The organism is Allorhodopirellula heiligendammensis (assembly GCF_007860105.1).
Taxonomy (GTDB): domain Bacteria; phylum Planctomycetota; class Planctomycetia; order Pirellulales; family Pirellulaceae; genus Rhodopirellula; species Rhodopirellula heiligendammensis.
This window is the reverse complement of sequence record NZ_SJPU01000002.1, coordinates 1,609,340-1,724,682: the sequence shown is the minus strand read 5'-3', so window position 1 is coordinate 1,724,682 and position 115,343 is coordinate 1,609,340. Positions and strand designations below refer to the sequence as shown.

Below are 115,343 nucleotides of genomic sequence, written 5' to 3'. Positions count from 1 at the left end.
TGGGGCCAGAGTGCGGACGAAAACCACGTGTCGAGCACGTCGGGATCTTGCACGAGGCCCAACGCTTGCACGTCGGACTCGACTGTCACATCTTCATCACGCACACAGACGAACACCGCCACGGTGTCCTCACTATCGGCGTCGATCCGGTGACTGATCTGATCGAGATGTTGCTGAGCGAGTTTTTCGAGCTGATCGCTGAGTTCGTTCGCCTCATGCTGCGACAGTCCGCCGGTCGACCAGATCGGAATTCGGTGCCCCCACCAAAGCTGGCGACTGACCGGCCAGTCGCGTTTTTCACTGAGCCAATCGAGATAGCCGCGACGGTACCGCTCCGGAAAAATTTGCACACGATCGTCGGACACCGCATCCATCGCTGACTGCGCAAGTTCGTTCATGGCGACAAACCACTGATCGGCCAGGTACGGTTCGATCGGCGTTTTGCTGCGGTCGCTGATCGGCAATTCAATCTCGCGATCTTCGACCTTGCCGAGCAAACCGAGTTCATCGAGGTCTGCCACGACCGCCTTCCGTGCCGCTGGAATGGTCAGTCCTTGGTACTTGCCGCCTTCGGCATTGATCGTACCGTCAGGGTTGAGCACATTGATCATGGGCAGCCCGCCACGCAGCCCCACCTCGTAGTCGTTCGGATCGTGCGCTGGCGTGATCTTCACGCAACCCGTCCCCAACTCGGGCTTGGCCCACTCGTCGGCCACGATGGGAATCTCCCGATCGAGCAATGGCAAACGGAGCGTCCGCCCAGCGGACGCCATGTCACGCAGCTGGATAAGCTGCGGCAACATCTGGGTGCGGCGTTTCTCCAACGCAACGATTTGTTTCTCGATCGCAGGTTTTTCCTTCGCGGTCGCCTCAGCCAGTTTCTCTTGCAGCCCTGCAGCAACTTGATCGAATGCTGCCGCTGGGTTGGGATGAACCGCCACCGCAGTGTCACCCAGCATCGTCTCGGGCCGGGTCGTGGCAATTTCCAGCGATTCTGGCTCACCCGGCTGGGGGTCGATCACCGGATACCGCAGATGATAGAAGTGCCCTTTCTTGGTCTCGTTAAAAACCTCATCATCGGAGACCGCCGTCTGTAAAAACGTATCCCAATTGACCAGTCGCTTACCGCGATAGATCCGCTGTTTCTCAAACAGATCAAAGAAGGTTGCCCGCACCGCAGCGGCGCAGACCGGATCGAGAGTGAATCGCAGACGTTCCCAATCGCAGCTACAACCCATCCGTTTGAGCTGATCGAGAATGCGGGTTTCGTACTGGTCCTTCCACTGCCAAATCCGCTCCACCAGCATTTCGCGACCGAGGTCGTGCCTCGTCTGATTCTCGATCTCCTTGAGGCGTTTCTCTACAACCGCTTGCGTCGCGATCCCCGCGTGGTCCGTCCCGGGCATCCACAGGGTCTCGAATCCCTGCATGCGTTTGCGCCGCACGACGATGTCCTGTAGTGTGTTGTTGAGTCCGTGGCCGAGGTGCAATGCGCCAGTCACGTTCGGCGGGGGAATTACGATGGAGAACGGCGGTTTGTCGCTGCTGGCGTCGGCGCGAGAACATCCAGCCGCCTCCCACTGCTGCAGGATTCCAGCGGCGGCCTCAGCGTGATCGAATCGAATTGGAATCATGGAAAGAAGGGGGTGTTCGGGGTTCAGAAAGAAGGTGAATGTCGCTCAGCTCTGATAGCAGAGCAACGATCGGTGATCCGGCGGAGTTCGCTCCACCAAACCACCTGCTCGATGGTTGTGAAGCGTCGGGGCGCCGATTGGGGTGGTGAGGTATTTGGAAACGTAGGACAGGCTTCCAGGCGTCATGGTCTTCGCTAATCTTTATGCAGTTTGTATTCGACGCTGTCGACGAGGGCCTGCCAGCTGGCTTCGATGATATTATCACTGACGCCGATGGTGCCCCATGTTTCCTTGCCATCGGTGCTCTCAATGTTCACACGAATCGAAGCGGCGGTGCCAGAAGCCGAATCCACCACGCGGACTTTGTAGTCAATCAGACTGATCTCACTCAGTTGTGGATAGGCACCCGTGAGCGCCTTGCGCAATCCCGCATCGAGTGCATTGACGGGGCCATGGCCCTCGGCAGCATCGAACCACAGCGTGTCGCCCACCTTCAGCTTGATAACCGCTTCGGCAAACGCCACATGATGCCCCACATCACGATCACCCGCCACGACGCGGTATTTTATTGTTTCAAAATGCGGATGGAACTTACCGCTGACCCGCTTGATTAGCAAATCGAATGACGCGGTGGCCGACTCAAATTGATAACCTTGGTTCTCTAGCCGCACGACTTCCGCCAGGATCTGGTTCATCAGCTCTTTGTCGTCGCCGAGATTGTGTTTGCCCGCAACGGCTTCGATATTGCTGCGGCCGGACAGTTCACTGACGAGAATTCGTCGTTCATTGCCGACGAGTTCCGGATCGATGTGTTCATAGGTCTTGGCGGCCTTGTTGATCGCGTGGACATGCATGCCGCCTTTATGGGCGAACGCACTCTGGCCCACGAACGGCTGGCCGCCACGCCACTGCAGGTTCGCGGTTTCGTACACAAACCGACTTAATTCTGTCAGCGAGGTCAACGCTCGGCCGCCTAGAACTTCATATCCTGACTTCTTCAATCCCAAATTGGCAATGATCGCGATGAGGTCAACGTTGCCGCAGCGTTCGCCAATGCCATTGATCGTGCCTTGGACCTGCAGGGCCCCCGCGTCGACGGCCGCGAGCGAGTTGGCCACCGCGAGTTCGCAATCGTTGTGGCAGTGAATTCCAAACTGGACGTCGTAGTCCGCGAGGGCTTCGCGAGCTGCCTGGGAAATTGCCGTGATCTCTTCCGGTAAGGTCCCCCCGTTGGTGTCGCACATCACCAACCAGTGCGCCCCCGCCGAGGCGGCGGCGCGGAGCGTCTCAAGGGCATATTGCGGATTGGCTTTGTATCCGTCAAAGAAATGTTCAGCGTCGTATAAGACGTCACGGTGGGCGGCCAAATACTCGACACTCTCGCCAATCATGGCGAGATTCTCGTCGAGTGTCGCCCCAAGCACTTCCGTGGCGTGATAATCCCAGGTTTTGCCTACCATCGTGCAGCAGGGGGTTTCGGCGGCGACGAGGGCCCGCATCCCCGGATCGTCAGCAGCTTTCATTCTCCGCCGTCTCGTCATCCCAAAGGCACATAGCTGCGTTTTACCGAGATCGAGATGCCTCGCCTGCTCAAAAAATGCGACGTCTTTCTCATTCGACAGCGGGTAGCCCCCCTCGACAAAATCAATCCCAATTTCAGCGAGCCGCTGGGCAATGTTGAGCTTATCCTGCAGGGAAAAACTCACTCCCTCTCCCTGCGATCCGTCGCGGAGTGTCGTGTCATAAATGGCAATGGGGGTGCGACTGGACGCAGCGGCAGCAGGCGACGGCGAGTTGTTTGTAGGCAAAGAAGTCATTTCGCGGGGTCGTCGGTCGGTGGAGTGGAGGAGGACTCGTTCAGGATCGCGGGTGTCTGGTAAGGATTTTCAGGGTCGATGTGGGCCGGTATGACTGGGTCAGCGACCGGCGGGTTCACAGCTAAAGGATTGCGAAGCAGCGCGGCGGATCGACGGCGTGCGTCTTCCACCCGCTCTTCTTCCGCTTTACGTCGTCGACGCCAAAGCCCGGCAATGACCACAAAAACACAACAGACCACTGACATCGATGCAACGAGCTGGAACGACAGCGAATTAATGTCACCGCCCCGCACCCAGGAAACCGCGAGCACGATTGTCCGGACCGTCGCGATCACCATTCCTACCAACGCCAATATCAACGCCGCAAACACGGAGTCTCCCCGACGATGGGGGTTCAATGCCACCACTCCAAAGAAGAGCAGTGGGATGCCGAACATCATCGGCAAAAACTGAGTATAACTCTTTTGGGTGGTTGCGCTGAGGGCCGCAATGGTCAATCCGAACAGCACCAGTCCGAAAACGATTCCGATTCTCGCCATCACGTTGAACTGGGGTACTCAGAACGATTGCTATGTGCAGGACATCATGCGAGCAGTGGCCGACGATGTACCCGCGTGGAATCGCATGTTGTAACCGAGGAACGGTGTTTCCTGTAGGGCAGAGCCGGATTCCGAGGATCGAAGGCATTTTGCCTAAACGGCATCGCCCGAGATGCGCGATGACGCAATCCATTTCCCAATCCGCTGTCGCCGCAATCGATACAGCTTAACCGACCGCTCCAATACCCCTAAGCAAACCTGAGTGTGGAGCCTGGTAAACCTTGCGGGGCGGATCATGCGTGATCAAGCGATCAGAAGCGGATGTCCGATGCTAACCCTTGTGCCGGTCACTCCGGCTGGCACATGGCTTCCGGTTGTTTCGGTCGGCTCGGTTCGGATGCGGGGATTGCATGAATTTTTATCGACTCATTACCCGTTCCCGCCTGACCAGATCGGTGACAGGGTTTGATCGCACACCTTCGCGAATGCGGTCTGTGCGTGCGATCGTCCTGTGCGGTGTCGCTGCCTTGGGTACGGTCACCTGGGCGGGGAGTACCCACGGCGTCGCAGCAGCGGATTTGCAATCCGAGTCCGCGTCGAGCCGCCGTCACTCCAACCGTGAGACTCCGACGGTCACGGCCATTCGCCGAGCATCTCCGTCTGTCGTAAACCTTCACGGCCACAAAACTGTTCATCAAACGGTGTCCTCGATCGGTGGCGTCACCCCGGATGTGGCCCGCCAGGTCAACGGGATGGGAACGGGCGTGGTGATCGACCCGCGTGGCTATGTGGTGACAAACTTCCACGTCGTCGAAGATGTCTTCGAGATTAATGTGACTCTACAGGATGGTTCAACGACCACCGCCGACCTGATCGTCTCGGATCCCGCTAGTGACTTGGCCCTGGTAAAGTTGCGCGGGCAAGGACCTTTCCAAACAATCCCACGCGGGCATAGTAGCGATCTGATGGTCGGGGAACCTGTGATCGCGATCGGAAATGCGTTCGGATATGTGCACACCAGCACGGTGGGCATCATCAGTGCGTTGCACCGCGATATCCCGGTCAACGAGACTCAAAGCTATCGCGACTTGATCCAAACCAGTGCCGGGATCAACCCGGGAAACTCAGGTGGCCCGTTGCTGAATATCGATGGCGAGATCATTGGCGTGAACGTTGCCGTGCGGGTTGGTGCTCAGCAAATCGCCTTTGCCATCCCAATCGACCAAGTACTCGACACCGTCACCGAGATGATCAATCGTCATAACGACCGACGCTTTGTCATCGGACTGCACGGTACGCTCGAACAGAATGGGGGAATTCGGATTGTGGAGTTGAGCAAGGGTGGAGCGGCCCAGCGTGGCGGTCTCCAACCGGGCGATCGCATCGTCAAGATCGACGAGGACACCATTGACACCGACCTGCAGTACGCCCTCGCGGTGCTCGACGCGGCTCCTGGCGAAAAGCTCCGCATGGAATTTCAGCGTGGCGATGAGACATACGAAACCTTCGTGGCCACCTTGCCAGCGACCTCAGCCTCAGGCGATCCGCTCGCGGACCTCGCATGGCAAGTCATCGGCGTCTCGGTTCGTCCCGCTGGCGACGCCTTCACACGGCGAATGAACATGCAACTGCAAACCAACTACCGCGGGGGGCTGATGATTACGGATGTCCGCACTGGATCGGCCGCCGATCAACAGGGACTTCGTAGCGGCGACGTGCTGCTGGGAATTCACTCCTGGCAAACGTCCAGTCTCGGCGATCTCGCCGAGATCCTCCAGCAACCGGAAATCCGCCAAGGCCCGAACGCGAAGTTCTATATCGTTCGCCGAGATCAAACACTCTACGGGCACATGCAATTGGCGGCTCAACCGCCCGCAACGCGCCGCTAGTCAAAGACCGGCACGTCATCGCTCATCGGTGATGGACTCCTCCTGGGACGGATGCCCTGACTCACTCGCACGCCCGCACGTGCATCACGAGCCAGCGCATCCGTCGACCCAGCCGGGACGGGTCCATCACCGATTTTTTTTGAGTCTGTCGCTAGCGAGCGGAGAGGCCGGAGGGGTCAAATCGACTGGGTTGCGACGTGTGATCGCGAAGTCCTGAAAGCACCCCAGGTACTTCGATGCTGGTGACATTCGCTATACTGCTGACATGCGATCACACCTCTTCCCTCGCGCCGGTAGCGCAGATCACTCCGCTACACCGTTCTTTGCCGTGCTCGGACCGCATCGATCGGGAACATCATGCGTCGCCATGGTATTGCATCACCTCGGAGTCCATATGGGCAACCGGCTTTCAGGTTATGAACCAACCGGTGGCGGCGAAGCGATCGGGTTGGCACAACTGTGCGAAGAGGCGATGCGGTTCCCCGCGACCGACCCCCATTGGCCAGATCAGCTGATCTCGCATAAGCTCCGGAGTTGGATCTTGCAGTGGCAGGCAGAAGCCAGTCGCCGGTGCACGGTGGCCGGTGGAAAGTATCCGCACCTCTGTCGATTCGCAAACCATTTGCATGAGGCCATCGGCGATTCACTTCGCATCATCGCAGTCGACCGTGATATCAATGCGTCAATCCGCAGTTTGAAGACCCGGTCTCATAAGCATCGAGGCCGATGGTTCGCTGCAACAGACACGGATTGTGAACGTGTCCAGACCAGCCTTATCGAGCACCGCGATCGATTCATCGAATTGCACCCCAATGTTCCGGTTTTCGCATCAATTTCGTGGACCTGACGGATAATCCCAAGCCCATTGTGGACAACCTGATCGAATTTCTTGGCATCGAACCAACCGACTGGGACGACTTTGGCAATGTCACCGGAAATGATTGGGGTGAAATCACCCAGCAACTTTCGCCTGATCCCGACAAGGTCTTGATCAGCGGCGTTTTACAAAGCAACGGACCGGCGGGGCGACAATCTACCTCGACCACCTATAGCAATAACAATCCTGTCAGTTCGTTGATGCCGGAAAGCACGACGGCATCATGGACCTGGGATGACACGTTCGACGTGATGACCTCGTCGACCGATGCAACCGGAAACAATTATCTCCAACAGGTGGATGCTGCGGGCCGGGTCACCCAGATGCAGTGGAAGCAAAATGCTTCCTTGGGACAAAACCCGACCCGTCCCCTGGATGTCAACGACGACTCCTACGTAGCAGCAATCGACGCCCTTCAGATTATCAACTACCTCAATACGAATGGCGAGACGCGCGCGCCTGTTGGCGGAAAGCGGCCAAATGGGTCAGAAAGCGGCCAAATGGGTCAAAAGCGGCCAAATGGGTCAGGCCTCTTTGTTTCAGCGTGCGGGCATGATACGATGTGGTACCGTCAAAACCGGAGTAATTCATGCCCAGACCACCTCGCGCGGATGAAGCTAACGGACTCTACCACGCACTGAATCGTGGGAATCTGAGGAATGATATCTTTCACAAAGATGCTGATTTTGCCGCATTTGAGAGAGTACTGCACGAAGCTTTGCAAATTTTCAAAGTTGAGCTTTTTTGCTACCAACTGATGCACAATCACTATCATCTTGTTCTGAGACCGCTCATCGATGGGGAGATGAGTCGATTCATGGGTTGGGTGGGCGGCACTCATACGATGCGGTATCACGCTCACTATCACACGAGCGGCCTGGGACATGTGTACCAGCAACGATACAAGAGCTTTCCGATCCAAGATGACGATCACTTCTTCATTGTTTGTCGATACGTCGAACGCAATGCACTGCGAGCTGGTTTGGTCACACACGCGGAGAACTGGCGATGGGGTTCATTATGGCGATGGCTGCAGAGTCCAGAACCCAACCCTCAATTACTTTCGGCATGGCCCATACCGAGACGTCCGCGGTGGGTTCAGCGAGTCAACGAACCTCTCGATCAGCACGAACTCGCAGCGGTGCAGTTGTCAGCCCAGCGCGGACGTCCGTTCGGAGAGGAAGGGTGGGTGGAAACGACAGCAAGAAGGCTCAATCTGGAATCCACCATGCGCCCCCGAGGAAGACAGAAAGTCCGAGTCGACCTGCCTGAGCGAATCAAAGAGGCCTGACCCATTTGGCTCGTTCTGAGCGAATCAAAGAGGCCTGACCCATTTGGCTCGTTTAAGTCGCTGCGAACATGCGTCGATCGCTCTCGCCCCTATGGCAGCGAGGAGTGGGTCGAAGAGATCGCTGAACGTCAGGGCTTGTGGCACACGCTACGTCCGGCAGGCCGTCCACGCAAGCGTCCCAGGCCAGAAAAGGACATCAAATGAACGATTCGACCCCCGTCCCGTTTTCTTCCCCGTCCGCATCCGTAAGGACTACGGCGGTGAGAACGTCAGCTGGCTTCGCCGCTTGGCCGTGACCTTGATCAAGCACAACGATACACTCAAGGCGAGCATCCGCCAAAAGCGGCTGCGAGCGGGGTACGACTTCGAGTTCCTGCTCGAGATTCTCAACTCTGTACCCGTCGCAGATTAAATGCGCTCACCCTGGTTCCCTCCCCAGGATTTTACGGCTAATTTGGTCGTTAGTGGAACGAAAATAACCGATTCAGTGGATCGTCCGATTTTTTCGACGGGACGTGAATTTATGTGCGACAATTGTGGTGGGCGTCTTGGTCACGTGTTCCGGGTTGAACATTTGATCGACAAAACCGCCCATCACTGCGTAAACAGCATTTCGACACGGTTGATCCGCACAGGCGAGACGTTTCCAGAGACAATAAACTCGGGCGATGTATCGCCTCAAATCCACCAGCATACATCGCATCCGCACCGTCGAGACTCACCTCGTGATCGTAAAAATCAAGCACATCGCCAAACGCGCTCTCGACCGAATTGCTGTCGCTACCGGGCGGAGACTGCCCTCTACCCAGGGGTTGTACATCGGTGCACGCGAGACGGTTGAAGCCGCCGAGCGGAACGGAGAAACGGTTTGCGACTATGTGGAAAAGTTGTGGGACATTGTCGGACTCACCGACAACATCCTAAATCAGTTGGAGCAGCGAGGCGTTTTTGCGGAGCCGATTGAAACAGTACTGGAAATCGGGGCTGGGACCGGAAGGTTCTTGGAAAAGACTTTGGAACGACACGAAATTTCTCGCTACGAGAGCTATGAACTCTCGAAAGACTGGGCGCAGTGGCTCGGCGGAAAATATCCGATCATTTCCCAGCCGTGTGATGGTAGCCGCTTAAATGCCACTCCTGACGGCAGCATTGATGTAGTCGTGGCCTATGGCGTATTCGTGTACTTGCCGTTCTTAACAACCTGTCGGTACCTCGACGAAGTCGCTCGTGTTTTGAAGCCTGGTGGGCGGTTTGCGTTTGACGCTTACTTTGAGAATTGTTTCGACGAAGAAACACTGGCGAAATGGGTTCACTCTGGCCATGATTATCCAGTCGTGTTGCCGCGAGACATGTTCGTCGATTTGCTGCAACAACGAGGTTTGGAACTGACATCGTATTTCCCTAACCCTTATGGGATTGGCAAAACCGAGTACATGGTGTGGATCAAACGATATGCGGCCAAGTCTACGCAAGCAAATTGACTGGGTGGTTTGACAACAACCACGACCGTAATTCGATCGGTAACACCTGATGATGGCGCAGGGCCACGACTTCTTGTCATCGGTCGACATCCTGAGCAACTGACTTGACCAATACCAACGCGACCTCAGAGAAGATAACGGGACGGGGGTTGAATCGACTCGTCCACCTCCCTATTCTGGGGACTAGTTCGCGAGCTGCTATCGAGTCATATCAATGCCACGTCAAAATCGAGATGACCGTGCCGGTCAAATCTATCATGCTCTGAATCGGGGTAATCAACGACAGGAAATTTTTCACAAGCCGGAAGACTTCCAGGCCTTCATTCGGGTGCTGGCCGAGGGACTTCAGAAATACTCCGTCGAACTGTTTAGTTTTACGTTGATGCCCAACCACTGGCATCTGGTTCTTCGCCCGGTCAAGGATGGGCAGATGGGACGATTGCTGCGATGGGTCACGGCGACTCACACCCTTCGCTACCGCGGTCATTACCATAGTCGCGGCGGCGGGCACCTCTATCAGGGCAGATTCAAGAGTTTTCCGATCGCCGACGATGAGCACTTCTACGTCGCTTGTCGCTATGTGGAGCGGAATCCCTTGCGTGCCAAGCTTGTCGATTCCGCAAAAGATTGGCAGCATGGATCGCTCCATCGGTGGAATCAGCCGAAGGAGCCCGATCCGGCAATTCTATCGCGATGGCCGATACCTCGACTTCGGGGCTGGAACAAGCGAGTCGATACGGCGTTAACTGCTGGAGAACTTAAGTCGCTGCGAACATGCGTCGATCGCTCTCGCCCCTATGGCAGCGAGGAGTGGGTCGAAGAGATCGCCGAACGTCAGGGCTTGTGGCACACGCTACGTCCGGCAGGCCGTCCACGCAAGCGTCCCCGGCCACAAAAGGACATCAAATGAACGATTCGACCCCCGTCCCGTTTTCTTCCCATGAAAAGGCGGTAAAGCTTCAAGGCAGGATCAACCGTCATTACACCGAGTGGTTAATCTTCGTTGATGACGCTCGCGTACCACCGACAAACAACCTTGCCGAGCGGGCGTTACGTCCGTTGGTGATCCTTCGCAAGATCACGTTTGGTCATCGTAGTGAAGCGGGAGCGGATCAGATGGCGAAACTAATGAGCGTCGCCGAGACTGCGCGGCGTCATGGACATCGGGCGAGCGACATCTACTTCGAGTTGCTGACACGTCCACCCGATGCAGCATTGAAGCGGCTCTACGCCAAACCGGTTGCTTAAGCGGAGGGATGCGTTGGCGTCAAACGATTTTGTTCAATGCTTATGCGGTCACCTTCCGCCGCACAACGCTGCACGACGGACTACTGCAAAAGCAATTCAACTTGATTGAATTGCTTTGGTTTGGATGCTGTGCGATCTCTACTTTTCCGAACCCGACTACCGCAACCGATTTCTCCTATGCGACGGAAGTCAGTTTGAATGATCCCATTGCAACAAACCATGGGATCTTCCAAATTTGAATGCTTGTGCGGTCATCTCGAAGATCACTGGTAAATGCGAAGCTAGATGGCCGGGGACTAAACTGTTACGCTGTCGGACCGTGCTCGTCAAACCGCACGATCATGAGTTTCATCGATAGATCGTTGCGGATCACGCGGACAAATGTCACCCATCTGAGCTGATGAAAGCGATTATTCTCGCGACGGGCGGAGCCTTCGGTCGACGATGATTCACTCGGGCAGAAGCTCTTCGATGGCGGCGATCGTGGCGGGGTCGGGCTTGAATGAGCCGGGGCGGTGGCCGAGGGCGATATCCAGCGGCGTCCAGCCATATTTGTTTTTGTGGTTCCAGTTTTCGGTTTTCGCACCGAGCTGGACGAGCAACCGTACCGTGTCGGGAAAACACCGATATGCGGCACCGTGCATCGCGGTCTCGTCATTCTTAGCGACGGCATTGATGTCGAGTCCACTGTCAACGAGCAACCGGATGGCTTGCTCAACTTCCTCCGGTGTCCCCTCATGCTCGCCGACATGATCGGTGCCGACACCCGCGGCGGCCATCAGGGCGGAGCAGCCGTCTGCATTCACAATCGTAGGATCGGCGCCGAGCTCCAAGAGCAGCTGCATATACGGTAGATCCACCGTTTGACTGGCCAGCAGAAACGGCGTGGCTCCGTTGGGATTAATTAGTCCCTTGGCGGCCCGACCGCGTCGGAGTTTGAGATTCACATCCGCCCCGGCGTCGACAATCTCACGCACGAACTCGAGGGCGGACAGATCACCGCTGCCGCGTGGTGGTGGGTCGCCCGCTGGGTTATCACCCTTGCCTGGACGACGGACCCAGCTGAGGGCATGCAGCGGCGTAAATCCGCTGGTCTGTTCATTGGGATCGGCTCCCCGCCGGACCAGTTCCATGGCGAGTTCGTAGTGGGCACTTTCGACGGCGAGCATCAACGGGCTCATCCCCTTGCGCGGGTTGCGTCCCGACGTTTGTTTGGGCTGCATCGTTTCACTGACCGAAGCACCCCGATCGAGCAGCTTCGTCACCGCCGCGGCATGCCCCTGACGTGCGGCAAAACAAAGCGGCGTGAACCCTGAAGGCAGAGAGCGGTGCAGGTCCGCACCGGCATCGAGCAATGTTTCGATGACGTCAGCATGCCCTTCAGCGGAGGCGAACATCAGTGCAGTTTGACCATTTCGCTGGGCGGCGTCCACGTCAGCATCATACTGAATCAGCATACTGCAGAGCTCGGCGCTGCCAGCGCGTGCCGCCATCATCAAAGGAGTGAACTTTCCCGGCAGTTGCTCATTGGCATCGGCGTGATGCCTCAGCAACTCGGCGGCAACTTCGACCGCGGAGCGTTGGCAGGCAATCGCAAGTGGGGTGATGTCATACAACGTCTTGGCATTGGGATCGGCACCGGCCTGCAACAGCCGGCGGGTCCACTCCTGGCTTTGGTGAAAGACTGCCCAATGCAGCGGCGTCATGCCATCCGGCTGGGTTTGCTCAGCGGGCCGAACGTCGTCACGGTCGGCTGAGAACAGTTCGCCAGCAAGGTCCCATTGCTGCCCCTCCATCGCGTCGACGAATCGGTGCGGTGATGCGGCCGAGCAACTCAGTCCCCACGTCAGTGACGTGGCAAGCAGGACCATCAAGTGCAGCAAATGGTTCATAGATCAGACATCAAAAAGAGCGTTAACGTGTCCGGTGCTATCGGCGAATTTCTCCAGCGGCACACCGACTTTGTTGAGCAAGGTTAAGTGCAAGTTCGACAGTGGTTCGGGATGCTCGTAGCGAATGTGACGGCCGCCCCGCATGTTACCCGCTGCGCCCCCGGCGACGAGGATGGGCAGGTTCTTATGATCGTGAGCGTCCGAGTCCCCCATGCCGCTGCCGTACAGATACAGCGAGTGATCCAGCAGCGTTCCATTGCCCTCGGGGATCGCGTCCATCTTCTGCAAAAACTCCGCAAACAGTGAGACATGAAACTGATTGATTTTGGCAATTTTGGCGAGCTTCTCGGGATTTCCACCGTGGTGGGTCACAGGATGATGCGGCTCGGGGACGCCAATCTCGGGATAGGTTCGCGTGCTGGCTTCCCGTGCCAATTGGAACGTGACGATCCGCGTGATATCGCCTTGGAAAGCGAGTAGTTGCAGATCGAACATCAACCTCGCGTGATCAGCGTAAGCGGCGGGAACGCCAACGGGGCGATCCAGGTCGGGCAGTGGGTTGTCCTGTGTCGTCTGCATCGCATGCTCGATACGACGTTCGACTTCACGGATGCTCTCCACATATTGTTCAATTTTGTTGCGATCACTCCCGCCCAGCCGCTGCTGCAACCGTTTGATCTCCAGCGTGACGCTATCGAGCAAACTCGCTCGCCTGTGCAATGCAGCGGCCCGCTGCGCGGGAGTGCCTCCATCACCAAAAAGCTGTTCGAAAACGATGCGTGGGTGTGCTTCGGATGGCAATGGAGTGGTCGGCGACGACCACGACAAATTGTTTTGATAGACGCATGCGTAGCCATTGTCACACTGCCCGACGGTAGACAGTAAATCCATGGCAAGTTCGAGGGAAGGCAATTGAGTCTGATTGCCGAAATGCTTGGCCGCGATTTGATCGGCAGTTGTGCCGAGATAGTAATCGCTGCTTTCGGTAAGCTTCGCTTGCGCGGCACTGAGGAACGCGGCATTGGACGTTGCATGAGAGCCTGGGTAGGCATTTTGCAGATCCATGCCGGTGATCACACACAGCTGATCTTGCACCGATTGCAGCGGCGAGAGACTCGATGGCAGCTCATCGAGCGATTCACCACCGGGCGTCCATTCCGCAGGATTGAATCCCATCGGCGTGTAGATGTAACCGATCCGGCGTAGATTCTCATCAGACGCGGGTGTCGCTTCCGCCGCCGTCAATGAGGGAATCATGGCGTCGAGTAACGGCAATGAGAGAGCTGTGCCGAGGCCGCGAAGCAATGTGCGACGAGGTAACGCATTCTTTGTAATGAACATCATTCTTAGTTTTCAACGTTGGCGGACGAACGGACGCTGCGATATTGAAACGGTTGGCTAGCGACGATGCCCTGGACAATCGACGAAAGACGGTAGTTCTTTTCTGCTGCACTGCGGACGATGCTTCGAATCGCCGCGGCATCGTGGTAGTCAACGACGCGTCCCAAAGCGAACGTCATCATCTTTTCACTCAAGCAGCTGACGAACATTTCGGGACGCGATAGCAGATTGGCCTCCAGATCAGCCACCCCATCGACGTTAGCTCCATCGGGCAGTGTGCCGGAGGCGTCGATCGGGCTCTCGCCTTCCTTTTCCCGGTATTGACCGAGGGCATCGTAGTGGTCGAGGGCAAAGCCGATGGGATCGATCAGATCATGGCAGGAGGCGCAAGCGTCGTTGGCCCGGTGGATGGCAAGTCGCTCACGCAATGTGGTCGCCACCAGCGTGGTTTTTTCTGTGAGTGCCGGAATGTCCGGCGGTGGCGGAGGTGGCGGGTTTCCGATGATGTTTTCCAGCACCCAATTTCCGCGTACCGTAGGTGAGGTTCGCGTGGCGTACGACGTCACGCTCAAAATACTGCCGTGTCGCAGCAACCCGCCGCGATGTGAGTCTGCAGGCAAGGAAACGGCACGAAACTCGTCACCGAGTACACCGGGGATGCTGTAGTGCCGAGCCAGTCGCTCGTTGAGGAACGTGAAGTCGCTATCGATCAAGTCCAGGACACTGGCGTCGCTGCGCAGTACATGCTCAAACAGCAACTCGGTCTCACGCCGCATCGCGAGCTTCAAGTTCTCGTCGTAGTCGGGGAATAAACGCAGATCGGGTGTAACGGCATCAAGATTGCGAAGATACAGCCACTGGGCGGCAAAGTGATTAACGAGACTGTGTGAGCGGTCGTCAGCTAGCATACGAGTGACTTGATTACGCAGGACCTCCGGATCACTCAGGGCGTCAGCAGCGGCGAGATCGAGCAATTCATCATCGGGCAAGCTGCTCCATAAGAACGCCGCCAGTCGCGAGGCCAATTCAAAGTCGCTGATACGAGCGATTGGTCCGCTCGCGTCGGAGTCGGCTATCTGCTCGACATGAAAAAGAAAATTCGGATTGACCAGGATCGCAGCGATCGCCCGCTCGATACCGAGCTCAAATGCAGGTTGCCAAGCATCCGTGGGTTCGCTGGCTAAGACATCTTCAAAAAAAGCCAGTGGCGTGGCGAGGTCTGCCGCCGTCACGTCGCGACGAAAGGCAACGCGAGCGAGACGCCCAAGAATCTGCTCGGCGGCGTCACGCTGATCCTCCTGGGACGACGATGCGGGCCATGCCGTGAAAATCAGCGAACGACTCGGCGTGTCGGCCGTACTGGCAATTTCTGCGGAAGATCCACCCTCATCAGCAAACGGGCCGACAATGGACACCTCTAGCAAGGCAGGTTGCTGTCGAGGGTGGCGATGGCGATTGTACGCCGCCTCGAACGGCTGACGTTTGATCTCGATGAGCGAATCGCCCTGGCTAACGAATGTCACCGCGATGTCGTGCGGCCCAGCAGTAATCGGAATTCGCACCTTCAGATTGGCGTCGATCAGCGTATCATCACGCCCGCGCGGCGGGGGTTTGATCGTCCAACGATGCTTCGGTTCGCGATCGACGAGCACATCGAGGTCATGTGGACGCGACAGCCCCTCGATCATTTCGTCACGGTCGCGAGTCAAACGCACGGCGATCTCGTAGACCCCTGATTCAGCAAATGTGTGCTCAATGTTGGTCCCGCCCCGTGTTCCCAAGGGCAGTCCCGCAACGTGGCTTTCTTGCGTTAGGTCAGCAGGCAATCGAACATTCAGTCCCATAGGTGTTTGGGTGGAGCGGGCCACTGCGATTCTGGCGATTTGCTCCGCAGCGGTCAGGTAGCGACTCATCAATGACGGCGATAGATCGCCTACCGTGATATTGTCAAACCCGCCGCTGGATTCGTCCTTGGGCAACCACGAGGTGATGTCCAATTCGATACCCAGTAAGTCGCGGACGCTGTTTTGATACTCGGTTCGAGTGAGACGTCGGAGAGAGTCAACCGGAGCAATGACGGGGGCTTGGGCGGCAACTCGGTCAAGCGTCTGAGCGAGGTTCGCCACGAGCTCGCGGTATTCCTGTTCGGTTGGTCGTTCGGCGTCCAGCGGCGGCATCTGACGCGAGGCAACCCGCCGCAACACCGCTTCCCACTCGGCCAATGGGTTGCGGGCACCGACACGGCTCAGTTCGTGATCGGCTGGCCATTGCACTTGCGAAAGTAAAGTCGTTTCCAAATCGAGATCGGAAACCGCATCGGCAGCGTTATGGCAGTCCATACAATACCGGTCCACGAACGCTTCCACGGGACGCGTCCCGTCGCCTGCGGTCAGCCGCTCGTCGGCGCAAACCAACCCCATCCAAACCGCTTGGGCGAGTGATGTCAGGATGATCCAGCGACAGACGAACGGCGTCATGTGAAACATGAAAATCCCAGTAGGTGAAATACAGCAGCATTACATGGCTGAGGCGGGCCCCCCAGTGTATCCTAAAAACTCCTGCTGGGGAAAGCGAATTTTGGTCGCGAAATACGAATGGCATGGAGCGTATCAGAGCTGATCGCTACGCTGCCGGGCTGCAATTTGCTACAATTCCAAGGGGGGCTGCTGGATTGGCCCGCGCACACGTCGGTTTCGTACTGACCGTGACTGTTTCTCCTCTTCTTTTCGCATCAAGGCGTTCCGGATGACACCGCCCGCGAGTTCGTCGCCCCCCTCCACGTCGACAATGGCCGCTGCTTCGACCCCACCGCGGAATGTGCGACTGACCACGGACGATCCCGAGTCATTACTGCCACGATTTGGACTTCATTCCTTTCGGCCAGGTCAACGCGGCGTCGTCGATGCATTGGCCTCGGGTGAAGATTGTTTGTGCGTGATGCCTACCGGGGGCGGCAAGAGCCTGTGTTATCAGTTACCCGCGTTGGCACGAGAAGGCACAACCATCGTTGTATCGCCGCTGATTGCACTGATGAAGGACCAGGTCGACACACTCGTCTCGCGCGGCATTCGGGCCAAGTTGATCAATAGTTCGTTGTCTCATGGCCAGCAAGAATCGGTGATGGAGTCGATGGCCAGGGGCGAGCTTGACATGATCTATGTCGCCCCCGAAAGACTCCGCAATGGTCGATTCCTGGAAGCAGTCGCGAAAGCTGATATTTCGTTGCTAGCGGTGGACGAGGCGCACTGCGTGAGCGAGTGGGGGCACGACTTTCGTCCCGACTACTCGCGACTGGGTGGATTCCGTGATCGCTATTTGGGCGGCGTGCAGACGATCGCGCTCACGGCGACGGCAACGCCAACGGTTCGCGATGACATCAGTGAGCTCTTAAAGCTGAAAGACCCGAGTATCTTCGTCACCGGGTTTGCACGTACCAATCTGAGGTTCGCAGTCGAGTCTTGTAATAACGACGCGGCCAAACGCGCGACCCTTGAGAAGTACCTGCGCGGCCGTGATGGCACGGGAATCATTTACGCCGCCACCCGTAAGCGTTGTGAAGAGATCGCCGAGTGGCTGCCCGAAAAAACGGGACGCAAGGTTGGCGTGTACCATGCGGGACTGCATCCTGACGAACGCCGCCGAGTCCAGGAAGCGTTCATGAAAGGCGATCTTTCTGTGATCGTGGCGACTAACGCCTTCGGGATGGGGATCGACAAGTCCGACATTCGGTTTGTCGTGCACTTCAACATGCCCGGTTCGCTCGAAGCCTACTATCAAGAGGCGGGCCGGGCCGGTCGCGATGGCAAAATGAGCGACTGCCTATTGCTGTTCGCGTATTTCGATCGACAGATCCAAGAATTCTTTATCGAAAACCGCTACCCCTCGCGGGCAACGGTCAAGAAAGTCTATGAGTTCCTCCTCTCACGCGATGAGGATCCGATTGAACTGACGCTCGACCAAGTCCGCGCCTCGATCGATGTCCGCGATGGCACCGAGGCGATCAGTACATCCGAAACCCTGCTGGCGCGGGCCGGTGTGCTCAAGCGACTCGATGCCGGTTCAAACCAAGCCGTCGTGCGAATCGATAGCGATGCGGCCACGATGCTCGACTTCCTGCCCCCGGAATCGAAAATCAAACGGCGTGTCATGGCGGCGGTTGAAAAAGTCATCGGCAAGCGACGCGGTGAAGACGTCTATGTTCGCCCCGACACGCTGGCCAAACTCGCCGACATGGATCGGACGAAATTGACAAATCAGTTGCGTGAACTGACGAAGCTGCGCGCGTTCGACTACGTACCTCCCTTTCGCGGACGAGCGGTCCACATCACCCGCCGCGACCTACCGTTCCATCAACTGAGCATTGACTTCGATGAACTCGATCGGCGTAAAGCGGCCGAGTATGAAAAGCTGGAGGCGGTAATCGCATTCGCCCGGGCAGCGTCGTGCCGCCAACGTGTCATCTTGGACTACTTTGGTGACCCGAACGCTGCTGACTGTTCCCATTGTGACCGCTGCGACCCGGTTGGCGGCAAATTGGTACGTGACGGGGACTGGAGCGGCAGCGTTCCAACCACCGAGGCGAACTCTCTGGACGCCGTATCCACCGCCATTGCCCATCCCGATATCGATGAGCGTCAATTGCTGACGGGAATTCGCGTGGTGCTGTCGGGCGTGGTACGCACCCACGGGAGACTCGGAAAAAACCTGATCGCACAAATGTTGGTGGGATCCAAAAACAAACGGGTGACGCAGATGCGGCTGGATCGGCTGAGCACGTACGGGATGCTCACTGGAATAACTCAGACAGACGTGGCCGACGTGTTGGACTCGTTGCTGGCCGCCGGGCTGCTCGAACAGAAAGAGGTGAGCGAGCGGCGCCCCACCGTGCACATGACCGATGCCGGCCGGCGGGTCATGAACTGCACCGATCCGCTGCCAGCAGCCTTGCAATTCAAACACCGGGTGGCCAAGAAACTCGCAAAGGTGTCGGCCTCGATCCAGTCGGGTGATGTCGAAGGTGACGAGGTGATTGTCGACCGGCAGGTCCGCCCGTCGGAAGCGAAGTCGGCTGAGCGACCGCGCAGTTCGTCGGCAGGTGAGACCGATCGTTCAGATCGGCCGAGCGGTCCGACAACGGTGGCGGACGCTGGCCGTTCGGACCGGCCGAGCGGTTCGGCCACCATGACGGACCCGCATGAAGAGCTGCTGCGAGAGCTCAGTGATCGGATTAAGAGATTTCGCCGCAAGCGAGCCGCCGCTCTCGGTTTGGCACCCCATCAAATTCTCTCAGGCTCCACCATCGAGCGACTCGCCGAAACTCGTCCTGCCAATGCCACGGAACTGGAGAATGTGCCAGGAATCAGCAGCGACTTCATCGACGCTTACGGACATGATCTATTGGATCTGATCACGACCACTCTGTCCCAACACGAGCTCGCGCAGCCAGCACAAAGTGATCGGCAGGCACCGGCCGAAAAAAAAACCACAGAAAAAGTACCCGCCGAGACAGCCCCTCATGCAAACTCTAGCTCCGTGGAGCAGGGTATGCCCCACGTCAACCAATCAATTCCCACAGACCAATCAATTCCCACAGACCAATCAATTCCCGCGGACCCAGAATCGTGGCGGACCGACTATTGGACATGGCGACTCTGTCGCGACGGATATACGATTGATCAGATCAGCGAGATCCGTGGAGTTAGCGTGGAGGGGTTGCTGGCACATCTCGTCGCTGCGGCGCGGGCCGGTCATTGCGTGGACGCGAACTGGGGTGGTTCTCCCGAGCGTGTTGCGAAGCTGAGCCGCGCGATAGGCTAAATTATAAGGTTTCGATGGTGCGAATTATCTACAAACTGCTCCTGGCAACCCTCTTGCCCGCGGTATTGATTTGGACCGTAGGAAATTATGCCGCCAGCGTGGGGCAACAGAGTTTACGCGCCGCGATCGAGAAAACTTCGTTAACTCGCGCCAGCGCGGTGATCGACGAAATCGATCGCGTGGTCCAAACACGTGTGGCTCAGAGCGAAGCTTACGATCGCAGTGAAGTCGTCCAACAAACGCTTGCTAACTCCAACCAGGAGTTCAGTGAGTTCGATGATGTCGAGTCTGTCATCGACGAGCGGGAGCGTCAGTGGCGGCAAACCCCGGCCGACGAAACAATTCCGTTAATGACTTCGTTGACCAACAACCGCTTGTCACGGGATCTCCGTAGCCTGGTGGGCAAGCTCAACGAGAGCGGCGACTACGACGTTTTTGGTGAAGTGTTTTTCACCAATCGCTACGGTGCCAACGCCGCCCAGACCGGGCGAACGTCGGACTATCGTCAAAATGATGAGTCCTGGTGGACCGATGCGGTCGCCCATGGCGTCGACATCAGCGATATTATTTTTGACGATAGTGCTGGCATCTACTCCATCGACATTTCCCTGCGTGTCGACGACAGCAAAGGTGAGCTGTTGGGGGTCATGAAGGCTATTCTGAACATCCGCGAAGTGTTCAGTGTGATCGATCGGCGAGCGGATCAATCCGGGTCCGGAGAACGGTTGCTACTGCTTGACCGGGAGGGCAACATTATCCACATCAGCAACCACTCGATGACCATGAAAGGCGACAATGTACGATACCTCAATCAGGAGCAGTTAGACGCCGCGTCGCCTTACGCAACGATCTATTTCCCTCACCCCGATACGGGTGAGAATTATCTTGTGGCGATAGCCAAGAGCAAAGGCTACGGTGACTTCGCAGGGTTAGGGTGGGTACTCATCAACGAGACTCAAGAGTCACTGGCGTTTGCTCCTGTCACCGAACTACGGTCACGCCTGTTGTGGTTTTCGCTGATCGCAACGCTGATGGCCATGATTATCGGTGGTTTGATTGCATGGTCACTCTCCCATCGGATCAGTCATTTGACGCGTGCCACGATGGCATTGGCAGGCGGTAACCTAGCGACTCGCGTGGTGGACCGAGGCCATGACGAGATCACGAAACTGGCCAAGCACTTCAACTTGATGAGTAAGCGACTGCAGCAGTCTCAGGCCGAATTGGTCGCTGCCCGAGATGAAGCCCGTGAAGCCAACGCGGCCAAGAGTGCATTTTTGGCCAACATGAGTCATGAAATTCGCACCCCCATGAATGGGATTATCGGAATGAGCGAGTTGCTCGCCGATACTTCATTGGCACCGGAACAGCGTGAGTATCTCGGCATGGTTCGTGGATCCGCGGACTCATTGCTACGTCTGATCAATGACATTCTCGATTTTTCGAAAATCGAAGCCGGTAAAATGGAGCTTGAGATCATCCCGTTCGACTTGCGGGACTGCGTCGAAACGACGGCTCGCTCGCTCAGTCTACGCGCCGCTGACCAAGGCCTCGAAATGGCATGCCGGGTCGCCCCAGCGATTCCGTATCGCTTGCTCGGCGATCCGGGACGACTGCGACAAATCATTATCAACCTGTGCGGTAACGCGATGAAGTTTACCGAAGAGGGCGAAGTGGTGGTCGCGGTTGAGATGGACGATCAGACCGAACAACATGTGATGCTGCATTTCTCCGTCCGCGATACCGGTATCGGGATTCCGCCGGACAAGCTGTCAAAGGTTTTCGATTCGTTCTCCCAAGTCGATGCCTCCACAACACGAAAGTATGGCGGAACGGGTTTGGGCCTCGCCATCTCGAACCAACTCGTCGAGCTGATGGGTGGGAAAATCTGGGTCGAAAGCGAGCTGGGCGTGGGCACCACATTTCATTTCCAAGTGCAACTCGGCAAGTGCGACACGTTACCGCCACCACCACCTGACGAACTCAGCCGGTGGGCAGGAACGTCGATCCTCGTGGTCGACGATCATCCCACCAACCAACGAATCTTTCGCGAATTGCTGAAGGCGTGGAAGTTGAAACCGGTCTGTGTCGATGACGGCTACCAGGCGATCGCCGAACTGGGACGGGCCAAGGATATGGGAACGCCGTACCCGATGATGTTGCTCGACTGCATGATGCCGGGATTGGACGGTTTCGGTGTGGCTGAGCAATTACAGGCCGATCCGAGCTTTGCCGATACCAAAGTCATCATGGTGTCATCGGCAGCAGACAGTAGCGATACCAAGCGTTGTCGCAAACTAGGTATTTCCCGATACTTGATTAAGCCGGTCGTGCAATCCGAATTGCTCGAGACGATCCTGCAGGAGCTGAGTGATGCGCCACCTGAACACGAGGTCGGCGAGACGCCGGCGATCGCTCCGACCGGTGACGAACTCCACGTTCTGTTAGTGGAAGACAACGTCATCAACCAACGTGTGGCTTCCGGATTGCTCACCCGGATGGGACACCGTGTCGAAATCGCAGAGAACGGAAAACTGGCCATCGAAGCTTGGCAGAGAGGCCGTTTCGACTTGATTCTAATGGACTGGCAGATGCCGGTGATGGATGGCACCGAGGCGGCCAAAGTCATCCGCCAACAAGAAGCATCCACGGGTGGACATATTCCTATTATCGCGATGACGGCCGCTGCGATGAAGGGCGACCGTGAAAGTTGCCTTGAGGCGGGGATGGATGGGTATATTAGCAAGCCCATTGACCCCAAAATATTGACGGCAACGCTGGCGAAGATTAAAGGTTCAGCAGATCAGGTCGAGAAACCATCGCCCACGGCGGTGGCCCCGCAACCAGTTTCAGATGCGGCCGAGAGCTGCCCGGCCGATTCGTCCATCAACATCGAAGCAGCTCGTGAACAGATGGGCGGCTGCACTGACGCCGTGTTGTCCGAATTAGCCAAGGTGCTGGCATCGGAATGCGAGACGCGGACCGGTGAGATTCGCGCCGCCGTTGACGCGGACGATATTGACGCGGCGGGCCGATCCGCCCATGCACTGAAAGGAGCCGCGAGTCTGTTCGACGTGACGTCGATTATCGAGCCACTGAAGATCATCGAACAGGCCGCACGCGAAAACAATCTTGCCAACGCACGCGATCAGCTCACCGAGCTGGAAACTGCTGCCGAACTCGCGACCAAAGAGTTGCAAGTATTTGCAGACCGTGTGGATGGTGAGTGAATCGGACCGCTGCTCGGAACAATGGCTGCGGCAATGTCGACGAGTCCAGGTTCAGAACCCGTCACTAATACCACCGACGACGCCCACGCCAGCGCCTGTGAAGATCAAGCGTCCGCTCTCCCGAATGAGGAACCGAGCGGCTTCCTCTCGGAACGTTTCGGCAGTTTGCAGCCGCACGATGGGGTGGTCGATCCGACCGAGAATCCGAACCACCAGGGTACGATCTCGAAGCAATTCTGATACATCTAGAATCACCGAACTGGGCAGCAACGTACGCAGCAGATACCGCTGAGCCAACCGCTGCAAGTCGAATGCAAGATCGCGGTAGTCGCCCGTTGCGATCAGCGCCTCGATGTCCATGCGCTGGCTCCGCAGGAAAATCTGCCCATCAGCTCGGATCAACGCCGCATCAGATCCCAACCAAAACTCGTCCATTGTGAGCACGCCGTTGCCGATCACACCGTGCGCCTCACCCACGTCAAATTTTTCAGTTGCCAACGATACTGGTCCGAGCCATTGCCCGACACCGACCAGCCCGGGGACCGCACCACCGCGAGTCTCACCCAAGCGGAATCGGAACCGCCCCGCGAGATCGTCGATACCACGCACCGATTTGCCGCCGAGAGTCATCTCTCCCGTGATTTCTCCTGTGGCGAGACTGGTGGCTTGGCCGAGCTGGTCGCTTAAGCGAAAAAAGTCGACACGTCGTGTCTTCCAACGACTCGACAAGTCCACCCCACGAGTACCTCGATGTGAGGACGAGACAGATAACTCCCCTTCAAGCGACCCCCCGCCCACACTCGCCACAATGGTCGGCAATCGCAGTTTCCAGCGTTGGGTCATAGCATCGGCATCGACAAGAATTCCGCTGTGCGCGGTACCCAATGCGACGTTTGCAAGTACGAGTTGTCGACCGACAACATTGCCACGAACTCGTATCGCGTAATTGGTGCCACTCAGTCGAATCGTGCCAGACCCTTTTCCATCAACCTGTTCGCTGACCATCGGCACAAAAAACAATCCCCGACGTAAATCAATTCGGTCGACTCGGGCGGTCATATCTGTACGCAGCTGAAATGCACCATTCTGCCGATCCAATTCCACTCGCCCGTTGGCTCGTGCCGTCCCGCCAGCATAGTCGCCCACAAGCGAGTCGATCGTCAATATGCGACCATCGAAAACGCTGCTTGCCGACGTCTGCCTGGAAACAAGCATATCCCGATATCGCAGATCGGTGACCCTGAGCTCGAGCTGCGTTTGAGCTCCGTCACTGCCAAGACTAGGGGTAGTCGTGCCATTGATTGCGCCGGAGATCTTCCCACTGATGTCGGACCGGTCCGTGCCAGCAAAAAACATCACTGATCTAATCGAGAGATCACTGAGTTGTATTTCGTATTTGCGCAAGCGTCTGAGCACGTCGGACCATCGATCCTCCGCCGTCGCCTCCGCCACCATATTAACCCGCATGGTACCATCGAGTATTTCACCTTCGCCGCGCAGATCAATCTCACCCGCCTGAGCAGATAGCGCGAGATGAAACTGGCCCAATTCCTCGTCACCTAACCGCATGTCGGCAACGTTCAGCTCAGCGGTTCCCAGGTGTGCTGCTGGCTGGGCTAGTGACGCCATTGGCACCTGCCACTTAACTTCACCTGAGATGGAGGCATTGAAATCGGGAGCCGTCGTCATGGCAACCGGTATTCGAATCGTCGGGCGGAGCTGCGAGAAGTGCACATCGGCTAGCAGCATGTCTGCCCCGTCAGAGGGTATCGTCGCCGAACCTTGCAGCCGACCGCCAAACATCTGCGCATCCAGCGAGTCGATCTGTACCGCGTTGGGCTGGATCCGATAGTCACAGCTGAGCTCACGAATTTTAACTGTGTTTGGAAGCGTCGCAACGGAGCGTCGAGGTCGAATCCGCAGACTGCTCGGTGTCAGCTGAATATCATGCTCCAACACCCCGAGGTCGACGCCAGCGACTCGTAGTCCTGGCGATGCCACAGCGGCGTGAATATCCCACTGACTCTCCTGAAGCGATTTGGAAAATCGCCCGCTGCCGGTGCTCTGAAAATCGAGCTTGCCTTGCACCCATGTAAACCCATCGCTGGGAGACGTGTCACCGCTGGCCGATTGCAGCAACGCGGCAACGCTCTGCGTGGGAATATCATCGCCTTGAACGTTGAAGTGAAACGGTCCGCTGCCGTCCAACGGCAGCGTCGCATTCCCCTCCAGGCGAATCGATTCGGCTGCGGACTCGCCGGCGGTGAGATCGAGCCGTCCCAAATTCAGGATACGCGTTCGAATTGAAATATCGTTGATATTCAGCGACGCAGGCGGCAGACCTCGGAGCGCCAATGCGTCGCCCGCGACGTCTCCACTCAACCGGTAGGTTTCGATTTGCGAGATTGAATCGAGTGGCACGGCGAACTGAACATTGCCCGATACCTTGCCGCCTTGAACGAGGGTGTTGGTGGAACTTGCACCGACTTTCATCACCAAGTCCATGATCGGCCTCAGGGCGATGTCTTCGATGTTCAGACTCGCCGTCAGATCACCACGGGGCACGAGCGCAGCGGTTGCAGAGCCTTCGATCACACCGGGCGTACCAACCTGAGCTGTGATGAGATTCGCACGCAATCTGTTCAATGCGACCTGGCCGTCACGATAAGTCACGCGTGCCGCTAAATTGTCAAATTGAAGGTTGTCAACTCGCAGCGAGGGACTGGTCAGCGTGCCATCGAACCGATACGCAGCGGCATCGGTGAGCGATGTCCAGGGCACACCGACCTCAAACCGCACCGATACCTTCCCCTCCAACGGCAACCCCAGGCGGATGCCGATGCGGGACAATCGAGCCGCAAGTTTGGCCACATCAATGCCGTCAAAGGTCCACTGGGTCGACCAAAATCGCGGTTTCGTCGCCGGTGTTGCGGGGGCGGAAGCCGCCACTGGTGCCGCAGTTGCAGCCGGAGCGACTTGTGCCACACAGCGGATGGCGAGGAGTGGGCTGCAATACAAGCACAATACAATAATCGCGGAACGCATCATGTGCGGTACCTCGTTAAAAAAACGGCAAATCCACCGACCAATACCTGTCAACCTACTTATCCGTCGTCCTAATTTCTCGTCGGCTACTTTCACCATAGCCTGCGACGATGCTCGGCGGATAGCGGAAAAGAAAGAGCGGCTGTTCACCACCCATTCTGGTCTTTCGACAAAATGTCAAGTTTTGTTAAAGCCGGGTAATCCAAGCGAATACGAAGATGTTTCGTGCCGCTCGAGCCCACTCGATTGATCGATCGGAAACATCCCTATGATGTTGAAATCCCAGAACGCGAACCGCCCGCTCCTGACCGCCGCTGCCCGCCTCCCGTTCGGAAAGACGTGCGGTTTTGTTGTGGGGTGCGCGTCGGTGCTGATGATCGCATCGGGATGTCGACAAGCCGGTGCGCCAACGGGGACGGCGGGGATGGCTCCGATCAGCGGCATGCCCGGCCAAGCCCCCATGACGGGCCCGACACTGCCCGCGCTAGGCCCCTTTGGTGCCTCCGCCCGCGTACCGCCGCCAGCCACCGGGTCGTACGGAAATCCCAATGGCCAGGCCCTGGGAGGGACCAATGCCATGCCCGCCAATTACGCACCGCCCAATATTGCCCCGATGGCGTACAACGACTCTGCGGGTGGCAATAACGTCGCGGCAGCAGGCGGTTTCGCCGCTCCCCCAAACAACGCCGCGGCCGCAAATGCTGCGGGTTCACCATGGCAGGAAACCAGTGCCTATCCCACAGCGCCCTACAATCCAAACATGGATCTGTCTCGCGATCCGGTGAGCAGCGTCCGCAGCGGTGGTATGCCCATCAACGATCTGACCGGAGCGCCGCCGCCGCCAGGATACTCCGCGCCGGTGGGCTATACGCCTCCCGCCGGAGCGACCAACGTGCAGGCCGCCCCTGCGCCAGGTTACATGCCCCAACCCAGCTATCCGCAACAGCAGGCAAACAGCTCGCCGCAACCGGGACAATATCCTGCCACCTCCTTAGTGCCATTGCCGAGCACGGATACAGGCGGATGGGCGCCACTTAACCCCAGCCCACCAGCACCTCCCATGAATCCAGCCACCCCCTCCGCTCCCACATCGGGTGGAGGCTACGTCGATGCTTCGCCTGCAGCCAACCAACCATCCATGTCCACCGCGAATCGACCGGTGCAGTGGCAGGCTCCACGCTAGTAGCCTCTCAAAACAGCACCTTCGGACGGCGTTCGCGTTGCTCCACTGCCTGCCAATTTCGGCGTCAGGTTGGGTGAATGTAACCAAACCGGGACGCCGGCACTCACGCGCTCACAGGCTGTCGACCGCACTGTCGCTGCTCGCGTCATCCGTATCACTGTCGGCTTCACCGGAGTCTTCAGGTTCTTCCAATCGAACGAGCACATAGTTCTCGACGCGGTCTTTTCCGAAATGAACCAGCAGCGGAGCTTCGTCCTGAGTCAAGTTGTACAGGCCCGTTTCGGCAACCACTTCATCGGTCGATCCTAGCCGCATTGCTACGCGCTGCGTGTCTTTGTCGACGCGTCCTTGAATCGCATCAGCTTGATCGGTTTCGCGATTATAGACGGTTCCCGAAATGATCCCGGATTTATCGACCGCGAGTTGCACGATGCGCGATGGCTCGACATCGTCCTCACCAGTCGACAGAGCAAAGGTGCCCAGTGGCATCCAGTCATCGCTCTCCGCTGCATCCTGCTGCCCCGCGTCTGGCGCAACCTCGGTCGCCGGCGGAGTGACAGTCGCTAGGGCCGCGGCGCTCTCCGCAAACTCGTCAGCGGTCGCGACTTGTTCGCCATTGATATACACATTGTTGTTTTCATAGGTCACGTTCCCGCCCGAGCCATAATCGTAGTAGATCGGTTGCGACCACACCGTCGCGGGCGCCGACCAGGTAAACCACCCCATCGTCGCGGCCCATGTCGGACGGCGCCACCAGTAGTTCCACGGGTAGCGATTGAAGCTATGGTAATAGTGATATGGGCACAGGCCGCCCGGATGACTGTACCACCAGTTGCCCGCAAACCAGTTGTTGTGATGGTGATAGCCATTCCAGCGGAACCGCACGTCGTTGCCCCATGAATGCCAGTGATTGAGACGGTTTGGCTGTGCCGCAGCCCAGCCATGCAATCCACCGATTTGGTTACCCCATCGCCCCTGGATCCGATTGACCGAAGTTCGATTAATATTGCTCCAGGATGGCCGGTTGTTGATGACCGTGTTGCCCACATTCAAATCGCCGATATTGATAGGTCGGTTATCGGGCCGATTGACGATCGGTCGGTCATTACCCGGTCGATTGTTGCCAGGTCGGTCAATTCCGGGTCGGTTGTTACCCGGTCGATTGTTGCCGGGTCGGTCGATTCCAGGCCGATTGTTGCCGGGGCGATCGTTGCCCGGTCGGTCGTTGCCCGGTCGGTCGATTCCAGGCCGGTTATTCCCTGGCAGACGATCGCCCGGTCGGTCATTTCCAGGTCGGTTGGGGCGATTGGCATTATCAGGATTGTTGGGAAGTCGGCCTGGCAGCGGCGTTGGACGAACACCGCCGCCGATGCCGAGAAAGTCACCGAGATCACCCGCCGAGGGTCGCTCATGGTTACCGCCAGGAAAGCGGTCGGAACCGCCGCCGCCCAGATTGGGAAGACTGGGGCGATTCGGCCGATTGCCGGGCAAACCAGGTCTGGTGCCTGGCAGCGTTGTCGGTAGGTTTGGTTTGTTGCCTGGAAGTGTGGTGGGTAAGTTCGGTTTTGTCCCTGGGAGGGTCGTCGGCAAATTTGGCCTATTGCCCGGCAGTGTGGTGGGCAAGTTCGGTTTCTGACCGGGCAGCGTCGTGGGGCGTTGCCCCGGACGTGTCGAAGGCTTGAGCCCGCCTGAGATCGAACCACCCAAATTTGGACGATCTAACTGGGGACCTCCTGGTCGGCTGATATTCGGCCGACCCGTGCTGGGCCTGTTGACACTTGGGCGACTAACGCTGGGACGACTGACGCTGGGGCGGTCAACACTTGACGGCTGACACTAGGGCCGCTAACACTAGGACGGCTGACACTAGGGCGGCTAACGCTGGGACGGCTGACGCTAGGGCGACTTGGAGTTGGGCGGCTGACGCTGGGCCGACTAACGCTGGGACGATGAGCCGCCGACGCTCGCGCTCCGCCACCGCTCATATTCGGCATACTGGCGTGTCGCGCCCCCCCGCCGCCCGGGCGGGCGCCTCCGCCTCCGCCTCCGCCTTTAAACCCTCGGGCAGCGACGTCGTTGGCGCTGACCGATGACCACGCGATGGCCATCGCCACGATAAAATACCAATTGCTGTGTCGCATCGATTGATCCTCTGGGTCAGTTTTGAACGCGTAGGCTTTTCGGGAAGGGTTCGCCGAGAGACGTCTGCATGGTTAGTTGCTGACCGCTGGCATGCGTCGCACGGTCACCGGTTCGGTCGGCAGCTGGGGTTGCCCGTCAATTTCTCGCCCCATCAATTTAATCGTGAACTCATCATCATTCTCGCGGTGGATCACATAGGTCCCTGAGGCTATGCGACCATCGGCGAGCGTCTGCACGGTGCGGAGCAGCCTGTCGCCGCCATTTTGGGCCCAGGTGGCATGGCCGTGTGACCCGTCGCTGTTAAAGGTCCATGATTGAATCTCTCTTGCCCGCGCGTCCCACCCAATGATCTGAGTAGATTGGGCGGCCTCACTCGTGCACGAACGGAGGAGGAACGCACCGCCGACTGCTGGGTGCACGTGAGTATGGACGGGGTCCTCCTCGGTCGCGTCCTGCCAATCGCCGATCAACCAATCTAGCGGCGCGAGAGCCGCGGCGCTCGACAATGGCTGGGGCACGGGCATTTCTTCCATAGAATCAATTTGCCAACCGTCGTCATTTTTCACGACGATCGCCGAAAATCGATTCAGCGAGGGATCCTGATCGCTAATCGACACGCCGACCTCGCCCGTGATACTCGCAACCTCTCCCGTAATCATCCGTACCGACGCGATACTTCCAAAGAGTTTAATGTCATCGGGCTCAGAAAAAACGACTTCAATATCCGCCATGATTTGATCGCGGCCGGTGGTCGTTTGCATCAATTCGTGATCGACGTGGGAGGCATCTTCGGCCCACATCGTGGCAAGTTTGTCGGCGTCTTTCGCATTGAATGCGGCGACATACTCCTTGATCACATCACGTACGCTTGAGTCCTCTTCGGCCGCCTGGGTCGGTGTGCACATTCCCAACAACATTGTTGCGGCGACCCAGTGCCGTACCATTCGAAATCGCATTACAAAACCCTTTGCAGAAACACAAGCCAATTCTCAGAGCAAATATCGTAACCAACTCTGGGCCCGAATCAAAAACATTCTCAGAAATCCCGCAGCCTCGATTTGAGCAATCACCCGCGTCGCCATGGCCCAGGGGACTTTCCGGCACCTGGCTGCCAATTCCGATTTCCCATGCCTCCCGATTGGACAAATCGACGTTCACCTGGCGAATTTGCATCATGCCTCGCAGAGAGTCAGGATAGTCGAAATCTGGAATGTAGATGGCGCGACGAGCTACCTTTTCGATTAGATTAGTCGCATTGGCGTCTGCCGCACTGCGGTGTGGTAGAGCCTGCTCAATCACCGGAATTCTCACCCTGACATCATCCGCCCTTGAAGTTGGCCCTGCTCATGAAATCGATTCAAACCTGCGTTCTCTCGCTATCGCTGGCGGTCGCGACCCTCACCGGTCTGCCCGCCTGGGCCCAGGAACGGAAACTAGCCACGCTGCTCGAACGCTCACCGGCCCCGGCCAATGCGGTGCTGTACGTCAACGTTCCCGCTTTGAACCAACTCACTAAGGACGCCGATCTGTCCACGCGCGTGACGGACAACATTGAAGAACTTTGGATGATCTCCGACCTCGATTTCGTTAGTTTGCACCCTCGTTGGGAGGCGGGCTATGCGATGATCAAATCGCCCACGGATGCCACGAAACTTGCGTCGACCGTTTCCGGCTACATCGATACGATCGTGGGGCACGACGTCGTCTGGTCGCCCCGGCAGACCTATTTTGTTCCCATGAAAGATAACCGCCTGGGATTCTTGCGACCGGCCGACCGTTCGTTGCTAGGTCGTTGGATCACCCCAACGGGCACGCTCAATGCTTCCAGTTACTTGGCCACCGTATCGGCCCAACCGGAGTCATATCTTTCGATGATGCTCGCCGCTGAACTGAGCAATATCGTGTCCGCTGTGCCCCTCGAAGCAAAACTTGAAAAGTTTGATTCGCTCCAAGCGCAGCAGCCCAAGACGGTTGCCGGTATCCTCGCCAGCGTGCGGGGCGTTAGCGTGATCATTGGCCGCGAAAGCCTATCGCAGTGCATCCTTGCTGTCGATTTTGAACGGTCCCCGGCCAGCCTCAAGCCGATCGCCGGTGATTTGCTCGCCGAGATTCTCGAACGCAGCGGTACCGCCGCCCCCGAAGTCCTGACATGGGAAGCGACTGTCAAAGGCAATCGACTATCTTTCCAAGGCCCCATCTCCGAAGCCTCGCTAACCGGTCTCCTGAATATCTTTAGCCTGCTCGGTGCAGCCGACAACGTCTCGGAGAAACTCATCACCCTCAGCGATTCTCCCGGAAGTGAAGCCGACCGGGTCGCCTACACGACGAAACACTACTTCGACAACGTTAACAAACGGATCGAACAGGTTCGCAAACATAAATCCAAAACCACCGGCGGCATGGCAAAATGGAACGACCAACAAGCCCGCCAACTCGACGAGATGGGAACACTCAATGTCGATCCTGTGATGGTGCAGTTCGGCAGCGACGTCGCCAACCTGCTGCGAGGGAATGCCCTGTCGGTACGGCAGACCAACATCCAAGCTGGCCAGATCAAGGCGAACGAGTCCCTCCAAAGTGGCACCTCCTACAATGTCGGCGGCTACAGCGGTGGCTTCTATGGCGGCGGCGTAGGATACTCCAGCAGTGGATACTACAATCCTAATTCGACATCAGACTATCAAGCCATCACAGATGCGAACGCACGTGGTAATAACTACGCCAGCTACAAAAATGTGCTTTCCCAGATCGACAAAATGACGGCGGATATCCGTCGAGCCATGACTGAGAAGTACCAGATCCAGTTCTAGTATTCTGTCATCGCGACTAATCGGAGTTCCCCGCGTCGATCAGCTCGACGCATAGGCGGTTCGCGTTAGGCCCCCGAAACAATTCCAGTGTGCACGTGGCCTTCGTTCAAGTCGACTCGCTCAGGGCGTCCTTTGTTCATGTAGACGACCTTCGTATGATCGAGCCCCAAGAGGGCGAGCGTGGTGGCGTGGATATCATGAACGTGCAATTTATCCTCGACTGCGTACAGCCCCAGTTCATCCGTTGCGCCAATCGTTTGACCACCTTTGACGCCGCCGCCCGCCATCCACATCGTGAAACCGGTGGGGTTGTGATCACGGCCGGATCCTTTTTCGCTCATCGGCGTCCGCCCAAATTCACCGCCCCAAATCACTAAGGTATCCTCGAGCAACCCCCGTTGTTTCAGATCGGTAATCAACGCGGAGATGGGTTGGTCGACGCCCCGGCACAGTCGGGAATGGTTCCCTTCGATATTGCTGTGGCTGTCCCACTTGCTGCCCGCTCCAGAATACAACTGGATGAACCGCACCCCACGCTCGACCATTCGCCGCGCGAGCAGGCATTGCCGCCCGTAGACCTCTGTCTCTTGTTGGTCGAGTCCGTACATCTGGCGAATGTGCGCAGGCTCCTGATCAATGTCCACAGCGTCGGGGGCAGTCGTTTGCATGCGTGCGGCTAGTTCGTAGCTGCGAATACGTGCTTCCAAGTCACTGCTTGATTCTCGACCGACGTAGTGCCGCCGGTTGAGTTGATTGATAAAATCCAGTTTGCCTTGCTGCTCTGCGGCGGAGACATTCTTGGGGTTATTGAGATTGCGTATAGGTTCAACGCCAGTCTCCAGCAGTACCCCTTGATAGGTCGCTGGCATGAACCCTGCGCCCCAGGCGCGGGCTCCATTGACGACCATCGAATTGCTATCCTTCATCACCACGAAGCCCGGTAGGTTCTCGTTCGCTTCCCCCAGACCATACGAAACCCACGATCCCAGCGAAGGTCGCCCACCGAAAACGGCACCCGTGTTCATCTGACAGACGCCGCCGGCGTGATTGATACCATCGGACACGCATGAGTGAATCACACAGAGCTCATCAGCGATGCTGCTGTGATGCGGTAACCAATCGGAAATCCACAACCCACTTTCACCGTGCTGAGCCCATTTCCGCTTGCATTCCAGAATCGGTGAATCGGCTTCACCCATCGCGGTGACTGGGCGTGGAAAACTCTCTGGCAACGACTGACCCGCCAGCTCGTTGACAGCCGGCTTCCGATCAAACAAATCCAAATGACTGGGTCCACCTTCCATGAACAACCAGATGACGTTCTTGGCCCGACCGAGCCCGTCGTGAATTTTGGTAGCAGCCGGATTGGAGGCGTCACCGGCGATCAGAGATTGCCCGCTCATCGCTGCGAACGCCAACGCCCCACATCCGCCTCCGGTATGGCACAGAAAGTCGCGTCGTGAGTTGGGATAATCTACTTGATTACAAGACATCTCTGGCTCAGTGTAGATAAAGGAATTCGTTGGAATTGAAGAGGGCTTGGCAGAAGTCCGTGACGGCTCTAAATGCTGGGGTGGACACGCTCACAGGAACTTCCTTCGTCTTACTCTGCAGCCATGCGGCATGCGGTACAGGACGGTCCCCGTCGTCACCGCAAAACGTCCAGTCAAGCACGTGACCTGTTGCCTCAGGCGAATTGCCTACCAACAACTGAGCCCGAGACAAGGCACCGCGGTGGAGACTTAGTCGAGCGAGTTGCCCATCCCACAGGTGACCACTGGCATCGCGGCCTCCTGCGACAAACTTCAACGCAGGATTCTGAATTTCGCCGACGACCGATGTCTCCACCGTGGCGGTTTGCAACTCCGCGGCAGGGTCGGATAGGTCTTGCATGTAAAACGTCACCGAACCGCTGGTCGGATTGTCTACCGACGTGGTTGCGGAAATGACCGCCGCGATGTAGACCGGTTTATCTCGCGGAAAACGCAGGCCGGACGCGACGACTTCGTAGGTGGGCTCGTCTTGAAAGTTCCTGCCGATGAGCTGGACGATCAAATTCCCAGGTTGATAGGCGGACTTTTCACTAGTGACTCCCAAGTTCCAGCCAGCTGTTTTCGTACTGCCATTCCAACGTGAGAGCAACGTGCTGACGCTCGCGTCGGAGTAGAATCGATCCAGCGTCGTGACCGCTTCGATAGTGAATTCATCTGCCAAGTCATCGGTAATGGTGGGCTGTAGCCGCTCAAACCGACTTCCCGGTTGAATCCACAACGCTTTGGTCCCCAGCCCAAGGTCACGCACCTCTGCAAAATGCTGAGTGATCGGACGCAATCCCGTTTCATCAGGATACTTATTTTCCACAGTGGGAGCAGCAATCGCAGTGGGCTGCTCTCGGAGAAATGCCAACGCCGCGTCCACCTCCTCCGCGTTTGCCTCGCGGTTAAACACCAAACGATATGCGGTGCGGATATCGCTCTCGTCCAAATGCTGTTTGCGAGCGAGCAACCGCTTTGCAAAGGCTTGGGAACGCTGCAACGTCCACTCACCATTGACTAAGAGCAGCGATTGAATGGGCGTCGTCGTCGCGATGCGGTTGGGAGCCGACTCAAATCCAAGTGGCGCGTCAAATCCACATAGCATCTCATCGGGACGATTCCGCAATTTCTTCACGTACACGCTGCGATAAGGCGTTGAACCGCTGACTGCAACGCCGCCATCACGCGGCTGCAGCTCGCCCGAAATTGCCAGCATGGCATCTCGCACCTGCTCGGCATCAAGTCGCTGCGGTGAAAATCGCCATAGCAATCGGTTCGTCGGATCGACCTGACTGGCAACGGGCGTGGGTTCGCGTTTTGAAGTCTGCTGGTAGACAGCGCTCGTCATGATTAATCGGTGCAGCGGTTTGAGCTTCCAGTCGCCATCAAGAAACCGCTGTGTTAACCAGTCGAGCAACTCCGGATGACTCGGCGATTCTCCGAGTGTTCCGAAGTCGTTGGGCGTGGGTACGATGCCGGTACCGAAATGACGTTGCCAGACGCGGTTGACGATGACTCGCGTCGACAGTGGATTGCGCTCGTCGGTGATCCAATTCGCTAACGCTGTGCGGCGACCGGTACTGGTCGGTGTCGGTTCGATATCCGGCTGTTGGCCGAGCAGGGTCAGGAAGGCTGGTTCGATGATTCGCTCGCTGGTGCGTGTCCGCAGATACGTCGGGGCCGGATCAGGCCCCATGTCATTCGCCACAAATGCGGTGGGCAACGGCTGCGGCTTCATTGCATCAAATTTCTTTAACTCCTCCTGAAGTTCCTGATATCGGGCGAGTTTCTCGGGCTCCTGCTGCAGTGCCCCAAGAAAGTTGAACCGCGATCCCGCGCGATCCGCTTGACGCTCGACGAGGTATGCCAGCTGTTTCTCGTAGGTCGTCTGCTCGGATTTTGGCTTGTAGTAAATCGCTTGAATGTCCGCTGGAAACTGCTCAACAATGTACTGCTGGTCCTTGTCGAATGCCGCTTGCGTGAGCGAGCTCATTTCTCCTCGAATTTCATCGGTCGCCTGCTCCCACGCTTGTTGCCTCGCTTGGAACTCGGCGATCTCGTCGCCGGTCGCCAGTGGCCGATCCATCGGCCAAGCCACAGACGAGAAAAATGCCTGCAACGCAAAATAATCCTTCTGCAAAATCGGATCGAACTTGTGGTCGTGACACTGGGCACAGCCAATGCCAATACCCAGAAATGCTTCGCCGGTAACGCGTGTGATCTCGTTAATGATCAAATCCCAGTGCATCGTCGCGTTGCGCTGATTCCATTCGTAAACCCCCAGACGCAGAAATGCCGTCGCGATGAAGACATTGGGGTCGTCGGGATTGATTTCGTCACCAGCCAACTGTTCGCGCACGAATTGATCATAGGGCTTGTCATTGTTGATCGAACGCACGACATAGTCACGAAACTCGCTCGCCTCGGGCCGAAAGGCGTCTTCGTTGTAACCATCGCTCTCGGCATAACGGACCACGTCGAGCCAATGCTGCGCCCAACGTTCACCGTAGCGTGGGCTGTCCAGCAAATCTTCGATGAGTCGGGGCCACGCATCCTCGCGGTCATCGTTGACAAACGCATCAACCTGCTCGGGCGATGGGGGTAAACCGTGCAAATCATAATACGCTCGCCGCACTAATTCATATCGATCCGCAGGCCGCGATGGCGCGAGACCAGCCAATTCCAATTTGGCAGCAACAAATCGGTCGATTTCGTTACGCGCCCATGGATCACCCGCCTCAGGCACCTCAGGATCAACAACAGGCTGAATCGCCCACCACTGACGATCGTCCTCGGTCAACCGATCGCTATCGCGCCGAACGATCATCGTGTCGTCGTCGCCCGGCCAAGGTGCTCCCATTTCAATCCAATTCTCGAGTACCTCAATGTCACTTTCAGCGAGTTGCCCCTGCGGTGGCATTTCATAAGACTCGTAGCGGACAGCGGAAATCAGCACGCTCTCTGCGGGATTGCCTGGCACGATCACCGTCTCTTCGGACTCGCCCCCTTTCAGAATGGCCGCGAGTGAGTCGAGTCGCAATTCTCCCTCTTGCTGTTCGTCACCGTGACACCCCAAACAGTGACGCGCCAGTAGCGGGCGGACATGCGACTCAAAGTACTTTAGCTTCTCCACTGCCCCGCGGTCCGCTGCATCAGCACCACCAATGAGGCCAAGCACAACAATCAGGGCGCAGGCTAACCCAGCAGACCTCACAGGCAATAGGTTCGTAATCATCATGGGAGATCCATGGTTTCCGTGAACAGGTGGGATTCAGAGGTGGGCATTCAAGGCGGGGGGAGGCACGCTTTCTTAGCAGTGCATTTCCCCATTGTAACCGTTCAGAACAGGCAACGCACGATTCGTGTGCGCATAGGTGTCGAGCGCAGAATCAGATCGATTCGGGGTTCACGCCGCCTCGCCAATAATAAATCACTGCGATCTTACCCGTCCCGAGCAAGCCCACCTGTGCCCAACAAGCCCACAAGCGTGTCCTCGATTTCTTAGACGCAGAGCGAGAGCGGGTTTGATAGACTGAGGCGATTTCCAAATCGCATGCCCGCGAAACCCCCATGTCCGAAAATCCCGACTCTCGCGACTCACACACTCCCCACGATGCCGCACCGTGCATCGGCATCGACCTCGGCACCACCCATTCATTGGCGAGCATCTTTCGCGACGGCAAGCCAACGCTGCTGCCGACAGCCCATGGAGGAGTCTTAACACCATCAGTGATCGGTGTGTTGAGCAGTGGTGAAATCGTCGTCGGACAAACGGCCAAAGAGTTACGGGTCACGGACCCCGATGCGTGTGCGTGGTGCTTCAAACGGTATATGGGTCAGGACCGCCGCTTGAGACTTGGCACAAAGGAATTCACGCCTCACGAACTGAGCAGTCTGGTACTACGATCGTTGCGGGAAGATGCATCTGCGGCGTTGGGCATGAACGTGACCGATGCGGTGATCACTGTCCCCGCCTACTTCAACGATCACGCTCGCCAAGCGACCCGACTGGCCGGTGAGATGGCTGGATTGAATGTCCGGCGGATGATCAATGAACCGACTGCGGCGGCGCTCGTGTACGGGTTTCACGACCGTGATGATGAAAAGAATATCGTCGTTATCGATCTCGGGGGTGGTACGTTTGACGTCACGGTGATGGAGGTTTTCGAAGGAACGTTGGAGATCCGCGCCAGTGCCGGCGAGAGTTTGCTGGGCGGGGAGGATTTCACTGACCGCATCGTGTCCGAAGTCCTTAACGCAGAGAATGCTCGATTGGAGATTGCGGAGCTGAACGATCCACTGCGTGTGGCTCGTCTGCGGAGTGAATGTGAAACCGCCAAAAGGACGCTCGCGACCGCAGAACATGCATCGATTCGCGTGCCTGGCGAGGACGGGCGGTTTACGGAAAACCCTAAAAAATTCCGGATCGATCGAACAGTGTTTGCCCGCTTGTGCGACCCCCTGATGCAGCGGATCGCTGGGCCGATCGCGCGGGCGCTTCGAGACGCAGAGATGCAACCCGATGAGATTGACGAGGTCATCCTGGTCGGTGGAGCAACACGCATGGATGCGCTACGAAAATTTGTCGAAGACTACTTCGGGAAACCGCCCGTGATGCGTCACAATCCCGATGAAGTCGTAGCGCTTGGAGCCGCGATCCAAGCCGCCTTGATCGGTGACGATGCCGCCGTCGATGACATGGTCATGACCGACGTATGCCCGTTCACACTGGGCGTGGAGGTTGCCAAAGAGCTTGGCGGACAAGTTCACAGCGGGTACTTTTCGCCGGTGCTGCATCGCAATTGCACCATTCCGATCTCCAAAGAGGAGATTTACAGCACGATGTCGGCGAATCAAACATCCGTAACAGTGAAGGTGTATCAGGGTGATGCGCGCAAGGTCAGTGATAACGTGTTGCTCGGTGAACTCGAGGTCAGCCCGCTGCCTCCAGGCCCCGCGGGCAGCCCCTTCTTCATCCGCTTCACCTATGACGTCAGCGGCGTGCTCGAAGTCGAAGCGTACGCATCGGGTGGGCAGAAATTTCGCACCATCCTGACAAATCATGTCAAAGGGTTGTCGCCAAAGTCGATTGATGCGGCCCGTCGACGAATTGGTGAAATGAAGTTCTATCCTCGCGACGATCTGGCCAATCAACAGCTCGCCAGGTACGCCGAGCGCATGCTCGGGGAACTGCATCCGAGCCAGCGAGAACAGCTCGATGCGGCGTTGGATACGTACGAGGCCGCGATGAATCGAGCCGATCGAGCCGAATTCACTGCGACCCGTGAGATGCTAATGATTTGCTTGTCTTCACTGGGAATTCATCCCGATGGAGCGGATCAGTGACCCAGCGTGACCGCGACAGTGACTCTGGAGGCGACGTCCCGACGAGTGTGGCGAAAGCCTACGTACATGAGATGCTTGATTTCAACCCAATGTGGGACTCTCAGCAGATCATACAGAGGCGGCGTGAGATCTGGGGTGGTGACCCCAGTATCGCCACCTCACAAGGAGTAGGCACTGCAGCGCCCAGTGCCCAGCAGCGACTGCGAGATCGGGCGAGACAATGCCTGGATAAGGTTCAAGAAGAGTTCTACCAATTGCCCGACGCAAAACTCCGACAGTACCTGCGGACCTTGCACAGCGATCGGTTGCCAGAGTATGCCGCCATCGCCGCGCGATTGCAGGCGGCCACCGAATTGCGCGACACATTACTGAAGGTCAATGCTGAAACCGGTGACCCTAAATTTGCCTACTCGCTTCAACAGAGTGTGGTACGCCCCGCCGCCGAAGGCGCAGCACTCCGCGAGCAGTACATCGAAGCAATCTGCGACGAACGACGCGTCAAGCCTGCCTGCGCAATGGTGCACCAATATGTGAGCGATCATCCGGAGGTCTATGCCCTTGAGCGAAATTGGTTTGACATGCTGTTGGATCCCACCAATCAGAACGCGTGGGCGGCGAGTCATCCCTCGCGCAACCACACCGGACGGTTGACTCTAGGTGGCAGCGGAAAGTGGGTGTTCGTTGCGTTAATTGTTCTATCCTCTGTCGCGCGGCTATCGTCCATGGTCTCCCGCGACTCGTCCTCCAGTTCGCCCTCGTACAGTTCACCTTCTTACAGTTCGCCTTCTTACAGTTCGCCCTCGTACAATGCGCCAGCCGAGCCATCGTATATACCGCCTCACCCGCGTGGTTTCCGCACCCCAAGTCTGGGAGGAAATCCGCCCCATGACTTGGGTCCTGACGTCAACGGCTTAGCACACCCTCAGGGATGGGAACGCAATTTCAGCGCTGATGCAATATCGCCGTGGGAAACGCCCCAATCAGGCACGGGCCGATCGAACCCACCCCAACCCGCTCACGAATTCCAGAACGATTCACAGCGAAATCGAACTCTCCAACAGAGGCGTGAGGCAACGCGACAGATACTGCAAGACTGGCGTGCTCGCAATCCCGACGACCTCGATGGAATGCGTTCGAGTGACGTCCCTCCGACTCCCTCCCGGCCGCAAACCCGATTTCCTCAAATGCCGAGCCACCCGTTCCCGAGATCCCAGATGCCGAGCCTCCCAATGCCGAGATCCCCCATGCCGAGATCCGGCGGGTATCCATGAACGACTTGTCGCTGTTGACGAGCGATCCCGTATCGTTCTTTGGACTACCGGAAGGATTCGACCGCCGGGACTTGAAGCGTGCCTATGGCAAAGCGATCCGGATCTACAAGCCTGAAACGCATGCGGCTGAGTTTGGCCGGGTACGGGAGGCGTACGAGCGACTAGAGAAGATGCTGCGCTATGGCAAACAACAGCAGCAACTCGTCAGCGCAGCAGACGCTTGGAAGGACAGCACCGGAGTTCCCTCGGCGGACATTGACGCAGCGCAGGCGACGGGCACGCATGATTCTGCGCCACCAAGCGAACAATCACGCCAACTGCCCCAATCGACTCCGTTGTCGCTGCGGCAACTCGCAGTCGTCGATCCAGGTGCGGCGCTGCGGCAGTTGCAGACCCAACCGAGACGAACTCCTCCCGACTACTTTCTAGCCGCGATTTTGTCAGACGTCACTGCGGGGCGACCGAGCACGAAATATCTGGCGCACCTCATCGAGGGACTGACAGCTTATCCCGCCGATCCTGGACTGTTGAATCTGACGACTGAGTATCTGCGCACGGAAGTATCCGACGCGATGCTGGAAAAGATCGTACGATATATCGCCGAAAAACTGCGTTCACCGTTGTTTTACCTGCTCACCGAATCGCTATGGCTGCGCTTGATCGAACAGGTGCCATTCGCCACATTCGCCTCACTGCTCGCCGAATGCGAGCGCAGCGTGCGGCAAACCGAGCCCTCCGTTAACACCACTTTCCATTTACGGATTCTGCGTTCAGCGGTTTGGACGGCACCACCGGCGTGGAGCAATCGTGTGTTGGGAGAAATTGAGATGGAAACGGCGGCGTTGAATCTTAATGCAGAAGCGGAGCTCGATTTTATTTCACGCATTCAAGAGGTCTTGCAACTCGAAGCGAACCATTCGTCGAACCATCCCGTGCGGCGAAAACTATTAGGCGTGCTGCGATTGTCCTGCCGCAGGGAGGACGCATCATCAACCGCCGCGATGTTAAAAACGCTCCATGAAATCGCGCGGGACTCGACGAGCCTGCAACAGGCCTTTCCGATGACCACGGCACTCGACGACAACGCGTGGGTGATGCTGATTTACGCACTCGTTGAACAGTTGCAACTCGCTCTCGATGAGCCCGGCGAGATCCCTCAAGAGCGACTCACCGTTCAGACCCAGCGGCTGGTCAGCGACTTGGCGGTGCCAGCTCAAAAGGTATATGCCCCCTTCGGCCGCGCGGAATCTCGATATCAGTTTTGGCCCTTGGTGGCTTGGATGGTCAGTGGCATGACGATCGGCCTGATGCCCATATTGGTTGTCACTGTTATGGCGACCGACAGCGCCGGTCAACTCAGTCTATGGCTGGTTCTACTCGAGTGCGCTGTGTTGTTCATCGCTCTTTACCTAAGCTTCCGTCGTTGGCTGTACCCCAGATACTTGCGTCCGAAGATGCTCCAACAGCAGCAGAAATGGACAATGCAAGCCTACGCCAAGTGGTGGCGCGGTCGATTGTTTCGCTACGCCGGTTCGGTAGGCGAAGCCGTCCCCATGCTAGTCGCTCGCATCGGATTGACCACTCAAGCACGCGGCGTCGCGGAAATGGGAAACGTGGTCGCGCACTTTGCACACCAAGACGCCGGTTTACGTATCTACGCGATCCTACAGACACTGCAGCGCTGAGGGCTCTTGACATCGCTTGGCTGGGCTATGCAGACGTCGTTGGAAAAGGGCTACGTCAACAGTTCGAGCACTTGGTCATGGAGCTTGCCGTTGCTACCGACACCGTCGCCGCTCCGGACAGACTCTTGCCCGCTCCACGCGGAAAATCGCCCGCCTGCCTCGATAAGGATAGGCAGAATCGCAGCGACGTCCCAGGCATTGCAGATCGGATCGACCATGAGGTCGGCACGTCCGGTCGCTACCATCATGTAGCCATAACCGTCGCCCCAGGTACGACTGAGAAAACAGGCCTGTTCGAGTCGGCTGTACGCTGCCGCACTATCGCGTTTGGCAAATGATCCGACTTCGCTGGTGACGAACACAGCATCGGCGAGCTGATCACAATCAGACACCTGGGCCGGAGACCAAGTCGCGTGATCAGGCTTCGTCAAATCCGCACCCGCAAGATTGCCTGTATAAAAACACCCGTGGCCAATTGCCGCTACGGCGGCTTGGCCGAGCGCAGGAATCAAGATCATCCCGCCGAGCGGTTGCCCAGCATGCTCAAGGGCCAGCAACGTTGAATAGAGAGGCACGCCACAGATGAACGATTTCGTACCGTCGATGGGATCGACGGTCCAACGGTACTCGCTACTGCCAGATCGTTCAGCGAACTCCTCTCCTGCGATCGTATCCTGCGGAAACCTTTCCGCGAGAAGTTCGCGAGTGAGCGTTTCGGCCTCCCGATCTGCGATCGTGACTGGCGAATTGTCACCTTTACGATCGACAGCGAGCGAGCGGTTCTGGAAGTGCTCCAGGGTGCGATTGCCAGCGGCTAGGCCGACTTCGATCAACGCCGAAAGACGTTCGTCGTGGAGAGGCTGCCAATCGGCGAGTAAGGCTTGATGAGTTCGCATTGCAATTGTTCGAATGAGGTCGGAGTGGATAAATAACTACGCTCGCCAGAGCGTGGGTGAGTAACGGATGAGCTTGATTTGTCGAGCGATGGCCGGCCGGTGAGGGTGCCTATCTCACAAATTAGAAACGTCGCTCTTTGACAGGAGGACTCCCGATCGGGAGTCGACTCACAGCGAACGCCGCGAGGCCTCCCGCCACAAAGCCGCCCGCATGGGCCCACCACGCGACTCCCGAAACGGGTTCACCGACCAACGACCCGACACCGCTGTAGAGTTGCATCAGGAACCAAAATCCTAGGAAGATCGGTGCCGGCACCACGATGGTCGTAAAAATGATAATCAGCGGCAACAGCGTCAACACGCGCGCGTGCGGATACAGAAAGGCGTAGGCCCCCATCACGCCAGCAATCGCGCCGCTGGCACCGAGGGTTGGAATAGGACTGTGCGGCTGAGTAACGTAGTGCGACAAGCCAGCCAGAACTCCGGTGCCTAGATACAGCGCCGCAAAGCCGAAGTGCCCGAAGCGATCTTCGACGTTATCGCCAAAGATGTACAGGAACCACATATTGCCCAGAAAATGCATCCATCCACCGTGCAGGAACATACACGTGACCAACGTCATCCAAGGCGGCAGCGGCGAGGGGCCGATCGTCTGCTGAACGCGAACGATTTCGACACCGTGGGGGGTCTGCACCGCTCGCTCTTCATTGATGACTGGCACGGCGGTGGGGTCGCTCAGGCGCATTGGGACCATGGCAAACTTTGCGACAATCCCCTCGCTGTGATCAGAGGATGTTTCTTGAGCCATGAAAGCAAGGGCGCACAACGCGATTACTACGTAATTGACCCAGGGAATGGTGCGGCTGGGAATATCGTCGCGAAGGGGGATCATGCGTGATCGATCTAGGGTATGCAAACTTCGGAAACGGCGCGATAGCCAAGTCCACTGATCATCGCGACGGTGAATTGCTCTAATCTAACTGCTCACGCCTGACCGAACGATTCCCCCTGGCATTCCTCTCTCGACCTCCAGCCTCAGCCTCATGCCGACTCCTGACCCGTCGCCCCAGAATGATTGGGCAAGCCGACTCACTTCCGACCGCAGCGCCAGTGAAATCTCCGCCGATCTTCAAGAACTTGCTCTGCAAGAGAGCGTATCAGGAGTAACACGACGTTGTCTCGAATTGTTGGGCCATGACGATTCGGAAGTCCGTTTATGGGCCAGTGAGGCTCTGGAGTCGGTCGTGCAGCCGGAACCCGCCGAGGCCACCTCGCTAGTGGCTTGGCTCGACGAGCTGATCGATCGACAAGCGGTCGCTGCCCGGGAATCGACTGCGGATCTGGACGCCTCCGAATTGGCGGACCAAATGTATTGGACCGCCACCATGTTGGGACGGATTGGGGCCGCTGCCGCTGCGGCGGATCCCACGCTCGCTCGACTTGAGAAGCTCGGCGATGATCCCCAAGCCGCTGCCTACCATGCAGCAGCAGCGCGAGCCGGTCGAGCCCGCAAGTCCCTCACTGCGTAGCGGGTTGCCCTTAGCGAGTTACAGCCGAGCGTTTGCGATGCAGCACGTCCCGGTATTTTTGCCACAAAGCGCGCACACTAAAATAGAGGGCGACAGCTAAAATTGACCCGAAGGCGTCAGCGGCGAAATCTCGCACATCGGGGGTGCGACCGCGAACGAAAGCCTGCGTCATCTCATCGATGACGGCATACCCCAGGCACGTCAGGATGATCCAGCCGGCTCGGCCCCACACACGCTGGGAACTCGTGCAGTAGCAGAGGAGTGTGGCGAGGATGAAAAATGCCGTAAAATGCATCGACTTGTCACTGACCTGCGACATCCCGCTGGGCAGCGTTGGTAGGTGAGTGCCAGTAAAAATCGCACACCAATAAACCGCCAGGACTAAAATCCCTAAGCGGAACCCAAATAGTCGAATTCCTGAAACTGATCGCATCAACCATGCTCTGTTGAAGAATGTGACTCTCTACATTTGTTTCTATCGTTCATTTGCCGCACTGCTATCAACCCAATCCTCAGAACAGGCCCAATCCCGTGGTACGACGTTTTCGATCCATCGCCCTGCTGACTGCAATCGCGGCGTTTTCCCCCGTCTGTGAGAATGTAGCGGACTGCCAAGAAACGCTGCAGGAACCGGCCGAAACCGGCACTCAAATCTCCCCCAAGACCAACCGAATGCAGGATTCCACGCCGTTGCAAGGATCGTGGGAGAAAGCGGTCTTCGGCGGCGAAGGTGCGGTTCATTTCAGCAAGACCGGTAAGAACGACGAACTGATCGAGATGTTGTCCGGCGATCCCCTCACCGGAATCCGGTGGGCGGGTGAGTTTCCGACAGAGAATTATGAATTGCGGATGCAGGCGCGACGCGTCGAAGGGTTCGACTTTTTTGCGGCTGTGACCTTCCCTGTTGGCAAAGAGCACTGTTCGTTCGTGCTCGGCGGATGGGGTGGTGGATTGGTTGGGATCAGCAGCATCGACGGCAATGACGCGTCTACCAACCAAACAACCCGGTACAAGGAATTTGAAACCAATCAGTGGTACACCATCCGTATCCGCGTGGACGACAAAGCGGTCCGTTGTTGGATCGACGAGGACGAATACGCTAACGTCCCCCGAGGTGAAGATGAACTGACCGTTCGTCTCGAAATGGACCCCTGCCTGCCGATGGGGATCGCTAACTACATGACCCGCAGTGAAATCAAAAGCATTTCACTGCGACGCATCGGTGCGGCCGCCAAGGCACCCCGAAACAAAGCGAATACCAAGGAGTCACCCGCTCCATCGCCGGCTAAAAACGTCATCGACGCGGAGGCCCCGCAGTGAATGGAAATGCGGAGCAGCACTCACTAGGAATGGTTGATCAGGATCTCATCGACTTTGACATGCACTGGATGGGGCGCGCGATCGAACTCGCCCAAGCCGCGGCGATTGCGGACGAGGTCCCCGTCGGAGCCGTGATCGTCCGGGATGGCCGCATGATCGGCGGAGCAGCAAATCAACGTGAATCGTTGCATGATCCCACCGCTCATGCGGAAATGATTGCGATCACGCAGGCGGCCGCCGCCATCGAGGACTGGCGACTTGAGGAGGCCACCTTGTACGTCACGCTCGAGCCATGCTTGATGTGTGCCGGCGCGATCCTGCAGGCTCGTGTCCCGCGGGTGGTCTTTGGCGCCGCTGATGCCAAAGCTGGCGCGGTGACGAGTTTGTACCAAGTACTCGGCGACGCCAGATTGAATCATCAGTGCGACGTTACCTCCGGCGTGATGGCGGACCGCTGCGGCCGTATGCTCACGGAGTTCTTTGCGGCCAAACGGGCGCTGGGGAAAAAGTAGCCGGGGGAAAAGTAACTGGGGACCATCGTCCCAAGCGAGCGGCCGGACCACCCCAAGCTCGCCCCCCCCCTACTCGGCCCTCCCCTAGCTCGGCAGAGCCCAACGCCTACTATTTTGTTCGGCCCCGTTCTACCTCAATCACCAAGTCGGCGACGACCCGGTTGGGGTACTGCGTCAACGTTCCATCGGCACCACGAAACCAATTTAAAATCGGCGCTTCATAGGTCGCCGGCGGATACGCCGGCGGGTCGTCGTTACCCACACCCCATGCAGTGCTGCGCCATTGCGGCGCGGCGGAATCGGCCGAGTCAGCTTGGAAGTCTCCCCCCAACACGCATTGCACCTCACCACCGAGAATCAAACGTGCTTGCTCGAGGGCTTGTTCCGGTGCAACGCCCAGCTGCCCGCTAAGTGAACTCAGGAAATCGGCTTCGGCGGCACTGCTCGTCGCCGCCCGACGATATAGGAATTCATTGACCCAGCCAGCGATTTGGCTGTCGTGGATATCACCAATATGTGCCCGCACTTGGGCAGAATCACTGACTTCCATGGCGGCAAGTTGCGACACCGTGCTCGTCAACAGAGCGGGATCGAACGACAGAATACTGAACTCGCCTCCTGTATAGCGGTAAACCCCGCCGAGCAAGCGAGTCATGTTGGGTCCAACCGGTTGCCCCCGGCCGATGCCGAGCGGGAGTCGATCGAGCATGCCGGGCAGGGGCCATGCACCGAGATAGCCAGGCAAGCTCTGCAGCGCCTGGTAGCTGCCGAGGATGCCATTGAACGCCTCCGGTTGAGGTGGATTGGAGTCCTTGATCCCTGCGAACATGTGCGTCGGCGGCCCCAGCACATCGCTAACGACATGCGCCTGAACAGCGACAATGTCATCGGGTGCGAACCGAATTGATACGGGGGTGGGAGGCCCAAGTTGCTGGGCCCAAGTCCCGTAATTCTCTGGCTGCCAGGGGGCGACCTCCAGATGCAAGTTCAACCGTTCCCGGCGTGGCAGCTTAACATTTTCCGTCGCCCCGTCAGCAGCTTGGGAGCCAGCAACCCATTCGCGTTTCACCCCCAAGAAGATCGGATCGAGGCTGCGGAACTGCTGCGAATACGCGGCAGCGATCTCGTTGTACCATGCCGCCTCGGTCGACGTGACCGTCTCGATAGGGTTGTCCGGTATGGGCAGGAACGTGCCACGGGCACCCCGGGCGGAGTCAAGCACGCGATCTCCGAGAGCGAACACGCCACTCCCATCGGGTCGCTCGCCGAATCCAACGGGAAGAAATCCGGCGTCGACAAGCGGGTCGATTTCCCGGATGGGCTGCAGGCCCGGTGGTGTTTGATCTGCCGCCGCCAGCCGAGCCAGGTGCACCAACGCGATATCCGCTTCGGACTGCATCCGGCGCCGCAGCTCGATCAGGTACTGAGGCGTCAGCAGTCCCTGCAGCATGTCGGGCGAAAAGTACGCGAAAATCGTATCGTCGATGCTGAGCGGATGCAGTGTACGAGCGATGCGGAATGCCTCGGTCTTGCCAAGTGACTCGCCGGTCTGTCCGACTTCAAGAAAGCGTTCGGCGATCGCGAGACTGTTGGTGACACAGATAAATCCCTTACTTTCGACCATGTAGGAGCGAACACTGTTGTCGCTCGAACGCAGCAATGAGCCACGCCCGTTTTTCAGATGCACGTCTTGGAGCGTGATCGCATCGGCCCCGCTGGCTAATTTTTTTCGATCGCTGTTGATGCTCGATCGCAACAGATAGGCGTTCGTGGGCTGAAACAGCACCCCCATCGCAGCACCGTCTTGCAAAAACAGATCGCGGCCAATGATGGCTTGATCGGCAATGATGGTGGGACCGAGCATCCGCCCCATGATGGTTGTTTGCAGACCGAGCTGACGCGTCAGACGAGCGGCGCCATCATTGGCCAACCCACTCAATGTGATCATCCGCGAAATATCACCGCCATATTCATCAGTGAGATCTTGATACCAAAGATAGTTCTCGAATTTGCCGTAGCGGATGTAAAAACACTCCGGCGGTACCTGGTCGGCAATCGCTTCAATCTCAGGATCAACTGGATTGGGAGCGAGATCACTCGGCGGGGAGGTCGCTTGCCACTGGATCGGTGCTGGCAACGGTTCGGCGGCGACCTCTGTCGTGACGGGCAAATTGGGTGAGTCGAGGTCACGGCCGGCTGCCGCGGACGCGAAGACACGATTGGAGACGCTGGCGGCACCACTGATCCACTCCAGTGTCATCAGGAGCGAGTCCTGCTGAGTCTCACCACTGGTATTGCCATACCAGGCGGGCAAGGGCAAGCCTAGACGCCCCGAGAGCATACCCACTACATATGTTTGCACCCACGGTGGGGTGTCGAGGCGATCGACCTGTCGCTTGCTCTCATCAGTGAAGCTGGACCACCAGTCCGTCAAGAGTTGCTGTCGCCCGCGGGGATTCGCGGCAGGGCGAATCTCAAACGAGCCCGCTGCTCCCTCCCGATCGTCGACCTTGACCGTAAAGGGCTGCTCGCCCGCAAACAGGAACGAAATCCGCTGTGCAACCGTCTCGTTTTGAACCGCATCGCCGCCGGCGACTTCACGGATCAAGTTGCTGACCCGGCCGAGCAAACGCCCCTGCCCGACGCGCGGCATCGGGCGTTCGGAGGGCAGTTCCACGCCACGCACCTGCACATTCTCGCTGACAGCAAAAAAAACTCGGGCTGGCGGTCCGCTCAGTCGCAATGGCGGCGGCCCGTCACCGAACACAGGGTTCCGCAGCGGAATTTCGATTGTGGCGACGCCATACGGAACCCCGGAGGCCACCACGACCAATCCCTGCTCAGGCATCGGCGAGCCGGGCACAGGAGGCTGGGAAGCCGCTTGATTTTGCGACAAACCAAACCAGCAGAGCCAGGCTGCAACAGTCATCCAAAAACGGTTCGACATCGGGATTTGAGTAGGTGGAGTGAAGGAAATCAGAAATTTCCACTGCGGTGACCGGTTTTCAGCCAGCAGCGTTTGGGGCATCCTACTAAGAATGCCTGAAAGTTCGGGGACGGCCGCGTACGGCTCACACTCTCCCTATTTCGCCCACATCCGCTTGAAAGTCAACCGTGGCTAGCCCTTCCCGCAGCGGTGTTTTCGCCGCGCAAACCGATCAACGACTCGAAGCTTACGCCGAAAGCATTACTTTTGATTCGCGACTGTACCGGCAGGACATTCGCGGCTCGATCGCACATGCGGAGATGCTCCGCACGGTGGGATTGATCAGCGATACCGAATTCACCCAGATTCGCGACGAACTAGAAAACATTCGTGGCCGGCTCGATCGCAACGAACTTCCGCTGCGTTTCGAACTCGAAGACATCCACATGCACGTCGAGCAGGCGTTAATCGACGCCACCGGCGACGTCGGTCGCAAACTCCACACCGCCCGCAGTCGCAACGATCAGGTTAGCACCGATGTCCGAATGTGGATTCGCGAATCGCTCGATGCGGTCGATGCCTTGCTGCTGGACCTGCAGCGAGCCTTCCTGAGCCGCTGCGATGATGACTTCGATGTCATCCTGCCCGCATATACCCACCTGCAGCGTGCCCAGCCCGTGCTCGCGCCGCACTACTGGCTGGCCTATATGGAAAAATTCGAGCGAGATCGGGCTCGTTTGGCCGATTGCCGCCGCCGGGTTAACCAGTGCCCGCTCGGCATCGCTGCGGTTGCCGGCACCACGCTGCCGATTGACCGCCAACAAACCGCCGAAGCGTTGGAATTCGAAGGCATCACCGCCAACAGCCTCGACACCAGTAGCGACCGGGACTTCGTCCTGGAGTCGTCGTTCGTCCTGTCGATGATTGCCTCGCACCTGAGCGGGTGGGCGGAGGAATGGATCTTATGGAGCACCGTCGAGTTCGATTTCATTGCGATCGGCCAAGAGTTCTGCACCGGCAGCAGCATCATGCCACAAAAGGTGAACCCCGATACGCTCGAACTGACCCGCGGCAAGTCAGCTCGTGTGATGGGCAGCTTGCAAACGCTGATGCTGTTGGTGAAGAATCTACCGCTGGCCTACAACCGTGACTTGCAAGAGGACAAACCGCCACTATTCGACTCATTCGACACCACCCGTGCAATGCTGGAATTAGCCGTTCCCATCGTGGCGGGTGCGACGTTGAAACGAAAATCCATCGCCGCTCGGATTGAGAAGGGGTATCTCGACGCGACGACATTGATGGAATGGATGATTCGCAAAGGCATGCCTCAACGGACGGCCCACCACCTCGTCGGCGCAATCGTTGGCGAAGCGATGAAGCGTGGCGTAGCGTTGGCCGAACTACCGATCGAGACCCTCAAAGAACTCAGCAGCGAGATCGACGAGAGCGTCTACGAGGTGCTTGGGACTGAAAACGCTGTCGCGGCATTCTGCAGCGAAGGCTCGACTGCGCCGCACCGAGTCCGTGAGCAGATCGCCGCGTGGAAACATCGGTTGGGGTAGGCTCTAGCGGCGTATGTTGCAGCGGTACCGCTCCGTGACCGCAACGAAATGACATGCGATCAGCCCGAACGTCCGTCCGAGAGCGAGACGGCTCAGGCATTTGACGATCGCGAAGCGATCGTTGTTATGAACCGGGTCCCCGGACTTGAATCCGGGGATATGGCGTGCCGTGACTTCGTCACCACGAGAATGGGGCACCGCGCACGTCCATGCCGGTGCGGGCCACAGTTGATCAGGTCCGGTGATGCCTAAACGGCTACACCCGCCCCACAACAATGCATGCGTTATGGCCGCCGAAGCCGAAGCTATTGCTCATCGCGACATCGACCTGTCGGTCGCGGGCCTGCAGCGGCACATAGTCAAGATCGCAGGCCGGGTCAGGCGTTTCGAGATTGATCGTAGGAGCAATCTTATTCGTTTCGATCGTCTTGCATAAAATCACCGCTTCGATTCCGCCGCTGGCGCCGAGCGAGTGACCCAGAGCGCCCTTCGTGCTGCTGATTGCGACCTTGCTCGCGTGCTCGCCCAGAACGGACTTGATGGCGCGGGTTTCCGCCTTATCACCTAACGGCGTGCTGGTGCCGTGTGCATTGATGTAATCGATTTGATCCACGCTCCGCCCAGAATCGAGAATAGCGAGTCGCATGGCCTCGGCGGCACCGGAGCCTTCAGGATCAGGCGCGGTAATGTGACCGGCGTCGCTCGTCGTTCCATAGCCGAGCACCTCCGCATAGATCTTTGCTCCGCGTGCTTTGGCTTGTTCGTATTCTTCGAAGATCAACAGCCCCGCGCCTTCGGCGAGCACGAAACCATCGCGATCGGCATCAAACGGGCGGCTCGCTCGCTCTGGCTCGTCATTGCGAGTCGAGAGGGCCTTCATGTTCTGAAACGCGGCTAAGCCCATCCGGGTGATCGCGGCCTCACAGCCTCCGGTGATCATGAGATCCGTTTCGCCGCTGCGGATACTGCGGACAGCATCACCCATCGCGTTCGTTGCACTCGCACAGGCAGTGGCAACCGCGTAGTTCGGGCCCTTCAGACCGTACCGGATCGAGATGTTGCCGCCGGCGGCATTGAGCATCATCTTTGGTACCGTGAACGGACTCACCCGATCAGGCCCCTTGCTGAGCATCCGCTCGATCTGGTCCTCAATCTCATTGAGACCACCGATGCCGGAGCCCAGAATGACTCCACAGCGCGTCGGATCCAATGCGGAGAAGTCAACACCGCTATCAGCAACGGCTTGTGCACCCGCGTGGACGGCAAACTGAGTGAAACGATCGAGGCGTTTTACTTCCTTCGCGGCGACATGCTCGGTCGCGTCAAAATCAGGAATATCGCCGCCAAAATGGACCTTGTAACGGCTCGTGTCCATGATCGAGAGTGCGTGGATTCCACTCTCGCCAGCGGTCAGCCGCTGCCAGAAGGAATCCACGTCCTGGGCCAGCGAAGTGACCACGCCCACTCCGGTAATCACGACGCGGCGTGGACTTCCATTATTGGGAACAAATCGAAAAGGTTCCGTTGAAACCGTCATGTGAGAGCCGCAGTGTCGATCGCTAATATGTCAATCAACCACCCAAAGTGACCAGAACGCCACGGGTGGTTGATGATTGGTAAAAAATAAAAGGACTGTGAACGGTGAACGCCTCAGGCGTCTTCGCCCTTTTCCTTCTCGATGAAATCGACCGCTTCGCCGACCTTTTGGATCTTCTCAGCGGAATCGTCGGGGATGCTAATGTCGAACTCCTCTTCGAGCTCCATCACCAATTCGACAGTGTCGAGTGAATCGGCACCAAGATCGTTGACGAACGATGTTTCGCGTGTGATTTTATCTTTGTCAACACCGAGCTGTTCGGACACAATGTCGATAACGCGTTCTTCAATAGACGCCACGGGCGTAACTCCAAAAATGGGTGGGGATGGGGGAAAGGTGATTGGAAACGCCAGAATGAAAATGGCTTGATCGTCTGCCGCTGAAGCGGGATTACCCAGTCCTGGATAGCCCGCTTTACGAGCACCACCGAGACTTTTTTCTCGCGGGGCCGTGAAGATAGGGGAAACGGCTAAAACCCGTCAATATCCCGTTGTTTTTTTGCTTTTGATTTGCGAGTCCTACTCGCAAGTCGGGTTCGAGAGCGAGTCGCTCGCTAACGGGCCGAACCAGCCGTAGGGCCGATTCTCACCCGAACGCTAAGCAGCCGCGGAAAGCTAGCCCACCATCCCGCCATCGACAACGATGGTCTGGCCGGAAATATAACTGGCGTCTTTACTGGCGAGGAACAACACTGCGGCGGCAACGTCTTCAGGCGTCCCGACCCGTTTAGCAGGAATTCGTTTCTTCACCTCTTCCAACACCACCTCGCCAAGTTCCGCAGTCATTTCACTGGCAATGAAGCCCGGCGCGACAGCATTGACGGTCACGCCCCGAGCGATCAGTTCTTTGCTCATGGTGCGAGTCATGCCGATCATCCCGGCCTTACTGGCCGAATAGTTGGCTTGACCAGGATTTCCAATCAGCCCCGAAATACTGGCCATGTTGATGATCCGCCCGTATTTTTTCCGCCGCATCACTCCCGCTGCGGCTCGGCAGCAGACAAAACAACTTGTCAGGTTCGTCGCGATCACGGAGTCCCACTCTTCGTCAGACATGCCACGCATCAGCTTGTCGCGAGTGATCCCGGCATTGTTGACGAGAATATCGAGGCGACCGTGATTTTTATTGGTCTGCTCAATGGCATCCGCGGCCGCGGCACGATCCGTCACATCGCAGGCCAGGGCTTCGCCCTTGCCGCCCGCCGCTTCAATTTCGGCCACCGTCTCGGCCAGCTTTTCAGCGTTACGGGCAACACAAACCACGTGAGCCCCGTTCTGCGCCAAGGCAACTGCAACAGCGCGGCCCAAGCCCTGGCTAGCACCGGTAACGATCGCGACTTGGTCTTTGAGGTCGACCGATAGAGATAGATTCATAGAAACAAGAAGGGTTCAGGATGAAAGAGGATTCAGAGTTCCGTCAGCGTGACGTCTCAGGGCTGATCGCCAAAACCATCGGTCGGCGTTTTGCGGGCGATGCGTTTAATCGTGCCACGCAGGACACGTCCGGTGCCCACTTCGAGAAAACCGTCGATACCGTCGCCGAGCATGCGAGAAATCGATGCCTCCCACAACACTGGATTAACGACCTGCTTGGCCAGCAATTCGCGAATCTCCGCAGGATCGCTGTGCGGTGCCGCGTCGACGTTGCTGTAGACAGGAATGCGGGTGGAGCGGATCTCAACATCAGCCAAGGCAGCCGTGAGTTTGGCGACCGCGTCTTGCATCAGGGGCGTGTGGAAAGCGCCCGCCACACTGAGCGGGACCACTTTCATGGCGCCCGCTGCCAGGGCCAAGGGCTCCAGGCGACCGAGTGCTGCGAGATGACCGGAAACAGCGATATTGCCAGGGCACAGCAAGTTTGCCGGCTGCAGGACTTCGCCGTCTTGCCGGCACTCCTCACAAACCTCACTGAGATTATCCAGACTCAGCCCGAGCACACTGGACATGCCAGACTCGGCGGCGTCGGCGCAGGCCTGCATTGCCTCGCCACGCTGTTGGACCAATCGCAGGCCGTCCTCAAAACTCAACCCACCAGCAAAGCAGACAGCGGTGTATTCGCCAAGGCTGAGCCCCGCAGTCGCTTTAATTCTGCTCGCGGTATCTGGGTGCAACTCAGAAAACACTTCCGCAGCCGCGATGCCGGCAACAAATAGTGCCGGCTGGCTATGGACGGTCTCATTGAGTTTCTCCGCCGGACCATCGCTACAGAGCTGTTTGAGATCGTAGCCGAGGACATCACCCGCTCGCGCGAACAGCTCGTTGGCAAGCGGATAATTTTCACACAGCCAAGCACCCATGCCGGGTGCTTGTGCTCCTTGGCCGGGGAACAGAATCCCGGGGCTGGAAACGTCGAGAGACAATTCAGGACTCTTCGTGCTGGACGACCGTACGACCTTGATAGTAACCGCACTTGGGGCAGATATGATGGGTCGGAACGGCAGAACTGCACTGCGGGCAGTATCCGACCGATCGCTTCTTCAATGCGTCGTGGCTACGGCGTTTGCCGGTACGGCTGTTGGAGTGTTTTCGTTTGGGGACGGCCATGGGAGGGGTCCGAGGGGGAGATGGTTGGAAAAAATTTGGCAGCGGGTGAATCGCGCAAGCCGCGAAGGATAAACATACGCCGCGGGTTTCGTCAACATCCGGCAGCGTATTTGCAGGTGTCAGAAAAAAAATCTATTTCCTGGCAATCCTTCCACTTGAGCAAAACGGCAATCGGCTGCTATAGTTCGCGATTCGCAATGGCGGGCGAGGCGTTGAAATGCGCCGCCCCGTTTGCGTGCAAGTTATGCGGATCGGCTCCGCGATGCCCTCTCGGGTATCCAAATGTGCGTCATCCGCACGAAAAAAATCAAATTAATAACACGCAGTTGCTTCCGGAGTTTTTGCCATGCCCCGCTTGATGGGCGTTGACATCCCCAACGACAAACAGATCCAGTATTCCCTGACATACCTTTATGGGCTCGGCTTGTTCCGTGCTCGTGAGGTCTGCCAAAAGCTCGGTATCGATCCAGTCACTCCGGCGAGTGAAATCAGCGACGAAGAAGTCGGTCAGATCGCAGCATTGCTCGAGCGAGACTACTTGGTCGAAGGACCACTTCGTCGCCAAGTCACCCAAAACATCAGCCGGCTGCGTGAGGTGAAATCCTATCGCGGCATCCGGCACCGTGTGGGACTGCCGGTTCGCGGCCAACGCACAAAAACCAACGCTCGCACCCGCAAAGGCCCTCGCAAGACGGTCGCTGGTAAGAAGGGCGTCAAGGACTTGCGATAGTTTCGCTCGCAATCTCCTCTCCCATTCCACTTTCACTTATGTTTGTTTGAGACCCACCGGTGGCAAAGACCAACAAGAAAAAACGTGTCCGCCGCAACGTCAGCAATGGCGTTGCTCACATTCACGCGACGTTCAACAACACGACGGTTACCATTACCGACACCAAAGGCGACACGCTGTGCTGGGCCAGCGCGGGAACGAGTGGCTTCAAGGGCAGTCGCAAGAGCACCCCTTTTGCTGGGCAATGTGCTGCCCAACAAGCCGCTGAGAAAGCGACCAAGTTCGGGATGCGAGACGTCGAAGTTCGCGTCAAAGGTCCTGGATCGGGACGCGAGAGTGCGATCACTTCGCTGCAAGCGGCTGGATTGAACGTCAAGTTGATCGAAGAAGTGACGCCGATCCCTCACAACGGATGCCGTCCTCGCAAGAAACGACGCGTCTAAATCATCGAGTGATGCGGTCGTCCCGTTCAGTCTCTCAACCCGCACAGTAGCCTTGGCCCCTCTTTGATGAGCGGCCGGGCTCCTCATTTCGCAACCTCAATACGCCGAAAGCACCTCTCAGATGTCGATGCATATCCGATGGCGTGGCATGGAATTGCCCAGTACGCTCGAAGTCGATCGAAACACACTGACTCAGACCTATGGCAAATTCTCTGCCGAACCATTCGAACGAGGATTCGGTGCGAGTATTGGCAACAGCATGCGACGCGTGCTGTTGAGCAGCCTCGTCGGCAGTGCCGTCACGCAGATCAAAATCCGCGGTGCACAGCACGAGTTCACCTCGATCCCAGGTGTGCTCGAAGACGTTACTGACATTGTTCTGAATGTGAAATCGCTGGTCGTTCGCAACAACAGTGACGCTACCCGCGTGATTACCGTCGAAAGCAACTCGGCGGGCGTAATCACCGGCGGCGACATTGAAACCGATGCCGACGTCGAGGTGATCAACAAAGACCACGTGATCGCAACGCTGACCGACGACAAGCCGTTCATGATGGAAATGGTTGTCGAAAGCGGCCGCGGCTACGTCCCCAGCACCGAACACAGCAGTGTCGACCACGAAATCGGCATCATTCCGATCGACGCGGTCTTCAGCCCCATCACGCGAGTTCGGTACGAAGTCGAAGCAACCCGCGTCGGCCAGAAAACGAACTACGACCGACTCAACTTGGAAATCTGGACCGACGGCACGATCAATCCAGAAATGGCATTGACCGAAGCCGCCAAGATTTTCCGCAAGCACCTCAACCCGTTTGTCCAGTACCGTGAGCTCGGCCCCAGCATTTTCTCCGCTGCACGCGGTGGTGCAGGATCTCCCGAAGCACAGCTTGAAGCCAAGCTGAACATGACGCTGGCCGATCTGCGACTGTCGGTGCGAGCCAACAATTGCCTGGAGAGCGAAAACATCATGACCGTTCGCGATCTGGTGCAACGCAACGAAGACGGACTGCTAGAAGTTCGAAATTTCGGTGACACCACACTCAACGAAGTTCGTGAGAAACTTTCGCAGTATGGTCTGCACCTGGGCATGCGAGTGCCGAACCAACCGCTTTTTTAACTAACAGTCAAAAGTGAGTAGGCAAGCCTCACCGAGACTTGCGATCGAGCCTCCACGAGACTCATCTACTCATTCGATGAAACTCAACCAATGGATGCGTTCGCTCGGGCGAGCGGACTCCCTTCACTGATCCAGTTCACACATTTAGCTCAATAGACCTCCGTTATGCGTCATCGTCGCAAAGGCCGTGTTCTCGGTCGCTCCCCATCGCACCGTAAAGCGATGTTCAAGAATCTCACCGCCGCCTTGTTTTTGACTGAGCGTGACGCCAGCCTCGACGACAATGCCCCCAAGGTGAAGGGTCGGATCATCACAACTCTGCAAAAGGCGAAAGAAGTTCGCCCGAACGTCGAGAAGTGCATCACGTTGGCCAAGAAAGCTCTCGTCGCCAAAGAGAACGCAGAACAGTTCGCGACCACAGCAGAACGCGGCAGCGACGAGTACAAAAAGTGGCGTAAAAGCGACCAATGGCAGCAATGGGCCAATGCCCGTGCTCCCTACGTCAATGCTCAACGCCGTGTCCTCCAACTGGTCGGTGATCGCGAAGCCGTTGCGATTCTGTTTGACACCATTGCCGAACGGTACGTTGATCGCCCCGGTGGCTATACTCGGATCATGCGTCTGGCGACACCACGACTTGGTGACGGCGGCACCCGTGCCGTATTCGAATTGGTGGGCGGTTCCAACGACAAGGTCAAGCGCAGCTCCTCCAAGCCAGCTTTCGAAGCGACACCTGAGGACGAGGCTCCCGCCGAAAACGCAGCTACCGAAGAAGCGGCTGCAAACTGAGGCTACTTCGAGCTGGCGATATCGCCAAAATCTCAAATACAGCAAACGCCCTGATTCGTCAGGGCGTTTTTTTTGCTTGTTACTCGCCTTCCGGAGGCTAGTATATGTTTCGCGGTAGAGCCTCTATTTAACGGCGCAGAGTCGTCGGCAAGAAATTCAGAAAACGTATGCGAACGATTCAACTGGTAGTGATTTGCGTCACCGCATGGGCGGCCACAGCGGGACAAGGCCAAGCTGAGCTGATCACAACGTTATTCTCCAGTAACACCGGAGGCTTCAATGGCGGGAATGTGTATTTTGATCTCAATATCCTTAGCCCCACTGGGATAAGAATCGAGAGAATTGCCACCAATACCAGCGAAACGTTCACTGCTGGCCGCATGAACATCTACACCCGGCCAGGGACCTACGTGGGATCCACAGGCAGCACTGCGGGATGGACACTCGCCAGCTCCGGTTTCGGTAACTCCGCAGGTCTGTACCAGCCCTCAATGTTTGATGTCACTGATTTTATACTTGGACCTGGCGTGACAGGTATCGCCATCGAATCGCAGTCGGGCGTGTGGGGACATGCTTACACAATCGGTACGGGCACTAACCAGTTTTACAGCAACGGCGATCTGTCAATATCCCTGGGAGCCGCCACGCAAACGCCGTTCACCGGAACTCTGTTTGCTCCTAGGGTTTGGAATGGAACTCTTCAATACAGCGAAGTGTCCGCTGTTCCCGAGCCTTCGTCGCTGGCCGTCCTGGGCGTCGGCCTATCGATAGCGGGTTTGGCGACAACTCGACACCGCTGGCGAGCACGGAAGCAAGTACCCTGAAGATCTCGCCGCTATGAACATCGCCACGCCAGCATCCAGGTGGCAAATCGTGCGATAGCTTGGCATCCGTTTGGTAGACTCAGTGTCCTACATGCCTGGGCGGTCGATGCTCTGGCGCAGCCGTCTTTGATGCGAAATCGCGACGATCAAACTGATGAAAAGCTTCCCTGAATCGAATATCGGGCATCCCTGGCGTTCATTTTGGTGGACGTTGGTAATTATCTTGCTGATGTTAGCCGACATTGCATCCCCGACTCGATGGGGACTGTGCGTGCTTCATCTCGTGCTCCTACCCTTGGCATGGCGATTTTTGCATCGCCGTGTGATTACGAAGATCACAGTCATCCAGGCCGCAGCGGTTGCATTGGCTGGTCTGTGGCATGCGATCTACGGACCCGCGATTGTCGTTTTTCTACCCAGCACTCATTGGTTGGTGGAAGCGATTATTGACACCGTCAATCACAGAAGAACACTCTATTTTGATCCTGTTCGACTGTGGACATTTGTCGCGTTGATGGCCGCGGTCTATTTCCATGTGTTCCTGCGAGGCAGGCTGAGACTGCGGCTGAAGCACCAGCACTTGTTGCAGCAAGGGGTGCGGCGTCGCTCGCAAGAGGTTGCTCGTGTCAACCACGCTCTCCGCGAGGAGGTTGCTCGCAGACAGGCCACCCAGCACCGCCTCGATCAAAGCGAGACGACGTATCAGTCGATCATGGATCGAATGCATCTGCAGGTCGCTCGCAAGAACGCTGCGGGTGTGTTCACGTACGCCAACGATCCGTTCTGCGCCGAACTGGGCCTGCTACCCATCGACGTGATCGGCAGTACGGATGAGGACCTGTACGCCCCCGAGCTGGCGGCGCGATATCGGGCTGATGATTTGAGCGTGATGGAAACCGGGGTGCACGTGGACCGCGTAGCGGAGCATCCCGGTGCGGACGGGCGCCCCGGCTTCGTCCAGGTGTTCAAAGCCCCGGAGTATGACCAGCACGGCCACTGCATCGGGATTCAAGCCATTTTTTGGGACGTAACCGAAAAGCATCGCGGGGCGATGGCGTTGCAGAACAGCGAGGCACGCAAGCGTGCTCTGTTTGAAGCGGCTGCCGACGCCGTGTTGCTGGTAGATGACCGCAATGTGATTATGGAGGCAAACCCAGCCGCGATGCAGCTGCTCCAGGCCGGGGGCGGTCGCCTGGTGGGCCGCCCGCTCGGTGACCTGATCATGCCGGTAGCCACAAACGAGCAGCCTCAGTTCACCACCGCGACGTTTCGGCAAGAGACCGCCACATGGGATACGCTGTCATTTGCTCAGCGACATCAACTTCGACTGCGTCGAGGTGACGGCGTCGCTTTCGATAGCGAGGTCTCCATGCACGCCATCCCGCTAGGCGAACGCGATGGCCGGGCCGTCATCATTCGCGACGTGACACTGCAGCAGCAAGCCTTCGACGCCATGCGTGAAGCCAAAGCGGTCGCGGAGCAAGCCAACCGCACAAAAACGCAGTTCATGGCGGGCATCTCACACGAACTACGCACTCCACTGGGTGGGATTCGCGGGCTTACCGAATTGCTCGCCGGGCAGTCTCTGTCGGCACTCTCCCGTAGATATGTCAACCTGATATCGCAAAACACTGAGCTGCTGCACGATGCGATCGAAGACATTCTCGACTTCTCAGCCATTGAGGCCGGGCGAGTTGCCATCGACCCGCACCTGATTGATCTGCATGAAACCGTCGGAGACGCCTTCGGGTGCCTCGCCGTACGCGTGGCGGATAAACCCGTCCGGTTGAACCTGTCGATTGACCCGCGACTTCCCCGCCGCGTGGTGGCCGACGCCAAACGCATCCGTCAGATCATCGTCAACTTGGTCGGCAACGCCATCAAATTCACCCCCCGTGGTCTTGTCAGCCTAAGACTGGCGATGGCAGAACCGAACCCCGGGGGAGCTGCGACAGATGACTCCCGCCCCCCGAGAAAGAAATGTACCTTTGAGCTGGTCATCACGGACACCGGAATCGGGATTGCTCCGGAGAATCAATTGCGGATCTTCGACGCCTTCGAGCAGGCGGATCGAGGGACCAATAAACGCTATGGAGGTACAGGGCTGGGACTCGCGATTGCGCGCGGCTTGGCCGAACGGATGGGCGGCGGAATTGAACTGAGCAGCGAAGCGGGTATGGGCAGCTGTTTTCGCGTCCGATTAGAACTGAAACTAGCTGGCTCCTCTGACAAGACGATAGACCCTCCGCCAGTACCAAGACCCGACTCCACCCGCGGGACTGTGGTTATCTCCGTAGACAACGATGCGATCGAGTCAGCACTCACCGAGACGCTCAACTTCGATGGCTGGACAGCCTGCCGTCCCGATCAAGTGGCCGCTCGCCCGTTAGCTTCACGGAAGGGACAACGCAACACCGCCAACCGTGAGACCACGCCCATTTACTGGATTCTCGTCAACCGCACCGCCGATGCGGCGTGGCGAGCCCGGGCTCGCAAGTCAACCGATCGGGTCCTGTGGCTTACTCACACCGGTGAGCCAACCCCTCGTCGGGCCCGAACCGAAGACACCATCATCATCGAGCCGGTCCACCCCGACGAACTCAGGCGGTGGCTCCATGGCGAGCCGCTGCGTCAGTCAGGTCGCGGTGCCGCCATCCCAATGTTGCCTCAGGCGGAAATCGACACAGCGCCCTCTGCGGTTGCCGAATCGAACAACAGCACAGATAGGGCTGGCAGGTTTCACTTGCTACTCGTCGATGACAGCCCGACGAATCGCCTAGTCATTCACGATCAACTTGTTTCGGTTGGCCATCGCGTAACGACTGCCGACGGAGGCACCGCGGCGCTAGCACACTTTCGGCGTGAATCATTCGACTGTGTGCTGATGGACCTGCAGATGCCCGGGATGGACGGCACCGAAGTAGCCGCCAAGCTGGCGGCTCTCGCCGAGCAGCTGCAGCGTCCCCTGCCACCCATGATCGCATTGACGGCCCATGTCACCGACCAACACCGAGAAATGTGCCGCGACGCTGGCATGGTCGGCTACATCACCAAGCCAATTCACTTGGAACCGCTTGTGGCCGAAATTGAAAAGGCCGTGCAGCGGCCCGGCCCGACGACGGAATTGGCGGGTCCCTATCAGGCCCCTGACGCTGAATCCGAAAACTCAGACGATTGGTGGGCGCGGCTGGCGGCGTTCTGCGGCGACGACGACTCCACCATGGCATCCGTTTGCGAAGGCATCGCTGAGGAGATTCCTGAACTGATCGAACGGCTTGATCGAGCGGCTACCGATGGTAACAACAAAGCATTTAAAACGGCGGCCCATACGCTGAAGTCATGCCTGCGATACGTAGCCCCACCCGCTCATAATCGTCGTGCGTCAGAACTCGAACGCAACAGCAGCGATGCTGAATGGTTCGAGCGGCTGCATCAGGATCTACAGTCACAGGTTGAGGCGGGCGTTCCGTCGACAACTGACAACGTTGCCGATGAACTCAAAGAGCTGCGGCGTGTGCAAGAAATTGCAAGAGCATGGGCCACAACGGTCCAAACGCCTCCTTCCCGAGAACCGAGTCTCTTGCTGCCCGATGGAGCGCCCCCCGTTCTCTAGAGCAGCGGGTCTCTCTCGGAGCGGAAGCTGAGGAACATTGGGAGCGAAAGCGGAGGGATACAGCTCTTTGACCAGCAGCCTTCAGGCTACGCGGCCGGCCAACCCGCTTCCACAGCGAGATCGATCTTCCATGACGCCTGCTTCCTGACGGTGGAAATCTACCGAACCGGCTGCACGAATTTGCCGCTCTTAGCAAAGAACTCGGCGGGGTTGTCATGCACCACGCGTCGGATCAGTGATTCGTCGTAGCCGCGGCGCCGCATTTGGAAAATCAAATCCGGAATCGCAGTCGGTTTACTGATCCCCCAGTCGCCTGCGGAATTGGCCAGCAAACGCTCGCCGCCAAAACGCTCGATCATGTCGGCAGCCCGGTCGGGTGTGCATTTCGTAACCGGGTACAGCGTCATCCCCGCCCAGAAACCGCGATCGAGTACCTCGCCAATCGTGTGCTCTTCAACGTGGTCGACCAACACACGATCGGGATTGATCCGCGAGTCGTCGCACAGCATATCCAAGATCATCCGCGTACCCTGATACTTGTCCTCCAGATGCGGCGTGTGGATCAGGATCAATTGGTCATGTTCGACCGCCAGATCAAGGTGCTCGAGAAAAATGGTCGCTTCATTTTTCGTATTTTTGTTGAGTCCGATTTCACCGATGCCAAGCACCCCAGGTCGATCGAGGAACTCGGGGATCATGGCGATCACTTCGCGTGACAGCGCGACGTTCTCCGCTTCTTTGGCATTGATGCACAACCAACAATAATGCTCGATCCCAAACTGTGCCGCCCGGCGGGGTTCGACCGTCGTGAGCTGCTCAAAGTAGTCGCGAAAACCATCGGCGCTGCCGCGATCAAACCCTGCCCAAAAGGCGGGCTCACTGAGCGCCACGCAGCCCATCCGGGCGAGCGTCTCATAGTCGTCCGTGGTGCGGCTGACCATGTGAATGTGCGGGTCGATGAAATCCATCGCTTCAGCTTTCTCGTGTGTTGGATGGGGAGGCGTGCTCGACCTGCAGTCCAAAGTTTGAACGCCACTGCGGATCAAACGGGCGCGAGAACAGCTGCTGGATTGATTCCGCCCGCGTGGGTGTGTCGAGCAGCAGGATCTGGATCGCTTCGGCAATTTGCTCCCGCTTGGCAGCTGCGTCACCCGTTAACGGTGACTTCGTTGCCCCCGCCCGGTCGACACGGTCCAATACCGCTGCGACTTCGAGCAGCTTAGCACGCGTTTCGAGGTAACATTCGTCCAGCACGGTCTGAGCCGTATGAGATTTCATTTTCAACCTTCAGCGGGTTCGATCGTCGCAGACATGCTGCCTTTGCAGTGTGCCGATGCATCATCGCGACCAAACGCATGAATCTGGTCTCGTTTCAACTCAGCGAGTTCGAGCGTCGTCGTCATGCAGATCGCCCGACCGCTCGTATCGACTTCTTTGGCGAGTTGATAGCCTTTTTCTCGCGGCATCCGGAACAACTCACCCATCATCTTAATGACATAGTCAAACGTGTGATCGGTGTCATCCCACAAAATCACGTGATACGGCGGCTGCCGTTTCGGCTTGGTCCGCGACTGCTTCTTCGTTTTCGGTTCGGCAACAGCAACAGAGACGACTTCTTCAAACATGTTTTCTTCGTCAGACATGATTTCTTGGTTCTCCTCAATCACGATTGTACCGCAAAAACGTTATTGTAGTGGTGAAACGATTTCACCTGTTAGGCCTGCTGCGCCGATTTTCCCAAAGGTTGCGCGACCCCCGTGCTCACGGATTGCCCAATCCGCACAGTCGCGATGACTCCCCTCACAGAACTTCACCATGACGACTTCATCTCCGCTGTTACCCGCCGACTTTCTCGACTTCCTGGCTAAAAACGCCGATCGTTTCGAGCGTGAATTGATGGATTGGCTGCGGATCGCGAGTGTCAGTAGCGATTCGTCCGCAAAGAAAAATGTTCACGCGGCGGCGGAGTGGGTCAAGCAAAAATTCGCCGACGCGGGGTTGATGACGGAATCGATAGCCACGGATGGATTTCCACTGATTTACGCTGAAACTCCCCTACCTGAAGCTCGTGACGGAAAAAAAACACCGGTCGCCCTGGTTTATGGACACTATGATGTTCAACCTCCCGAACCACTCGAACTGTGGGACAGCCCCCCGTTTGAGCCCGTTATTCGCGATGGTAAAATCTATGCACGCGGTGCCACCGATGACAAAGGGCAGGTCCTCACTCACGTGCTGGCGGTGACGCAGTGGCTCGCCAGCGGGCGAACACTGCCGATTCAAATTAAGTTCCTGATCGAGGGTGAGGAGGAAGTCGGCAGCGGCAACCTGGAAAAGTACCTGCCGCGCCTCGCCGACAAACTCGCCTGCGATGTCGTCGCCGTCAGCGACAGCAGCCAGTACGCACCGAATCGCCCCGCCATCACCTGCGGTCTGCGTGGGATCGCTACGTATGAGTTATTCGTCGACGGCCCCAGCCATGATCTGCACAGTGGCTCCTTTGGCGGCGCGGTGATGAACCCAGCGATGGCGTTATGTCATCTGCTGTCGAGCATGCTCGACAAGGACGGCAAGATCGCGATTGACGGATTCTACGATGACGTCCTGCCCATTCCCGATATTGAACGCGACGCGTGGAAACAGCTCGGCAGCGATGACGCTGAATTTGCCCGCAGCGTGGGAGCCAACGCGTTGGCGGGCGAACCTGGATTCACGACCGACGAACGCCGGTGGGGGCGACCGTCACTCGATATCAATGGCCTAACATCGGGTCACCAAGGCGAAGGTGTGAAAACAGTATTGCCGGCCAAAGCCTCCGCTAAGTTCAGTTGCCGCTTGGTGCCCGGGCAACATCCTGAGCGCGTCACACGCCTGATCGACGAGCATCTGCAGCGGCACTGCCCGACCGGAGTCCGGATCGAACTCAAACCCGATCATGGAGCCGCAGCGATGCTGGCCGACGCCACCAGCCCGTACACGATCGCCGCCGCTGATGCGGTCGAATCCGCTTTTGGTGTACCGCCCGTGATGATCCGCGAAGGTGGTTCAATCCCGATCCTAGCACGGTTCCAAGAGGTGCTCGGGTGCGACGTGTTGTTGCTCGGCTGGGGTCAGAATGACGATGCCGCCCATAGCCCCAATGAAAAGTTCTCCGTGGCTGATTTCCACCGCGGCATTCGCGCCTCCGCCGCACTCTGGCAAGCGATTGGCAAGCCGTGAGTTTGCTTGCCAGTCCCTTCACCAGTGTCTTCACTATTGCGATGCAACTGCATTCGCGTGAGCGTGGTTGGAGCGGCAAACCCGGCATCGATTCGGCCACATTCAAGTGAGCGTGGCCCCATTCACACTTCCCCACTTCTGAACCCCCATCACGAGGCTCCCCATGAATCACACCCTCCTACGCTTCGCATTCACTTTTGCTGGGAGCCTGGCGGCACTGCTCGCCCTGTCAGCCGGCAGCCCAGGACATGCCGACGAAGGCTCTGACAAACTTCCGCCCCCGAACATTCTGTGGTTAACCAGCGAAGACAACGGCCCCCAACTCGGCTGCTACGGTGATGCGTACGCCGACACACCGCACATTGATGAACTGGCCGCCCGGTCGCTGCGATACAAAATGTGTTGGTCCAATGCTCCTGTCTGCGCCCCGGCTCGGACGACGATCATTTCAGGGATGTATGCAACGAGCCTCGGTGGCGAAAACATGCGGAGCAGCGTGGCACTCCCCACCGATATCAAGTTGTACCCGCGTGTCCTCCGCGAGGCGGGTTACTATTGCACCAACAATTCCAAGACCGACTACAATTTCACCCAGGCCGATAGTGATGCGGGATGGAACGAGAGCGGTGGCAAGGCGCACTGGAAGAATCGGCCCGACAAGTCGACACCATTCTTCAGCGTTTTCAACTACACGATTTCGCACGAAAGCAAGATCCGTAATCAGCCCCACACCCTGGTGCATGATCCAGCGAACGCTCCCCTCCCTTCGTACCATCCCGATACACCGGAGGTTCGTCGCGACTGGGCCCAATATTACGATCGATTGACCGAAATGGATACGCAGGTTGGCCGAGCCCTGGATCAAATCGAGAAAGCTGGGCTAACCGACTCTACGATCATTTTCTATTACGGCGATCATGGCAGCGGTATGCCCCGCAGCAAACGTTGGCCACTCAACTCGGGGCTGCAGGTACCTCTGGTGGTTCATGTTCCCGAGGCTTATCGCCACCTCGCACCTGCGGACTACGCACCGGGCGGCATGACCGACCGGTTGGTAAGCTTCGTTGACTTGGCACCGACCGCGATCACGTTGGCGGGCTCACGGCCGCCCCAGAACATGCAAGGCGTTCCCTTCATGGGCAAGTTCGATGGTCAGCCTAAAAAACATCTGTTCGGATACCGCGGACGGATGGACGAGCGCATCGAAATGGTTCGCAGTTGCACTGATGGGCGTTTCGTCTATCTACGCCATTTCTATCCCGATCGACCGTACCTCAAACACGTTGCTTACATGTTTGAGACACCGACAACCCGCATTTGGAAAGACTTGTTCGATGCGGGTGAACTTAACGAAGCTCAAGCACGATTCTGGAAGACGAAACCCGTCGAAGACCTGTTTGACCTGCAGACCGATCCAGACGAAGTCAACAACCTGGCTTCCTCACCCGAACATCAAGAGAAACTGGCGGAACTGCGAAACGCGACGAAGCAGTGGATGCGCTCGACCCGTGACCTGGGCCTGCTGACCGAAGCTGAAATGCACCTCCGCACCAAGGAGGTCGCCCCACGCACCTACGCACTCTCGGATGAATTTGATGTCGACGGCCTCGTGTCGGCGGCCTGGCAAGCCAGCGACGCCTGGCAGGTCTGCAATGCGGAAGTCGTCGGCAACATGACACAGCTGTGCAAGAACGATGACAGTGCCGTGCGATACTGGGGTACCCGCGGTTTGGCGCTGGGACTCGAGGCGCACCGAGATTCATTGCCCGCCGAGACAGCCACCGCCGCAACGCAATTGCTCGTGAGCCTCCTCGAGGATTCCAACCCAAGCGTTCGCTTGGCGGCCGTCGACGGTTTGATGCGAGTGGAAGACGAGCAGTTGCAGGCAGCCGCCACGAAAGTACTGATGCGACTGGCTGATCAACCGCGCGACGGGTACTACATCGGCATCGCAGCACTGAACGTAGTCGATGCAAATCGTGAATCCGTGCAAGTGACTTCTGGCCAAACGCTCGAGGCGATCAAGGGCAAGCACGACAACGCTCCCAAGCGGGGTGGTGATTACGTCGACCGACTGCTCCAGACCCTGCGAGAGTGAGGATCGCGGCCACGAAATTGTCATCTGGCAGCGTAGCGTGACACCCGTTGGTCACATAGTGACACCTGCGATATCAACGTGAAAATAGGAACCCACATCGCTAGAGAGGGACGCCATGAGCTACCTCGCTGGCGCATTGGGTTCGCCAATTCACGCGATGTTTGTCCGTTCAGGAACGCGCATTTTCATTAAGTTACTTCGGATGAGGCTATGATTGCGACGCGATCGAAACGTTAGACCACAGGTTCATCTGTAGAATTAACAACGTTCTAGTGAAGGGGAATGGTTCTAGGCGCCGATGCCTGTCAAGGAAACGACTGGACCGCGATTTGCCTGACTTCGTTGCTGGCAAGTTATCCCGGTGCGGCGTCAACGCTGACTGCGGCGGCCTCCTTTCGTTCCGTATTGAGTTACCTGCGAGCAACGAATTCGGTGAATAGAACGCTGCTGGTTATACCACGTCAGTTTGCCCGAATTGGCTGTCCTCGCTACACTCTTGAACATCGAACTTGCCCGATAAGGAAGCTGATCCCGCCACCCGCTGATTCGGCGAGCCGACAATTTTGCTGGCGGCATGGGGCATCCGGTGCCCTGTGAAAGTTGGCTCACGTTGCTGGGAGAGCGAGAGGCCCTTGCCGGACAGTTTTTTATTCCCGCCCACCAGACAGAGAACGGTCGCATGAACTTTGGTTCCGACGTGAGCACCCCTTATGAAACGTTAAGGGGACGTGAGTTCCCCGCGATCCGACAATTCACGATCTTCCTTGAGAATCGCGTCGGTCAATTGCTCGAAGTCATCCGCCGCTTTGAAGGGACGGGGATTCGAATCGTCGCCCTGTCGATCAATGATGCTGCGGAGTGCGCGTTCGTCAGGTTTCTGATCAGCGATCCCGATCGTGGTCGAGAGATTCTCGAACGCTCGGGGCTGGCCATTATCGAAACGGATCTGATTGGGGTGGAGTTGCCCGAAGGGCCCCAGCCGCTGCTGCGTGTGTGCACCGCGTTGCTACAAGCGGAGCTGAATATCATCCAAGCTTATCCGTTGATCGTCCGGCCGCATGGCAAACCCGCCGTGGCCATTATGGTCGAAGGCATCGATGAGGCGATGAAAACGCTCAATGACAAGGGCTTTCGCATCATCACCGAAGCAGACTTGGATGGAGATGACGCAACTGGTGACGGCGGAGCTGTTTGATGTCGAGCCCGACTCCGTACGACTCATTCCTGCTGGTATCCTTCGGTGGGCCAGAAGGCCCCGACGATGTGATTCCCTTCCTCGAGAACGTGCTGCGTGGCAAAAATGTGCCGCGCGAGCGGATGCTCGAGGTCGCTGAGCACTACGCGCATTTCGGCGGCGTCAGCCCGATCAACCAGCAAAATCGCGAGTTACTAGCTGCCATCGAGTCCGAGTTCCAAACCGCCGGAATCGATCTGCCGGTGTACTGGGGCAATCGAAATTGGGAACCTTATTTTGCTGACACGCTCGAGCAGATGAAGGCCGATGGACGCCAACGTGCTCTGGCGTTCTTCACCAACGTGTTTAGCTCTTACAGTGGGTGCCGCCAATATCGCGAAAATATTGCAGCTGCCCGCGAACAGGTCGGTGAGGGTGCACCGTTGATCGAGAAGGTGCGAATGGGTTTCAATCACCCTGATTTTATCGCCACGATGGTCGATAGCGTTCGCGCCGCAGCGGAGTCGATCGAGTGCGAACCGCGGGCAACGAAACTGCTGTTTACCGCTCACAGTATCCCGCTGAGCATGGCAGAAAACTGTGACTACGAGCTGCAACTGCGGGAGGCATGCCGGTTGGTAGCCGACGCCTCGGAGGTGAGCGACTGGGATCTGGTCTACCAAAGCCGCAGCGGACCGCCGACTCAGCCATGGCTTGAACCCGACGTGCTCGATGAGATTGCCAGACTCGATGACGAGCAGAAAATTTCGGCGCTCGTCATCTTGCCGATCGGATTCGTCAGCGACCATATGGAGGTCATGTTCGACTTGGATGAAGAAGCCGCTGATCTGTGTGCCCAGCGGGGTATCAAGATGGCCCGCGCTAGGACAGCGGGGACGTCGCCCAAGTTCGTCCAGATGATTCGCTCGCTCGTACAAGAGCGCCTGGGGATAATCGATGAAAAGCCATCCCTGGGCAAACTTGGGCCCTGGCACGACGTCTGCCCAGCGGACTGCTGCACCTACATCCCTCGTCGCCCTTCCGGCCGACCTGGGTAAGAATTCATGCCGCAATCTCAGCGGCCAACAGCCGCGGTGATGCTCAGCAAGCCGTTTGACATTGTCTCGGGTTTCCTCGAGACGCCGAGCTTGTATGATCATTGGCGTTATTGGCTGGCCGGCGTCATGTTGACAGGCCATCTGCCCCGGCCTAAGTAGAAAAGCATCTTGGCTAGCGGGCTGTTGATTTATCAACCCGGCGTGCCAGCGAGGCAAACCACTCCACTCCTTTCCAACTAGCGATCAGCATGTCACGACTGGCCCACCAAGTTTTCTTCAAGCTAAAAAATCGCGATGAAGCGTCGGTTGAATCCCTCGTCGCCGCAGCCCAGAAATACCTCACCGGGCACGACGGCGCTCTGGAATTCGCCGTCGGAGTGCGTGAACCCCACTATGACCGTCCCGTCAACGCAGACTACGACGTCGCCCTGCATGTGGTCTTCGACAATCAAGCTTCGCACGACGCGTACCAGGTCGCACCGCGACACCTCGCGTTCATCGAGGAACAGAAACCGAACTGGGACGTCGTCCAAGTTTTCGATAGCAATCTGCGGGACGCCTAATCGCGTTTTCCAACAACCTTACTCACTCCCGTTACTACAGAGAGATACCCATGAGCGTTTTGGTTACTCAGCAAGCTCCCGATTTCACAGCCACCGCCGTCATGCCCGATGGCCAGTTCAAGGATGACTTTTCCTTGAGTGACTACAAAGGGAAGTACATCCTGCTGTTTTTCTGGCCACTGGACTTCACGTTTGTGTGTCCGACCGAAATCATCGCGTTCAGCGACCGGGCCAAAGAGTTTGAATCGCTCGGGGTGAATATTATCGGTGTCTCGACCGATAGCCATTTCTCGCACCTCGCGTGGACCAACACTCCGCGTAATGAGGGTGGCATTGGTAAGACGGCGTATCCGTTGGTTGCCGATTTCACCAAGCAAATATCGCGAGATTACGATGTGTTGCTCGATGGCGGCGTGGCCCTGCGTGGCCTGTTCTTGATTGACAAAGACGGCGTGGTGCGGCACCAGGTCGTTAACGACCTGCCACTGGGCCGCAGCGTTGACGAAGCACTGCGAATGGTCAAGGCATTGCAGTTCTTCGAAACCAATGGCGAAGTCTGCCCCGCGAACTGGCAGGAAGGCGCGCGGACGATCAAGGCGGACGTCGACGGCAGTAAAGAATTCTTTGGCGCTGAATACGCCACATAGGCGAGTCAAGGAAACTCCTTCGACATCACTTGTTGAAGCCGCGTGGGCAATGCCTCCGCGGCGACAACAAATTCGTGGCCCCGGTGGGTACGCGGTTCAACAGAAATCAATTGTCAGACATGGCCAGGAGTCTCGCCTGTGACTAAAGAGCGACTGCAGACAGGGATCGCGGCTCTCGACGACTTGTTGGGTGGCGGGTTGCTACCGGGAACATTGACGGTGGTATTAGGCGCAACCGGCATCGGCAAAACCCAACTGGGGATTAGCTTTGCCAACGAGGGCCTCGCTCAGGAGGGTGAGCGAGGGATCCTATTTGATCTCACCGCCCGGGGCGACTCCCAAAGTCACGCTGAATACGCACGTCGCCTGTTTGACTGGGAACTCACCAAGACAGATGTCAGTGGGCGAGTGGATCCCAATCGAATCTGGGACCGAGAGCTTGCTCGCCGCGACTGCATGCACCTATTCAACGACATCGGTCGCCGCGTCACCGCAGACGACATGGGGCCAGATGCCTGGCGTGAATGGAAATACGAGCAGGCCAAGCGACTGGACAAAGCGATCGCATTCTTCTACGGCAATTTCATTCATGGAGTCCGCCGCGTCGTCGTTGACGGTGTCGAGCCGGTGGATCGAGCAGCCGAATCGATTCAATTTGAATTGATTGAATACGTTTACGGACAGATCATTCGTAAAGAATACGATTGGTTGGCCCGCGATCTGTTCCGCGTGCACTACCGGGAAAATGCCGAACAGGTGGCCCGAACCGCATACAGTCGCGATGACTTGGGTTGCTTGCTAATGGCAACGAGCCACGAGGTCATGCTCGATGACTTGATTTCGCGACCAATCCAGAGCGGTGACGTGCTCTCCAACGCCAATACGATCATCTTGATGGGTAAAGTTCGCGATGGCAATCGTGTGAGCCGGGCGCTGTACGTGGCCAAACATCGCGGTAGTGCCTGCGACGAATCCATTGTGCCATACGTCATCGAAGAATCGGGGCTGCGTTTGTTGACCCCATCGTGAAATAGGAGCGGCAACCTGCGCAGACGACCGCGACCGTCGATTGCGCTGAAGCGACAGCGGATGCCCCCTCTCGAATAGTGTGGAATGACGCGACTTTAAACGTCAGCCGAGTGCTGTAGGGCACCGAACGACGACGCCAGCCCGGCCGCTCACGCGTCTCGGCCCACTAGTCCAAGCATGCGGTGCTCCCCCCGTTTCTCGGCTCAAACGCACAACGATTCGGTCACAGGGCGAACCAGCTCACGTTCGGATCGGTTATGATCACAGCAAGGCCGGGCCCCTGTTCGAAGAGTTTGTCCATGATGCCTCCGCCGCCCGGGCCGTCACCGTGAGAGAGAGTCCGCCCGAGTCGCCCTATTCGTACTGGTAGCCATCTTCACACTGACAGTCGAGTCGGCCTTCGCATCCGTTTCGCGATGGTGGGATCCGATTGCATTGAACACACTTATCTCTACGCCTTTTTTTCTACAGATCCCTTCACCATGTGGCAAATTCACGACTCCAGCTGTGCTCAACCTGACGAATTCAAGAACGGCCTGCACGGCCACTGGATGGTCGAGGGCCCCTGCGAGACGCAACCGAAACAGCAGCATCAGGACTGGATCTGTGCGGCGTCTGGAGGCGGATTAGGGATTGAGTTTGGTAATCGCGAGGGGTCACTTCAGCTGACCGTTTCCAATGTCGGTGGGCAGGACTTACCGACGGCTGCCGAGCAGTATGTTTGCGGTGATGCCTGGAAGGTCAGCTTTCCGCAGTCCACCGGTCAGTACTCGCTGCGAATGTCTGTGCGTGTCGTCCAGGCGACAGCGACCCGCATCGTTTGGGAACCGACCTTCTCCATCCAGACCTCGCTGCTCGACACCGCCCCGTCACTGGCGTTATCCGCACGCGGCGAACCCGATGAGCGTCTGGCGGAGTTTTCGGCTGCGGTCCCGGAGCAGGTCGGCGTTCGTGCTCGCCGCACAGAGGACGGTGGCCAGCTGATCGTGCTGCTGGGACCAACCGACGCGCCATTTACAAAGAATCGCTGCAGCCGAACGCGACTGGATCTGCGAATCTTCGGCGAGTTTTTGGAAAAAGGAGTGATTCGCAAAGCGCGTCCCTGGATCGTGATGGACCGCAGTGAAGCGGGCGTTTCGGCGAGCGAGTTGGCTGATTACTCCACACAACTTTGCCAAACGCCGTTGCCCTTAACGGCTTAAAGGGAGACGTCATGAAAGTGCTCGTTGCCGAAGACAGTATGGTCATGCGCCGCCTGCTCGTTGGCTACCTACGGCAATGGGATTATGAGGTCGTCGAATGCGTTGACGGCGAAGAGGCGTGGCAGCTATTTCAGTCGGATTCGTTTTCGATCGTCCTTTCGGATTGGATGATGCCCAACGTCGACGGGCTAGAACTGACCCGGCGGATCCGTGGTTCGCAACGGCCCGGCTACTGCTACCTGATTCTGTTGACGGCGAAGACCGAAAAGGAAGATTTGATTACAGCGATGGAAGCGGGCGCCGACGACTTCCTAGTGAAACCCTACGACCGGGAAGAGCTACGGGTGCGGATTCGCGAGGGCGAACGTATCATCCGCTTGGAAAGGGAACTCGTCGAGCAAAATCGCCAACTGCGAGAAACCCAGGCCGCGCTGGTCGCAAGTGAGAAACTCGCCAGCCTCGGGCAGTTGGCAGCCGGCATGGCTCATGAGATCAATAACCCCATCGCATTCGTGACCAATAACTTGGCAGTGCTGCGGCGAGATCTAGGTGAGATCGTTACGCTCGTCGAAAAATATGAAGAGGCACGAGCGTATCTCAGCGGCGCACCTCAGGAACTCATGGAGGAGCTGACACAGATCGAGAGCGATTGTGATTTTGCTTGGCTGCGTCAGCACCTACCGCAACTCCTCCAGTCCTCGACCGAGGGGCTGACACGCGTCCGTGACATCATCAAAAACCTGCGAGATTTCGCTCGCTTGGATCAAGCCGCTCAAGACGATGTAGCGCTGATTCACGCGGTCACAACTACGCTGGAAGTGCTTAAGCACGACATCGAGAAACAGCACATCGGCATTAAAACGGAAATGCAAACCGTGCCTCCCGTCCCAGGGCGCGGCGACAAGATCAATCAGGTCATTTACAACGTGCTGCTCAACGCCATCCAAGCCAGCCCGGAGGGTTCGTCGATTCTGATTCGTATGCTGCCGGTAGATAACGCAGTGCGGATCGAAGTCGAAGATTCCGGCTGTGGAATGGATCAAGAAACATTGGGACGAGTGTTTGAACCCTTTTTCACGACCAAACCGGTCGGTACCGGTACCGGCCTGGGAATGTCTGTCAGCTATGGAATTGTGCGCGACCATGGCGGTATCATGAGCGTTGAGAGTCAACTAAACTGTGGCACCAAAGTCACTATTGACCTGCCATTGGCCCGCTCCGCAACCAGCGAGCATGAACAACTTGAATAGCGAAGTTCGCGAGGTAGGGGATTCTTTGTCGGTGGATGCCACTGTCTCGAGAAGCCACCGACCTGTCGAGCCCCATCGTTTCGAGGACCGGATCATCCGCCATTTGCCATCCCCACTGAGTCGCCAACATGCCCACCACAACCAAGCCCAGCATTCTAATTGTTGACGACGAACCGGACGTGCTGTTCTCATTGACCGGACTGCTGCGGCGCGACTTCCAGGTCTTCACCGCCAAGAGCGGTGCCGAGGCAATGAAAGTCATGGCTGAGCAAGATGTGCATGTGATCATGACCGACCAACGCATGCCGAGCATGACCGGCACCGAACTGATGGGCAAGGTACGAGCTGAACACCCCGACGCCGTACGGATCATCTTCACCGGGTATGCCGATACCCGCGCCGTCGTCGATGCGATCAACAGTGGGGAACTGTATCGCTACATCAGCAAGCCATGGGATCCCGATGATTTAATCGAGGTCTTACGCGACGCCGCCCAGAAGTACAACGAGACGATCGCAGAAGCAAAATTACTCAGCGGATTGGATGACTATTTTGATGATGCGGTGAGTTTCGTCACTAGCGATGAACCGGCGGTGCGAGATGCTGATGCGGTTGAAACTTTCAAATCGCGAACCGAAACGCTTCGCACCTACCTGCGATTGCTAAAGGGGTCCGATGCACGACCGTGAACCCGCTTTATTGGTTGTCTTCATTGGTACCGATGCGTTCCGCTGGCACGTGGCAGCGATCGGGCCTGAAGCGACCGTGATACCGTTATTACGCTCCGACGATGGCAATCTCGATCCGTACCGCGATCTGGAACCTGATGCCCAACTCTCGTTTTTACGACATCGCATCGCCGGCGTGCTCCAGCGGGGCTGTGATCGACTCTATCCACGGGGCATGAAAGTCAGTCACTTCTTACTGATTGCCGATGGTCATTACCCCGACGCGGCGGAAGACATCACGACGCATTTGGCGGAGCATTTCGTCGAATGGATGATCAACCCACCGGTCACGTACTTGTTGCACGATGGCGCATCGGCGCAAGATTCTGGTAGAGATCCCCTTGCAGATTTGACGACGATCGCAGGCGAGTTTCCCGCGGAAGTAGCCGCGGCACTGCAAGCGAGTTGGCCCGACCTGATCTCGCTGCTGCAAGAGCCCGACTCCTGGGAACTGATCGCGCGACCACCGGCACAGGATGGGTAGATCGTCTGGCGGACAATGTGTTTTGACCAGCCGTTTGGATGGTAATCGGGCCTGTTCAATCTTTGGATTTTGGCACTCGAGTGGACTTGCGCAAGTCTTTGACTTCTACCTATCGAAACAGCGTCTGGGCATGGTCGACGGGCGGCAGCAACTCGGGGCGATACGCCAGTACTGAATCCACTGCGTTCCTCACGGGGACAGAGTTCCTCTCGGGGACAGAGACGCCGTGCCCCTGCGGTCTCGCATGCAAATGAATGCTGACTACGAAGGGAGCAAGCTCGGCGAAACCTCACCGGCCAGATATCAAGCAGCCCGGCCATTTCGGCTGCGTCGGCGGGGAGCGTCGCGTTCGGAACCGTCCCAGCGATCACGCATCGGTGGCTGAGCCGGCTGCGTTTTCGCAAGCCAGTTTTTCTCCGCTAGATAGCGGCGGACTAGCCTCAGTAATGCGTCGCGATAAACCTCGGCATCGTGGCCATCTTCGATCCACACCCGCAACTCGATCCGCTGCGAACGCTTCCCCACACACACCAATGTGGCCTGCGGCGTCGGGGTCAACAACACATCATCTTGCTCGATTGCCAGCTCGGTCAACAGCCGGCAGACGTCGGCGGGACGCTCGTCGCGACTGACGGCGACCTCGACTGGGATCACACTCAGTCGTCCCGCGCCACGCCAGTTGACCACCTGCTCACCGACAAAATTTTGATTGGGAATGATTACTTCGCGACCATCGTCGTCCGACAGGATGGTCGTGCGCAGTCGCTGCGCAGCGACGCGTCCGCGGACATTGCCGACGGAGATGAAATCGCCCAAGTGGGCCGGCTTCTCAAATAGCACAATTAACCCGCCAAACAGATTGCGGACCATGTCTTGCAGCCCAAACCCCAAACCGATGGTCAATCCAACGGCTAACCACTGAATCGTTTGCCAGCGAATACCAATGGTTTTGCACGCGATAAAGCACCCCACGGCGAACAATACAAATCGTCCGAGCACCAGCGAAAAGTGCTCCATCCCTTCGTCGAAAGAAACTCGCTGCAACACCAATGCATCGAACAAGGCCGGCAATAACTTGGCAAGTTGGAATGCGACGAACAGTGTCAACGCTGCAAAGCCGAGGTGCAACATGGTGATCGGTGTGGTTTCGACGCTGGAGCTCACCATCGTTTGCCCCGCTTCGTTCACCACAGAGTTGGTGACGGTGTCATGGACATTCCAGACAACGGGATTGCCTAGGTGCATGCTGGGAAAAATGTCGATCCACAGCCATGCCACGCTCGCGATGGTGGCGAACACTAACGCACACTGGCAGAGAAACGCCAGTTGATGCTTCAACTCCAAATAGTGCTCGGCCAAGACGCCGGACGCAGACGAGTCTACGGGATCACGATGATCAGAGTGCTCATCCCGACTGCTCGGTGGCGGTGCCGTGCCGGTGAGCAAGGCCCATCCTCGCGCAGAGAGAATCTTCACCGCCGGCCAGAGCGTGACCGCGATCAGCAGGGCAGCGACCGTGATGATCGCGCGTTGGATGATGGCAATCGCAGTAAAACCATATCCGAGTGCCGTCAGGGCGATCATTGCCAACGGGAATCCCACACCGATGATGTAGATCACAAAACGGATGCGATGGATCACATGGCCACCCAACTTCGCGATCAATGGTTCGAGAAAACCACCACTCGGTCGCAGCGACAGATGCAGGGTCCAGGCCACCAAGGACATCGCCACGATGAAGCCGACGCGGGCGACGGAACCTCGCCAAATGCCATGGTCGATTTCTGCGGTCAAACTGATTAGATAGGCCGCCATTACCAGCGCGAACCCGATCAGCTTCAGGTAATTTGAAGCACGCTCGCGGCGAGGAAGCTCGACGGCCACGTGCTTATCGACGTAACCCCAATTGCGCAGTAGCTGCCGCGGTACTTCCACCAGCAAAGCGACCAACGCTGCCGCATAAAATCCGCTGGATGCATTGAGCGTCGATTCGGAAACATAGCCACTGCCCAGCCAGCGCGCGATAGCATAAAGCACTGTGGGCAGCGTCAGGGCCACAGTCACCGTGAGCACGCTCGCTACGAGTAGACGAGCGTCGGTGGTTGCGTGTCGCAGTCGCTTCCGTTCTCCGATACCGATCAACCACGTCTTGGCTCGCCAACGCACGATCAGAATGACCACGATCGAGAACATCAATCCAATTCCCGCGACAGAATCAGAAACCCATTTGCGTTGCAGCGAGTATCCAAAATCTCCGCTACGACGAGCGTCCAACAATGCTGCCAAGCCGCTGCGAAGCTGCTTCAGATCGCTGAGGCCGAGTGGCTGGCCACTACGAATCCATGTGATGTGGCGGTCCACCAGCCGGCGATAATCACTCGTCAGTTTCGTCGAGGCCCGCGTCGTGGTATCGAGCTCGCTCAATTTTTGCTGGTAGTCCTCGTAACCCTGTCGCAGCGCGGTCAGCCATTGATGCCGGTCGCGAAGGAGAGCCTGCAGTTGTGATTTTTCGCTAACGGATGCGGGCCGCTGCGTTGCCGCCCAAAGTCGCTCACTCTGCGCCTGCACGTTCGAGCCATCGTGATCAACCATTTCGATGGCCAACTGCAACGCCCGCGCGCGGGCGAGGTCTTCACTCACGAATGAATTATCCGAGTCGCGGACCTGCCACTGATCCAATTGGTCCTGCTTACTCCGCAGTAGCAACCCAATCGTGGGCGTCAAACCATAGTGCTCGATTTTCGAGGTGATGTCGTCGAGATCAGCCGAAGTGGCCTGCAGTTTAGCGGTGGCTTGGTCGAGTCGTTCGGAGAGATCAGAGTGTCGCTCCGCAAGATCGATCCACTGCTCAACAAAATGCGCGTTGTCATTGGCAACCTCGGAGATAGGCGCGACATTGGCATCGGCAATCTCACGAAATCTCGCCTGCGACTGTTGAGCTGATCTCAGTGGGCTCTGCGGGACACCCCAGCCAGCAGAGCGATCGGCATCCGAGAAGTCCCATCGTGCGGCAGACGATTCTTGCCGAGCCGGGACGTGCCGCAGTGAATCAGGTCGCAGAAATTCAGGCCGCTGCAATTCGGGCCGAGGTGAATCAGGCCGAGGTGAAGAGAAGAGATGAGCATTTTGCCCTGAGCAAGGGGCGTGCGCAGCGACACCTAGCAGCAGGCAAAACAGTAACTTCCAGCGGGCGCGCGGCAGCGGGATGGGATTCATCAGGCGGCCCGTTCGTCAAAATGAGTTTGAGTTTGCTCACGCCCGGCAGTGTCTTGCTTGCTAAACCCTGGGTGATCATCGGAGGGGGAGCGACTTGCTGATGTTGTGGACGTAGCCGTAGCTGCGGCAAGCTTACGATCGCCCGCCCCGCTGGGGAGTGAAATGGAGTCGCTCGATCGCCGCCGTCGACGAGGTTCAGGGGCCATGCGATCGAATAGCGTTCCCATCAATTTGGGATGGTAACAGACGAACGACCACAACAAGCCAATTGCGATGCCGCCGCAGGCGTCGCTGAGAAAGTGTGCCCCGGCATGCAGGCGTTCCAATAGCACACCGATCCAGATGGTCGCAAAAAGCACCCGTCCACGCGGTAGCATGATCCACAAACCAATCGTCAACGCGGTGGCCGTCACGACGTTGGCACTGGGGAACGCACGCGTGCTCGCGTCGAACGCAGCAATTTCGCTGAGGTCCCAGTCAAACGCCCACAGCCAGGCCGAATCGCTACCGAAGTATGCCAAATCCAAACTATTCGGGCGGGGGCGAAGCACAAACCACTTCGTAATTGTTGCCACTGCACCGCCGCCCAGGGCAAGTGTGGCCAGTCGCGGTACTTGCCAACGCATCCGCGGGGCGAACAGCATGATGGTCATCAGCACGAGAAATACCCCCGTGCCATGCGAGAATATCAATGACAGTTCGAGCGCTGAGTCCAGATCACGAGGCAGCGGTGAAGTTGCAAAGAATGCCGCCACACCCGCGTCGATAAGGGTCAACACCGGTACCATCATGGCCATGATGGCGGCCATATATACGAGCGTCTCAGGGCGATAGAGCGTCGTGGCCTCCGTCGTCGCCGTGCTGATGCCCGGGCGACTCGCCGAGGCAATCGGTTGCGGGCAGTCCAGACGCGGACTGACGTGCGCGGCACTGACGGGTTCCGAACGTGAAGTATCGTGGTGGGAGCGATCCAAGGGAGTGTCCTTTTGATCGAGCATTTTTTTGAGGACCTGAACGACGAACGTCGATCTTGAATGCCTAACCAATCGGAGTGTCAGCCCGATAGATCAGAGCCAAAAAAATGCAGACACTCCACGACTGAACTCGCCCCAATTGGCCACAATGGGGTATACCGGCATGTGCATTGTCCACCGACAGCTCCGCCCGATGCGAATGAAGATACGATAGCCCGAACCTGCGGAGCGGTCCGGGCTACAATGTTTCGGCGCAGACCAACGAGTGGTCCCGCTACGATGGCAATCCTGTGTTTCGTTGATGACCGCCATGAATCACGTCAATCGTCACTTCTCATTTCTCCGTGCGACTGCCATTGGGGGGATTTTCTTCCTACTTCCCTTGGTCGTCTTATGCGTGCTGTTGGGTCAAGTTGCCCAGGTGGTGGTCGCCATCGCGATGCAAATCCATCCCATCCTGCGAGACTGGCTTGGGATTCAGGGGACCACCGGCTATGCCCTGGTGATTGTGATTGTGGTACTGATCATTGTCCTACTGTGTTTTCTGGCTGGGATGCTGGCCAGCCGCTCGATCGCGCGTCGGTTCACGACGTGGGTCGAAAAATACCTGTTGATGATGTTCCCCCGTTACGCCATTTTCAAAGAGCAACTCAGCGGCAACATTGGTGGTGAGATAGCCAAAAACCGGCTGAAACCCGTGTGCGTGCAACTGGAGGGATATACCCGATTAGCCTTCGAAGTCGAGCGTTCCATTTCAGGTGTTTCGAATGCTCCCGACCGAGAGAACTCAGAGCGGAAGATTGGCGAAACCCCGACGCATGATGAACTGGTCACGCTGTACCTGCCGGGTTCGCCCGATCCCTGGAGTGGCACGGTCATCAACGTCACACCCGACCGTGTGCGGGCGATTCAAACTCCGTTCCCCGACGTGCTTGGCGCCTTTGAAAAACTCGGGCTGGACTCCCAGAAAATATTGCGTGGCGAATCGGTGCACGAGAACTAAGCCGCCGTGTTGCCGATCACGAGGGATATCGTCAGCCCGTCGCTACGTTTATCCTAGAGCAATTCTGCACTCTCTCCGCCGGGCGTTATTTCCACCGGACCGTCACTACTTTGAGCAGTCCGGTCGGGTTCCATTGCGATGAGCGAATTTCTCGTTTACTACCGCCGTCCCGACCCCACCACGTGGGTCTACATGTCGTCGTTCTTGACGATTGGACTGTTCTTCGTATTCCGGCGATTCTGGAGCATTCGCAACCTCGACATCGCCCTGCTGATTTTGCTCGCTCCGGGACTGCTGATGGTCAACGAGGGCTACCGCCGGCAAACCCGATTGGACCGCGAGCTCGTTCAAGCGATTGCCCAACAAGAGAGAGCGGAGCAACCCGCAAAGAATGTCGCGGACGACTCCAGCCCCACGTCGGCAGACGATGCCCGCCGAGCGGTAAGCGAATTGGAACTCGCTGAAATGCTCGATGACATGATCGAGGAGGCACCGCGAACCGAAGCTCAAGCGGCCGCCTATGACTCCGCTGTGTCACTACGACGTGGCGGGTTTATCTGGTTGTTTGTTATCGAGATGGCGTTATTGATTCGCATGCTGCTCGATCCGCTGATGGTCAGGCGTCCGCTCTTGGATCCCAATCTCACAACGGGCGGATTGAATTTTCTCGGCGTCTCACTGTTTATTTTCATGATGGCGAATGTCGTCGCCAGCACGCCAGAGATCCAGCGCGAGCAAGGCCCTGAACTGGGACCGGGTTATGCCTTGATGAATATGCTGCCGACCATTCCGGTGCGCCCGGTCAGCGAAGCCATCGCAGGTGCCGAACCGCCGACACTCGACGAACTTTCGCCCCCGCAACGACACCGAGCCGCCATCGCGAAAATCATCGCTATCATCAGCCAGTCAGCGATCCTGATCGGCATCCTGCTAATTGGAAACCGCCACTTCGGCAACCTCCGCGCTGGCGCTGGCTGCGCGACGCTGTACCTCCTGATGCCTTACACGTCCCAAATGACCGGTCGCATTGATCACTTTGTGCCGTCCGCATTGCTCCTCTGGGCAATTCTCCTGTATCGCAAGCCGTTCTTTTCGGGACTCTTTGTGGGTGCTGCCGCAGGATTGGTTTATTACCCGCTCTTTCTGCTGCCACTGTGGTTCAGTTTTTACTGGCAACGTGGTGCCCGGCGATTCGTCGTCGGCGTTTTATCAATGCTGTGTGTGTTGATGGCGCTGCTGGTCCTCGGCGGTACCGAGCCCTTCTTTGAGCATCTACGTCGCATGTTCGGCCTCTTCTTCCCGACCCAAGATCCACGTGGCATCTGGGAACTGGGCTGGAATCCAGTGTGGCGTCTGCCAGTGATCGTGGCATATGTCATCTTAAGTTTCTTCTTCGCGATCTGGCCGGCGCAGAAAAATCTTGGCATTCTGATCAGCTGCTCGGCGGGCCTGATGATCGCCGCTCAATTCTGGCACGGCTACGGTGGTGGCATGTACATGGGCTGGTTCCTACCGCTGCTGCTGTTGACGATTTTTCGGCCCAACCTGCAAGACCGCATCGCATTGAAAGTTATCGATGCCCGGCCAAGATCGAACTCTCTCCGAACTTCCGCAAACATGGACGCAGCCTGAACCGGATGTCGAATTTCCTTTCCCATGAAGAATCTGGTGGCTGCAGCGAGGCGCATGCACGCTACGTCGACCAACTCGCCATAATCGACCGCGATCTGGAAAGCTTGACCGCGCGAGACTCGCGACTGGGTAGCATACGAGTTGGCCTCTTTTTTTTCCTCGTCATCGGGTTTGGCTTTGCGATCACAACCGGGCATCCTTTTTGGATCACCGTCGCTGTCGTCGCGTTGGTCGCCTTCCTGGTCGCGGTCGTGCGCAACGAGACGGTGCGAAATGAAATGGAGATTCTACAAAGTCGGTCGCGGACGCTGCGTCGCTTAGTTCGTCGACTCGACCGCGACTGGCAAGCACTCGCAAATGATTCCCTCGGGAACGTCGCCGACGCGATTCAGCTCGATAGTCGCCAAGGTGCGTTAGCGGGTGACCTGGACTTGATCGGCGATGCGTCGTTGTTCCAACTTGTTTCCATGGCGGCAACCACCCCCGGCCAACGAACGCTCGCAAACTGGTTAACTCGCCCGACTGACCCCGACACCGCAATGCAGCGGCATCATGCGGTTCAGGCCCTTGCGCCGGCTCGTCAGGAGCGATTGCAGTTCTACACGCTCGCCCGAGAAGTCGGCACCTCGACGGGCGATCCCGATTCATTTGTGAAGTGGGCCGCCAGTCCAATGTGGCTGCCATCACGTCGGTGGCTGATTCCCTGGGGGAATTTCACTGCGGCACTCGCGATTGCTGCCATCGTCGTGTTGATCTATGCAACCTTTACCGAGGATCGAGACCTCACCCGGTTTTCCTTCGTCGCGTTAATCGCGATCGCGGTGGTCAATCTATCGATAGGATCGCTGCTGCTCGGGCCCGTTGCTCAGATTTTCTCCATTGCGATTCAGTCTCGCCGCAGCGTGGAAGACTATGCGGAGTTATTTCGTTCCGCTGAGCTGCTCCCGTCCGCTGCACCTGAGAACACAGCGCCGGGTGACACGGTCGGGCGCATCCGCGAAAGGCTGCTAGGCTCTGCGTCGAAACGAGAATCCGCCAGTCTCGCGATGACGCGACTCGCAGTGGTCGCCAAGGCGGGATCACTCAAGCATTCCGCCGCTACGTTCTTGATCTATCTACCGCTACAGGCATTTGCCCTGTGGGACGTGCGGGTGCTGCGCCGGCTGGAGGCGTGGAAAGAACAATACAGCCCGCAAGTTCACGACTGGTTTGTCGCACTGGGAGAACTTGAATCGCTACTCTCGCTTGCTGCCCTCGCCGACGAGTATCCCAACTGGGCATCGCCCGAGTGGATCCAATCAGGCACGGATGCCGCACAACAAGTCAATCCAAACGAGAACGTCGTGTTGGCCTGCGAACGTCTCGGCCATCCACTTCTGCGTGACGAAGTTCGTGTTCGAAACGACGTCACGATCGGTCCGTCGGGCACGCTTCTCCTGGTGACGGGAAGCAATATGTCGGGCAAGAGCACGATGCTCCGCAGCGTGGGACTGAATGTCTCGCTGGCGATGGCAGGCGGACCGGTGTGCTGCCAGTCAATGCGCCTGCCGCCGCTCGAAATGGCAACCAGTATTCGAGTTAGTGACGATTTGAGCCAAGGCGTGTCGTTCTACATGGCCGAACTCAACCGACTCGCTGCCGTGGTCGAACATGCTCGCGAGTTACACGCCAACACGGAATTGGCTGAAGACTCCGCTACCGCGTTTTCACCCCGTCTCCTGTTCTTGCTCGATGAGATCCTCCAAGGCACCAACAGCCGCGAGCGGCAGATCGCCGTGACCCGTGTATTAGGGATGCTCGTCGACAGCGGAGCGATTGGCGCCATCACGACTCACGATCTTGAGTTGGCCGACGAACCGGAGCTGGCACGCATCGCTCACACGGTTCACTTTCGCGAGACCATCACTCCCGATGCCGACGGCGATGAACGAATGACGTTCGACTACACCATGCGAGCAGGCGTTTCGCCGACCACCAATGCCTTGCGTCTGCTCGAAATGGTTGGCTTGGGCGAAGAAGGTCGGAAGTCCGAATAGGATCGAGTATCCTATGAGTGTCGCCCTTCGCTTCGACGGGCCGTTCCCCAGCAGCGCCTCAACGGCCAGCTCTACAGAGAGCACGACGACTCTCGCCGCTACCACTGTTCCACGCTTACAATAACTGGAGTTTTATCCATGCGTTTCCTGTTTCTCATACTCGCACCCCTGTTTGTTTGCCAGCACGCGATTGCTGAAGTCCGCACCAAGACCGTCGAGTATCAAGACGGTGACGTGACCCTCGAGGGATTCGTCGCGTGGGATCCGGCTGTCACCGGTCATACCGTGCCAGGCGTGCTCGTCGTGCATCAGTGGATGGGACTTACCGCTTATGAGAAAGGGCGGTGCCAACAGCTCGCCGAACTGGGATACGTCGCCTTCGCGTTGGATATCTACGGCCAGGATGATCGACCCGGTACCATCCAGGAAGCGGGCCAGACCGCGACGATCTACAAGCAGGACCGAGATCTGTATCGCCGTCGCCTCAATCTGGGCCTGGACCAACTGCGCAAACAGACCGGTGTCAACAAAGACCAAATTGCCGCGATCGGGTATTGCTTTGGTGGCACTGGCGTCATCGAACTGGCCCGCAGCGGAGCGGAAATCAATGGCGTCGTCAGCTTCCACGGCGGCTTGGATTCCCCCTCCCCCGACGACGGCAAAAACATCGCGGCCAAGATCCTCATCTGCCACGGAGCAGATGATCCATTCGTACCCGAGGCCGATATCAAGGCTTGCGTGGCCGAGTTCGATGCGGCCGAGGTGGACTGGCAAATGAACATCTACTCCCACGCTGTGCATTCATTCACGCAACCCATGGCGGGAAATGACAACTCTCGTGGTGCCGCATACAACGCGGACGCAGACCGTCGCTCTTGGGCGGCGATGCGGATTTTCTTCGCGGAAATTTTTGATCAGGATGTTTTCAAGAAAACCGCCAAGTAGAAGCCGATCGGTCAGGCTGAAGGCCGACTCCATTGTCTGTCTGGGTCGGCCTCCGGCACTGAGAAACTGGTATTCTCGCATTTCTCGAAAAAACCGCGCCGTAATTTCGCCCCGCCCGGTCGCGCATCAGGCCTGGGTTGTTGAACCCGGGCGGAATACGGAAGTGGCGAACTCGCTGATGCCATTGACAAACAAAATCCGATGACTGCCGGGCTCATTGGCATGCACTCACTCGGCGATCCCGAGTATCTCGTAGCGGAGCTCTCCAAATGAAACGTCGGCTGGTTCGTTTTTTTAAAATCCTTCTCTGCTTAACGGCGGTCGTGATCATCGTTGCCGCGTTCTTTTGCTGGCGGTCTTTTGCTGCTGTGGAAGCGGCGCTGGCACCAGTCCGAGAGCGTGGCGAGCCGGTGTCGATCGCGGATCTCAGGCCCGCTCCGGTCGCTGACGACGATAATGCCGCGACCTATCTCACACCGATCAACCAAGAGATTGGACAGGTCGTCAATGAAGTGTACCCGATAGCTTTTGACGAGGACTTCTCTTGGCAGACTGGATTGACGTCAGACCATTCCACAAAACTCAAAACCATTCTGGACGCACATCCCCACCTTGCTGACCCGATCGCCAAAGCATCTCGCTGCTCCCAACTTGCCTGGCCGCTCAACTACGATTCAGCACCCAACGATCTGATGGAGCAGTTGCTGGACATGGATGTTCGCGCCATCGCACGGTTTCAGATTGCCCGTGCTCGGTATCTCGTAGCAATCGATAAACCGGATGAAGCGACTGCGGTCTGCCTGGAAGAACTGCGTTTGATTCAGTTGCAGGGGGATACACCGCTACTGGTCTCGTGGCTAGTCAATATCGCGTGTCGAAGCCAGATCCTCAACGAGCTCAACGGTATCTTGCAAACCCAAACACTGCAGCCGGAGCCCCATGCCGCGATCGAACACGAACTCAGGCAGTCAGCAATCACCGATCAGTTCAAGCATATGCTCGAAACTGAGCGTGCGTACGGGATCGATAGCTTTCGCGGATTCTCGCTCCCCATTTTTCCGTTGACACCACAATTGGAAAACTACATCGAATACATGAGCGAACAAATCGCTATCGGAGCGCCGCTGCCATTCGAATCATCACCACAACCCCAGGTGACCGCCACCGGCATGACAGAGCTCCTTGTCCCTTCGCTCGAGAACGCTCGCGATGCGATGTCCCGCACACTCGCCACAGAGCGTTGTGTGCGAGTACTCAACACGATCCAGTCGCGTGCTGACCAACAAACACCGGTTGATCTTAGCGATTTAGACTTACCGGTCGATGCGATCCTCGATCCCTACAGTGGAGAACCGTTGCTATCGAAGTCGACGGATGAAGGCTGGATCATTTACAGCGTCGGTCAGAACGGCCAGGACGATGAGGGTAATATCGAACCGGATGGCGAATCCAATCAATCGCTCGACATAGGCGTAGGTCCGCCTGCGGCATGATGATGTTTGCGCGGAGTATTGGATCGGCAACGCCATCCACGACTTTACGAGCGTCGTGCGTTCTGCTTGGCACGTAAGAGGCGTTCGCTGTAGCTAAGTTCTTCCGTCTCGCTTGCCGGTTCAGCCAGCGGTCGTTCCATAGGTGCCGGCGGCTTGCTCGCATGGGCTCGAGACTTCGCTTGGCGGAGCGCATCGAGGCGGCTGACGCTGGCGGTAACGCTCTCCGGTTCCGTGGCGGCCGATGACAGGAACTGCTTTACCCACCCCATTCGTGGCGCGATGCGACGCACCATCACATCGGCAAAGAACAGGCAGCAGGCGAGCAGTACGAGCATGGGCCACGCATCGCGGATCGAGCCAATCGCCGCCAGTCCGCTACGGAACGGATTGAGCTCAATTGGTTGGTCCGCATCCACCTCAGACAGACGCACGACCTCTCCACCGGATGACGTGTCGATCTGTGATTTCGCAACACGATCCATCAGGGGTGTATTGATCTGTCGGGCCCGATATTCCTTGGTGGTCGAGACCGTCACGGCCGTCGTCAGTGGAGCCGACGATGCATCGGGAATGACTTGGATAAAGTAGTTACCCGCTTGATCGGTTGGAAATGTTCCCGCATATCTCCCCGGTGATGTCTGACTGAGGGACAGCGAGATCGGCTGCATGTCGGGTCCGAGCACTGATCCAGCGGGTTCGAGGAAGTTCAAAAACTGATCTTGAGCGTCGAGTGCGTTGACAACAACTTCGACACCGTCATCACGTACGATTGTCGCTAGTGAGAACTGGCCCGTATCACCCGCCGGTCGCATCAACCACCGCACCAGTTGGCTGACCAGCTTGGAGTCGCCCGACCACGAATTCCAGTCACTGGCCCACCGTTGGCCACCGTCGGTGGTAAGGACGGCTGAACGACCAAGCCCGTATTGCCAAACTGCCAGTATCGGATGATTCGTTTCCTGGGGCCCGGGTGCTTGGATCAACGCCTGAGCCAAAGGACTGTCTTTCATCGTCGTCATGACGTAGCCATGAATCGGCGGCGGGGTATCGATACCTGCTAACAATTCGTGCGAGTAGGTAATCTGCGGTTGGACACCTTCACCGCTTTCAAAGATCAGCGGCCGCGAAACCCGACGGGACTCCCGCATCACGATCTGTGGGATCGCCTTGGGAGATATCACATGATAGAGCTTGCCACCTCCTGCATTGGCTATCCGCCGGAGCAGATTCACGTCGGCACCTTGGCCAATCGCGACGGCGGTAACCGTGATCCCCGCAGCCTTCATTTGCTGAACAAGACTGAGAAAGTCATTTGCGTGAGTTTGTCCGTCGGTCAACACGATCATGTGTTTGACCGACGCGTTAGCACGCGTCAATTGGGCGAAGGCCTGCCGCATCGCGGGGTACATGTCCGTGCCTCCGCCCGGTCGAATCCGACCGATCATCGGCAGCATGTGGGAGCGTTGTCCGACCTTTTGCATGGGAATGACCTCATGTGCGGCGGAGTCAAATGAGATGATGCCGAGCGAATCGCTGGGCCCGAGCATCATCACCGCCGCCCGCGCCGCAGCTTTGCACAGCACCATTTTTTCACCGTCCATCGATCCCGAGCTATCGATAACCAGCGACAGAGCACCCACTGCGTTGACCTTCGCATTCTTGATCTCGAAATCTACCGGCATGGCCGTTTCCAGTTCCGTGCCCGTCCAGCCACCTGCGCCGAGCGAGTCGGGACCGCCGATCATCAGCAAACCGGCACCGAGTTGCTGGGTATTGCGAACGAGTAGCGAGATTTGATCGTCGGTGAACTGCGAAATGGAGTTTGCGGAATCACCACCGACACGGGGCACATTGGCCAAGATGACCGCGTCATACGCTTGTAGCTCCGCGAGGGAAGTGAACGTGGCATGACTCGGTTGCACAGTAACTTCGATCGACTCCTCACGCAGCATGTCAACAAAATTTGTCCAATCCTCCGATTGGTTAGCGGGTTCGATCAGCAATACCCGACTCTTGCCACGAACGTTGACGAAAGTGTTCGACCGATTGTTCTGCGGCCGCGAGTCGCCTGCGGACGAATCTGCGATGAACTGTGCAGAGTACGTATAGGGTGCCGGCCGTGTGATCGTGTGCCGTAGCGGAAACACATTCTTCCCCGGAGCAACCTCAACAGACTGCTCGGCCAACAACTCTTCCTCGCCGTTGAACGTTCGTGTGATTCGCAATCGCCCTTGAACGCTGCGACTCCCGGCCTGTGTCGACTCCCGCGATTGGTCGACGCTCTCTGAATCGTCGGTGGGTGTCACATCATTTGCATCGACGATATTCTCGACAACCACACGTGCTTCGAGTGGTTGCCCCGTGCGGATTTCGGTGGGCATGTCAATTCGCTCGACGATCACATCCGCGCCCGCCTGCGGCGAAACGGCTACGAAGTCGATACCGATTCCCGATGCGATGATCGGTGCCGCTACTTCTTCGACGTGTCCTTGGGTTTCATTGCCATCGGTAAAGACGACGATTCGTCGCCGCGTATCTGTTGGCATGGACGCGGCTGCCAACGTCAGGGCTTGCTCAAGGTTGGTCGCATCGGTGCGAATCTCGACTGGACTGCGTCCGGAAACGCTCGGCAGATCATCGTGAAAAGGGGGGACCTCAATTGACGCATCGGCGCCACATAGGATCACGCCCACCAAATCCTCGCGTGATGCACTGCGATGCTCCGCTGCATTGCGCCGTGCAAACTCATACAACCGCTCACGCTGATCGACATTGATGCTTTCCGATTGATCGAGCACATACATCACCGACACCCGATCGGTCGTCCAAGCCAGCCTCGCACCCGCGATCGCCAGCACGACCGCTGCGATCACGGAGACACGCAGCACCACTGCCAGCAGACAACGCAGTCGCCCCAAACTCTGCAGATGCCGGTAGCCGTAGATCGCCACCAGTGGCAGTAGCATCAGCAACCACAAGTAGCCCGGTGCATCAAAGGTAATTTGCATGGAGAACGCTGATCACTGAGTAACTTGTTCGTACTTGGCAGGAACCTGATAACGATCGCTGACGGTATGAACTCGGTTCGTCGGCTTTCCCTCAGGTGTGACCAGTGGTAGCTCGGCGTTTACCCACGCCAAAATACTTCCCTGATAGTTCTTCACTTTGGCACCTTTACCAACGAGTTGCTTCGCATATGCCTTGCTTCGACCACCACTGAGGCAGTACACGATCACGGTTCGATCCTGGTACTTCTTCGCGTCCTTCTCAAAGGCGGCCTTCGTGATGGCCCCCGGAATCAAGGACACCTTTTGCTCGGCGTCGCTACGTACATCGACGAGCACGAAACCGGCCTCCTCGGGTTGCTCGCCAGCGGCGGTTGCCTTGGCTTCGGCTTGCTGCCGGGCGGTAATCAGTACGTTCAGGTCGGCGGTCTCGATTGTTTCAATTGCTGGTCCGCTGCTGAAAAAGTCTAGAATCTGCGCCGCTGCGATCTTTGGTTCGATCACGCAGAATAGGACCAGGGCGAGGAAGGCGACCGATTTGTACATGCTTGCTATTTCGAGGTTATGCGTTTCAAAAGACACTCCACCACGTGCCAATATAACGTACCGCAGCGTCAGCGCGACCGAAAACTCGTTGGCCGCTGGCACACAATCGGGCGGGGCGCACGAACCCCCACTAGTGAACGGCACTGTCAAGCTTTGCAGGTGCCCTTGGGGTCAAGTGCGCCGGGCCTCGGCGGCGGCGCACGCCAACCGGTGTGTCGATTGAATTACCGACGAGCTCGTTGCCTGCCGTGCCTCGCTTCCCCCTGAAGCGTCCGCGGTTTTTCACTCGGACTGGTTCGCGACCTATTAAAAATCAGATGATCGCCCCTGTACCCCATCGGGATGAGCCCCAACTGGGACGCAACCGTGCTGTTCCACAGGTCAAGTCGCTGTAGAATTCATCAGCACTGAAATCGACTTCTGGCGCCCCGAGGTTGGCGGGCAATCCTCGCGGGCGGGAGTCAATGCCGGCCGGATCACCGGCCACACAGCAGCCGGTTCTAAGCGTTGCTCTTCGCGGAGTAGAGCTCAGCGTATTCAATCGCCCAGGTATCAATCAGCTGGGAAAACTCTTCCGGATCAACATCCTGAATCTTCGTGTAATGAGCGCGATTAAAGATCTCGCGGTTCATCACAGTGCCCTTGCCTTTCAGGTCAAGCACACCGAGGTCACTGTAGGGACGAATAACCAGTTCGAGTCGGCTGTACAAGTTATTGCGGCGACCGGATTCAATCCTCAGATCGTCGCGAAAACACGCCTCGCCCCAGCCCTCTTCACCGAAAATGGCTTCGGTGCGGAAGCCGGGGAAATGCTCGGCGACACGGTGAACCGCAGTCTCGATCCGGTCCGACAGCGATAAGCGATAGGAGGTATGCAGCCGCTTGAGATCCTCCTCACTGAGTTCCTTGCGGCGTTCTTCCGAAGCTTGATATTCGCCCCGACGTCGCCCACGCTCGATCGCGGACTCAAGTCGTGATGTAAAATCGTCGCTCATTCGGCGGCTCCTTCACTTGCATTGGCAGCCGTCTTTTCGGCCGCCTCGCCAGCCCCCGCCGAGGGCGCTGAATCCACTGGTGCTGAGCCGCTTGCCGCATCACTCGACGATACCACGGCAGCATCTGCCACGGACTCCGGCTTGGCTTCAGCTTTTGCTGGCTCGCTATCGACTGCGGCCGCTGGTGCGGGCTCCACAGGTTTTTCTGGGGGTGCCTTCGGCTTCTCTGCGGGGGCTTTGTCTTTCGTGACAAACTGCATCAAGTCGCCAAAGGACCGCAGCGGCTCCTTGCCCTTCTGCATCGCTTCGGTGAGTGGTGCTGAATCGGTTTCTTTGCCGACGACTTCGTAGACTTCGGGACGACGTGGTCCGCGACCGCCACCGCGTTGATCGCGCCGACCGCCACCACCGGAGCGACCTCGATTGCCATCGCGTCCGCCACCACCTCGATTATCCCGTCGCTGGCCACCGCCGGTCGCGGAGTTGCGCTCACCGGGGCCCGAGCTGCGCCCGCCAGGACCTGCGTTGGCAGTGCCTGCCGCCGAGCCACCTCGGCCACGCGACGCTCCGGCGGATTCGCGTCCACCGGCCGCAGCCCCGCCACGTGCGCCACCGCGTTGGCCGCCCTGGCCACCCGCTGGCCCACGACCGCGTCCGCGTGCGTCATGGCGATGCGACTGCAATTCGGCTTCGCGTTCCGGGGAAATGGCGCTCAACCCAACGCGGCGGCGCTTGCTATCAATCCCCGTGACCCAGGCGGTCACCACGTCGCCGACCTGAACGGCCTCGTGCAGGTCTTCGACAAACCCGTCAGACACCCGGCTGACGTGAATCAAACCGCTGCACTCGGGCGTCAGTTCGACGAACACGCCGAAGGGCATCACGCCCACGACGACGCCGATGACTTGATCGCCCTGCTTAAGGTCGCTGAGGGCGGGCATGCTATTCATCACCGCCGGCGATGGGCCACTAACGGTGCCCTCACCAAAGGGCTCACACAACCAACTGACAATCTGCAGCGATCGATGCACGCCGACCTGCCACTCCTTGATCAGTTTTTCGACTTTCGCCCGTTCTGGTTTTGTTTGGCGGAAGGTTTCTGCAGGGGCGGGAGTCGCTGGTTCCTCTGCACTGGGTTCTGACTCGGAATCAGATTGAGCAGCCGCTACGGTGGCTGCCGGATCGTCGCTTGACTCAGCCACTTCGCTCGCTGCCGATGACTCGCCCTCAGCACTCGCGGTTACTTCCGAGGCTGCTTCACCCTCGGTCGCGGGCGAGTCGCTCGCTTCGGCTGCGGCATCGCCATTACTGAGAACCGCATCAGCAGTGTCCGACTCCGTTGTCTCAGCTGGTCCGAACGATGATGTCTCCTCGGCAGATTCGTCGGCGGTTGACTCCTCGTCACTGACTGCATCGGCGGTGGCGGGGGCTTCGCTCGGTGCCGGCGTGCTGTAGTCCGGTAGCTCGTAGCCCGACGGTGATGCCGGCGGCAACTCGATGTCCAGCGCCTTGGCCAACCGCTTCGCCAGCGGATAATCGTCCGGATGGATCAAGGTACCGTCGAGCGTTTCTTCGCTGCTGAATACCCGCAGGAATGGCAAAGCTTGACGGGTATGAATGGCCGACGGCCAATCCGCCCGAGCGAGCAGATCATCTCGTGAACCAATCAGCTTCTCACGCCGCTGGGCGTCGATCGCGTCGGCAGTTCGGCGTGTCATGCCCGGCAGTCGCTCAAGCCAGGAGGGCGTCGTCGAATTGACATCCACGCCACCACGAGCGGCACCGCTAACTAACACATCCTCGAGCGCGTCCAGAATTGCTTGATCGGAAAGTTCGCGTTGGAACGACCCCAACCGCAGCTTCAAAGGATCGACCTTGACCATGGCTTGGGAAGGCTGCAGAGTCGCGAAGGCAATCCATGCCGCAGCGCGGAATCGCCGCGGAGTCGACTTCATTTCCTGGTCGCCCGCCGCACTGCCCGCATACGCATCAGCACCACTGCGGTCGGCCAGCGTCCACCGAATGGAATGCTCAGCAGACTGCTTGATCAATTCTCCAATGGCAATCATGCAAGCCCGTCGCGCCGGACCATTGCTAATCACAATCAAATCAACGTGGTGCTGGTGAATCAACTCGCCAATTTTGGTCACTGCGAGAGTCCGCATCGCCGCCGACAATTGACACGGGATGTCTTCGTTATGCAGCACGCGGCCATCTGCTGCGACGATCGAAGTCGCTGCCGTGCGCGGGCCAACGGCGTCGATCGACATCACAACCTTAGCGGAAACACCACCGCGATTGATTTGGCTATGCAGATTATCAGCGGCAATGGACACGAGCCGAGCGGAGGCTTGCTCTTGGATTTCGTCCCACCATGCACCCTCAGCGGCATCACGTAATGCGGCTTCGTTAGCGACCACAATGCCGGCCAAGTGATCGCCAAAATGACGGTTCAAGTTGGTCGCAGCCTTTTGCATTTCCGCGACCAATTGAGCGGCATCGTAATCAAACGCACACTGCGCAACTTGACTTCGCAATGCCCGTCCGAGCATCACAATTTGGAATGCGCTCAGTTTTGCGGCTGGCATGCGTTTGCCAGCGAGCGGCTTGAGCGTGCTGACGAGCCAACGACGACGGCGTTGGCGAGGAGAAACCTTTTTCTTCTTCGCAGGTTTGGCAGGGACGCTCTGCTCGCTCGCAGATTCCGCACCCTCCGTGTTTGTTTTCGGCGTGCCGAAACCACTCGGAATGGCGGGGATCTCCGACGCACTGTTCTCTGCAGGTGCCACAGGCTCAGCATTCGTGTCGGTGGCGGGAGCATCCGCCTCAGCAACAGGCGCTGCTGGCTGAGTTTCCACATCGGCTACGCTGGATTGCGCCGCTTCATCGCTGGTCACTGCAGGCGTCACATCCGCGGACACGGCCGGCGCAGGGGGAGCTGACGAGGCGGATTCAGCGGGACTGGCCGACGCTGTCGCCGGCGCATCGGCACTGAGCGTCGCCTCGCCATGCGGAGCGTCTTCCGCTACCGCTGGCGTTTCTGGTGCAACCGCGTCAACATTTGCCGCGACAGCACCCGGATCGGTGGCGTTCGCGTCTCGGACGGCAGAAGCGTCCACGCCCGCCACACCAGAATCTTCGGCACTGGAGCCATCAACGCTGGGGCTTTCGGCACTGGATCCTTCGGCAGAAGAATTCTCGGCCTGGGTGTCAGCGGCAGGAGCGGTCGCGACGGCAACTGCTTCGCTAGGCTGCGACTTGCCTTTCTTGCGTTTCTTGGCGGCCTTCTTGGATTTTGCCGAGGCTTTGACTTCTTCGTCGTCTTCGCCGCCATGTGGGTCAGTGACTTCGACGACGTGAATTTTGGCATTTCGCGAGAGCCAACGGACGGCAGCGCCCATGATTCGCGGATCACCACTGAGTCGCTTGGCCAATGCGTCGTCGAGCTTAGCGAGGACGGTATCGGTCGTCGGAGTCACCGCCGGCGAACTCTCGGTGGATTCAGACGTCTCCGCGGAGACCTCCGTGGCGTCAGCCCGCGGGGGTGCCTTGGCGGAAGCTTCGATGAGCGACGCGGCAATCGCCTCCAAATCCTCGCCATCGCCTTTCTCAGGGCTCAGCAACCGGACGGCGAGCCGCTGGGCTAAACTACCTGACTCGCTGGCTTCGGATTTAATCCGGCGACTGAGTCGATCCAGTAGCCGACGCGATTTGGCCCCCGAGATCGCACGCCCGAGGGCGGGATCGGCTAACTGCGTTACTTGCCAGGCCGCATTCAACTGATCGCGATACTCGTCCAAGCGCTGCTGAGATCGCACCGCGTGCGAAAGCGCCCAAAGACTCGCCTCGTCGAGCCCCCCGAGTTCATCTCGCCGATAACGGGCCAGAAACGGGGGCGTGTAGCCTTGCTCAATCAACGGCAGGGCCAAACGTAAACTCGACACCTCGCAATGCCCGCGTTGGGCAATTGCGTCCAGATCAACGTTCATCAGATGTTCGGTCGCTTTACTAGCTTGAAGGGGACGACGCGAGAGTCAAACGGTCGTCCGCGAAACATGCAAAAGTGGGTAAGAAGATCAAGCGGTCACCGTCGCGTAGGGTGTCTCTACCAGGCAAAGAACGCATCCTCCAAAACAGATACGAAACCAGCTTGATCGAAACGCTGCGAGGACCATAGGCAAACCGCTCGAAATCGAGCCTGGAAAACATATGCCCGCGACCCGCCCATTGTCAACATGGCCGATATTGGTGACCGATGGCTCCGTCCGTCGTCAGTATCGTCGCCTGGCCGACTCCACCCGCTCGGAAGCAGAGCGGAGCTGCCCATCCACCGCTCCGAGCGACGCCGTCGCCTAGCTACAATCGTCACGCGAGCGGCTCCGACCGCATCAGTAATCACGACAATCCGCCTGTCAGCCCTTGAACTGCATGGCAGCTCTCGCGTACTATTTGCTGTTCAAAACAGCACACTCCTCGCGTTCTACCTTCGGAAACGCGTCTCAATCAGCCCATTTTTTTGTGTAAACAGCCATGAAAGACGGCATCCACCCGAATTATCAAGACACCACCGTCACCTGTGGTTGCGGCAACACATTCCAAACCCGGAGTGTTCGCCCCGAATTGAAAATCGACATTTGCAGCGATTGTCACCCGTTCTATACCGGCAAACTGAAGTATGTCGACACCGCGGGTCGGATTGACAAATTCCAGAAGAAATTTGCTGCGGGCACCTACGGTAGCCTGGCAAAGCCCAAAAAGGCAAAGAAAGCTAGCAAGTGAGCGGCTCGATCCGCGACAATCTCGAAGAAAAGCTCGCGCGCTTCCTGAAACTCGAAGCTGACATGGCTGACCCCGCCGTTCTCAGCGACGGGGCGAAGATGAGTGCTGCTGCGCGAGAGCACGGCGGACTCGCCCGCGTTGTCGGAAAATATCGCGAGTTCAAACGCCTCAGTGAAGAAATTCAAGGCTGCCAAGAAATCGCGGAAGAGACCGACGATTTCGAAGAACGCGAAATGGCCGAAGCGGAGATGAAGTCGCTCCGCTCCCAGCGGGAAGTGTTGTGGGAAGACCTGCTCAGCTTCACCGTCGGCGGCGATGATTCGCACCGAACACGCTGCGTGATGGAAATCCGCGCCGGCACCGGCGGCGATGAAGCCGCACTGTTTGCACGTGACCTCTACGAGATGTACCGACGCCACGCCGAGCAGATAGGCTGGAAAACCGAGGTGATGGACGCCAGCCCAACGGAGATGGGCGGGTTCAAGGAAATCATGCTGACCGTCGAAGGCGAAAGCGTTTTCCGCGACCTGCAATATGAGTCCGGTGGGCACCGCGTCCAACGCGTTCCCGAAACCGAGACCCAAGGGCGCGTGCACACCTCGGCGGCAACCGTCGCCGTGATGGCCGAACCCGAAGACGTCGAGGTCAACCTCAAGCCAGACGATTACCGAGTCGATAAGTTCTGCGCCAGCGGACCCGGTGGCCAGCACGTCAACAAGACCGAATCGGCGATCCGGTTGACCCACTACGAAACCGGCGTCGTCGTGCAGTGCCAAGACGAAAAGAGCCAGCACAAAAACTTGGCGAAGGCCCTGCGAGTGCTCAAGGCACGCATTTACGAAAAGAAGCGGGAAGAGGAAGCGGCCAAACAAGCCGAGACTCGCAAAGGCCTGATCGGATCAGGTGACCGGAGTCAACGCATCCGCACGTACAACTTCCCGCAAAATCGCTTGACCGATCATCGCATCAATCTCACCCTCTACAAGCTTGATCAAATCATTGCCGGTGACCTCAGTCCCGTTACCGAAGCGTTGATTGAGTACGACCGTGATCAACTCCGCGGTGACATGATCGATTGAACCGGTCCTGTACTATTTCAACAACGGATTCTTTGGCAACGGACGCTCCTTTTCATGACTACCCCCAGCACCGAACCATGGACCGTGCTGCGGTTGCTGCAGTGGACCTCGGATTTTTTCAAGTCGCGTGGCAGTGAATCGCCGCGTCTCGATGCTGAGATCTTGCTCGCCCACGCCCGCGACTGCGAGCGGATCGAACTCTACACAGCCTTTGCCGAAGTCCCCTCTGACGAACAGCGGATCGCGTTCCGAGAACTGGTTCGGCGGCGTGGCGAAGGGGCCCCTGTGGCCCAATTGGTTGGTTTTCGCGAGTTCTACTCCATTCCGATTCGCGTAGATGAGAATGTGCTCGTCCCCCGGCCGGAAACCGAACATCTCGTTGTCGAAGCGATTGATCAAGCCAAGCGGATTGCCGCGACTGTCGCCGATCGACCGTTGCGAATCCTTGATATTGGGACCGGCAGCGGCGCCATCGCCATCGCCATCGCTAAGAACCTCAAGGATGCCGAAGTGGTCGCCGTGGACGTGTCACTCGCCGCCCTGGACATCGCCCGCTGGAATGTTGAAAAACAAAAACTCAGCGACCGCATCACGCTCATGCAAAGTGATCTGTTCGAAGCACTCCAAGCTGACGCAAAATTCGACGTCATCTGCTCGAACCCACCTTACATCAGCCAAAGTGAGTACGACTCGCTACCCGATACCGTCCGCAATCACGAGCCTCGCGGAGCCTTGCTTGCCGGCCAAGACGGCACTGAAATTATTTCTCGTATCTTGGCCGACGCGCCCGCTCATCTCTTCCCCGGTGGTCGACTCGTCCTCGAGTACAGCCCCATGATCGCGGACTCGTGCAAGGCGATGGCCGAGGGGAGCGGAAAATGGAACGACATCAAGCGGATCCGCGACCTCGCTGGCCACCAGCGAATTCTGTCACTGGGACAGACCGCTTAGGCGAGCCCACCAGAGACGACCACGCGAGTTTCGCATGACCGTGATACGCCAGCCTTTTTAGTTCGTTTTTCGGCATCGTATGAAACGCTCCGTGATCATCCCCACCGCCAACACACTGCGGTGCCTCGATCCAACACTTCAGTCGCTAGCGTCACTGGCCGATCGCCCCGAAGATGTGGTCGTCGTCCAAAACGGGCTGAACGAGCAAGCTCGCCTCGCCGATAGGGTCGACTACGATCGCGTCGCCCAGCAGTACGACTGCTTACACCTCAAAATTGTTTACGACGAAGTGCCCGGCCTGCTCTCAGGGCGCCATCGTGGCGTGCAAGAGTCTCGCGGCGACCTACTGGTATTCATCGACGACGACATCACTGTCTCGTCTGATTGGCTAACGGAACTGTCGAGCGTGTTCAATGACGCAGAGGTTGTGCTGGCGACCGGCCCCAGCCTCCCGGCCTTCGAGATCGAACCGCCCGCGTGGTTGCCGCAGTGTTGGCGACCGACACCCTGTGGCGGACGCCAGCTGGCGCAGCTGAGCCTGCTAGAACTCAACACGGCTGCACCCGTCGAGATCGACACTGATCTCGTCTGGGGACTCAACTACGCCATTCGTCGCCACACGCTACTCCAGCACGGCGGTTTTCATCCCGATTGCGTTCCCAAATCATTGCAGCACTTTCAAGGTGATGGCGAGACCGGGCTGAGTCGCAAGATCGATGCGGCGGGCGAGCGGGCGGTCTACAATCCCGCCGCTCTGGTCTTTCACCACATTGGCCAGGAGCGTCTGACGTTGGACTATTTTGCCCAGCGCGCGTTCTATCAGGGCGTCTGCGACTCGTACACCCAGATTCGCGACGGTGAACACCCGACCCTCGATTCGGCTGCGGACGCATCTGCCGCCCGTCGATGGTTGAGACACTGGCGACGAATCCTGTGGCCCCCGGAAGAACTGGACGATCTCCAAGCTCGATTCGCTCTCGCCTATCGACGCGGCTTCGATTTTCACCGCGTCTGCGTGCAATCTTCACCCACGTTGCTGGAGTGGGTGCGACGCCAGAACTATCTTGACTACGCCTATCCGACTCTTGAACCTGATTTCAAGGCCCCGCCGTCATGACCCCGCGAGAAGTGGAACTACAGAAAAAGATCGCTCAATATCATTTCTATCATTTCATCGAGTTGACCGATAATATCCGAACCCCAGGGATTCCTGAGTATGTGCCTACTCAGCAGGGCGTACTGGCGGCGTTGGATCGAGCAGATCTGTCCGGCAAACGTGTCCTCGACATCGGCTGCCGAGACGGCCTGTATTCGTTTAAAGCCGAGCAGCGAGGCGCCGCCGAAGTGGTCGCTATCGATAACTGTTTATCAAGAGCAGCTGTCGAATTATTGATCCCGGAACTGAATTCCAATGTGCAAATGCACGAACAAAATCTATTTAACTTGACGGCCGAAACGTTCGGAAAATTTGACACCATCATCTTCGCAGGTGTGCTCTATCATTTACGGTATCCATTCTGGGCACTGAAGCTACTACGAGATCTGCTGACCGATTGCGGCCAGATCATCTTGGAGACGGGCGTGATGCTCAACGACCCCGATCTTCCGCTGATGTTTTGCCCCACCGAAGGGGACAGCCCGTATGAGCCCACATCGGTGACGTTTTTCAATCCCAAGGGATTACGCGACACGCTTGCTACCCTCGGCCTGCACGTGACCCACCAAGAGTTACTGAACCATCCTGAGCTCCTGAACCGATCGCCCCAACTGGGCATCAAGAATCGCGTCAAACGGTTTCTTGGACGGACACCCGAGCGGATCATCGATCGCATGACGCTGACGTGCGAACTGGGCAAGGCGAGCAGCTCAGCGGAAACACGTGATTATTGGGACGCCACCCATCGGCTCGAATAGACCGTCTGCCTCAGCGAGCAACCCTGATGCTAGGACGGTCTCAGGGTCACTCAGCAGAGAGCAGCTCGTTCACGGCGAACCAAACACGATCGCTTGATCCAGGTGGAACGTGCCCGCACCGGCCAAGCCGATGCGAATGTATCTCGCGTGCGTGCCGGCAGGGAAGTCAATCATCCATTCAAGCTGCGGTTTTTCCGAAGCCCAGACTTTCGTGTAATTCTCGTCATCCTCGCTGATCCACACGGTCAGACCATCCGCCCGGTTGTGAAAAGTGCTCTGAATACGATTGCGTAAGAACAGATGGTGGATCTCTTGGTCTTGAGCCAAGCGAACTGTCACGTAAGGCGAATCAGTATCGTGATCCGAATGAAACGCGAAATCAAAATCGGCTCGAGGTGCTGGCGAGAGAAACAGATGGGTCTGGTCGTTCCAATTCGAGTTTGGAAAATTGGGACCGAGCGACAGCCAGGCGTCTTGCGACACTTCGATGGAGTCGGCGTGCTTACGCAGCGGTGGAGGATTACGATACTCCGTCCGTACCCATCGTGAATGCTTGCCACGGCCTCGTTGTGTGACACGTTTGGCGTCTTTCTGAGCCTTGAGATACGCCACCAAGTCCAAGAATTCAATCGGCGCGATCGTCTTGGCCAAACCCTCCGGCATCGAGCTCGCTTTCATGTCTTTGCGAATTTCGATTTCATCCTTCAGGACCGTGTCTTCTTTCCCATCAGCAATCCCCAATGAAATTGACTGATCGTCTTCTTTCAGGATGAAACCTGAATGGGTCATGCCATCGTAATCGAGCAGCATCACCGTCTCAAAACCCTTGGAGATTTCATCATTGGGCATCAGGATTGAGCGAATGATTTTTTCACCGTCAAAGCGAGTGCCGACATCCGTCAAATCAGGGCCAAACTCTTTGCCAAGATCACCGATTTTGTGGCATGCCGAGCAGACCTGCTTGAACACGCCTTCGCCACGTGCAGCGTTGCCGCCACGAATGCCTGCCAACTGCCTGATGGCAGCGTCCCGGTGTTCCATCTTGGCATCTACATCTTCGGCAAGCATCAAGGGCTGCACGGCCTCGCCGCCCGGCCCACTCTTGGCACGGTAAAGATGGAAATATCGCTTAAACTCCTCTGGAGCGGACGCCAGAAAATCGGCGTCCTTGTCGTGGCCTGACCAGATCGGTTCGAAAGCGTGCAAGGTGTGCTCGAGGGTATAATCGATCCAGTAGTCCATGGGGTGCTGGGTGACCGCGAGAGCAGCCACCAGCGCCTCTTCGGTAGGGAAAAAGCTCAATGCCCGCACGGCTTCAAGACGCACTCGGGGATGGGGATCGCTGACAGCATTGGCAATCAACTCAAACGCACCAGGGAACCGATCCATCTCGTTGGAGACCGCGTGCACGGCTGCGGCGCGGGCATGAAAATCATCGTTCTGCATGATTCGGGTGATCAATTCCGGATCGAGATCGCGGTAGCTCTCCTGCACCCACATTGCCTCGCATAGTTGCTGTGCGTCACTGTCGTCGGTCAGCCAGGCCTTCAACGCGGCAGCGGTTTCGGCCTTGGGGCGTTCTCGCAGTTCACGCCGCACGCGGTAGCGAGTGCGAAGCTCGGGGACCTCGAGTTGCTTAAACAATTCCGCTGCCGAATCTCCATCGAAATCAGCCGTTTCTAGCAGCGGCTTCTTCTCGTACACCATCCGATAGACGCGGCCGTGCGTATGATCGCGGTTGGGATCACGCTGGGAATACTGCATGTGTCCGATCAAGGCATTGCACCAATCACCAAACCAAATCGCTCCGTCGGGACCGATTTTGGGGTCAACGGGCCGGAAAATCATGTCGGTCGACGAGAGCAAATCATCGATTCTCTTGCCGGTGTATCCGGCCGTGCCCTCTTGGTCGTGCAACGTAAAACGTGGCATGCCGTGCATGTTGATGACGCAGGCGTAGATAAACTCTCCCTGGACGGAATCGGGTAGCTGTCTTGAGAAGAGAAACTCATTGCCGACCGCAGGCCGCATTCCTTCATTGTCAAACACGGGCTCGAGAGTCTTGCGAGTGGTGACTTCCTGGCCCGACAGTGGCGTCGCCCAATGCTGTTTGGCATTCGTGCCGTCACCGACAATTCCCTGTCCCCATTCATCAAAGACCATGCACCACGGGTTACCGTAGCCAGGGGTGACGAAGTGCCGAAATCTCATTGTGATCGGGTCGAAGACATACACGCCCCCGCGATCCCGATTACGGAAGGGTCCCCAAGGCGTCTCGACGCTGGTGGAAATGGCAATACCTTCGAGCATGTAGAGCAGCCCACCGGGAGACAGTTCCCAAGCGCCCATCGCATGGTGCGTGTCACCCGTCGCGATGCCGTCGATGAGCTGGACGACTTCGTCGGCGTGGTCGTCTCCGTCGGTATCTTTCAGAAACAGTATGCGCGGTTCATCAACGACGAGCACACCGCCGTTGACGAACTCAAATCCGGTTGGGCAAATGAGCTTGTCATAGAACGTGGTAGTCTTATCCGCCCGACCATCGCCATCGGTGTCCTCTAAAATCAGCAGTCGGTCACTGGGACGTTGGGCCCCCGGTTGCCACTGAGGGTAATTTGGCATGCACGACACCCATAAGCGCCCTTTGGCATCAAAGGCGATTTGGTTCGGGTTCGCCAACTCGGGGAAATCAATTTCAGAAGCAAACAACTCCACGCGAAAATCCTCGGGGACTTTCATCATGCTGATTGATTCTTCGGGAGTCGGATAAACGAGCTCCTCAGGCTCACGCCACTTGCGGAAATTCTCATCTCGTGTTCCGAACATGGTGGGAGGCACAACAACGCTACCGGTGCCGGAGTCATCCGGCTCATCAGCTACCTCCCGCCCCGCAGCGAGGTCCCAAATGTATTGATCACGTACGTCTACCATTGCCCGGATTTTCCGATACTCGGTCGGGAACGTCTCCGTGTCCCAAGTACGGCGACCACCGTACACGTACCATCCATTGAGCATCCGATAATCTTGCAGATGCAGCCAGGACTTGTCGTTAACCCAGGTCCGCACACGTTGAAAACGATCTGTTTCTTCGTCAGACAATGCATCCGTGCCGAACAGGGCTTGATCGAGCAGTTCGCCCATCAATTCGTCGCCAGCCTCATTGAGGTGAGCGCCGTTGATCGTGAACTGGAGCCCCTGTTCTTGGTTGAATTTGGTCGAAGTATCGTCCAAGAGATCGACAAAGCGGTGCCCATCCTCGGCTGCCAATTTCTTGATCGCGTCACGATAGATCGCCAGACTCGCGTTGCGTTTGTCGGCGTCTGGGTGCAGTCGGTTGTGCAGCGGATCGTCCGTCCACTCGGACTCAAAAGCAACTGGGCTGACCAGCACAAATCGCGTTGCTTCTCCCGCACTCGAGTAGGTCTTCTTCAGCTCGGCGATCCACTTGCGATAGTCGGCGATGAATGCATCGACAGACTTGGCGTCATCGCCCGCGAAGGATTCGTTGAACCCGTAAAAACATAAGAACAAATTGGGCGAGAAAACCTTCAGCGGATCGTCAATGACGGTGTAATTGTTGGGGCGCTGACGATTCCCGACCTCGTCGGCGGGCCAGCCAAAATTGCGAAAGCGAATGTCTCGATCGACCTGTCGCAGTTGCAGCCGAGTCTCGAAATTGCCGAACAAATTCATCCGCTCGGCCAAACAGTTGCCTACCGCCGCAATCCGCTGCCCTTGCTCGATCGGCAAAACCTGTTGGTCGGGTGCCGCAGCGTTCCCTGAACTGATTGGTTTGGACTTGGCGGGATCGGCGGCGGAAACGGGGCCGCTACAGCAGAGGCTCAGCAACACGCCCAAGGCGAGAATTGGCCGGATGACGATCGGATGGAGCATGACAGGCAGAGAAGGGGTTGCAGGTGGTATTATTAGCAGGAGAGTTCATCAACGCGATTATTGTAGTCAGTCAACAAGTGGTAGTGGTAGCACCAGTATCCTTGAGCCGTACCGCGTAAGCAGCCGGGCTTTCGCCACGACGGGCGACACTCAACCGCCCGGGGCCTCGCCGCCCATCGTCGAATACGCCGAGTTGTTCGAGCAAGTAACGCACGCCCCGCTAGCGCCCGATCACAACGAAGCGGGCTGCAAGAAGGTCACGCTCAACGTCAGCGGCGAGGCCCCGGGGCGTTCGAGCCGCTTTACCAAACAAGTCTTTGACAGCACGGGCTGGATGGTCCACTCGTATACCGGCTATGGCAACGACACGACCTATGCCGATGCCCTGAACGTCACCGGCGACGTGATCCTCTCGCAAACGGACATGGCTTACGATGATGCGGGAAATTCGATCCAAGCCTCCCGGCGGCAGCGATACCACAATGCCCCGGCCGCCCAGACCGGTGAGTTGGGCTCGCCCTCGGCGACGCCCAATGCACGTGTTCAGTACTCAGCGAGCTACCCGGACGCCGTGGGCCGCATGATCGCCTCGGCCGAGTATGGAACCAACGGTGGCACGGCCCTGACCCGTTCGGCCACGCCGCCTGATCCAAGCCCGAACGCTGCAGGATCGGCGAGACACTTGCAGGCGTCTTACCTCTCTTGGCTTCGCACTCGGACAACTCAATTTAATCAACATTACCCTAAAGAACGGCAAGTCAACACCTGAAAAAGAGCTATGTCCCTAGGTATCTCTCCCGATAGTGATGTTGATCAATTTAATAATCCAATAGGGAGGCGGATTGGAATACGTTTTGCCGAGAGGGGGTACCTTTGCGGCGATGTGTCGTACCATGTGGAGAAGGCATGTACAGAGGCGGTAAAAAATGGAACACTCGTGACATCTGAGGACGATCCCCGGATCGACCCAGCTGGAACAGCCAGCGGAGGCGGTTCCGCAGGGTCTGGAAATTCCTCAGGGGGGAGCACGTCGTGATCAAGCAACGTGCGAGGTCGAGCAACTTTTTTATCTTTTGGTACTGTATGCTCGTATGCAGCTGCATTTTTCTACCGGCATGTTCCAACTGGTCCACCAAAAAGATCAGCACGTCAATGTCATCCGGGGACAAGATAATCAAGGCCATTGCGAAGCACGAGCAGTCGAATAATTCATTGCCCGATACTCTTGATGAGCTAGTTCCAGGTTATCTTTCAGTAATCCCTCCTCCCGATGCAGGCACAAAATCCTGGAAATACTTAGTGCGACAGGATGGGAAAAGCTTTGTACTTATTTTTGCTACCGACGGTGGGTATCCTTCATGCTACTACGATTCCAAAATTGGTAGATGGACGGAGGATCGTTAGCGAACAAGCCCGATAAGGTTGTAACAGTTTAGTCCCCGGGAAGCGATCAGAAGCGATCAAAGGGGACGGAGGTAGTTTAACCATCCCACTGCACTGGATTTAAGCAATGAAACGGCAGCCTATCGGCTGCCGTTTTTCGTTGTCGGAAATCAAACGGGACGCGGAAATCAAACGGGACGGGGGTAGTTTCGGAGCAACTACCGAATGAACCGGAGTGAACGACGCTTGACGAGGCCACCTCAAGGTGGCCTTTCTTGTTGACGGACAGGAAGTCTGCCACACTTGCGGCACGAAGCCACCCAGGCGTCGGTTCTTCCGGCAACCGCCCCGGCAGACTATGGCATCGACTTAGCCGCTATCCTCGACGAAGTTCGTCCACACCTGGCAGGCAAAACAAGCGCCGAAGTCGGTGAAGCCGGTGGATTGAATCCCGTGGTCGTCAGTCAGCTATTCACCCGAAACCGGCCGGCATCACTCGGAGCCGTTGCCGCGTTGGCCGATGCCGCCGGAGGTCGCCTTGTCGTGAAGTTTGAACCGCCCGCGAAGCCGAGAGCATCGAAGCCGAAAACCGCCAAGGGGAAACGTCCATGAAGATCGACTCCAAGGGAGGAGCCTGGGGAGAGGAGCCTGGGGACATAGCTCCTTTTCAGGTGTTGACTTGCCGCTCTTCAGGGTAATGATGATTTGGTTGAGTTTTCCGAGTGCAAAGCCAAGCGAGGTGAGTGATGGCCCGGATGTGTCGAGCGGAAGTTTTTGATCCCGCCGAAGTTGCTGTGGCGCATGTCTTCAGCAGGACGGTCCGACGCTGCTTTCTGATGGGAGATGACCCGATCTCTGGAAAGAACTTCGACCATCGCAAGCGATGGATTGAACAGTATTTGCAACAATTCGCTGCCTCTTTCGGGATTGACCTGCTGTGCTTTAGTCTGCTCTCAAATCACTTTCATTTGATCCTGCGCTCGCGCCCCGACGTGGTGGCGACCTGGGACGACAAGGAAGTCGCTCGCCGCTGGTTGCGCGAGCCTGGGGACATAGCTCTTTTCAGGTGTTGACCTGCCGCTCTTCAGGGTAATGATGATTTGACTGAGTTTTCCGAGTGCAAAGCCAAGTGAGGTGAGTGATGGCCCGGATGTGTCGAGCGGAAGTTTTTGATCCTGCTGAAGTTGCTGTGGCGCATGTGTTTAGCCGCACCGTCAGACGTTGCTTTCTGATGGGAGATGACCCGATCTCTGGAAAGAACTTCGACCATCGCAAGCGATGGATTGAACAGTATTTGCAACAATTTGCTGCCTCTTTCGGGATTGACCTGCTGTGCTTTAGTCTGCTCTCAAATCACTTTCATTTGATCCTGCGCTCGCGCCCCGACGTGGTGGCGACCTGGGACGACAAGGAAGTCGCTCGCCGGTGGTTGATGCTGTGCCCGCATCGCCGCAAGCCTGATGGCACTGCCATGGAACCAACGCAGCCTGAAATTAACTCGATCGCGGGTTGCCCGATCAAGCGGGAGGAAATTCGTAGCAGGCTGAGTGATATCAGCTGGTGGATGCGGTTGCTGTGCCAGCGTGTGGCCATGCGGGCGAATCGTGAAGACGAAGAACACGGCCGGTTTTTCCAAGATCGTTACAAAGCCACCCGGTTGACCGATGAAGCCTCCTTGCTGGCGTGTGCGGCGTACGTGGATTTGAATCCCATTCGAGCCGCGCTGTGCGAGCGACTCGAAGAGTGCGACTTCACGTCGGTGCAGCGGCGAATCGAGGCAGCGCAAGAGCGAGCCCAAAACGAATCATCTGCTAGAAGAGAGTCGCAGCGAACGCCTGCGTCGAAATTGCGTCATCGGCGTGATTCGTTCCTGTCTCCGGTTTCGATCGACGAGCTAGTCGATCCGGTAGGCCCCTGTGAGAGCGAGTCGAAAGAGCGCTGCAGTGAGAAAGGTTTTCTGGCCATGTCGCTGGCGAGCTACTTGGAATTGCTGGACTGGACCGCCCGCCAGACGGCCTCTGGCAAGCGCGGCAGAACACCCGCGAGCGTCCCGCCGATCCTGCAGCGTCTGGGCTTGGATCGGGCTTCGTGGTGTGAACTGGTTAGCGATTTTGGCAAGCTGTTTGGTACGGTAGCGGGACGCCCCGGTTGTGTTGACGCGATGCGTAGTCTCCGTACCCATCGCCGCTACCACATGCGTCGGCGGGCAAGAGAGCTATTCGCGGACGCCGGTTAAACGGGACGACCGCCTCTGATACGCAACAGATGATTGCGTTCCCGTGCCGATAACGATTGAGGTGCGCACTCTCAAGTAGCAAATACGGAAAAGTAGCTCATTTCGACGTCTGAGCGGCCGAGGAGACCTCATGAATCGGTGTCTAGCTCTAACGGGCCGCTCACCAGGTATCAGTAAAGTGTCGTGTCCCTATGCCTTGATGTGTCTAGCTCTAACGGGCCGCTCGCCAGGTATCAGTAAAGTGTCGTGTCCCTATGTCTTGATGCCTTAACTGTGCCTTATGCTTGCCTTGCAGTAGCGACGGGGTGCTTCGAATCTTGACCAACGAAGCGGGGCACGCCCACCTCTCCCTACCGCGTCACCCCAGAGGATTCCGCCGACCGAGCTCGCTCGGCTGTTTTCGCGACATCGTCTGTATCGACGATTTCGCGTCCGCGACGGGCGACGGTCACGATGGTGTCGGCGAACGCTTTGCGAACCGGCGGCTCGACTTGCGGTAAGCGATTGGCGACGTCCAGCATGGCGGCTGGATTTTGGCTGCTCGCTTGGCTGACCTGTGAAATAAACCGTGCGGTCTGAACGAAGTTGCTGTCCGCCGAACGGCCAATGATCGGACTGAACGTTCTCGCAATCAAATCCAATCCGAGACTCTCCAACTGCACAAAGCAATCGAGCGTGCCCGAAATGGTCGTGTTGCCGTCGGCGTTCTGGGCGTAGGCTGAGTGCAATACGAACACGCCTTTTCCGCGAATGGGGGTGGGCACCATTTTGCCATCGTACATCCCCTCCACGACGAAGATGTGCTGTTCGGAATCGCCGTAGACCAGATCGACCTTACACACCGTTCCCGCCTGATCGCTCGCTTTGATCTGGTACGGGCCAAGACGCTGGCATTGCACTTTGGTGATGTCCATCAGGTCCCATAAACCAACCAGCACGTCAGGATTGCGTGTCAGGAACAGGAACATGTCTTGATCACACTGCACCGCTTGGCTAGGCAATTGGCGAAACAGCGTCGGATTCTGGGCAATCTCTAGGATCTGAACACGTGCGTCCGGCGTCAGTCGATCCAGCGGCAGGGCCTGAATAATCGCCTCACGATGAGCTGGCGAACCGATTCGCGGTGCCCCGTCGCTGTCCTGTCCCCATCCGAATACGGAGGGAAACCGGCGAGAATTGCTCGCCTGCGGCGCGGTTGCTTGGCCGGGTTCCTCATACAATTGCGCCGCTTGGGAATGCGACAATCGAGTCTGTGGCGACTGAGCCTGCACCGCCGGAGCAGATTGCACCTCCACCGCCAGAATTGCCAGCAGGCAGCCAGCGGTCAGCCGGAGCGACCGCGAGTTCCAATGCGCGCCTATTTCGTCCATCGTGGTTCTGGAGATCACCAGCACCGCCCCCGTATTGCGTTAATATCGCTCGTAAATGACGAACGTCGCCGCGACTCGTTCCACCAAGGTCGCGACTGACTGACTCCAACTCCGGCTCAGAGTACTGAGCTGGAGCCGTGCCTATTCTGGTTTCGGTTATGCCGGTGGTAGGACGTGAGGAAACCGGGATAGGACTGCGGAAAAACCATCGGCCCCTTCGCCTCTGCTGGAATCTGGCCGATACTGGTTGGCCGACGGACACAAAACTCAATGCAATTTCGAACTTTACAGCTTTTTTTTCTAGAACCGGAGCAAATTGGCGATGGCCAAAAAGACGATCGATCAGACCGAAGTCGCTGGCAAAACGGTCCTTATGCGGGTCGATTTCAACGTCCCGCTCAACGAGCAAAACGAGATCACCGACGACCGGCGGATCCGGATGGCTCTACCCAGTATCCGCAGCGTCGTTGATCGGGGTGGCAGGGTGATTCTGATGAGCCACCTGGGACGGCCCACCGGTGGTGCTGGCGACGAAAAATTCTCGCTGGCTCCCGCTGCCACGCGACTCGGCGAGCTGCTTGGCAGTCCCGTCCACTTCGCCAGCGACACGGTCGGCGAAGACGCCCACGCCAAAGCCGCTGAGCTGAAGGCGGGCGAAGTCCTTGTGGTGGAAAACCTGCGGTTCAACCCCGGCGAGAAAAAAGGCGACGCCGAATTCGCCGGCAAACTCGCCGCGATGGCAGACGTGTACTGTAATGACGCCTTCGGCACCTGCCACCGCGAAGACGCCTCCATGGTCGCCGTCCCGCAAGCCATGGCTGGCAAACCTCGCGTCGTGGGTCACCTCGTCGCCAAAGAGATCCAGTATCTCGCCGACGCGATTAGCAACCCGGCGCGCCCGTTCGTCGCCATCCTCGGCGGTGCCAAGGTCAGCGACAAGATCAACGTGATCAACAATCTGCTGGGCATCTGCGACGCCATCCTGATTGGCGGAGCGATGGCCTACACCTTCTCACTGGCTCAGGGCGGTCAGGTCGGCGATAGCTTGGTCGAGAAGGACAAAGTCGATTTGGCGAAGGAACTGCTGGCCAAGAGCAATGGCAAACTGCACCTGCCTGTCGATACGCACTGCGGCGACGACTTCGGCAACATCGCAGGTTGCAACAAAAAAGTCGTCCCCGCCGGACAGATCCCCGACGGCATGGAAGGCTTGGACATCGGCCCAGAAACCGCCAAAAAGTATGCCGAAATTATCAAGGACGCCAAGACCGTCGTCTGGAACGGACCGATGGGTGTGTTCGAAAAGCCACCGATGGACGCAGGTACCCGCGCCGTGGCCGAAGCGGTTGCCGATAGTGATGCGATCAGCATCATTGGTGGTGGAGATAGCGCCGCGGCCGTCGAACAACTCGGTTTCGCCGACCGTGTCAGCCACGTCAGCACCGGTGGCGGCGCCTCACTCGCCATGCTCGAAGGCAAAGCGTTCACGGCAGTCGATTTGCTCGACGAAGCGTAATACAGCCTGCTAGGAACCGGTCGCCCCGGACGCGAGTCCGGGGTTCGGTCTGCCGTGCGTCTCAGGGTCCGGGGTGCAATGGCGAGCGCTGCGTCGTGACGGTCCTTGAATCAACCACGAAATGCGAGAAGGACGGGGATGGACCAGCGCTGACCTTTCGTGTGGTTTGTGTCTTTCGTGGTTCAAAATTCACGCTTGTTGCGCGGTCCGCTCGCACGTCTCTGGCACTGAACCGTTCTGAGCCACATCGTTCTGAGCCACATCGTTCGTTTCGGTCATCCCCAGCGTCGGCCAGAACTCCCGACAGTCGCCCATGCTCCATCCTCGCCGGCATTTCTGACTCGATCGTTTCAATATTCTCGAATCCTGCGGGGCACTCAGAAAGCCCTCCAGGGGTCAATTTGCTCGACGAAACCTGGCGTCCAGGGTACCATGAGTGATGCCGGGGCTCGATTGAGCATCCGGCCCCCTTCCCCCCGATCGACGCCTCTCTCCCACCTGAGTCGATGTTGCCTATCCCATTCCGATATTTGCTGCTCGTCGCTGCAGTCTCCAGGCTGGTTGCCCCCGCGCACGTCGCTGAGGCGGACGAAGTCATTGATTTCAACCGGGACATCCGCCCGCTGCTGTCGGGAAATTGTCTGGTTTGCCATGGCCCCGACGAAGGCAGCCGAGTAACGGATTTGAGGCTCGATACCGAAGCCGGGTCACAAGAAGATTTGGGTGGTTATGCCGCGATCGCCCCCGGTGATGCTGAGGCGAGCGAGATCATTGAGCGGTTGACGACCGACGACGCGGATCTGCGAATGCCCCCCGAGGGAAAAGGTCGCGCCTTCACGCCCGCCGACGTCGAATTGATTCGTCGTTGGATCGACCAGGGGGCTCACTACGCGAGGCATTGGTCCTACGTCAAACCAGAACGACCACCGCTGCCACCGGTGACCGACGAAACCTGGCCAATCAATGCGGTCGACTATTTCGTGTTGGCTAAGCTCGAAGCGGAAGGTTTGACGCCGTCACCTGCTGCGGATCGCTTAACGCTCGCACGCCGCGTAGCACTGGATCTGACAGGTCTGCCGCCGACGTGGCAGGAGGCGTCTGCTTTCGCCAACGACCCGCGCAGCGATGCCTATGAAATCTATGTTGATCAGATGCTCGCCAAACCTACCTTTGGTGAACGCTGGGCAAGTGTGTGGTTGGACCTCGCCCGCTACGCGGACTCGGCCGGATACGCCGATGATCCCATGCGTACGATTTGGGCCTATCGCGACTACGTGATCCGCTCACTCAACGAGAACAAGCCCTTCGACGAATTCACCATCGAACAGATCGCAGGTGACCTGATGGACGACCCGACCGAGTCACAGCTCATCGCGACGGCCTTCCACCGCAACACGATGACGAATAATGAAGGCGGCACCAACGACGAGGAGTTCCGCAATGTGGCCGTCGTCGATCGGGTAAATACGACGATGGCGGTGTGGATGGGGACGACGATGGCGTGCGCACAGTGCCACACACACAAATACGACCCGATCACCCTCGACGAATACTTTCAATTCTTTGATTTTTTCAACCAGACCGCTGACGCCGACCAACGCGATGAGCGACCCGTACTGGCGATCTGGACCGACGAGCAGAAGCAGCGAAAACGGGAATTGCAAACCCAACTCGCGGAGCTAGAGAAATCGCTCAATCACTCAACACCTGAGATCCGAGCGGCCCAGCGAAAGTGGGTCGCCGAGCTGATCGCCCCCGCGACATGGCAAGCCTTGCAGCCTACCTCGGCGACATTGAATGACCGCGCGCTGGATGTTGACGGTCAGGGCTGGATCGTGACCGCATCGGATTCATCCGATGCCGGCGAGATCGTCATTAATTGTGGGGTGGACGCACCCCTGGCAGGCTTGCGGCTGGAGGCACCCGCAGGCGATGAAAGTGCATTGCCAGTGAGCGATGTCCACGCGACGTGGTCGCCCTCTGAGTCTGCAGTGACCCCTGCTCGCTACGTCAGGATAGATCTTCCCGGCGACAAGAAAATGATTCATCTCGCCGAACTGCAAGTGTTCGCCAATGGCGTCAATGTTGCCACCACAGCGACTGCAACGCAAAGTTCGACAGGATTTGGCGGCAATGTTCAGTATGCAATCGATGGGAACACCGATGGCACATTTAATTCCGGTTCGGTCACCCATACCGCAGTGGAGCAAGACCCTTGGTTGGAGTTGGATCTCGGCTCAATCCAACCAATCGATTCGCTGGTAATTTGGAATCGAACCGACGGAGGTGAATCCATTCTGCAGCGACTCACAGGTTTCAAAATCTCTCTGCTTGATGAGAAACGAGAAGTCACGTGGCAACACAGTCCCCCCGCAGTACCGTCTCCCCAGCATCGGTACGTTACCACCGGCATCGTTCCGCTGGATCTCACCGCCATCGCTGGCGAGGACGGGTCCTACGTTCTAGACGCGGTTAAGGAAATCACAGGCGGCACGCTCACGATCCGATTGAATGTTCCACCTAGCAAATCCAAACGATTTCGCTTGTCGATGACATCCGATGATCGTGTGATCCAGTGGCGTGATATCCCGGCCAAGATTCAGCGAGCGATCGATAAGCCTGAGAGCGCGCGAACTAACAGCGAGCGAGACCAGATCGCCGAGTACTACCGCACCGTCACACCGCTGCTCGCGGATGTTCGATCGCAAGTAGAAACGCGGCGAGCGGAGTTGGCGAAACTCACTCCCGAAACAAGCGTGCCGGTCATGCGAGACCTGCCGGAGGCGAAGCGTCGCGTTACGAAAGTTCAGCAACGAGGTAGCTATCTCAGTACCGGCGACGAAGTCAGTGCGGGAGTACCGGCAGCGTTTCATGATCTGCAGGTGGCCAGCGGATCGCGGCCTGACCGAATGACGCTCGCTCGTTGGCTCGTCGATGAGGACAATCCGTTGACAGCTCGGGTGATCGCCAATCGGCATTGGGAACAAATCTTTGGTATCGGCTTGGTAGACACGAGCGAGGATTTTGGCTCCCAAGGCGAAATGCCTTCGCATCCTCAGTTACTCGATTATCTGGCGGTGGAACTGCGTGAGGGTGGCTGGAATTTGAAATCGTTGTTGCGGATGCTGGTCACATCAGCAACCTATCGCCAGAGTTCGCAGGCCACACCTGAGTTATTTCAAGATGATCCCAACAATCGACTGCTTGCCCGCGGGCCTCGATTTCGGGCAACCGCGGAGGTCGTACGTGACCAAGCATTATTCGTCAGCGGATTGCTCAGCGACAAGATGTTTGGCCCCCCGGTGCAACCGATGCAACCGAACCTGGGACTGAGCGCCGCCTTCGGTTCAGGCACCGACTGGAAGACGAGCAGCGGTGGGGATCGCTACCGCCGAGGTCTTTACACCCTGTGGCGCCGGTCGAGCCCCTATCCGTCGATGGCCCAATTTGACTCACCGAATCGTGAGGTATGTACCGTCCGCCGCATCCGTACGAACACACCTCTGCAGGCCCTCGTAACGCTCAACGACCCGGTCTATATCGAGGCCGCTCAGGCATTGGCTCGCCGCGCGATCGAGGCCGAGAACGATCCGCAGTTGCGCGTCACATTTATGTTCGAGCAAGTCTTACTACGCCGGCCGAGCGACGCGGAAGTGACGCGGCTACTCACGTTCATTGATGAGCTGACGGGTCATTACGGTCGACACACCGAAGAGGCGGCAGCAATGGCGACCGAACCACTCGGGCCCCTGACAGATGAACTGGCATCGCGATGCACGACAACGGAACTGGCGGTCTGGACCGTGCTCAGCAACGTGATCTTGAATCTCGATGAAACATTCATGAAACGTTAAGAGACGCGAAACCATATCGTCGATCGCTCCGCGAACCGTTGCTCTGAACACGGAGCGATCAGCGGCCAGCTGCCACTTTTTGTCCCCCTGCTCCTCGAAATTGATCTAACAAGGGAAGCGACCATGGACCCCCAAATCGAACAACTTCAACTGCGTACCCGCCGCCACTTCTTGCAACAATCCACAGCGGGTTTGGGCGGAATTGCGTTATCGAGCTTGCTCGCTGGTGAAACTGCTGCGGCCCGGACCGCAGAAGATCCACTCGCCGTGCAGCCTACACATTTCCCCGCCAAAGCAAAGCGAGTGATCTATCTGCATATGACGGGTTCACCTCCCAACCTCGACCTGTTCGATCGCAAGCCGGAGCTAGTCGCTCGTGATGGACAAGACGTGCCCGACGCATTTCTCGCGGGGCGAGAATTTGCGTTCACGTCCGGCGTGCCGAAGTTAATGGGGTCGCCACGGAAGTGGTCGCAAGTCGGAGAGGCTGGTATGTGGATGTCCGATGCGATTCCGCATTTCCACGACGTCGCCGATGAACTGTGCGTCGTCCACTCGATGTACACCGACCAATTCAATCATGCTCCGGCGGA

84 protein-coding genes and 1 pseudogene (2 of these 85 running past the window's edge) are annotated in these 115,343 nt (G+C 57.7%); 54 read left to right on the top strand and 31 right to left on the bottom strand.

The features are described from left to right. From Poly21_RS16765 to Poly21_RS16755, 3 genes are all read right to left on the bottom strand, one after another. Positions 1 to 1,634, bottom strand: partial view of a valine--tRNA ligase gene (locus tag Poly21_RS16765; RefSeq protein WP_146408055.1) — the 5' portion only. 1,456 nt of this gene lie to the left of the window's left edge; the window shows 1,634 of its 3,090 coding nt (coding positions 1-1,634); it begins with the start codon at positions 1,632 to 1,634; its stop codon lies off the left edge, out of view. A 194-nt stretch (positions 1,635 to 1,828) separates the two neighbouring features. Further along, positions 1,829 to 3,451 (bottom strand): citramalate synthase, encoded by a 1,623-nt coding sequence (cimA, locus tag Poly21_RS16760; protein WP_146408054.1) that lies wholly within the window; start codon positions 3,449 to 3,451, stop codon positions 1,829 to 1,831. After that, the gene (locus tag Poly21_RS16755) at positions 3,448 to 3,990 is read right to left on the bottom strand and encodes a hypothetical protein (protein ID WP_146408053.1); all 543 of its coding nucleotides are present in this window, start codon (positions 3,988 to 3,990) and stop codon (positions 3,448 to 3,450) included. The genes cimA and Poly21_RS16755 overlap by 4 nt, the downstream gene beginning before the upstream one ends. Before the next feature lie 485 nt (positions 3,991 to 4,475). Between Poly21_RS16755 and Poly21_RS16750 the strand changes: the two genes are divergently transcribed. The 8 genes and pseudogenes from Poly21_RS16750 to Poly21_RS16715 all read left to right on the top strand — a co-directional run bounded on the left by Poly21_RS16750 (position 4,476) and on the right by Poly21_RS16715 (position 10,776). After that, positions 4,476 to 5,879, top strand: coding sequence for a trypsin-like peptidase domain-containing protein (locus tag Poly21_RS16750; RefSeq protein ID WP_146408766.1), 1,404 nt, complete (start codon positions 4,476 to 4,478; stop codon positions 5,877 to 5,879). A gap of 265 nt (positions 5,880 to 6,144) precedes the next feature. Next, a complete protein-coding gene (locus Poly21_RS16745) occupies positions 6,145 to 6,726 on the top strand; it encodes a sulfotransferase family protein (protein WP_146408052.1) in 582 nt (193 codons plus the stop codon). Beyond that, the gene (locus tag Poly21_RS16740; protein WP_146408051.1) at positions 6,717 to 7,397 is read left to right on the top strand and encodes a dockerin type I domain-containing protein; all 681 of its coding nucleotides are present in this window, start codon (positions 6,717 to 6,719) and stop codon (positions 7,395 to 7,397) included. Before Poly21_RS16745 ends, Poly21_RS16740 begins: the two co-directional genes overlap by 10 nt. After that, a complete protein-coding gene (locus Poly21_RS16735; RefSeq protein ID WP_146408050.1) occupies positions 7,346 to 8,047 on the top strand; it encodes a transposase in 702 nt (233 codons plus the stop codon). The genes Poly21_RS16740 and Poly21_RS16735 overlap by 52 nt, the downstream gene beginning before the upstream one ends. Positions 8,048 to 8,459: 412 nt before the next feature. After that, positions 8,460 to 8,660: pseudogene (locus Poly21_RS28325) on the top strand (peptide-methionine (R)-S-oxide reductase); the annotation flags it as partial. Between the two features lie 55 nt (positions 8,661 to 8,715). Continuing rightward, positions 8,716 to 9,528, top strand: coding sequence for a class I SAM-dependent methyltransferase (locus Poly21_RS16725; protein WP_146408048.1), 813 nt, complete (start codon positions 8,716 to 8,718; stop codon positions 9,526 to 9,528). Between the two features lie 214 nt (positions 9,529 to 9,742). Next, positions 9,743 to 10,438, top strand: coding sequence for a transposase (locus Poly21_RS16720; protein WP_146408047.1), 696 nt, complete (start codon positions 9,743 to 9,745; stop codon positions 10,436 to 10,438). Continuing rightward, positions 10,435 to 10,776 carry an IS66 family transposase gene (locus tag Poly21_RS16715; protein WP_146408046.1) on the top strand — a complete coding sequence of 114 codons (342 nt, stop codon included), beginning with the start codon at positions 10,435 to 10,437 and terminating at the stop codon, positions 10,774 to 10,776. The genes Poly21_RS16720 and Poly21_RS16715 overlap by 4 nt, the downstream gene beginning before the upstream one ends. Before the next feature lie 449 nt (positions 10,777 to 11,225). Here the strand turns inward: Poly21_RS16715 and Poly21_RS16710 are convergent, their stop codons facing one another. Genes Poly21_RS16710 through Poly21_RS16700 form a run of 3 tightly spaced genes read right to left on the bottom strand, consistent with a single transcriptional unit; the run spans position 11,226 to position 16,495 of the window. Then, positions 11,226 to 12,668 (bottom strand): ankyrin repeat domain-containing protein, encoded by a 1,443-nt coding sequence (locus tag Poly21_RS16710; RefSeq protein WP_146408045.1) that lies wholly within the window; start codon positions 12,666 to 12,668, stop codon positions 11,226 to 11,228. Between the two features lie 3 nt (positions 12,669 to 12,671). Beyond that, positions 12,672 to 14,012 (bottom strand): DUF1552 domain-containing protein, encoded by a 1,341-nt coding sequence (locus tag Poly21_RS16705; protein ID WP_302119263.1) that lies wholly within the window; start codon positions 14,010 to 14,012, stop codon positions 12,672 to 12,674. Between the two features lie 2 nt (positions 14,013 to 14,014). Further along, positions 14,015 to 16,495, bottom strand: a complete 2,481-nt coding sequence (locus Poly21_RS16700) for a DUF1592 domain-containing protein (protein ID WP_302119261.1) — start codon at positions 16,493 to 16,495, stop codon at positions 14,015 to 14,017. Positions 16,496 to 16,796: 301 nt separating this feature from the next. Between Poly21_RS16700 and Poly21_RS16695 the strand changes: the two genes are divergently transcribed. Continuing rightward, positions 16,797 to 19,826, top strand: a complete 3,030-nt coding sequence (locus Poly21_RS16695) for a RecQ family ATP-dependent DNA helicase (RefSeq protein ID WP_302119258.1) — start codon at positions 16,797 to 16,799, stop codon at positions 19,824 to 19,826. A gap of 14 nt (positions 19,827 to 19,840) precedes the next feature. Continuing rightward, complete coding sequence (locus Poly21_RS16690; RefSeq protein WP_146408043.1) at positions 19,841 to 23,056, top strand: response regulator; 3,216 nt, start codon at positions 19,841 to 19,843, stop codon at positions 23,054 to 23,056. Between the two features lie 51 nt (positions 23,057 to 23,107). Here Poly21_RS16690 and Poly21_RS16685 read toward each other — a convergent pair whose 3' ends face one another. Further along, complete coding sequence (locus tag Poly21_RS16685; RefSeq protein ID WP_302119256.1) at positions 23,108 to 26,104, bottom strand: AsmA-like C-terminal region-containing protein; 2,997 nt, start codon at positions 26,102 to 26,104, stop codon at positions 23,108 to 23,110. 265 nt (positions 26,105 to 26,369) lie between these two features. Between Poly21_RS16685 and Poly21_RS16680 the strand changes: the two genes are divergently transcribed. Beyond that, complete coding sequence (locus Poly21_RS16680) at positions 26,370 to 27,284, top strand: hypothetical protein (protein ID WP_302119254.1); 915 nt, start codon at positions 26,370 to 26,372, stop codon at positions 27,282 to 27,284. 111 nt (positions 27,285 to 27,395) lie between these two features. On the opposite strand, the gene Poly21_RS16675 is transcribed toward Poly21_RS16680, so the two are convergent. Both Poly21_RS16675 and Poly21_RS16670 read right to left on the bottom strand, forming a co-directional pair. After that, entirely contained in the window at positions 27,396 to 28,907 is a 1,512-nt protein-coding gene (locus Poly21_RS16675) for a mu-protocadherin- cell-suface protein (protein ID WP_302119253.1), read from the bottom strand. Between the two features lie 590 nt (positions 28,908 to 29,497). Continuing rightward, the gene (locus Poly21_RS16670; protein WP_146408041.1) at positions 29,498 to 30,382 is read right to left on the bottom strand and encodes a YybH family protein; all 885 of its coding nucleotides are present in this window, start codon (positions 30,380 to 30,382) and stop codon (positions 29,498 to 29,500) included. Positions 30,383 to 30,772: 390 nt separating this feature from the next. On the opposite strand from Poly21_RS16670, the gene Poly21_RS16665 reads away from it, so the two are divergent. Next, entirely contained in the window at positions 30,773 to 32,236 is a 1,464-nt protein-coding gene (locus Poly21_RS16665; protein WP_146408040.1) for a hypothetical protein, read from the top strand. A gap of 65 nt (positions 32,237 to 32,301) precedes the next feature. On the opposite strand, the gene Poly21_RS16660 is transcribed toward Poly21_RS16665, so the two are convergent. Beyond that, positions 32,302 to 33,729: a DUF1501 domain-containing protein gene (locus Poly21_RS16660; protein ID WP_146408039.1), complete on the bottom strand. Its 1,428-nt coding sequence runs from the start codon at positions 33,727 to 33,729 to the stop codon at positions 32,302 to 32,304. A 7-nt stretch (positions 33,730 to 33,736) separates the two neighbouring features. After that, a complete protein-coding gene (locus Poly21_RS16655) occupies positions 33,737 to 37,009 on the bottom strand; it encodes a PSD1 and planctomycete cytochrome C domain-containing protein (RefSeq protein ID WP_146408038.1) in 3,273 nt (1,090 codons plus the stop codon). Between the two features lie 332 nt (positions 37,010 to 37,341). On the opposite strand from Poly21_RS16655, the gene Poly21_RS16650 reads away from it, so the two are divergent. From Poly21_RS16650 to Poly21_RS16640, 3 genes are read left to right on the top strand one after another with little or no spacing between them, the layout of a single operon-like run. Then, entirely contained in the window at positions 37,342 to 39,117 is a 1,776-nt protein-coding gene (locus Poly21_RS16650; protein ID WP_146408037.1) for an Hsp70 family protein, read from the top strand. After that, positions 39,114 to 40,388 carry a hypothetical protein gene (locus tag Poly21_RS16645; RefSeq protein ID WP_146408036.1) on the top strand — a complete coding sequence of 425 codons (1,275 nt, stop codon included), beginning with the start codon at positions 39,114 to 39,116 and terminating at the stop codon, positions 40,386 to 40,388. Before Poly21_RS16650 ends, Poly21_RS16645 begins: the two co-directional genes overlap by 4 nt. After that, positions 40,385 to 42,073: a hypothetical protein gene (locus Poly21_RS16640; RefSeq protein ID WP_146408035.1), complete on the top strand. Its 1,689-nt coding sequence runs from the start codon at positions 40,385 to 40,387 to the stop codon at positions 42,071 to 42,073. Before Poly21_RS16645 ends, Poly21_RS16640 begins: the two co-directional genes overlap by 4 nt. Positions 42,074 to 42,123: 50 nt before the next feature. On the opposite strand, the gene hisN is transcribed toward Poly21_RS16640, so the two are convergent. Together hisN and Poly21_RS16630 are read right to left on the bottom strand one after the other, a co-directional pair. Continuing rightward, on the bottom strand, positions 42,124 to 42,969 hold the full coding sequence (gene hisN, locus Poly21_RS16635) for a histidinol-phosphatase (RefSeq protein ID WP_146408034.1): 846 nt from the start codon (positions 42,967 to 42,969) through the stop codon (positions 42,124 to 42,126). 121 nt (positions 42,970 to 43,090) lie between these two features. Then, positions 43,091 to 43,861: a rhomboid family intramembrane serine protease gene (locus tag Poly21_RS16630; RefSeq protein WP_146408033.1), complete on the bottom strand. Its 771-nt coding sequence runs from the start codon at positions 43,859 to 43,861 to the stop codon at positions 43,091 to 43,093. 151 nt (positions 43,862 to 44,012) lie between these two features. Between Poly21_RS16630 and Poly21_RS16625 the strand changes: the two genes are divergently transcribed. Next, positions 44,013 to 44,498, top strand: a complete 486-nt coding sequence (locus tag Poly21_RS16625; protein ID WP_146408032.1) for a hypothetical protein — start codon at positions 44,013 to 44,015, stop codon at positions 44,496 to 44,498. 10 nt (positions 44,499 to 44,508) lie between these two features. On the opposite strand, the gene Poly21_RS16620 is transcribed toward Poly21_RS16625, so the two are convergent. Further along, positions 44,509 to 44,931 carry a VanZ family protein gene (locus Poly21_RS16620; RefSeq protein ID WP_146408031.1) on the bottom strand — a complete coding sequence of 141 codons (423 nt, stop codon included), beginning with the start codon at positions 44,929 to 44,931 and terminating at the stop codon, positions 44,509 to 44,511. A 98-nt stretch (positions 44,932 to 45,029) separates the two neighbouring features. On the opposite strand from Poly21_RS16620, the gene Poly21_RS16615 reads away from it, so the two are divergent. Then, positions 45,030 to 45,818, top strand: a complete 789-nt coding sequence (locus Poly21_RS16615) for a LamG domain-containing protein (RefSeq protein ID WP_146408030.1) — start codon at positions 45,030 to 45,032, stop codon at positions 45,816 to 45,818. Between the two features lie 29 nt (positions 45,819 to 45,847). After that, a complete protein-coding gene (gene tadA, locus Poly21_RS16610; protein WP_146408029.1) occupies positions 45,848 to 46,330 on the top strand; it encodes a tRNA adenosine(34) deaminase TadA in 483 nt (160 codons plus the stop codon). A gap of 109 nt (positions 46,331 to 46,439) precedes the next feature. On the opposite strand, the gene Poly21_RS16605 is transcribed toward tadA, so the two are convergent. After that, positions 46,440 to 49,277: a hypothetical protein gene (locus Poly21_RS16605; protein WP_302119248.1), complete on the bottom strand. Its 2,838-nt coding sequence runs from the start codon at positions 49,275 to 49,277 to the stop codon at positions 46,440 to 46,442. Positions 49,278 to 49,444: 167 nt separating this feature from the next. On the opposite strand from Poly21_RS16605, the gene argH reads away from it, so the two are divergent. Next, positions 49,445 to 50,821, top strand: coding sequence for an argininosuccinate lyase (gene argH, locus Poly21_RS16600; protein WP_146408027.1), 1,377 nt, complete (start codon positions 49,445 to 49,447; stop codon positions 50,819 to 50,821). Between the two features lie 256 nt (positions 50,822 to 51,077). Here the strand turns inward: argH and fabF are convergent, their stop codons facing one another. The 5 genes from fabF to rpmF form a co-directional block, all read right to left on the bottom strand. Next, positions 51,078 to 52,358, bottom strand: coding sequence for a beta-ketoacyl-ACP synthase II (fabF, locus tag Poly21_RS16595; protein ID WP_146408026.1), 1,281 nt, complete (start codon positions 52,356 to 52,358; stop codon positions 51,078 to 51,080). 113 nt (positions 52,359 to 52,471) lie between these two features. Then, entirely contained in the window at positions 52,472 to 52,717 is a 246-nt protein-coding gene (locus Poly21_RS16590) for an acyl carrier protein (protein WP_146391619.1), read from the bottom strand. Between the two features lie 315 nt (positions 52,718 to 53,032). Continuing rightward, positions 53,033 to 53,791, bottom strand: coding sequence for a 3-oxoacyl-[acyl-carrier-protein] reductase (gene fabG, locus Poly21_RS16585; protein ID WP_146408025.1), 759 nt, complete (start codon positions 53,789 to 53,791; stop codon positions 53,033 to 53,035). A gap of 56 nt (positions 53,792 to 53,847) precedes the next feature. Continuing rightward, complete coding sequence (fabD, locus tag Poly21_RS16580; RefSeq protein WP_146408024.1) at positions 53,848 to 54,777, bottom strand: ACP S-malonyltransferase; 930 nt, start codon at positions 54,775 to 54,777, stop codon at positions 53,848 to 53,850. Between the two features lies 1 nt (position 54,778). Further along, positions 54,779 to 54,961, bottom strand: coding sequence for a 50S ribosomal protein L32 (rpmF, locus tag Poly21_RS16575; RefSeq protein ID WP_146408023.1), 183 nt, complete (start codon positions 54,959 to 54,961; stop codon positions 54,779 to 54,781). A 358-nt stretch (positions 54,962 to 55,319) separates the two neighbouring features. Here rpmF and rpsM point away from each other — a divergent pair, with 358 nt between their 5' ends. The 6 genes from rpsM to Poly21_RS16545 all read left to right on the top strand — a co-directional run bounded on the left by rpsM (position 55,320) and on the right by Poly21_RS16545 (position 62,477). Further along, positions 55,320 to 55,691, top strand: coding sequence for a 30S ribosomal protein S13 (rpsM, locus tag Poly21_RS16570; RefSeq protein ID WP_146408762.1), 372 nt, complete (start codon positions 55,320 to 55,322; stop codon positions 55,689 to 55,691). Between the two features lie 59 nt (positions 55,692 to 55,750). Continuing rightward, positions 55,751 to 56,134 carry a 30S ribosomal protein S11 gene (gene rpsK / locus Poly21_RS16565; protein WP_146391623.1) on the top strand — a complete coding sequence of 128 codons (384 nt, stop codon included), beginning with the start codon at positions 55,751 to 55,753 and terminating at the stop codon, positions 56,132 to 56,134. A gap of 121 nt (positions 56,135 to 56,255) precedes the next feature. Next, a complete protein-coding gene (locus tag Poly21_RS16560; RefSeq protein ID WP_146408022.1) occupies positions 56,256 to 57,251 on the top strand; it encodes a DNA-directed RNA polymerase subunit alpha in 996 nt (331 codons plus the stop codon). 165 nt (positions 57,252 to 57,416) lie between these two features. After that, positions 57,417 to 58,040, top strand: a complete 624-nt coding sequence (locus tag Poly21_RS16555) for a bL17 family ribosomal protein (protein WP_146408021.1) — start codon at positions 57,417 to 57,419, stop codon at positions 58,038 to 58,040. A gap of 167 nt (positions 58,041 to 58,207) precedes the next feature. Then, positions 58,208 to 58,864, top strand: a complete 657-nt coding sequence (locus Poly21_RS16550; RefSeq protein ID WP_146408020.1) for a PEP-CTERM sorting domain-containing protein — start codon at positions 58,208 to 58,210, stop codon at positions 58,862 to 58,864. A gap of 154 nt (positions 58,865 to 59,018) precedes the next feature. Further along, entirely contained in the window at positions 59,019 to 62,477 is a 3,459-nt protein-coding gene (locus Poly21_RS16545) for a hybrid sensor histidine kinase/response regulator (protein WP_146408019.1), read from the top strand. A gap of 158 nt (positions 62,478 to 62,635) precedes the next feature. Here Poly21_RS16545 and Poly21_RS16540 read toward each other — a convergent pair whose 3' ends face one another. The 3 genes from Poly21_RS16540 to Poly21_RS16530 are packed head-to-tail and all read right to left on the bottom strand — an operon-like array spanning position 62,636 to position 64,120. Continuing rightward, entirely contained in the window at positions 62,636 to 63,445 is an 810-nt protein-coding gene (locus Poly21_RS16540; protein WP_146408018.1) for a TatD family hydrolase, read from the bottom strand. Between the two features lie 4 nt (positions 63,446 to 63,449). Further along, on the bottom strand, positions 63,450 to 63,755 hold the full coding sequence (locus Poly21_RS16535; RefSeq protein ID WP_146408017.1) for a hypothetical protein: 306 nt from the start codon (positions 63,753 to 63,755) through the stop codon (positions 63,450 to 63,452). A 2-nt stretch (positions 63,756 to 63,757) separates the two neighbouring features. Next, on the bottom strand, positions 63,758 to 64,120 hold the full coding sequence (locus tag Poly21_RS16530; RefSeq protein WP_302119237.1) for an ATP-dependent Clp protease adaptor ClpS: 363 nt from the start codon (positions 64,118 to 64,120) through the stop codon (positions 63,758 to 63,760). Between the two features lie 172 nt (positions 64,121 to 64,292). On the opposite strand from Poly21_RS16530, the gene Poly21_RS16525 reads away from it, so the two are divergent. The 12 genes from Poly21_RS16525 to Poly21_RS16475 all read left to right on the top strand — a co-directional run bounded on the left by Poly21_RS16525 (position 64,293) and on the right by Poly21_RS16475 (position 75,929). Further along, on the top strand, positions 64,293 to 65,696 hold the full coding sequence (locus tag Poly21_RS16525; protein ID WP_146408016.1) for a dipeptidase: 1,404 nt from the start codon (positions 64,293 to 64,295) through the stop codon (positions 65,694 to 65,696). Positions 65,697 to 65,859: 163 nt separating this feature from the next. Beyond that, positions 65,860 to 67,794 (top strand): sulfatase-like hydrolase/transferase, encoded by a 1,935-nt coding sequence (locus tag Poly21_RS16520; protein WP_146408015.1) that lies wholly within the window; start codon positions 65,860 to 65,862, stop codon positions 67,792 to 67,794. Positions 67,795 to 68,473: 679 nt separating this feature from the next. Then, positions 68,474 to 68,989 carry an ACT domain-containing protein gene (locus Poly21_RS16515; RefSeq protein ID WP_146408014.1) on the top strand — a complete coding sequence of 172 codons (516 nt, stop codon included), beginning with the start codon at positions 68,474 to 68,476 and terminating at the stop codon, positions 68,987 to 68,989. Then, positions 68,989 to 70,026 (top strand): ferrochelatase, encoded by a 1,038-nt coding sequence (locus tag Poly21_RS16510; protein ID WP_146408013.1) that lies wholly within the window; start codon positions 68,989 to 68,991, stop codon positions 70,024 to 70,026. The genes Poly21_RS16515 and Poly21_RS16510 overlap by 1 nt, the downstream gene beginning before the upstream one ends. Before the next feature lie 6 nt (positions 70,027 to 70,032). Beyond that, positions 70,033 to 70,185, top strand: a complete 153-nt coding sequence (locus Poly21_RS27620) for a hypothetical protein (protein WP_302119236.1) — start codon at positions 70,033 to 70,035, stop codon at positions 70,183 to 70,185. Positions 70,186 to 70,274: 89 nt separating this feature from the next. Further along, on the top strand, positions 70,275 to 70,589 hold the full coding sequence (locus tag Poly21_RS16505; RefSeq protein WP_146408012.1) for a Dabb family protein: 315 nt from the start codon (positions 70,275 to 70,277) through the stop codon (positions 70,587 to 70,589). 50 nt (positions 70,590 to 70,639) lie between these two features. Next, positions 70,640 to 71,236: a peroxiredoxin gene (locus tag Poly21_RS16500; protein WP_146408011.1), complete on the top strand. Its 597-nt coding sequence runs from the start codon at positions 70,640 to 70,642 to the stop codon at positions 71,234 to 71,236. Between the two features lie 138 nt (positions 71,237 to 71,374). Next, positions 71,375 to 72,265, top strand: coding sequence for an RAD55 family ATPase (locus Poly21_RS16495; RefSeq protein WP_302119234.1), 891 nt, complete (start codon positions 71,375 to 71,377; stop codon positions 72,263 to 72,265). 482 nt (positions 72,266 to 72,747) lie between these two features. Beyond that, entirely contained in the window at positions 72,748 to 73,467 is a 720-nt protein-coding gene (locus Poly21_RS16490; RefSeq protein WP_146408010.1) for a hypothetical protein, read from the top strand. 11 nt (positions 73,468 to 73,478) lie between these two features. After that, entirely contained in the window at positions 73,479 to 74,717 is a 1,239-nt protein-coding gene (locus tag Poly21_RS16485) for a sensor histidine kinase (protein ID WP_146408009.1), read from the top strand. A gap of 128 nt (positions 74,718 to 74,845) precedes the next feature. Further along, positions 74,846 to 75,406: a response regulator gene (locus tag Poly21_RS16480; RefSeq protein WP_146408008.1), complete on the top strand. Its 561-nt coding sequence runs from the start codon at positions 74,846 to 74,848 to the stop codon at positions 75,404 to 75,406. Continuing rightward, on the top strand, positions 75,393 to 75,929 hold the full coding sequence (locus Poly21_RS16475) for a hypothetical protein (RefSeq protein ID WP_146408007.1): 537 nt from the start codon (positions 75,393 to 75,395) through the stop codon (positions 75,927 to 75,929). The genes Poly21_RS16480 and Poly21_RS16475 overlap by 14 nt, the downstream gene beginning before the upstream one ends. Positions 75,930 to 76,232: 303 nt before the next feature. On the opposite strand, the gene Poly21_RS16470 is transcribed toward Poly21_RS16475, so the two are convergent. Further along, positions 76,233 to 79,145 carry a mechanosensitive ion channel domain-containing protein gene (locus Poly21_RS16470; RefSeq protein ID WP_146408006.1) on the bottom strand — a complete coding sequence of 971 codons (2,913 nt, stop codon included), beginning with the start codon at positions 79,143 to 79,145 and terminating at the stop codon, positions 76,233 to 76,235. Continuing rightward, positions 79,145 to 80,143: a phosphatase PAP2 family protein gene (locus tag Poly21_RS16465; RefSeq protein WP_146408005.1), complete on the bottom strand. Its 999-nt coding sequence runs from the start codon at positions 80,141 to 80,143 to the stop codon at positions 79,145 to 79,147. The genes Poly21_RS16470 and Poly21_RS16465 overlap by 1 nt, the downstream gene beginning before the upstream one ends. Before the next feature lie 277 nt (positions 80,144 to 80,420). On the opposite strand from Poly21_RS16465, the gene Poly21_RS16460 reads away from it, so the two are divergent. The 5 genes from Poly21_RS16460 to Poly21_RS16440 all read left to right on the top strand — a co-directional run bounded on the left by Poly21_RS16460 (position 80,421) and on the right by Poly21_RS16440 (position 87,228). Then, positions 80,421 to 81,122, top strand: a complete 702-nt coding sequence (locus Poly21_RS16460; RefSeq protein WP_302119228.1) for a DUF502 domain-containing protein — start codon at positions 80,421 to 80,423, stop codon at positions 81,120 to 81,122. A 138-nt stretch (positions 81,123 to 81,260) separates the two neighbouring features. After that, positions 81,261 to 82,754 (top strand): hypothetical protein, encoded by a 1,494-nt coding sequence (locus tag Poly21_RS16455; protein ID WP_146408003.1) that lies wholly within the window; start codon positions 81,261 to 81,263, stop codon positions 82,752 to 82,754. A 5-nt stretch (positions 82,755 to 82,759) separates the two neighbouring features. Next, positions 82,760 to 84,790 (top strand): MutS family DNA mismatch repair protein, encoded by a 2,031-nt coding sequence (locus Poly21_RS16450; protein ID WP_146408002.1) that lies wholly within the window; start codon positions 82,760 to 82,762, stop codon positions 84,788 to 84,790. 138 nt (positions 84,791 to 84,928) lie between these two features. Beyond that, complete coding sequence (locus Poly21_RS16445; RefSeq protein ID WP_146408001.1) at positions 84,929 to 85,735, top strand: dienelactone hydrolase family protein; 807 nt, start codon at positions 84,929 to 84,931, stop codon at positions 85,733 to 85,735. A gap of 269 nt (positions 85,736 to 86,004) precedes the next feature. Then, positions 86,005 to 87,228, top strand: a complete 1,224-nt coding sequence (locus Poly21_RS16440; protein ID WP_146408000.1) for a hypothetical protein — start codon at positions 86,005 to 86,007, stop codon at positions 87,226 to 87,228. Positions 87,229 to 87,272: 44 nt separating this feature from the next. On the opposite strand, the gene Poly21_RS16435 is transcribed toward Poly21_RS16440, so the two are convergent. From Poly21_RS16435 to Poly21_RS16420, 4 genes are all read right to left on the bottom strand, one after another. After that, entirely contained in the window at positions 87,273 to 90,236 is a 2,964-nt protein-coding gene (locus Poly21_RS16435) for a VWA domain-containing protein (RefSeq protein ID WP_146407999.1), read from the bottom strand. Between the two features lie 12 nt (positions 90,237 to 90,248). Further along, positions 90,249 to 90,779, bottom strand: coding sequence for a rhodanese-like domain-containing protein (locus tag Poly21_RS16430; protein WP_146407998.1), 531 nt, complete (start codon positions 90,777 to 90,779; stop codon positions 90,249 to 90,251). A 500-nt stretch (positions 90,780 to 91,279) separates the two neighbouring features. Next, complete coding sequence (locus Poly21_RS16425; protein ID WP_146407997.1) at positions 91,280 to 91,774, bottom strand: hypothetical protein; 495 nt, start codon at positions 91,772 to 91,774, stop codon at positions 91,280 to 91,282. Then, entirely contained in the window at positions 91,771 to 95,763 is a 3,993-nt protein-coding gene (locus tag Poly21_RS16420; protein ID WP_146407996.1) for a S1 RNA-binding domain-containing protein, read from the bottom strand. Before Poly21_RS16420 ends, Poly21_RS16425 begins: the two co-directional genes overlap by 4 nt. A gap of 541 nt (positions 95,764 to 96,304) precedes the next feature. Here Poly21_RS16420 and rpmE point away from each other — a divergent pair. From rpmE to Poly21_RS16395, 5 genes are all read left to right on the top strand, one after another. Beyond that, positions 96,305 to 96,553 carry a 50S ribosomal protein L31 gene (gene rpmE / locus Poly21_RS16415; protein ID WP_146407995.1) on the top strand — a complete coding sequence of 83 codons (249 nt, stop codon included), beginning with the start codon at positions 96,305 to 96,307 and terminating at the stop codon, positions 96,551 to 96,553. Continuing rightward, on the top strand, positions 96,550 to 97,632 hold the full coding sequence (prfA, locus tag Poly21_RS16410) for a peptide chain release factor 1 (RefSeq protein ID WP_146407994.1): 1,083 nt from the start codon (positions 96,550 to 96,552) through the stop codon (positions 97,630 to 97,632). The genes rpmE and prfA overlap by 4 nt, the downstream gene beginning before the upstream one ends. Positions 97,633 to 97,686: 54 nt before the next feature. Next, the gene (prmC, locus tag Poly21_RS16405; protein WP_146407993.1) at positions 97,687 to 98,583 is read left to right on the top strand and encodes a peptide chain release factor N(5)-glutamine methyltransferase; all 897 of its coding nucleotides are present in this window, start codon (positions 97,687 to 97,689) and stop codon (positions 98,581 to 98,583) included. Positions 98,584 to 98,674: 91 nt separating this feature from the next. Next, complete coding sequence (locus Poly21_RS16400; RefSeq protein WP_302119222.1) at positions 98,675 to 99,700, top strand: glycosyltransferase family 2 protein; 1,026 nt, start codon at positions 98,675 to 98,677, stop codon at positions 99,698 to 99,700. Next, positions 99,697 to 100,497, top strand: a complete 801-nt coding sequence (locus Poly21_RS16395; RefSeq protein WP_146407991.1) for a class I SAM-dependent methyltransferase — start codon at positions 99,697 to 99,699, stop codon at positions 100,495 to 100,497. Before Poly21_RS16400 ends, Poly21_RS16395 begins: the two co-directional genes overlap by 4 nt. A 69-nt stretch (positions 100,498 to 100,566) precedes the next feature. On the opposite strand, the gene Poly21_RS16390 is transcribed toward Poly21_RS16395, so the two are convergent. Then, entirely contained in the window at positions 100,567 to 104,391 is a 3,825-nt protein-coding gene (locus Poly21_RS16390; protein ID WP_146407990.1) for a PVC-type heme-binding CxxCH protein, read from the bottom strand. Between the two features lie 193 nt (positions 104,392 to 104,584). On the opposite strand from Poly21_RS16390, the gene Poly21_RS16385 reads away from it, so the two are divergent. The 4 genes from Poly21_RS16385 to Poly21_RS16370 all read left to right on the top strand — a co-directional run bounded on the left by Poly21_RS16385 (position 104,585) and on the right by Poly21_RS16370 (position 108,010). Continuing rightward, complete coding sequence (locus Poly21_RS16385) at positions 104,585 to 105,160, top strand: hypothetical protein (protein ID WP_146407989.1); 576 nt, start codon at positions 104,585 to 104,587, stop codon at positions 105,158 to 105,160. 917 nt (positions 105,161 to 106,077) lie between these two features. Beyond that, positions 106,078 to 106,386 carry a hypothetical protein gene (locus Poly21_RS16380; protein WP_146407988.1) on the top strand — a complete coding sequence of 103 codons (309 nt, stop codon included), beginning with the start codon at positions 106,078 to 106,080 and terminating at the stop codon, positions 106,384 to 106,386. A 134-nt stretch (positions 106,387 to 106,520) separates the two neighbouring features. Further along, the gene (locus tag Poly21_RS16375; RefSeq protein ID WP_302119218.1) at positions 106,521 to 106,847 is read left to right on the top strand and encodes a hypothetical protein; all 327 of its coding nucleotides are present in this window, start codon (positions 106,521 to 106,523) and stop codon (positions 106,845 to 106,847) included. Between the two features lie 68 nt (positions 106,848 to 106,915). Further along, a complete protein-coding gene (locus Poly21_RS16370; protein WP_146407987.1) occupies positions 106,916 to 108,010 on the top strand; it encodes a hypothetical protein in 1,095 nt (364 codons plus the stop codon). Between the two features lie 350 nt (positions 108,011 to 108,360). Here Poly21_RS16370 and Poly21_RS16365 read toward each other — a convergent pair whose 3' ends face one another. Next, positions 108,361 to 109,380 (bottom strand): hypothetical protein, encoded by a 1,020-nt coding sequence (locus tag Poly21_RS16365; RefSeq protein WP_302119216.1) that lies wholly within the window; start codon positions 109,378 to 109,380, stop codon positions 108,361 to 108,363. 322 nt (positions 109,381 to 109,702) lie between these two features. On the opposite strand from Poly21_RS16365, the gene Poly21_RS16360 reads away from it, so the two are divergent. From Poly21_RS16360 to Poly21_RS16350, 3 genes are all read left to right on the top strand, one after another. After that, a complete protein-coding gene (locus Poly21_RS16360) occupies positions 109,703 to 110,896 on the top strand; it encodes a phosphoglycerate kinase (protein ID WP_146407986.1) in 1,194 nt (397 codons plus the stop codon). Positions 110,897 to 111,402: 506 nt separating this feature from the next. Further along, positions 111,403 to 114,750, top strand: a complete 3,348-nt coding sequence (locus Poly21_RS16355) for a DUF1553 domain-containing protein (RefSeq protein ID WP_146407985.1) — start codon at positions 111,403 to 111,405, stop codon at positions 114,748 to 114,750. Positions 114,751 to 114,873: 123 nt separating this feature from the next. After that, positions 114,874 to 115,343: the 5' end (the start) of a DUF1501 domain-containing protein gene (locus Poly21_RS16350; RefSeq protein ID WP_146407984.1), read on the top strand. It continues 979 nt past the right edge of the window; only the first 470 of its 1,449 coding nucleotides appear in the window; its start codon is at positions 114,874 to 114,876; the stop codon falls past the right edge of the window.

Coding starts and splice junctions, on each gene's coding strand:
- Poly21_RS16545 (WP_146408019.1), top strand. CDS start 59,019: ATGAAAAGCTTCCCTGAATCGAATATCGGGCATCCCTGGCGTTCATTT.
- Poly21_RS16715 (WP_146408046.1), top strand. CDS start 10,435: ATGAACGATTCGACCCCCGTCCCGTTTTCTTCCCATGAAAAGGCGGTA.
- tadA (WP_146408029.1), top strand. CDS start 45,848: ATGGTTGATCAGGATCTCATCGACTTTGACATGCACTGGATGGGGCGC.
- Poly21_RS16630 (WP_146408033.1), bottom strand. CDS start 43,861: ATGATCCCCCTTCGCGACGATATTCCCAGCCGCACCATTCCCTGGGTC.
- Poly21_RS16355 (WP_146407985.1), top strand. CDS start 111,403: ATGTTGCCTATCCCATTCCGATATTTGCTGCTCGTCGCTGCAGTCTCC.
- Poly21_RS16465 (WP_146408005.1), bottom strand. CDS start 80,143: ATGCTCGATCAAAAGGACACTCCCTTGGATCGCTCCCACCACGATACT.
- Poly21_RS16710 (WP_146408045.1), bottom strand. CDS start 12,668: ATGAACCATTTGCTGCACTTGATGGTCCTGCTTGCCACGTCACTGACG.
- Poly21_RS27620 (WP_302119236.1), top strand. CDS start 70,033: ATGCCGCAATCTCAGCGGCCAACAGCCGCGGTGATGCTCAGCAAGCCG.
- Poly21_RS16690 (WP_146408043.1), top strand. CDS start 19,841: ATGGTGCGAATTATCTACAAACTGCTCCTGGCAACCCTCTTGCCCGCG.
- Poly21_RS16605 (WP_302119248.1), bottom strand. CDS start 49,277: ATGTCGAACCGTTTTTGGATGACTGTTGCAGCCTGGCTCTGCTGGTTT.
- Poly21_RS16365 (WP_302119216.1), bottom strand. CDS start 109,380: ATGGACGAAATAGGCGCGCATTGGAACTCGCGGTCGCTCCGGCTGACC.
- cimA (WP_146408054.1), bottom strand. CDS start 3,451: ATGACTTCTTTGCCTACAAACAACTCGCCGTCGCCTGCTGCCGCTGCG.
- Poly21_RS16560 (WP_146408022.1), top strand. CDS start 56,256: ATGTCGATGCATATCCGATGGCGTGGCATGGAATTGCCCAGTACGCTC.
- Poly21_RS16620 (WP_146408031.1), bottom strand. CDS start 44,931: ATGCGATCAGTTTCAGGAATTCGACTATTTGGGTTCCGCTTAGGGATT.
- Poly21_RS16670 (WP_146408041.1), bottom strand. CDS start 30,382: ATGCGATTTCGAATGGTACGGCACTGGGTCGCCGCAACAATGTTGTTG.
- Poly21_RS16480 (WP_146408008.1), top strand. CDS start 74,846: ATGCCCACCACAACCAAGCCCAGCATTCTAATTGTTGACGACGAACCG.
- Poly21_RS16455 (WP_146408003.1), top strand. CDS start 81,261: ATGAGCGAATTTCTCGTTTACTACCGCCGTCCCGACCCCACCACGTGG.
- Poly21_RS16430 (WP_146407998.1), bottom strand. CDS start 90,779: ATGTACAAATCGGTCGCCTTCCTCGCCCTGGTCCTATTCTGCGTGATC.
- Poly21_RS16515 (WP_146408014.1), top strand. CDS start 68,474: ATGAACTTTGGTTCCGACGTGAGCACCCCTTATGAAACGTTAAGGGGA.
- Poly21_RS16525 (WP_146408016.1), top strand. CDS start 64,293: ATGACGACTTCATCTCCGCTGTTACCCGCCGACTTTCTCGACTTCCTG.
- hisN (WP_146408034.1), bottom strand. CDS start 42,969: ATGCGAACTCATCAAGCCTTACTCGCCGATTGGCAGCCTCTCCACGAC.
- fabG (WP_146408025.1), bottom strand. CDS start 53,791: ATGAATCTATCTCTATCGGTCGACCTCAAAGACCAAGTCGCGATCGTT.
- Poly21_RS16370 (WP_146407987.1), top strand. CDS start 106,916: ATGGCCCGGATGTGTCGAGCGGAAGTTTTTGATCCTGCTGAAGTTGCT.
- Poly21_RS16735 (WP_146408050.1), top strand. CDS start 7,346: ATGCCCAGACCACCTCGCGCGGATGAAGCTAACGGACTCTACCACGCA.
- Poly21_RS16720 (WP_146408047.1), top strand. CDS start 9,743: ATGCCACGTCAAAATCGAGATGACCGTGCCGGTCAAATCTATCATGCT.
- Poly21_RS16490 (WP_146408010.1), top strand. CDS start 72,748: ATGTGGCAAATTCACGACTCCAGCTGTGCTCAACCTGACGAATTCAAG.
- Poly21_RS16450 (WP_146408002.1), top strand. CDS start 82,760: ATGTCGAATTTCCTTTCCCATGAAGAATCTGGTGGCTGCAGCGAGGCG.
- Poly21_RS16695 (WP_302119258.1), top strand. CDS start 16,797: ATGGCCGCTGCTTCGACCCCACCGCGGAATGTGCGACTGACCACGGAC.
- rpmE (WP_146407995.1), top strand. CDS start 96,305: ATGAAAGACGGCATCCACCCGAATTATCAAGACACCACCGTCACCTGT.
- Poly21_RS16530 (WP_302119237.1), bottom strand. CDS start 64,120: ATGTCTGACGAAGAAAACATGTTTGAAGAAGTCGTCTCTGTTGCTGTT.
- Poly21_RS16700 (WP_302119261.1), bottom strand. CDS start 16,495: ATGTTTCACATGACGCCGTTCGTCTGTCGCTGGATCATCCTGACATCA.
- Poly21_RS16625 (WP_146408032.1), top strand. CDS start 44,013: ATGCCGACTCCTGACCCGTCGCCCCAGAATGATTGGGCAAGCCGACTC.
- Poly21_RS16665 (WP_146408040.1), top strand. CDS start 30,773: ATGAAATCGATTCAAACCTGCGTTCTCTCGCTATCGCTGGCGGTCGCG.
- Poly21_RS16485 (WP_146408009.1), top strand. CDS start 73,479: ATGAAAGTGCTCGTTGCCGAAGACAGTATGGTCATGCGCCGCCTGCTC.
- Poly21_RS16475 (WP_146408007.1), top strand. CDS start 75,393: ATGCACGACCGTGAACCCGCTTTATTGGTTGTCTTCATTGGTACCGAT.
- rpmF (WP_146408023.1), bottom strand. CDS start 54,961: ATGGCCGTCCCCAAACGAAAACACTCCAACAGCCGTACCGGCAAACGC.
- Poly21_RS16660 (WP_146408039.1), bottom strand. CDS start 33,729: ATGTCTTGTAATCAAGTAGATTATCCCAACTCACGACGCGACTTTCTG.
- Poly21_RS16510 (WP_146408013.1), top strand. CDS start 68,989: ATGTCGAGCCCGACTCCGTACGACTCATTCCTGCTGGTATCCTTCGGT.
- Poly21_RS16550 (WP_146408020.1), top strand. CDS start 58,208: ATGCGAACGATTCAACTGGTAGTGATTTGCGTCACCGCATGGGCGGCC.
- Poly21_RS16470 (WP_146408006.1), bottom strand. CDS start 79,145: ATGAATCCCATCCCGCTGCCGCGCGCCCGCTGGAAGTTACTGTTTTGC.
- Poly21_RS16755 (WP_146408053.1), bottom strand. CDS start 3,990: ATGGCGAGAATCGGAATCGTTTTCGGACTGGTGCTGTTCGGATTGACC.
- Poly21_RS16680 (WP_302119254.1), top strand. CDS start 26,370: ATGATGTTGAAATCCCAGAACGCGAACCGCCCGCTCCTGACCGCCGCT.
- Poly21_RS16395 (WP_146407991.1), top strand. CDS start 99,697: ATGACCCCGCGAGAAGTGGAACTACAGAAAAAGATCGCTCAATATCAT.
- rpsM (WP_146408762.1), top strand. CDS start 55,320: ATGGGCGTTGACATCCCCAACGACAAACAGATCCAGTATTCCCTGACA.
- Poly21_RS16390 (WP_146407990.1), bottom strand. CDS start 104,391: ATGCTCCATCCGATCGTCATCCGGCCAATTCTCGCCTTGGGCGTGTTG.
- Poly21_RS16520 (WP_146408015.1), top strand. CDS start 65,860: ATGAATCACACCCTCCTACGCTTCGCATTCACTTTTGCTGGGAGCCTG.
- Poly21_RS16650 (WP_146408037.1), top strand. CDS start 37,342: ATGTCCGAAAATCCCGACTCTCGCGACTCACACACTCCCCACGATGCC.
- Poly21_RS16505 (WP_146408012.1), top strand. CDS start 70,275: ATGTCACGACTGGCCCACCAAGTTTTCTTCAAGCTAAAAAATCGCGAT.
- Poly21_RS16445 (WP_146408001.1), top strand. CDS start 84,929: ATGCGTTTCCTGTTTCTCATACTCGCACCCCTGTTTGTTTGCCAGCAC.
- Poly21_RS16685 (WP_302119256.1), bottom strand. CDS start 26,104: ATGATGCGTTCCGCGATTATTGTATTGTGCTTGTATTGCAGCCCACTC.
- Poly21_RS16540 (WP_146408018.1), bottom strand. CDS start 63,445: ATGGATTTCATCGACCCGCACATTCACATGGTCAGCCGCACCACGGAC.
- Poly21_RS16640 (WP_146408035.1), top strand. CDS start 40,385: ATGAACGACTTGTCGCTGTTGACGAGCGATCCCGTATCGTTCTTTGGA.
- Poly21_RS16500 (WP_146408011.1), top strand. CDS start 70,640: ATGAGCGTTTTGGTTACTCAGCAAGCTCCCGATTTCACAGCCACCGCC.
- Poly21_RS16375 (WP_302119218.1), top strand. CDS start 106,521: ATGGCCCGGATGTGTCGAGCGGAAGTTTTTGATCCCGCCGAAGTTGCT.
- prmC (WP_146407993.1), top strand. CDS start 97,687: ATGACTACCCCCAGCACCGAACCATGGACCGTGCTGCGGTTGCTGCAG.
- Poly21_RS16420 (WP_146407996.1), bottom strand. CDS start 95,763: ATGAACGTTGATCTGGACGCAATTGCCCAACGCGGGCATTGCGAGGTG.
- Poly21_RS16725 (WP_146408048.1), top strand. CDS start 8,716: ATGTATCGCCTCAAATCCACCAGCATACATCGCATCCGCACCGTCGAG.
- Poly21_RS16750 (WP_146408766.1), top strand. CDS start 4,476: ATGCGGTCTGTGCGTGCGATCGTCCTGTGCGGTGTCGCTGCCTTGGGT.
- Poly21_RS16535 (WP_146408017.1), bottom strand. CDS start 63,755: ATGAAATCTCATACGGCTCAGACCGTGCTGGACGAATGTTACCTCGAA.
- Poly21_RS16440 (WP_146408000.1), top strand. CDS start 86,005: ATGAAACGTCGGCTGGTTCGTTTTTTTAAAATCCTTCTCTGCTTAACG.
- Poly21_RS16555 (WP_146408021.1), top strand. CDS start 57,417: ATGCGTCATCGTCGCAAAGGCCGTGTTCTCGGTCGCTCCCCATCGCAC.
- Poly21_RS16655 (WP_146408038.1), bottom strand. CDS start 37,009: ATGATGATTACGAACCTATTGCCTGTGAGGTCTGCTGGGTTAGCCTGC.
- Poly21_RS16460 (WP_302119228.1), top strand. CDS start 80,421: ATGACCGCCATGAATCACGTCAATCGTCACTTCTCATTTCTCCGTGCG.
- Poly21_RS16425 (WP_146407997.1), bottom strand. CDS start 91,774: ATGAGCGACGATTTTACATCACGACTTGAGTCCGCGATCGAGCGTGGG.
- Poly21_RS16435 (WP_146407999.1), bottom strand. CDS start 90,236: ATGCAAATTACCTTTGATGCACCGGGCTACTTGTGGTTGCTGATGCTA.
- Poly21_RS16705 (WP_302119263.1), bottom strand. CDS start 14,012: ATGATGTTCATTACAAAGAATGCGTTACCTCGTCGCACATTGCTTCGC.
- fabF (WP_146408026.1), bottom strand. CDS start 52,358: ATGACGGTTTCAACGGAACCTTTTCGATTTGTTCCCAATAATGGAAGT.
- Poly21_RS16745 (WP_146408052.1), top strand. CDS start 6,145: ATGCGATCACACCTCTTCCCTCGCGCCGGTAGCGCAGATCACTCCGCT.
- Poly21_RS16360 (WP_146407986.1), top strand. CDS start 109,703: ATGGCCAAAAAGACGATCGATCAGACCGAAGTCGCTGGCAAAACGGTC.